The organism is Streptomyces sp. NPDC048606 (assembly GCF_040650855.1).
GTDB lineage: Bacteria > Actinomycetota > Actinomycetes > Streptomycetales > Streptomycetaceae > Streptomyces.
Window position 1 is genome coordinate 1 of sequence record NZ_JBEZIB010000038.1, and the last position, 94,539, is coordinate 94,539.

A 94,539-nucleotide genomic window follows, 5' to 3' on the forward strand; every position below is an offset into this window, starting at 1 on the left:
GGTACTGCAGGGGGGACCCTGTGGGAGAGTAGGACGCCGCCGAACAATCATTGTGGGAAAGCCCCGCACCTTATGGTGCGGGGCTTTTCTGCGTTTACGGCCAGGTAGACCACCGGGCCGGCCGCAGGTTCCACCGTTTACCGGTACGAGCTTGCCGTGAACCTGAGCTGACGACTCGTACGCTGGGCCGATGGGCTATGAGCTGGTCATCTTCGACAACGACGGCGTCCTCGTGGACAGCGAGCCGCTCGCGAACTCCATCCTCGCCACGTACCTGACGGAGCTGGGCTTCCCGACGACGTACGAGGAGTCCCTGCGGGACTACATGGGCGCCGCCGTGCACCGGGTGCACGACCTGGTCTACGAGCGGACCGGGCGGCGGCTGCCCGAGGAGTTCGACCACACCCTCCAGGAGCGGGTGGCGGCGGCGTTCGAGCGGGAGGTGCGGGCCGTCCCCGGCGTGACGGAACTGCTGGGAGAACTCTCCGCGCTGGGGATCCCGTACTGCGTGGCCTCCTCCGGGAGCCACGCGCGGATCCGCGCCGGCCAGAGCGGTGCCGGACTCGGGGAGTGGTTCGAAGAGGAGTGGATCTTCAGCGCCGAGGACGTGGGCAAGGGGAAGCCGGCGCCGGACCTGTTCCTGCACGCCGCGGACATGATGGGCGTCGCCCCCGCGCGGTGCGTGGTCATCGAGGACAGTCCGCTCGGGGTGGAGGCCGCGCGGGCCGCCGGGATGGACGTCTTCGGCTTCACCTCCATGACGCCCGCCGAGGGACTCGCCGGTGCCACCGCCTGCTTCGGGGAGATGAAGGAGCTCTACCCCCTCCTCGGATTGGGCGTGTGATCTCTCTACCCACGGGTAGGGCCGGGCCCTACGCTGTGCCGCCATGACGGTTGAGGCACGTGATGCACGGCTGCGGCGCGGGCGCGGCGCACTGGGGTTCAGCTTCTTCGTGCAGGGCGTCGCCTTCGCGGTGCTCGTGACGCGGATCCCGGCGATCCAGGACCGGTACGGGATATCCGACGGGCTGCTGCCCGCCTTCCTCGCGGCCGTGCCGATCCTCGCCGGGGTCTCCAGCGTCGCCACCGAGCACCTGGTGAAGCGGATCGCGCCCAGTGCCGTGCTGCGGTGGGCGCAGCCGGTGGTGCTGTTGGCGCTGCTGGGCGTGGGGGCCGGCGAGCGGATGTGGCACGTGGTGCTCGCGCTCGGGGTGTTCGGGCTCGCGGTGGGGGCGCTGGACGCTTCGATGAACATGCTGGGCGTGAGCCTCCAGCGGGCGTACGGGCGCAGCATCATGCTGGGTTTCCACGCCTCGTACAGCCTCGGAGGGATCCTGGGGGCGTCCGCGGCGTGGGTCGGGGCGCACTGGCACCTGAGCCTGTTCGCGGGGTACCTGCCGGCGGTGGCGGTGTTGCTGCCGCTCGCGTTCGTGGGGAGCCGGGCCTACGTGGACGCCGTCGACGGGGGATCCCGGGGGGCGGAGCAGGAGAAGGGGCTGGGCGCCGGCAGGGGGAGGCTGCTGCTGCCGCTGTGCCTGGTGATGGCGTGCGCGTACATAGGGGACTCGACGGTCGCGAACTGGAGTGCCAAGTACCTCCAGGACGTGTTGGGGAGCTCGGAGCAGCTGGCGACGGTCCCCTACAACGTGTACATGGTGACGACGCTGATCGGGCGGGCCGTGGGGGACCTCGGGGTGCGTCGGTTCGGGGCGGTGGCCGTGGTGCGGGCGGGGTCGGTGGTGGCGGCCGGTGGTTTCGCGGTGGTGGCGTCCGCGCCGGGGGCGTGGGTGGGGATGCTGGGGTTCACGTTGCTGGGCGTCGGGTTGTGCGTGATCGTGCCGCAGACCTTCGCCGCGGCGGGGCGGCTCTTCCCGGGGGCCTCGGACACGGCGGTGGCCCGGCTGAACATCTTCAACTACGTGGGTTTCCTGATCGGTTCGCCGTTGGTGGGGGCGATCGGGGACGTCTGGAGCTACCGCGCGGCGATGCTGGTGCCGATGGCCCTGGTGCTGGTGACGTTGGTGTCGACCCGCTCGTTCGGCGCGGAGGGCGCCCGATACCGTGTGCGGCATGAGCGGCGAGCCGGTGACCGGGTTGTTGATGTGGGACGAGGCGGTAACGAGGTATGACTTCGGACCGAGCCATCCGATGGACCCGGTGCGTCTGGCCCTGACCATGGGCCTGGTACGGGCCTTCGGGCTGGACCGGGAGATGGAGGTGCGGGCGGCGCCCGCGGCCGGGGACTCCACGCTGAGGTTGGTCCACCGCGAGGACTACGTGGACGCGGTGCGGGAGGTCTCGGCGGATCCCGGTGTGGCGGACGGCTCGTACGGGCTCGGGACCACCGACGATCCGGCGTTCCACGGGATGCACGAGGCCTCGGCGTTGATCGCGGGGCAGTCGGTGGCGGCGGCGGAGGCGCTCTGGCACGGGGAGCCGGGCGGGCACGCGGTGAACTTCGCGGGGGGCCTGCACCACGCGATGCCGGGCGGTGCGGCGGGTTTCTGCGTGTACAACGACGCGGCGCTCGCGATCGCGCGGCTGCTGGAGCTGGGGGCGGAGCGGGTCGCGTACGTGGACGTGGACGTGCACCACGGGGACGGGGTGCAGGCGGCGTTCTGGGACGATCCGAGGGTGCTGACGGTGTCGGTGCACGAGCATCCGCGGACGCTGTTCCCGCAGACGGGTTGGCCCGAGGAGACCGGTGGGGGCGCGGCCGAGGGGAGCGCCGTGAACCTGGCGCTGCCGGCCGGGACGGGTGACGAGGGGTGGCTGCGGGCGTTCCACGCGGTGGTGCCGGAGCTGTTGGAGGACTTCCGGCCCCAGGTGCTGGTGACCCAGCACGGGGCCGACACGCACTTCGAGGATCCGCTCGCGCACCTGGCGGTGTCGCTGGACGCGCAGCGGGAGGTCCAGGAGGCCTGTCACCGGTTGGCGCACGCGTACGCGGACGGGCGGTGGCTGGCGCTCGGCGGCGGGGGCTACGCGGTGGTGGACGTCGTTCCGCGGTCGTGGACGCACCTGGTGGGCATCGCGGCGCACCGGCCCGTGGATCCGGCGGCGGAGGTGCCGCGGGAGTGGCGGGACGAGGTGTACGCGCGGACGCGGCAGCTCGCGCCGGCGCGGATGACGGACGGGCGGACGGTGGAGTGGCGGGACTGGGAGGAGGGTTATGATCCGGCCGATCGGATCGACCAGGCGGTGTTGGCGACGCGGCGGGCGGCGTTCCCGTTGCGGGGGATGCTGACCTGAGGGGTCGTCGGGCGGATCGGTTCGTTACGCCAACTGTGGGGCAGTCGCGTGGAATTGATGAACCGCCAGGTGTCGTGCGGCAGCATCGGAGGGTGTTGAGCACCGGCGCGCTGCGTGCGCATCTGCTGGCCGCCCGTCTGGCCGGGCCCGTCGCGACGACGCGGGAGGAGAGCCTGCGCAGTTACCGTCTGTTCGCCGCGCGGGATCCGCGGGTGCTGCTCGGGCTGGATCCGGTACGGGTCTGGGACGAGGGTGCACTGTTGGGGCTGATGGCGGACAAGTGCGGGGTGTCGGGTGATCCCGCGCACGTCAGCGGGCCGGACGTGATCGATCCGGAGCTGACGGTCGCGGCCCTGGAGGCGTTCGGGGAGCGGTTGGGGGCGGCGGTGCGGGCGCGGTCGCCGGTGTTGTTCGGTACGGGACACCCGCATCGGCTCCTGGGCTTCTACGCCGCCTTGGCCCGTGCGGTGTCGGCGGCGGGATGTGTTGTCCTCACTCCGGCGCGGGGGGTCCATGTCGACATGGCGACCCGGTTCGGCGTACGTACGCACCGCATCGATTACGTACGGGGGGTCGCACTGGTGCGGGAACCCGGCGCGCGTGGGGCCGGGAGTGCCACCGGCGCACACACCCATTCCCCGCTGCCGGTTCGGGTCGCTCTCGGGGCGTCGGTGGATGCCGGCGGGCCGTTGCCGGAGCTGGTGGTGGGGGACCACGGTTGGGTCTGCGGTGCAGGTCAGCTGGGTATCGATGCGATCGGGCTGGCCGATACGGATGATCCCGCGCTGTTCGTGGGGGAGGCCGAGGGGCGGGTGGCGGTGACGGTTCCGCTTGATGACGGGGTGCGCCCGGAGTCGTACCGGCCCCTCACGGGGTATGTCCTTCGACGCGCGAACCTGCCGGGGCGTCAGGAGTGGCCGTAGCTCCTCTTCCCCACTCGTATCACGCGCCCCTACTCTGGGGAGTGAGCGTGCGACGACGAGGAGTAACCGGAGGGGAAGCCGGTGCCCGTCATGCGCGGAAGGTCAAGGTGTGTCATGGCTGCTGGCGAGAGGCCTCTCAGTGAGGTTCAGTTCCTGACCGTGGCGGAGGTCGCCTCGGTGATGCGAGTGTCGAAGATGACCGTGTACCGGCTGGTGCACAACGGTCATCTGCCCGCGATCCGGGTGGGCCGGTCCTTCCGGGTCCCCGAAAACGCGGTCCACGAGTACCTCCGGGAGTCCTTCGTGGGGGTGGAGTCGGCCTGAGAGTGAGGCTCAGGGCAACCTACGGGGGCCCTCGGATTACAAGCTCGGACTTCGGGCGGGTAGGCTAGGCCGACGTAGGTCGTGTGGGCCCAGACGCCCCGCACCGATCCCCGCTGGCGCGGGGATGTTCCGAGAAGTGAGCGAGGGTAGTCGTGGGCTCTGTTATCAAGAAGCGGCGTAAGCGGATGGCCAAGAAGAAGCACCGCAAGCTGCTCAAGCGCACCCGCGTCCAGCGCCGTAACAAGAAGTAAACGGTAGCTGTACGTGTTCTCCGCAGCCCCTCCACCATCCTGGTGGAGGGGCTGCGGTGCAGCCGGGGTACTTCTTCGAGGGAGGCGCTGAGCTCGTGGGGAAGGTCGTGCTCGTCACCGGGGCAGCCAGAGCGCTGGGGGGCCGCTTCGTGCGTCGCGTCCAGCGGGACCCGGACGTGGACAGGGTCATCGCGGTCGACGCGGTGAGCCCGCCGCACCGACTCGGCTCCGCCGAGTTCGTGCGCACGGACATCAGACAGTCGGCGATCGCCCGCGTCCTCGCGGAGCACGCCGTGGACACGGTGGTCCATCTGGCGGTCACCGGAGGCAGCGCGGGGGCTCCCGGTGCGCGCAGCACCGTCAAGGAGACCAACGTCATCGGGACGATGCAGCTCCTCGGGGCCTGCCAGAAGTCCCCGACCGTACGACGGCTCGTCGTGAAGTCCAGCACCAGCGTGTACGGGGGCACGGCGCGGGATCCGGCCGTCTTCACCGAGACCACCCAGCCGAAGTCGCTGCCGTCGGCCGGCTTCGCCAAGGACGCCGCCGAGGTCGAGGGCTACGTACGCGGTTTCGCCCGCAGGCGGCCGGACGTGGCGGTGTGCGTGCTGCGCTTCGCGAACATCCTGGGGCCCTTCGCGGACTCGGCGCTCGCCGACTACTTCTCCATGCCGGTCATGCCGACGGTCCTCGGCTACGACCCGAGGCTCCAGTTCGTGCACGAGGACGACGTGGTGGACGTGCTGCGCCTGGCGGCCGGGGAGCCGCGGCGCGGGACGCTGAACAGCGGCACCTTCAACATCGCGGGCGACGGCGTCCTGCTGCTGTCCCAGTGCTCGCGCCGGCTCGGACGGCCGACGGTGCCGCTGGTGCTGCCCGCGGTGACGTGGGTGGGCCACGCGCTGCGCGCGGTGGGGGCGACGGACTTCTCGCCCGAGCAGATCCGGCTGCTGACGCACGGGCGGGTCGTGGAGACGACGCAGATGCGCGACACACTGGGCTTCGACCCGATGTACACGACCGCCGAGACGTTCACGGACTTCGCGCGCAGCCGGGGGACCGGGCTGCTGCCGCCGGAGCGGGTGGGGCGGGCCGTGGAGCGGGTGGCGGGGATGCTGAAGGTGGACGAGGGAGTGGAGCGATAGTGGCGGACGCCAAGGTCATCCCGTTCGACGAGGACCGGCCGCGCCGCCGGGGCCCCGCACGCGCGGTGCGGGCGGTGCCGCCCCCGGCCCCCGAGAGCGCCCCGCGGGCCTCCGTCGCGCCCGAGGAGCCCGAGGACCGCCAGGGGTCCGTGGAGGCGGCGGGCGGGTCCGCGCGGGGCGGTGGCTGGGACCGGCGGATCGCCGGCGGGCTGTCGTTCCTGCGTCGGCGGATCACCGGCGACTACGAGGTCGACGACTTCGGGTACGACAAGGAGCTGACGGACCAGGTCCTGATGTCCCTGATGCGGCCGCTTTTCGACAAGTACTTCCGGGTCGAGGTCAAGGGCATCGAGAACATCCCGAAGGAGGGCGGCGCGCTGATCGTCGCCAACCATTCGGGGACGCTCCCGTTGGACGGGCTGATGCTCCAGGTCGCCGTGCACGACCACCACCCGGCGGAGCGGCACCTGCGGCTGCTCGCGGCGGACCTGGTGTTCATGCTGCCGGTGGTGAACGAACTCGCGCGCAAGGCCGGTCACACCCTGGCGTGCGCGGAGGACGCGCAGCGGCTGCTGGAGGCCGGGGAGCTGGTCGGGGTGATGCCCGAGGGCTTCAAGGGGATAGGGAAGCCGTTCGGTGAGCGCTACAAGCTCCAGCGCTTCGGGCGGGGCGGGTTCGTCTCGACGGCGCTGCGGGCGGGGACGCCGATCGTGCCCTGCTCGATCGTGGGCGCGGAGGAGATCTATCCGATGATCGGCAACGCGAAGACGGTGGCCCGGCTGTTGGGGGTGCCGTACTTCCCGGTGACGCCGACGTTCCCGTGGCTGGGGCCGCTGGGGGCGGTGCCGCTGCCGACGAAGTGGACGATCCAGTTCGGGGAGCCGATCCCGACGGACGGGTACGCGGCGGAGGCCGCGGAGGACCCGATGCTGATGTTCAACCTGACGGACCAGGTCCGGGAGCAGATCCAGCACACGCTCTACAAGTTGCTGGTGCAGCGGCGGTCGGTGTTCTTCTGAGGAACGTCTCCCGAGGAACGTTCCCCTGAGGGGCGATTTCGCGCACGGGTGAGCGCCGGCGGGGCCTGGGGCCCCGCCGGCGCTTCGTGCACCGCGAGCTACTCCGCGTCCTCCGCCTGGATGCCCAGGCCCGGGAGGAGGCCCGGGAGGAGCGGCGGGAGGGTGATGTCCGGCTTCGGGTGGTCCGGGGTCGCCGAGGTGGGCGGCGCGGACTGGCCGGGGGCCGGGGGGTGCAGGAGGTCGCCCGTACCGCCCAGGAGACCGCCTCCGCCCTGCGCCGGAGGCCGGCTGCCGGTGGAGGGGCTGGGCGCCGCGGGGGTGGCCGGTGCGGCGGGCGCCTCGGCGGCCGGTGGGGACTGCTGTTGCTGTCCCGTCGCGGGCGCGCTGGGTCGGGGCGTCGACGACGAGCCGCGGGACTGCTCCGGGGGCTTGGGCAACAGGCCCTGGAGCGGCGCCACGTCATCGTCTATGGCCTGGAAGACCGAGGACACCTGGTCCCCGACGTCCGTGAGCTGCGGGGGCAGGTTGGACCGCAGTCGGCCCCACGCGTCGCGGTGCGAGCGGGAGAACGAGGACAGGGCCTGGATCGGGCCGAGCGAGCCGTCCCGTTCGTACGCCGCCTGGAGCAGCCGGTGGCCCTCCGTCGCGTCGTGCTTCATGCCCGCCAGCGCACGGCGGATCGCGCCCAGGGACTCGTGGTCCAGGGTGCCCGTGCGCCCGCGCTCCATCAGCCTGCGCGCCTCCGACAGCCGGTTCGAGGCCTGGTCGAGGTAGAGCTCGCCCCGGTCCGAATCCTCGTCGGCCATGCCCAGCTTGAGATCCTCCATGCCCCGTTTGATGGGGTAGAGGGAGTCACCCGGCAGGGCGTCCGTGCTGGCAGCGGCCACTCCGCTGAAGGCCCCTGCGGCCACACCCACGGTGAGGCCTCCCGCTGCGATGCCCTTGGACCAGCGGGAGCGGGGCCGCAATTTCCGGAGCGAGGTCGCCCGGTGGGCGCCGCGGCCGGTCCGCTGCTCGGGCACCAGAGGGTCCTCGGCGGCACCGCCTCCCGCCCTCTGCTCCATCACCATGGCCTCCATGGCGGCGACGAGCTGCGCTCGTTGCACCACTTTGACCTCGGGGTCCAGCACCGGGCGCGGCATTCTTTCGCCGAGTACGTTCGCCAGGGCCAACAACCGGTCGTGGTCGGCAGGTTCGGCAGGTGCCTCGGACTGCTCGGCCGCCGGGTCCGGTGCGGAGGGGTCGGACGGGGTCCGATCCTCCAGGGCCTGGGCGAAGGCGTTCGCCCGCCGGTGCGGAGTCACGTTCGCGATCACTGGCGGCACCTCCTCTCGTCATGACGATCGACTCCCCAAGGTGTCCGGAAGGTTGCCTTCCTTGAGCACATCCACACTTTCGGGTGAGCGGCTTCGGGCAGGGCGTGTCCAAAGGGAGCCTGCATTCCGCACAACGAGCGGCGCGGCACTTGGGTTACGGACGAAGGATGATCGGACCACAGCGTCATCGAAGGGTCACCGTATGTGAGGTTGTTTGTCGTGGTGGCATGGGTGATGGCAGGGGCATGGGTGTGGGTTCGGCTCGGGGTGGTGGACCGGGCCGGCGGGGCCGGGGCCGGTCAGCGGGCGTCGTCCGGCAGCAGGCGGGCCAGGGTGCGCACCGCCCGGTACTGGAGCGTTTTGATGGCGCCCTCGTTCTTCCCCATCACGCGGGCGGTCTCGGCGACCGAGAGGCCCTGGAGGAAGCGCAAGGTGACGCACTCCTGCTGTTGCGGGTTCAGTTTCCGTACGGCTTCGAGCAGTGCCGCGTTGGAGAGGGACTCCAGGACGGAGTCCTCGGGGCTGCGCTCCACCTCGTTGGCGTCGAGCATCTCGCCGGTGGTGACCTCCAGCCGGAAGCGACTGGACTTGAAGTGGTCCGCCACCAGGTTCCGGGCGATCGTCACCAGCCAGGCGCCGAAGTCGCGGCCCTGCCAGGTGAAGGTGGAGATGCGGCGCAGGGCGCGCAGGAAGGTCTCACTGGTGAGGTCCTCCGCGGTCGCCTTGCCCCCGACGCGGTAGTAGATGTAGCGGTACACCGTGTCGCTGTACTGGTCGTAGAGGCGGCCGAAGGCCTCGGCCTCGCCGGCCTGGGCGCGTTCGACCAGGTCCATCATGCGGGCCTGGTCGCTGTCCGCGGTGGGGCGGCGTGCGGTGGGGGCGCTCGTGCCGCCGCCGGCGCTCGCGCCGCCCGTGCGACCGCGTCTGCCCACCGTCGCTCCGCCGTCGGTGAGGGCGTAGCAAGGACCGGCCGGGCCGGGTCCGGCGGGGATCGCGGCGGCGAGGGCGGGGACGGCGTACGCGGTGGGGACGAAGCCACGCAGGTGGTCGAGGACCGTTGCGCGCAGCGTAGCCAGGCCCGAGGCGTCAACCCCGACAGGTGGGTACACGGGACTCCCAGAGGCAGAGCTTCCATCACGTGCAGTGCGGGACCGTTCACCCGTCGTGGCGACAGATGGGCGGTGGCATGCGTTTGAGGAGAATAACGCTTCGTACAGGCAGCGCTACACCCAGTTGCTGAAATCACCGGTTCCGACACTTCTGTTGCGTGTCCAGGGCATATTCAGATCTGGTTGGTGATCGATTCTTGATCACTTGCATGCGCGGAATGGACGCTTCCACGGTGGCTCCCGACCGAGTCGGGCATGCCGGAGTGCCGCGCCCGCGGCGCGGGTAGAGGTGAGCGAATGAACGCCGGGCGGCCCCCCTGTGGGGGCGGTCCCGGCGTCCTCACGTGCGGCGTCGCTACTTGCGGCGGCGGTGCAGGGCGATGGCGGCGGCCGTGCCGCCCGCGATGGCGCCGACGCCGGCGGCGGCCGGGACGCCGACCTTCACGGCCTTGCGGCCGGTCCGGTAGTCGCGCAGTCGCCAGTCGTTGGCGCGGGCATGCTTGCGCAGTTTCGTGTCGGGATTGATCGCGTACGGATGACCGACCAGCGACAACATCGGAATGTCGTTGTGCGAATCGGAGTACGCGGCGCAGCGCGCGAGGTCGAGGTCCTCGGCGGCGGCCAGGGCGCGGACCGCCTCGGCCTTGGCGGGGCCGTGCAGCGGTTCGCCGACCAGCCGACCGGTGTAGACCCCGTCGACGGACTCGGCGACGGTGCCCAGGGCACCGGTGAGGCCGAGGCGGCGGGCGATGATCGTGGCCGTCTCGACGGGGGCGGCCGTGACGAGCCAGACCTTCTGGCCGGCGTCGAGGTGGGCCTGGGCGAGGGCGCGGGTGCCCGGCCAGATCCGCTCGGCCATGTACTCGTCGTAGATCTCCTCGCCGATGGCCATGAGTTCGCTGACCTTGTGGCCCTTGACGATGGACAGGGCGCTGTCGCGGGCGTCCTGCATGTGGTCGGGGTCCTCGACGCCGGCGAGCCGGAACCAGGCCTGCTGCCAGGCGAAGCGGGCCAGTTCGCGGCGGCGGAAGAACTCGCGCTTGTAGAGGCCGCGGCCGAAGTGGAAGATCGCGGCGCCCTGCATGACGGTGTTGTCGAGGTCGAAGAAGGCGGCGGCGAGGTCGTCGCCGGGGACCGGGAACTCCGGTTCGTCGGACTCGGCGGCCTCTTCGGCCAGGCCGTCGAGGACCTCGTCGAGGGCGTCGGCGGTGTCGATGGAGTCGAGGTCGGCGGGGTACGGCGCGGCGTCGGGCAGGGCTTCGGTGCCCGGTGGGGCGGGGTCCGCCGCCGTGAGGGCGGTCTTGCGGGCGGCTTCGGCCGAGGCCTCGCCTGCCAGCACGCTCCGCGCGGTGGCGGAGCGCCTACGGGGGGTGAGCCATCCGGGAGCGGCCATGACGCGAGCATAGCCATTGTGTTCGGGACTTCCCGAACCGCCGGGAAACGGAGCGGTTAACTCTTCGGGGCCCGCCCTGCGGGGCGGGACAATGAGGACATGACTCCGTTGCTGCGCCGTAAGGAAAAGAAGCGTCCCGAGGAGCGGCTGGTGACGCTCATCGGGAAGCCGGGCTGTCACCTCTGCGACGACGCCCAGGAAGTGGTCGAGAAGATCTGCGCCGAGACCGGGGCGCGGTGGGAGAAGAAGGACATCTCGCAGGACGAGGAGCTGTACCGCCGGCACTGGGAGCAGATCCCGGTGGTGTTGGTCGACGGCGAACAACACACCTTCTGGAGGGTGAACCCCGACCGGCTGCGCCGCGCATTGGGAGCCTGACCGTCCCGACCGTTACCATCATGGGCGATTTATGGGGACTCGGGGGCGTATCGATGAGGAGTGTGTGCGGTTTTGCCCCCTTCGGGATTTGAACGGGTTCGGGCCGTTCTCGGTTCCGGGGTTCCGTACCCGGTACGCGTGACCCCGGTCACTTTGCTCGGACAAAGCGGACACAATCTTTGTGCACGCGTTCACAAAGACATAGCCTGCATTCGACGGGGCGGTCCTGGGACAACTGGCCGCCTGCAGCCCCGCTCATCCCGCAGGAGCATCGTGGCAACTGGCCGAACTCACCGACCGGCGACCCGCAGCCGAGGTATTCCCGAGGCCACTGTCGCCCGGCTTCCGCTGTACCTGCGCGCCCTCACGGCGCTGTCCGAGCGATCGGTCCCCACGGTGTCCTCCGAGGAGCTCGCGACCGCCGCCGGCGTGAACTCGGCGAAGCTGCGCAAGGACTTCTCCTACCTCGGGTCCTACGGCACCCGCGGCGTCGGCTACGACGTCGAGTACCTCGTCTACCAGATCTCCCGCGAGCTCGGGCTGACCCAGGACTGGCCGGTCGTCATCGTCGGCATCGGAAACCTGGGCGCCGCCCTGGCCAACTACGGCGGTTTCGCCTCGCGCGGCTTCCGCGTGGCCGCGCTCATCGACGCCGACCCGGCGATGGCGGGCAAGCCGGTCGCCGGCATGCCCGTGCAGCACACCGACGACCTCGAAAAGATCATCGAGGAGAACGGCGTCTCCATCGGCGTCATCGCGACCCCGGCCGGCGCGGCCCAGCAGGTGAGCGAGCGGCTCATCGCCGCCGGCGTGACCTCCATCCTGAACTTCGCGCCCACCGTGCTGTCCGTCCCGGACGGCGTGGACGTGCGCAAGGTCGACCTCTCCATCGAGCTCCAGATCCTGGCCTTCCACGAGCAGCGCAAGGCCGGCGAGGAGGCCGCGGCCGGCGGTGCCCCCGGCGCCGCCGAGGCCGAGCCCGCCCCCGCCGGTACCGGTTCGGGTACGGGCGCCGCCCCCGCGGCCGCCGTCGAGCCCCCGGCCGGACGGGCCGCCGCGGCCGCCCGCAAGGGCGGTCCCGAGGGCGACGTACCGGCGGTGATGCCGGCATGAGTCTGCTCGTAGTGGGCCTGAGCCACCGCAGCGCGCCCGTGAGCGTGCTGGAGCGGGCCTCCCTGTCCGTCGACGCCAAGGTGAAGCTGCTGCACGACACGCTGGCCACCGAGCCGGCGACCGAGGCGGCCGTCCTCGCCACGTGCAACCGCATCGAGCTGTACGCGGACGTCGACAAGTTCCACGCCGGTGTCGCCGAGCTGTCCACGCTGCTCGCGCAGCACAGCGGCGTCGCCCTGGAGGAACTGACCCCCTACCTGTACGTGCACTACGAGGACCGGGCGGTGCACCACCTGTTCTCGGTGGCGTGCGGACTGGACTCGATGGTGGTCGGCGAGGGCCAGATCCTCGGCCAGATCAAGGACGCGCTGGCGCTGGGGCAGGAGCTCCACACGGCGGGCCGGCTGATCAACGACCTCTTCCAGCAGGCCCTGCGGGTCGGCAAGCGGGCGCACTCGGAGACCGGCATCGACCGGGCCGGGCAGTCGCTGGTGACCTTCGGGCTGGAGCAGCTCGCCGCGCACCGTCCGGTGGCCGAGTGGGCCGCGGGCAAGCGGGCGCTGGTGATCGGCGCCGGGTCGATGTCCTCGCTCGCCGCCGCCACGCTGGCGCGGGTGGGCGTCGCCGAGATCGCGGTGGCCAACCGCACCGCCGAGCGGGCGGACCGACTCGTCGAGATTCTGGTTGCCTCAGGCACTGGGGTGTCGGCGCGTTCCGTGCCGATGGCCTCGGTCGCCGACGAGCTGACACGTGTTGACGTGGTGGTGTCCTGTACGGGCGCCACCGGACTGGTCCTGACCGGCGACGACGTCGCGGCCGCGGTGGCCGGCGTCGACGCGGCCGCCTTCGCCCACGAGGCTCCTCCCGCGCCGCGCGCGCCCGAGTCCCCGGCCGCCGGCGGCGCCCTCGTCGACGCCGCCGTCGTGGCCCGGCTCGCCGCCGCCTCCCAGGCCGGGGTGCGCCTGGCCGACGCCGGCGTGGCCCGCACCATCGCACCCGGCGCCGACCGCGACGGATGCCCCGTCGAGGCACCGGCCGGCGACGGCCGGGCCGCGCTGACCGGCGTCGACGCCGGTTCCCTCGAACTCCACGGAGCCTGGGCCGACCAGGGCGAGGCCGCCGCGCAGAGCCGGCCCCGCCGGGCCGTCCGCGCCAGCGTGAACGGCACCGCCGTACGCCTGGCCCTGCTGGACCTGGCCATGCCCCGCGACATCGACGCCGCCGCGCACCGCGTGCCCGGCGTACGGCTCGTCGACATCGAGAGCCTCGCCGAGGCCTCCGCCGACGCGCCGATGGCCGCCGACGTGGACGCCGTGCGCGCCATCGTCGCCCAGGAGGTGGCCGCGTTCGGCGCGGCCCAGCGGGCCGCGCACATCACGCCCACCGTCGTCGCCCTGCGGGCGATGGCCGCCGAGGTCGTCGCCATGGAGGTGGCGCGGCTCGACGGGCGGCTCCCCGACCTCGACGAACGGCAGCGGGCGGAGGTCACCCAGACCGTGCGCCGCGTCGTCGACAAGCTCCTCCACGCGCCGACCGTGCGCGTCAAGCAGCTCGCCAGCGAGCCCGGTGGCGCCGGGTACGCCGAGGCGCTGCGCGAACTCTTCGACCTCGACCCTCAGACGGTGGCATCCGTCAGCCGGGCGGACGCGGCCGATCCGAAGACCGACGACCCAGGACGGGCATCATGAACACACGTCCCGACCAGCCCCTCCGGCTTGGCACGCGACGCAGCAAGCTGGCCATGTCCCAGTCCGGGCACGTCGCCGAGGCGGTCCGGGCGGTCACCGGCCGGCCCGTGGAACTCGTGGAGATCACGACCTACGGTGACGTCTCCCGCGAGCACCTCGCCCAGATCGGCGGCACCGGTGTGTTCGTCACCGCGCTGCGCGACGCGCTCGTGCGCGGCGAGGTCGACTTCGCGGTGCACTCGCTGAAGGACCTCCCGACCACCCAGCCCGACGAGCTGGTCGTCGCGGCCATGCCCAAGCGCGAGGACCCGCGCGACGCGCTCGTCGCCCGCGACGGCCTGACCTTCGAGCAGCTGCCCGACGGCGCCCGCGTCGGCACCGGCTCGCCGCGCCGCACCGCGCAGCTGCACGCCTACGCGCGCAGCCTGGGCAAGTCCATCGAGACCGTCGCCATCCGCGGCAACGTCGACACCCGCATCGGGTTCGTCCGCGCCGGCGAGCTCGACGCGGTCGTGCTGGCCGCCGCCGGCCTCAACCGCATCGGCCGCGGGGACGAGGCGACCGACCTGCTGGCGGTCGACAACGTGCTGCCCGCCCCCGGTCAGGGCGCCCTCGCCGTCGAGTGCCTCGCCTCGGACGCCGAACTGATCGCGGCCCTCGGCCGGCTCGACGACCCGATGACCCGGGCCGCCGTGACCGCCGAGCGCTCCCTGCTCGCGGCCCTGGAGGCCGGTTGCAGCGCACCGGTCGGGGCGCTCGCCGACCTGCTGGCCGACGGCCAGACTGTCAATGAAATGCGCCTGCGCGGCGTCGTCGGAACCCTCGACGGCTCGACGCTGGTGCAGCTGTCCACCACCGGTTCCGTGCCCCAGTCGTACGACGAGGCCATGGCGCTCGGCCGTGAACTCGCGGACGAGATGCTGGCCAAGGGCGCGGCCGGTCTGATGGGGGAGCGATCCCTTTGAAGCCCTCAAGCCCCACCACCTCCGCTTTCCCGGCCGTCGCCGCCCAGGGGCTCGTCACCTTCCTCGGTGCCGGCCCCGGCGATCCGGGGTTGCTGACGCTGCGCGCCGTCGAGGCGCTCACCGCCGCGGACGTACTGATCGCCGAGCCGGACGTGCTCGACGTCGTACGCACCCACGCGCGCGCGGGCGTCGACACGCCGCAGCTGACGGTCGCTGACGAGGTGTCAGCAGCCGCCGGGGTCCCGGTGATCCGCGACGCCGCCAATCTTGTCATGGAGGCCGCGCGCGCCGGCAGGCGGGTCGTCCGTGCCGTCACGGGCGACCCCGGGCTCGACGGGAACGCGGCCGGCGAGATGCTGGCCTGCGCCAACGCGGGCATCCCCTTCGAGGTGGTCCCCGGTGTCGCCACCGCCGTCGGCGTGCCCGCGTACGCGGGTGTGTCGCTGCGCGGCGAGCAGGGCGCGGACGTGCGCTTCGTGGACGCCCGGACGGCTTCGGCCCGCTGCTGGAGCGAGGTGGGCGCCAGCGACGGCAGCCTCGTCGTCTCCGCCACCCTGGAGACGGTCTCGGCCGCGGCCGCCGAGCTGGTGTCGGCCGGCCGCAGCCCCGAGACCCCGCTGACGGTCACCGTGGGCGGCACGACGACCCGCCAGCGCACCTGGTGCGCGACGCTGGGCACGATCGCCCAGGTCTTCAAGCAGGGCAAGGTGCTCCCCTCGCCCGAGGGCTCGCGTCCGGTGATAGCCGTGGTCGGCGAGCAGGGCGCGAGCGCGCGCCGCGAGGAGCTGGCCTGGTTCGAGTCGAAGCCGCTGTTCGGCTGGCGGGTGCTCGTGCCGCGCACCAAGGAGCAGGCCGCTTCGCTCTCCGACCAGCTGCGTTCGTACGGCGCGGTGCCGCACGAGGTGCCGACCATCGCCGTGGAGCCGCCGCGCACCCCGCAGCAGATGGAGCGGGCGGTCAAGGGCCTGGTGACGGGCCGCTACGAGTGGATCGCCTTCACCTCGGTCAACGCCGTCAAGGCGGTCCGGGAGAAGTTCGAGGAGTACGGGCTCGACGCGCGCGCCTTCGCGGGCATCAAGGTCGCCGCAGTGGGCGAGCAGACCGCCGCCTCGCTGATCGAGTTCGGCGTGAAGCCGGACCTGGTGCCGAGCGGCGAGCAGTCGGCCGCCGGGCTGCTGGAGGACTGGCCGCCCTACGACCCGGTCTTCGACCCGATCGACCGCGTCTTCCTGCCGCGCGCCGACATCGCCACCGAGACGCTGGTGGCGGGCCTGATAGAGCTGGGCTGGGAGGTCGACGACGTCACGGCCTACCGGACCGTGCGCGCGTCGCCGCCGCCGGCGGACACCCGCGAGGCGATCAAGGGCGGCGGCTTCGACGCGGTGCTGTTCACCTCGTCGAGCACGGTGCGCAACCTCGTCGGCATCGCCGGCAAGCCGCACAACGTCACCGTCATCGCCTGTATCGGCCCGGCCACGGCCAAGACGGCGGAGGAGCACGGCCTGCGGGTGGACGTGCTGTCGCCGGAGCCGTCGGTCTCGAAGCTGGCGGAGGCGCTGGCCGCGTACGGCGAGGCCCGACGCGAGGCGGCCAAGGAGGCCGGCGAATCGGTGGCCCGCCCCAGCGAGCGCCGTCCCGGCGCCCGTCGCCGCCGTACGACCTGACACCGCCGAAGGCCCCGGACGCACACCGCGCCCGGGGCCTTCCGCGTGCCCGGACCGTCAGAGGCGCACCCATCGGGTGAGGTCGGCCCAGGCGCCGGGCGCGAGGGCGAGGGCGGGGCCGTCGGCGACCTTGGAGTCCCGGACGTGGACGGTGTGGGTTCCGGTGGCGACCTCAAGGCAGGCGTCACCCTGGTCGCTGCTGTAGCTGGACTTGAACCACTTCAGTGGGGTGCTCATGTTTCTCCTAGCAACCGGTCCAACAGGTCCTTCGTCTCTGAGAAGTTGAGGGCCTGTGACCGCAGCATCGCATACTTCTGAGTCAGGATGCTGACCTCGTTCGGGTCGCGCACGAGGAAGCTGCCGCGCTGGGTTTCCGAGTAGGCGAGGTGCTGGAACTCGGGGGTTTCCAGCAGCGTGAAGGGGCCCGCCAGTCCTGCGTGGGCGGTGATGCCGAGGCGTAGAACCTGGAGGGAGAGGGCCTGGCGGTCGGCGCAGGCGCGCAGGTGCCTCAGTTGCTCGTAGTAGACCTCGTCCCCGCCGATCCGGTCGAGGAGCGCCGCCTCCGAGATGATGAAGCTGAGGGTCGGCGGTACCGGGCGGGTCAAGATCTGCTGTCGCTGGATCCGGTGGGCGGTCTGTAGCTCGATCTTCTCCGACCCGATGAAGGGCACGTGGCAGCCGAGAACCGCTCGCGCGTAGTTCTCCGTCTGGAGAAGACCCGGAACGGTGAGCGTGTTGTACCAGGACAGCGCCAAGGCCTCCGCTTCGCGCTCCATGTACTCCTCCGCCCAGGCCGGGACCGTGTCCACCTCCGGAAGGCGGTTTGCCGCGACGGCCAAGAGGCCGGGCAGGCCGAGTACGCGGTCCATCTTCTCGGCGACGTTGGGCATCAGGACCCGTCGTCCCTGTTCGATGGAGGCGACGGTTTCGACATCGATCGGTAGCGCCTGAGCGAAGGCGCGCTGCGTCAGGCCCTTGGCGGTCCGTGCGGCAGCGACCTGGGCGCCGACCATCTTCATCGCGGTTTCGTTGGGCCGGGGCCTCTTGCGTGGTGGCATGCCTGTGAACTCCCCGTGTGGGCGCGAGGGATGCCGGTACCGACCCGTACTCATCAAGGAGTACGGGTTCCCGGCCTCTCTCACGTTAGTCACGCACCGCGACGATCGCCCCGTGAACGTGGAAATCCAACCGGCCCTGCTGCGTGAGCGTTTCTACCCCCGCAGCCGTCAAACCGTGCGCTCCGCAAGGGAGTTCGCCGCCGACACACTGCACGCGTGGGGTGTCACACGCCACCGCGACGCGGTGTTGCTGTGCGTGAGCGAGCTGGCCACCAACGCCCTGCTGCACGGCGTTCCGCCCGGGCGCGGGTACCGGGTGCGGATGCTGCGGTTCGAGGGGGTGGTGCGGGTCGAGGTGCACGACAGCGGGGGCGGGCGGCCCCGGATCGAGGACCGGGATCCGGGGTCCGAGGGCGGGCGGGGGTTGCTGCTGGTGGCGGCCCTCGCGGACCGGTGGGGGGTCGGGACGCGGGTGCCGGGCAAGGTGGTGTGGGCGGAGTTCGGGGACGGGGCGTCCGGTACGGGGCCGACCCCGGGCGGCCTCTAGGCTGGGTGGCGACTGCTGTCGAAGCTCGAAGAGGCGACTGAAGATGAGCGCGTACGGATCCTTCCCCGGCTCCCGGCCCCGCCGGCTGCGCACCACCCCGGCCATGCGGCGGATGGTGGCGGAGTACCGGCTGCACCCCTCGGACCTGATCCTCCCGGCGTTCGTCCGGGAGGGCATCTCCGAGCCGCTGCCGATCTCGGCGATGCCGGGCGTGGTCCAGCACAGCCGGGACACGCTGCGCAAGGCGGCGGTGGAGGCCGTCGAGGCGGGCGTGTCGGGGATCATGCTCTTCGGGGTGCCGGCCGACGAGAACAAGGACGCGCGGGGCACCGCCGGCACCGAGCCGGACGGGATCCTCCAGGTCGCGATCCGCGACGTGAAGGCGGAGGTCGGCGACGACCTCGTCATCATGTCGGACCTGTGCCTGGACGAGTACACCGACCACGGCCACTGCGGGGTCCTCGACGAGCACGGCCGCGTGGACAACGACGCGACGCTGGAGCGGTACGCGGAGATGGCGCAGGTCCAGGCCGACGCGGGCGTCCACGTGGTGGGGCCGAGCGGCATGATGGACGGCCAGGTCGGCGTGGTCCGTGACGCGCTGGACGAGACGGGCCACGAGGACGTGGCGATCCTCGCCTACACCGCCAAGTACTCCTCCGCCTTCTACGGCCCCTTCCGCGAGGCCGTCGCCTCCTCCCTCCAGGGCGACCGCAAGACCTACCAGCAGGACCCGGCGAACGCGCGCGAGTCCCTGCGGGAGCTGGCGCTGGACCTGGAGGAGGGCGCCGACATGGTCATGGTCAAGCCCGCCGGTCCCTACCTGGACATCCTGCACCGGGTCGCGCAGGCCGTGGACGTGCCGGTGTCGGCGTACCAGATCAGCGGCGAGTACGCGATGATCGAGGCCGCCGCCGAGAAGGGCTGGATCGAGCGCGACCGGGCGATCATGGAGACGCTGCTCGGGATCAAGCGGGCGGGCGCGGACACGATCCTCACCTACTGGGCGACCGAGGTCGCCGGTTGGCTGCGCGCCGAGCGCTGAGCGCCGTCCCGCGGTGGGCTCCCGGGGGTGCGTCGGCGTCGGCGCGGGCGCACCCTGGAGGCAGAGGCCCACTGTGGAGGTGATCCGCCATGCCCACTCTCGCAGGCTGGCACGTCGAGATGGAGTTCACCGAGGACGGCCACCGTACGAACGCGGCGGCGATGCTCAGGCTCGCCGACGGCTCCGAGATGCGGGCGAAGGGGTACGCGATGCGCCACCCCTCCGACCCGGAACAGTTGCGGGTCGGTGAGGAGATCGCCGGTTCGCGGGCGCTGATGGACCTGGCGTCGCAGCTGTTGTCGAAGGCGCACGGGGAGATCGACGAGGCAACGGGCAAGCACTCGTACCCGCTGACCCGCTGACCCGCGACCGTCCGACCCGTCGGACACCACGGGCGCTGACGCGCGGCCGGTCCGCGCGTCAGCGTGTGCGGTTCGCGGGCGCGCGTTCAGCGCGTGCGCCGGCGGAAGAGGACGAGGGTCAGGGCCAGGGAGCCGGCCAGGATGCCCGCGCACCAGGTGAGGGCCGTCCACGGGGTGTTGCCGGCGGGCTGGTCGAGCAGGAGCGCGCGCAGGGACTCGATCACCGGGGTCAGGGGCTGGTGGTCGGCGAAGCCGTGGAGCCAGCCCGGCATGGTGTCGATGGGGACGAAGGCGCTGGACGGGTAGGGCAGGAACATCATCAGGAAGGTGAAGCCGCCGGCGGCCTCGGGGGTGCGGGCGAGCAGTCCGAGGGCGGCCGCGAGCCAGGAGATGGCCGTGATGTACGCGACGAGGAGCGCGGCGGCGGCGAGGTAGGTCCCGGCCGAGGCCTGGGGGCGGAAGCCGATGGCGAGGGCGACGGCCAGGACGAGGGTCGTCGAGACGAGGTTGCGCACCACGGAGGCCGTGACGTGGCCGGCCAGGAGGGGTACGCCGCCGACGTCCAGGGAGCGGAAGCGGTCGATGGCGCCGCTGTGCATGTCGTGGGCGACGCTCACGGCGGTGCTCGCGGCGCCGAAGCCCGCGCAGAGCAGCATGGCGCCGGGGACCACGTAGGTGACGTAGGTGGTGCCGGTGTCGATGGCCCCGCCGAAGAAGTAGACGAAGATCAGCATCAGCATGATCGGCAGCATGAGGGCGGCGATGATCGCGTCCGGGCTGCGGCGGCTGACGCGCAGGCTGCGGCCGGCCATGGTGAGGGCGGTGGCGGTCATCGGGCGGCTCCCGTCAGGGCGAGGAAGACGTCGTCGAGGGTGGCGCCGCGCAGGGCGAAGCGGTCGACGGCGGTGCGGTCGGGGTCGAGTTCGTCGAGCAGGGCCCGTACGTGGGCGGCGCTGCCGTCGGTGGGCAGGCCGAGGGTGAGCGCGTCGGGGTCGTGGTGGACGGCGCGGGCGGCGAGGGCCTCGTAGGCGGTCCGGCTGGTCAGGGTGAGGTCGAGGCGGTGGCCGGCGACGCGGGCCTTGAGCTCGGCGGGGGTGCCCTCGGCGGCGACGCGGCCGGAGTCGAGGACGGTGACGCGGTCGGCGAGCCGGTCGGCCTCCTCCAGGTACTGGGTGGTGAGCAGGACGGTGGTGCCGTCGGAGCGCAGTTCCCGTACGACGTCCCAGAGTTCGGCGCGGCTGCGGGGGTCGAGGCCGGTGGTGGGCTCGTCGAGGAAGAGGACCTCGGGGCGGGTGACGAGGCTCGCGGCGAGGTCCAGGCGGCGGCGCATGCCGCCCGAGTAGGTCTTGGCGAGGCGGTCGGCGACCTCCGACAGGCCGAAGCGTTCGGCGAGTTCGGCGGCGCGCGCGGCGGCGTCGCGGGCCGGGAGTCCGGCGAGCCGGCCGACCATGCGCAGGGTCTCGGTGCCGGTCTGGAGGTCGTCCAGGGCGGTGAACTGGCCGGTGAGGGAGATGCGTTCGCGTACCCGGGTGCGGGCGGCCGCGATGTCGTGGCCGGCGACGCGGGCGGTGCCGGAGTCGGGCGCGGTGAGGGTGGCGAGGATGCGGACGGTCGTGGTCTTGCCCGCGCCGTTGGGGCCGAGGAGGGCGAGGACCGAACCGCGGGGGACGGCCAGGTCGAGGCCGTCGAGGACGCGGGTGTCGCCGTAGGACTTGGTCAGGGCGGAGGCGTACAGGGCGTGGTCGTTCGTCGTCACGGGGACTCGAATCCCTTCTGCGTATGGGTTACACGCTTCTGTGTAAGTAATACACAGAACTAGGATGTGGGTCAACGAGACGAGAGGGGAGGGGCGACGTGGAGAAGGACCAACCGGACGAAACCGGGCTCCCGGCGAGCCTGCAAATGGCCTGGGGCCTGCGCGAACGCCCCGGCAAGGGCCCCCGCCCCACCCTCACCCTGCCGAAGATCGTCGACGCGGCCGTGGCCCTGGCCGCCGCCGAGGGCATGGACGCCGTCTCCATGGGCCGCGTGGCCAAGGAACTCGGCGTCTCCACCATGTCGCTCTACCGCTACGTCACGGCGAAGGAGGAGCTGCACATCCTGATGTCGGACGCGGGCGTGGGCGCCCCGCCGCCGCTGCCGCCCGAGGCCGACGACTGGGGCTGGCGGGAACTGCTGACGCGGTGGGCGCATGACCAGCGGGCCGTGCTGATGGCCAACCCCTGGATCCTGCGCATCCCCATCACCGGGGCACCGCTCAGCCCCAACCACCTCGCCTGGATGGAGCGGGGGCTCGCCTCGATGGCCGGCGCCGCCCTGAAGGAGGGCGAGAAGATCTCGACGATCATCCTGATCGGCGGTCTCGTGCGCAACGAGGCCGTCATGGCCGCCGACATGATGGAGGCCATCGTGAAGTCCGGCGTCCGACCGGACCAGGTGCTCGGACAGTACGTCCGCACCCTGCGCCTGCTCACCGGCCCCGAGACCCACCCCGCGGTGACCCGGCTGCTGGAATCCGACGCCTTCACCGGCTCCGACGAGCCCGACTTCCAGTTCCGCTTCGGCCTGGACCGCATCCTCGACGGCCTGGCCGCGCTGATCGACGGGCGGTCGCCCGCGCGCTGAGCGGATCGGCTCGGCGCGCGGGACCGTCCACGGCCCGCGGGGTCCACAGGCTGTGGACGGCGGCGGCGGCCGACGTCAGGCCGGGTCCTCCTGCGTCGACGAGGTGATGATCGAGAACGCCCCGCCCTGCGGGTCGGCCAGGACCGCCATCCGGCCCGCCACCATGTCGAACGCCGGGGCCAGGACGGTGGCGCCGGCGCGGACGGCCGCGGCCTGCACGTCGTCCACGCTGTCCACGTGGAAGTACGGCTGCCAGTGCGGGGGCACCCCCGGCGGCATCTTGGCCATGTCCATCATCCCGCCCACCGCGCGACCGGCGACCTGGAACTCGATGTAGTCCTCGGCGCCCGGCATCTCGGAGCGGTGCGTGGTCACCGGCAGGATCGAGGAGTAGAACGCGGACGCGGCCGGCAGGTCCGGGGTGGTCAGCTCGTTCCAGATCAGCGCGCCGTGCTCGTTGACGATGCCCGCCCCGTCGAAGGTGCCGGCCTCCCACAGGCCGACGACGGCCCCCGTCGGGTCCGCGATCACGGCCATCCGGCCGAGGTCCATGACGTCCATCGGGCCCATCATGACCGTGCCGCCGGCGTCGGTGACGGACTTGGCGGTGGAGTCGATGGAGTCGGTCGCCAGGTACGTCGTCCACACCGTCGGCGGCAGCGGGTCGGGGATCGAACCGTCCGGGTTCATCGCCTTCATGATCCCGGCGACGGGCTTGCCCTTGAGGGTGCAGACCGCGTACCCGCCCTGCTCGGCGGGGCCGACCTCGCCCTGCCAACCGAACAGGTCGCGGTAGAAGTCGAGGGCGGCCTGCTGGTCGGGGACCATCAGGTCGATCCAGCACGGGGTGCCGGGCTTGTAGGGGCCGTTCATGTCGGGCACGGATGCCTCCGGGATGACGCTCGGGGGAAGGACGGGCCGTCCCCTACCCGGACCCCGACGGCGAAATCGAGCCGTACGGGTGAACCGTTCCTCCCGCGCCCCCGGCCCGGGAACGCCGACGGCCCCCGGCGCGGGTGCGCCGGGGGCCGTCGGGCGTGCGTCAGAGCTTCTCGGGGGTGCGGATGCCCAGCAGGGACATGCCCTTCGAGAGGGTGCGGGCCGTCAGGTCGCACAGGAACAGACGGTTCTCACCGACCACGAGCTCCGGCTCCGGCTTGATGACGGGGCACTGGTCGTAGAACGTCGTGAACAGCGAGGACAGCTGGTAGAGGTACGCCGCCACCTTGTGCGGGGCGTACTCCGCCGCGGCCTCCCCGATCAGCGCGCCGAAGCCGTCCAGGTGCAGGCCCAGCGCGCGCTCGGCCGGCGCCAGCTCCAGCTCCGGGTGCGCGGCCGGCCGGCGCTCGCCCGCCTTGCGCAGGATCGAGCGGATACGGGCGTAGGCGTACTGGAGGTAGACGGAGGTGTCGCCGTTCAGCGAGACCATCTGGTCCAGGTCGAACTTGTAGTCACGGGCCGCCGAGGTCGACAGGTCCGCGTACTTCACGGCACCGATGCCCACGTACTGGCCGTTCTCGACGATCTCCGCCTCCGTCAGGCCCACCTTCTCGGCCTTCTCCCGGACGACGGCCGTGGCCCGGTCCACCGCCTCGTCCAGGAGGTCGACCAGGCGGACCGTCTCGCCCTCACGGGTCTTGAACGGCTTGCCGTCCTTGCCGAGGACCGTGCCGAAGGCCAGCTGCACGGCCTTGACGTCCTCGTTCAGCCAACCGGCGCGGCGGGCCGTCTCGAAGACCATCTTGAAGTGCAGCGACTGGCGCGCGTCCACGACGTAGATCAGCGTGTCGGCCTTCAGCGCCCCGACGCGGTCACGGATCGCCGACAGGTCGGTGGCGGCGTAGCCGAAGCCGCCGTCCGACTTCTGCACGATCAGCGGCGTCGGGTTGCCGTCCGGGCCCTTGTACTCGTCGAAGAACACGCACAGCGCGCCGTTGGAACGGACGGCCACGCCCGACTCCTCCAGCAGCTTGCAGGTCTCGACCAGCATGTCGTTGTAGCCGGACTCGCCGACCACGTCCGGGTCCTGGATGTCCATGTCCAGCTTGTTGAAGACCGAGTAGAAGTAGATCTTCGACTCGTCGACGAACCGCTGCCACAGCGCCAGCGTCTCGGGGTCCCCGGCCTGGAGGTCCACCACCCGGGCACGGGCCCGCGTCTTGAACTCCTCGTCCGAGTCGAACAGGGCCCGCGAGGCCTTGTAGAGGCGGTTGAGGTTGGACATGGCCTCCTCGCCGGAGACCTCCTCCTCCGACTCGTGGTCCAGCTCGTGCGGGTGCTCCAGCAGGAACTGGATCAGCATGCCGAACTGGGTGCCCCAGTCGCCGATGTGGTGACGACGCACCACCTTCTCGCCCGTGAACTCCAGGATCTCGACCATGGCCGCGCCGATCACCGCGGAACGCAGGTGACCGACGTGCATCTCCTTGGCCACGTTCGGCTGCGCGTAGTCGATCACCGTGGTGCCGGCCGTCGGCGACAGCGGCACGCCGAGCCGGTCGTCGGCGGCGCGGGCCGCCAGGGTCTCGACGATCGCCCGGTCGGAGACCGTGATGTTCAGGAAGCCGGGCCCGGAGACCTCGATCTCCTTGATCAGGTCGCCGTCACCGGTCGGGATGCCCTCGACCACGGTCGTCGCCAGCTCGCGCGGGTTGGCCTTGGCCTTCTTCGCGAGCGCCAGGATGCCGTTGGCCTGGAAGTCGGCCCGGTCGCTTCGTCGCAGCAGCGGGTCGGCGCCACCGGCCTCCGGCAGGGCGGAGGCGAGGGCGTCCGCGACGCGCTGTTCGACGGAGGAAGCGAGGGAAGGGACCGATGCCATGAGCTGCCGTTCCTGTGAGTCGGTTGGTGAGTGTCGAGTATCCCATGGGGGGCCTGTCCACATTCCGGGATTTACGGCCGCCCGACGGCGGCCGGCACACGGCCGTCCGGTGCGCGCGGGCAACCTCCGAGGGCCCGCTTCCGTCTGGGAGAATGGCGGACAGCCAGCATTTCGAGATAGAAGGACGTGTCGTGGCTCAGAGCAGCACCGAGACCGACTGGGTCTCCCGTTTCGCGGACGAGGTCATCGCTGAGGCGGAGCGCCGAGCACCCGGCAAACCTGTCGTCGTCGCGTCCGGACTCTCGCCCTCCGGCCCCATCCACCTGGGCAACCTCCGCGAGGTCATGACCCCGCACCTGGTCGCGGACGAGATCCGCCGCCGGGGCTTCGAGGTCCGGCACGTGATCTCCTGGGACGACTACGACCGCTACCGCAAGGTGCCCAAGGGCATCCCCGGCGTCAGCGAGGAGTCCCACGCGCAGCACATCGGCCGCCCGCTGACCGCCGTACCCGCCCCCGAGGGCTCCGCGTACCCGAACTGGGCCGAGCACTTCAAGGCCGCCATGGTCGAGGCGCTCGCCGAGCTCGGCGTCGAGTACGACCCGATCAGCCAGACCGAGCAGTACCTGGCCGGCGCCTACCGCGAGCAGATCCTGCACGCGATGAAGCACCGCGGCGACATCGACGCCGTCCTCGCCCAGTACCGCACCAAGCAGAAGCCCGGCAAGAAGCCCCAGCAGAAGCCGGCCGACGAGGCCGAGCTGGAAGCCGCCGAAGGCTCCGGCGCGGCGAGCGAGGACGACGGCAGCGCCGAGGGCGCGGAGTACTTCCCGTACAAGCCGTACTGCGCGGAGTGCAACAAGGACTTCACCAAGGTGACCTCGTACAACGACGAGACCACCGAGCTGACCTACGTCTGCACCGAGGACGAGTACACCGAGACGGTCAAGCTGTCCGAGTTCAACCGCGGCAAGCTCGTCTGGAAGGTCGACTGGCCCATGCGCTGGGCCTACGAGGGCGTGATCTTCGAGCCCTCCGGCGTCGACCACTCCTCCCCGGGCTCGTCCTTCCAGGTCGGCGGCCAGATCGTGCACCTCTTCGGCGCCGAACAGCCCATCGGCCCGATGTACGCCTTCGTCGGCATCAGCGGCATGGCCAAGATGTCCTCCTCCAAGGGCGGCGTGCCGACCCCGGCCGACGCCCTGAAGATCATGGAGCCGCAGCTGCTGCGCTGGCTGTACGCGCGCCGCCGCCCCAACCAGTCGTTCAAGATCGCCTTCGACCAGGAGATCCAGCGGCTCTACGACGAGTGGGACAAGCTGGAGGCCAAGGTCGCCGACGGCTCCGTGCTGCCGGCCGACGCCGCCGCGCACACCCGCGCCGTCCGCGTCGCCTCCCACGAACTGCCCCGCACCCCGCGGCCGATGCCGTACCGCACGCTCGCGTCGGTCGTCGACATCACCGCCGGGCACGACGAGCAGACGCTGCGCATCCTCAGCGACCTGGACCCGCAGAGCCCGCTGACCTCCCTCGACGAGGTCCGCCCGCGCCTGGACCGCGCCGAGAACTGGATCACCAGCCAGGTCCCGGCCGACCAGCGCACCCTCGTCCGCGAGGAGGCCGACACGGAGCTGCTGTCCTCCCTCGACGACAACGGCCGCGAGTCGCTGCGGCTGCTCCTGGAGGGCCTGGACTCCCACTGGTCGCTCGACGGGCTCACCACCCTCGTCTACGGCGTGCCGAAGGTGATGGCGGGCCTGGAGCCCGACGCCAAGCCGACGCCGGAGCTGAAGGTCGCGCAGCGCGAGTTCTTCGCCCTGCTCTACCGCCTCCTGGTGACCCGGGAGACCGGCCCGCGCCTGCCCACGCTGCTGCTGGCCGTCGGCGCGGACCGCGTCCGCAAGCTGCTGGCCGCGTAGCCGCCGGTGACGTGAGGAAGGGCCCGCACCCCTCGGGGGGTGCGGGCCCTTCCGCGCGTGTGGCGCCGGCGGCTAGGCGATGTGCTCGTTCTCCAGGTCGCGCTGGTAGCGCTGCTTCAGGTCCGGCATCAGCCGGGTGATGGTCGAGAAGCTGCGCGGGTGCGCGATGCCGTGACGGTCCGAGAGGTATATGTCGACCTGCTCGGGGCTCGGGACCTTGCCGTTCTCCTCGATGTACGTACGGAACACCTCGTACGCCGCCTCGGTGAACCGGGCGTCGTCGATCGAGTCGACGTCCTCGGCCCCCTGCGGCCGGTCCGCGTCCGGGGTCGGCCGCGGGGCGGGGCCCTCCTCGACCGGCTCCGGGTGGTACCCGCCCTCGTACGCCGCCTTCGGGTCCAGCGGACCCGCGAACCAGGCGCTGTCGTGGGCCGCGGGCATGGCCGTGGGGTCCACGGCGAACGGCGCGGGGGCGTGGACGCCGGGAGCGGGGGCCGGGGCGGGAGCCGGGGCGGGGGCGACCGGAGCGGGGACCTGGGCCGGAGCCTGGGCCTGGGCCTGGGCCGGGATCCGGACCTGGGCCGGCAGGGGCTGCGGCCGTGGGTCGGGGGCCCCGTCGTCGGCCCGCGGCGTGACCGGGGAGACCGGGGCGTCCGCGGCGTGGGCGGCGTCCGTCGTGTCCGGCGCCTCGGCGGCCGGCAGGGCCACGGCCGCCGTCGCGGCGGCCGTCGCGGCGGGAGCCTTGCGCACCGGCGGCAGCAGGACCGGGTCGATGCCCGCCGCCGCCAGCCCCTCGGGAGCCGTCTGCGCGAGCGGCACACCGATCCGGGCCAGCCGCAGCGGCATCAACGCCTCCACCGGCGCCTTGCGCCGCCAGGCCCGCCCGTAGCGGGCCTGGAGCCGCGCCTGGTAGATCAGCCGGTCCTGCTCCATGACGACGGCCTGCTCGTAGGAGCGCAGCTCCCACAGCTTCATCCGCCGCCACAGCTTGAACGTCGGCACGGGGGAGAGGATCCAACGGGTGATCCGCACCCCCTCCATGTGCCGGTCCGCGGTGATGTCCGCGATCCGGCCCACGGCGTGCCGCGCCGCCTCCACCGTGACCACGAACAGGACCGGGATCACGGCGTGCATGCCGACACCGAGCGGATCCGGCCAGGCGGCGGCGCCGTTGAACGCGATCGTCGCCGCCGTCAGCAGCCACGCCGTCTGGCGCAGCAGCGGGAAGGGGATCCGGATCCACGTCAGCAGCAGGTCCAGCGCCAGCAGTACGCAGATGCCCGCGTCGATACCGATCGGGAACACCAGCGAGAAACTGCCGAAGCCTTTCTGCAGGGCCAACGCCCGTACCGCGGCATACGAACCGGCGAAGCCGATGCCCGCGATGACCACGGCACCGGCGACCACGACGCCGATGAGTATCCGGTGCGTACGAGTCAGCTGCATCGCGGCCACCCGCGGTCCCCTCCCCTTGTCGAGCTATGGCAGGCACAGCGTACGGGTGACCGGAAGCCGCTCTTCCCGTAGGCCCCCCAAGGGTGTTACTGCTGCGGCGAGGCGGAGGACGAGGCCGAGGCGGAGCCGGACGGGGCGGCGGAGCCCGAGGGGGCCCCGTCGGGCTGGTCGGCGGCGCTGCCGACGGAGGTCACGGCCTCCTTCGTCGCGGCGATCGCGTCCTGGAGCAGCTTGGCCGCGTCCGGGGCGCCGGCGCCCTCGTAGGCGGCACCGTTGTAGTCCACCGTGATCACGACGTTCTGGGTGCGGGCCACGATCGTGGTGTTGGCGAAGTCCACGTCCTTCTTGACGCCGAAGGTCACCGAGGTGGCCTGGTCGCCTATGCCGCCGGCCTGCTCGGCCTTGACGTTCTGCGCGCCCTCGGCGGTCTTCGCGGTCTCGACCTGCTTGTTGTACTGGTCCTCGGCCCGCTTGTTGCCGCTGCCGAGCGAGGCGTGCGAGTCGTAGCGGACCAGCGAGACGGACAGCCAGCGGTACTGCGAACCCTTCGCACCGTCGGTGTCGAGGCCGTTCCAGGAGCAGCTGGCGCGGTTGGCGAGGTCGTTCGACTTGGCCGCCGTGCCGTTCTTCTCCTTCGCCTCCGGGACGAGCGAGTCGATGGTCTTCGACGCGACCGCCTTGCAGGGGTCGGGCAGCTTCGCGAACGCCACCTTCTCCAGCGCGGCCGAGGGCTTCGAGCTGGGCTGGGAGGAAGAAGAGGAGGACCCGGACTTCTTGGCGGAGTCCGAGCCCGAGCCCTTCCCCGAATCGGACGAGCAGCCGGCGACGGTGAGGATCACCGGGACGGCCGCACAGGCGAGGACGCGGGTGAGGCGCGAGGCAGATCGCTGCATGGTTCCTTCAGACGGTTGGGGTCTTCTTGCGGGGCGCGTTTCGGGCGCGGGACCCGAGCAACGGTAGCCCGATCGGGTGGCGGCCTGCTGTGCGCGCCGTCACGATCGGCCCCCACGGCACCCGCCGGCGGGCCCGCTACTCGTTGAAACGCTCGGCGAGGGCCTCCGCCAACTCCAGTGCCCCGTCCTGCGTTTCCGCGCTCGGCGGGACCGTTCCCGCGGCGGTGGGCTGGACGCTGTACTCGACGGTGACGATGACGTTCGCGGTACGGAACACGATCCGCACCGTGCGCGCCTGCGCGGCGGTGGCGCCCGCCGCGCTCAGCTTGTCGTCGAGGAAGGCCTCGTTCCCGAGCCCCTCCAGGACGCGGGAGCCGAGCTCGGGCGGGGCGGTGGGGGAGGTGGACGGGGAGCCCGACGCGGGGGCGGAGGGCGCGCCCGAGGGGGCTCCGGACGGGGCTCCTGACGGGTCGGCCGGCGGGGGCGACGCGGGGGGCGCGGAGGAGGCGGCCGGGGAGGCCTGCGGTGCGGGTGTGCCGGTGGCGGGCGGGGCGCCCGGGGCCGGCGCGGTGGAGGACGCGGGCGCGCCGGGGCTCGTCGTCGGCCCGGGGGAGGGCAGGTGGGCGGCCGTCAGGCGGCTGACGTAGACCTGGCGGGCCTTGTCGTCGTCGCTCATCGCGGCGCGGTCGTAGGAGACGACCCGCTCGAACTGGACGGACAGCAGCAGGGTGCCCTCGGGGCCCTGCGCGTTCCACCGGCAGCCCACCTTGCGGTCGCCGTCGAAGGAGGCGTCCGCGGTGCCCGCGTAGAGCTTGTCGCGCTCCTCGGTGGTCAGGGAGTCCGCGGCCGGGAGCATGGCGCGCAGCCGCTTGCCGTCGGCGGCCTTGCAGGGCTGCGGCAGGCTGCGGTACTTGCCCGGTTGGGCGGGGGTGGCGGTGCTCGCGCCGCCCTTGGCGTCGCCGGTGCCCCCGATGCCGCCGCCGTCGGTGCACCCGGTGAGGCCGGTCGCTCCGGCCACGAGCGCGGTGAGCATCGCGACGCCGGGCAGCACCCTGTGTCGTACCGCCCTGCGCCGCTCCACGTCCACTGGCACGCCTTGGCTCCCTTGGTTCCCTCGGGAAAATCCGTTGCCGCGACTTGGGCACGGATGGACACAATGTCTATCGCACGCGCTGGTGCCGGCGCCGGTTCCCTGTCTGCTTTGGGGCGATGAGCGAGGCTTTTGCGTAATCAGACTTTTCTTTGGTTTTCGGGGGATTGACTCCTTATGTCGTATGTAGAGGTACCCGGGGCGAAGGTCCCGATCCGGATGTGGACCGATCCCGCGTCGGTCGAGGACAGCGCGATGCGCCAGCTCCAGAACACGGCCGGCCTGCCCTGGATCAAGGGCCTGGCCGTGATGCCGGACGTCCACTACGGCAAGGGCGCCACCGTCGGCTCGGTCATCGCCATGAAGGACGCGGTCTGCCCGGCGGCGGTCGGCGTGGACATCGGCTGCGGCATGTCGGCGGTGAAGACCTCCCTGACGGCCAACGACCTCCCGGGGGACCTGTCGAAGCTGCGCTCGCGGATCGAGCAGGCGATTCCGGTGGGTGCGGGGATGCACCGGGAGCCGCTGGACCCGGCGCGGCTGTACGGGTTTTCGGAGGCGGGGTACGCGGACCTGTGGGGGCGGTTCGACCACCTCGCGGACGCGGTCAAGTTCCGTCACGAACGCGCCATGAAGCAAATCGGAACGCTCGGATCCGGAAATCATTTCGTCGAGTTCTGTCTTGATGAGTCAGGTTCGGTCTGGCTGATGCTGCACTCCGGGTCCCGGGGCATCGGCAACGAGCTGGCCGCGCACCACATCGGCGTGGCACGCGGACTCGCGCACAACCAGAACCTGGTCGACCGCGACCTGGCCGTCTTCCTCGCGGCGACCCCGGAGATGGAGGCGTACCGCAACGACCTCTTCTGGGCCCAGGAGTACGCCAGGTTCAACCGCGCGGCGATGATGGGCCTCTTCAAGGAGGTCGTGCGCAAGGAGTTCCGCAAGGCGAAGGTCTCCTTCGAGCAGGAGATCAGCTGTCACCACAACTACGTGGCGGAAGAGCGCTACGACGGCATGGACCTGCTGGTCACGCGTAAGGGCGCCATCCGCGCGGGCAGCGGCGAGTACGGGATCATCCCCGGCTCGATGGGGACGGGCTCGTACATCGTGAAGGGGCTCGGCAACGAGCGGTCCTTCAACTCCGCTTCGCACGGCGCGGGCCGCAAGATGAGCCGTACGGCGGCGAAGAAGCGGTTCTCGGCGCGCGACCTGGAGGAGCAGACGCGGGGCGTGGAGTGCCGCAAGGACTCGGGAGTCGTGGACGAGATCCCCGGCGCGTACAAGTCGATCGACCAGGTCATCGAGCAGCAGACCGACCTGGTCGAGGTGGTGGCCAAGCTCAAGCAGGTCATCTGCGTCAAGGGCTGACCCGCGCCCTCGGGCGCGGTTGTCGGGGGGATGGAGGAGCCCGGACCGGTACCCGGTCCGGGCTCCTCCGTTTCCCGGGCGTCAGTCGAGCAGTGTGTCCACGGACAGTTCGAGGGACACCCCGAGGTGGTCGGGGAGCGTCAGCGAGGTGCCGCGCTTGAAGGCCCGGCGCTGCCGGTAGCCCGCCGCGCGCGGGTCCGCGTACATCACGACCTCGTCGTGGTGGCGGTCGGCGACGACGTAGACCGGGACGCCGGCCCTGGCATAGCCCTCCACCTTCGGGCCGGTGTCGTCCGCCCAGTTCGAGGAGGTGATCTCCAGGATCATCCGGAAGACGTCCGGTCGGTAGCAGTTCTTCGCGACCCTGTGGTCCAGGAAGTCCGCCTCGACGAGCGAGAAGTCCGGGACGGCGTAGTCGTCGTCGCCGGTCGGGAGCCAGATGCCGATCCCCTGGAGGAACTCCAGTCCCGCCTTCTCGGCGCCGGCCTCGTGGAAGGCGACGGTGAGCCGGGTCAGGGTGCGGGCGTGTCGCCCGTCGGCGGGTGGTGTCACGGTGAGCCTCCCCTGGAGAATCTCCACTCGGTGTCCCGGAAGCTCCCTGGAGAGTCGATCGGCGGCCTCCGCGATCGTGGTCTCGTGTTGCATCGCGGCCATAGCTTCCTCCTCTTCGCGGCTCACGCTTCCGGAGCGTATCCGTGGCCGTCGACAAACCGCGCGGATTCACCCGTACGGGCCCGGGCGGGTGCGGAATGGGCAACTTCCGCTGGTTGGGCGGGGGTTGACGGAGGGGTTGGTCTGGACCAGGGTGTGCGGCATGTGGAGATCTCGCGTGGTCGTCGCCGCGCTCGCGTCGTTGTCGCTCGCCCTCGGGGCCGCCGGGTCCGCGCAGGCGGGGGTGGGGTTGCCCCCCGTCGTGTCGCACGTGCCGACCCAGGAGAAGGTCGTCTTCATCACCATCGACGACGGCTGGAACCACGATCCGGAGGCCGCCCGGATCCTGCGGGAGAAGCGGGTGCCGGCCTCGCTGTTCCTGCTGCCCGGCGCGACCTCGTACGACACCGGCTACTTCACCGACCTCGCCGAGCAGGGCCGCGTCACCTTCGAGAACCACACCGTGAACCACCCCGACCTCACCACCCTCGACGCCGCCGGCAAGGACGCCGAGGTGTGCGGGGCCGGGGAGCGGCTGGCGGAGACCTTCGGGAAGACGCCGAAGCTGCTGAGGCCGCCGTACGGGGCCGTCAACGACGACGTGCGGCTCGCGGCGAAGGCCTGCGGGGTGAAGGCGCTGATCACCTGGACGTACGACTTCACCACCTGGGGGCAGACGCCGCCCACCCCGCAGCTGAAGGCGGGCGACATCGTGCTGCTGCACTTCACGCCGACGCTCGCGGCCGACCTCCAGCGGGCCCTGGACGCGGCGAAGGCCGCAGGGCTGAAGCCGGCGGCGCTGATGCCGCACCTGAAGGCGGCCGGGTACGTCTCCTAGGGCCTGTCGTCAAACTCCCGTCGTCGCCCGTAGGGCAGGCGGGAGTTTGACGACAGGGCCTAGGGCGTCGGGGCACGCCGCACCGGGCGCCGCGCGGCGCGGAGTGCGGCGCTGCGGTGTCGGCGGGCGTGCAGGGCGACGACGAGGGCGCCGGCGGTGGGCAGGGCCGCGAGGGCGGCCCAGGTGGCCGGTCCGGTCCGGGGGGCCGGGGGCGTGGTGCGGGCCTCCAGGACGTCGTCGGGCGTGCGGGCGATGCCGGTGTGGACGAGCTCCAGCGCCGCCGACCGCCCGGCGGCCGGGGCCCGGACCCGACCGACCGCGCCCTCGACCCGGCGGTCGATGCGCACCGTGAGGTAGGCCCGGTCGCCACCGCAGAAGCCGGTGCGGGTCGGGGGTGAGCTCCGGACGCCGCAGTACGTCTCCTCGGAGGGGTGGGAGCCGATCCCGGGCGGCTGGAAGGAGACGCCTTCGGGCAGGTCGACCCGGACGTTCGTCGCGTACGCGAGCGGGATCGTGACGTACTGGCCGACCCGGCCCCGCAGGGTCAGCGGGGTGGCCAGGAAGGCTCCGGTGTCCGGCGAGGCGGCCGGGGCGAAGGGCATGCGGCCGGGTTCGCCGTAGCCGCGGTCGCGGTCGAGGGTGTCGGCGTCGACGGTCCTCAGGCCGAGGGGGGCGCCGGTGCCCCGGGTCCAGCCGGGTTCCGTCCGCGCGTCCGCGTCCGAGGCGGTGTCCGCGGCGGTGTCCAGGGGGGTGACCTCGTACGCGTACGCGCCCCGGGCGGTGTCGCGGGCGCCGGGCGCGGCGCGCAGCGGCGCGTCGGTCTCGTAGGCCCGTCCGGGGATCGGGGGGCCGGGCAGGGTGCAGGCGGCCTCGCGGCGGTCGGGGGAGTAGGCGCAGTTGGTGTGGGTGGTCGCGAGGCGCGGGCCGTCGGCCGGGTCGCCGTCGCCCGACGGGTCGGAGAGGGTCAGGCGCAGCAGCACCGGGCCGGGGGCCGGCGGGCCGCCGGCGACGAACGCCGGGGTGATCGGGGGCGGGGTGGCGGCCTCGGCGGCGGGGAGCCGCGCGGCGCGGTGGATCCGGAGCCGGAACTGCGGGCGGCCGAGGTGCACGCGCGCGGCGTGGGTGACGGGGGCGTACCCGGGGGCGGTGAAGCGGGCGGTGATCGTGCCGGCGTCGCCGACCGCGGGGGTGAGCGGGGTCAGGGCGAAGGGCAGGACGTCGCGGTCGGGGCCGCCGGCCGGCAGGGCGCAGCGCACCCGGCCCGGGGAGGCGGCGCAGCCGGGGGCGAGGTCGTGGACGCGGACCGGGCCGGTGAGGGCGGTGAGCTCGTACGTGGCGACGAGGCCGTGCAGGGCCCGGCGGCGCGGGGCCCGCAGGTGGGTTTCGAAGGGGGTTCCGGCGGTGACGAAGAACGTCGTGCGGGGGTGCCAGAGCCGCAGGGCGGGCGCGTCCGGGTCGCCGTCCGGCCCGTCCGACCCGGAGGGCATGACGGAGGCCGAGGTGAGCGCGCCGAGGCAGGCCGCGGCGGTGAGGAGCGCGGCGAGGAGGGTGTTCCTCGCCGCCGCGCCCCGCCGACGTGTGCGCGGACGTGTGGTTGCGCTTAACCGTGCGTGTGGCATCCGGCCCCCCCCGCTTCGTGTGGTTCAGAGGTCGCGGTGGACCTTGGTGTTCGAGGCCTGGGCGCGGGGGCGGACCACCAGGAGGTCGATGTTGACGTGGCTGGGGCGGGTCACCGCCCAGGTGATGGTGTCGGCCACGTCGTCGGCGGAGAGGGGTTCGGCCACGCCCGCGTAGACCTTGGCGGCCTTCTCGGTGTCGCCGCGGAAGCGGGTGGTGGCGAACTCCTCGGTCTTGACCATGCCGGGGGCGATCTCGATGACGCGGACCGGCTGTCCGACGATCTCCAGGCGGAGGGTTTCGGCGAGGACGCGGGCGCCGTTCTTGGCGGCGACGTAGCCGGCGCCGCCTTCGTAGGTGGAGTGGCCGGCGGTGGAGGAGAGCACGACCACGGTGCCGTCGCCGGAGGCGGTGAGGGCGGGCAGGAGCGCCTGGGTGACGTGGAGGGTGCCGATGACGTTGACCTCGTACATCGTGCGCCAGTCGGCCGGGTCGCCGGTGGCGACGGGCTCGGCGCCGATGGCTCCGCCGGCGTTGTTGACGAGGACGTCGCAGCGGTCGAGGGAGGCGGCGAGGGCGTCGACGGCGGCGCGGTCGGTGACGTCGAGGGCGTGGGCGACGGCCTGGTGTCCGGCGTCCGTCAGCTCGGCGGCGAGGGCCTCGATGCGGTCCTTGCGGCGGGCGGTGAGGACGACGCGGTAGCCGGCGGCGGCGAGCTGCCGGGCGGTGGCCGCGCCGATTCCGCTGCTCGCGCCGGTGACTACGGCGGTTCGGGTGGCCGGGCGCGTGCTCATGGGCGGGGCTCCTCGTGCGGTCGTGTCGCGGTTCGGGCGTACGGGGTGGCGTACGGGTCGCGCCGCGCGGTGGTTCGTTCGTACGGGCGATTCCCGGCCAGCATAGGCGGGGTCAGCGGCGCGGCGCGTACATGATCACGGCCATCCCGGCGAGGCAGACGAGGGCGCCCAGGACGTCCCAGCGGTCGGGGCGGTAGCCGTCGGCGACCGCGCCCCACAGGAGGGAGCCGGCGACGAAGACGCCGCCGTAGGCCGCGAGGACGCGGGCGAAGTCGCCGTCGGGCTGGAGGGTGGCGACGAAGCCGTAGAGGCCGAGGGCGATGACGCCGGCGCCGATCCAGGCCCAGCCCTTGTGTTCGCGAACGCCCTGCCACACGAGCCAGGCGCCGCCGATCTCCAGGAGTGCGGCGAGGGCGAAGAGGGCTGCGGAGCGGGCGATCTGCATGGGGGCAGCGTACGCAGGCGAATGGGGGTGGGCTCGCCCTCGTTCGTGTGATGGTCCGACCGGAGGGAGGGGCGGGTGGCCTAGCGTCCGCGCGAGGACACGAGGACACGAGGGTCACGAGCAGGAGGTGGTGGCGGTGGCGGTGCGCCGTGGCGCCGTACGCGGTGTGGTGGTGGCGGGGTTGCTGGCGCTGGCCTGCGCCGCCCAGGCGGGCCCGGGGGCGTGGGCCCCGGGCGGCGCGTGGGCCGCCGGGTCCGGCCGGGGCGCGGGGCCGGAGGCCGACGTCGCCTACCACGGGCGGGTGACCCTGTCCCAGGGGCGGCTGCGGGTGTGGATGGTCCCGGAGAACGAGGGGCCGGCGGCGTTGGCCAACGCGACCGTGCGGGTGAGGCTGTCCGCCGACCTGGCGGACCGGCAGGAGCTGGCCGACGGGTGCGCGCGGGCGGGGGCGCGGGAGGTGGTGTGCGAGACGGGCCCGCTGCCGCTGCACGGGCGGGGCCGGCACATCGGGTTGGCGCTGGCGCTGGCGGAGCGGCCGGCGGAGGTGCTGGTGCGGATCGACACCTGGTGGAACGGCGGGGCGACCGACCGCGACCTGGCCGACAACGACCACCTGGTGCTGGCGCTGGACACCGGGGACGCGTACGCCTTCTGAGCCGGTCCGCAGGTGCGAGCCGGGCCGGACACGCCGACGGGGCGGCGTCCGCGACGTGGTGTCGGGGGACGCCGCCCCGGGTGGGACGGGGTGCGGGAGCGGCCCGCGGGCGCACGGCGGCTACTTCGGGTCGCGGTTGAACGAGGCCGTCGACCAGCGGTAGCCGAGGGCGGCGAGGACCAGGCACCAGCCGAGGGCGAGCCACCCGTTGTGGCCGATCTCGGTGCCGAGCAGGAGCCCGCGCAGGGTCTCGATGGCGGGGGTGAAGGGCTGGTACTTCGCGAACGGCTGGAACCAGCCCGGCATCGCCGTGATCGGGGTGAAGGCGCTGGAGACCAGCGGCAGCAGGATCAGCGGCATGGCGCTGTTGCTCGCGGCCTCGGCGTTCGGGCTGACCATGCCCATCCCGACCGCGATCCAGGTCAGGGCGAGGGCGAAGAGGACCAGCAGGCCGAACGCGGCGAGCCACTCCAGGGCGGTGGCGTCCGTGGAGCGGAAGCCGATGGCGACGGCGACGGCGCCGACGAGGACCACGCTGGCGACGGACTGCATGACGCTGCCGACGACGTGTCCGATGAGCACGGATCCGCGGTGGATGGCCATGGTGCGGAAGCGGGCGATGATCCCCTCGGACATGTCGGTGGCGACGGACACCGCGGCTCCGATGACGGTGGAGCCGATGGTCATCAGCAGGATGCCGGGGACCACGTAGGCGACGTAGGCGGAGCGGCCGCCGCTGCCGCCGGAGATGCCCGCGCTCATCGTCCCGCCGAAGACGTAGACGAACAGGAGCAGCAGCATGACCGGGGTGAGCAGCAGGTTCAGGGTCAGCGAGGGGTAGCGGCGGGCGTGCAGCAGGTTGCGGCGCAGCATCGTGGACGAGTCGCGGACGGCGAGGGAGAGGGCACTCATCGGACAGCCTCCTTCGGCTGGGCGGTCGGGGTGGTCGCGGGGGAGCCGGTCAGGGCGAAGAACACGTCGTCGAGGTCGGGGGTGTGCACGGTCAGTTCGTCGGCCTCGACGCCGACGGAGTCCAGCCGGTCGAGTACGGAGCGCAGGTGGCGCTGGCTGCCGTCGCTGGGGACCTGGAGCGTCAGCGCCTCGTCGTCGCGGGTGGCCCCGGGCAGGGCGGCGCCGGCGGCGCGGTGGGCGGCGGGGTCGGTGAAGCGCAGTCGTACGTGGCCTCCGGGGACCAGTCGCTTCAGTTCCTCGGCGGTGCCCTCGGCGGCGATGGTGCCGCCGTGGAGCACGGCGATGCGGTCCGCGAGCTGGTCGGCCTCCTCCAGGTACTGGGTGGTGAGGAAGACGGTGACGCCGCCGGAGACGAGCTCGCGGATGATCTGCCACATGTTGTGACGGGAGCGCGGGTCCAGGCCGGTGGTCGGCTCGTCGAGGAAGATGACGCGCGGGTCGCCGACCAGGGTCATGGCGATGTCGAGGCGGCGCCTCATCCCGCCGGAGTAGCCGGCGGCGGGCTTCTTCGCGGCCTCCACCAGGTCGAAGCGTTCCAGGAGTTCGGCGGTGATCCGGCGTCCCTCGCGCCGGGGCAGGTGGTGCAGGTCCGCCATGAGGAGCATGTTCTCCTCGCCGGTGATCAGTCCGTCGACCGCGGAGAACTGGCCGGTCACGCCGATCGCGGCGCGTACGGCGCGGGGGTCCTCGGCGAGGTCGTGGCCGGCGACGCGGACCTCGCCGGCGTCGGGGCGGATCAGGGTGGAGAGGATCTTGACGGCGGTGGTCTTGCCGGCGCCGTTGGGGCCGAGGAGGGCGAAGACGGTGCCGGTCGGCACGCTCAGGTCGACGCCGTCGAGCACGACCTTGTCGCCGTAGGACTTGCGCAGTCCGCGTGCCGCGATGGCGATGGACGGGCTGGTCATGGGAGGTGCTCCTTCTGGAGGCTGCGGGGCGGGGCGGGGCGGGTCCGGGGTCCGGGGTCCGGGGTCCGGGGGCCGGCGGTCAGAGGCTGCGGGCGGTGATGTCGCCGTAGGAGGTGGTCGCGTGGACGTCGAGCTCGGCGGCGCCGTCGTTGCGCAGGTGGTTGGCGACGCGGCCGTAGGCGGTGCCGGCGTCCAGCGAGGCCGAGACCCCGGCGGCGGCGGTGATCGAGATGTCGCCCTGCTGCGTGTTCAGCACGACCGTGCCGCGCCCGGCCTCGGCGACGCGGATGTCGCCCCGGGTGGTGGCGATCCGGGCGGGGCCGGTCAGGCGGCCGACCTCGACGGTGCCGTCGACGGCGGTGAGGTCGACGCTCGCGGCCTCGTCGATCTTGATCTGTCGGTAGGCGCCCTCGAAGGCGATGTCGCCGAGCCGGCCGACGGCCCGGAACTCGGTGCTGGCCGCCTTGCCCTCGACGCGGGAGCCGGCGGGCACTCGGACGGTGACCTCGACGGATCCGGAGGGGCCGAGGTACTGGTTCTTCGCCGGCACCGCGATCCGCAGGACCCCGTCGGCGAACTCGACCGAGGTCTGCTCGGCGGCCTTGACGTCGCGGCCCTTGGAGGGGTTGGTGGGCCGGACCTCGACCGTGGTGTCGGCGCGGTCGGCGGCGATGATCTGGACGCGGCCGGCGGGGATGTCCAGGGCGGTGGTGATCGGGGTGGGGGTGGGGAAGGTCTGCATGGCGCTCTCCTTGCGGCTCGCTGTTTCCGATGAACGAAAAGCTACGTTGCGTTCATGATCTCGGCAACATGCTTGTTGCGCTGAAAAGCAGTAATTGCAGGTGAAGTGCCAATTATCGTTGCGATGGTTCTGCGAGGAACGCAACTCGAAAGTGTCAAATGTTGCAATGGAGTGAGCGTGAACGCTATGCTCGCGGCATCGGACGACATGTGAAGGAGGGCGCGATGCCCGGCGGCAGGCTCACCCAGAAGGACCGTCAGCAGATCGCGCTGGGGCTGGCCGACGACCTGCCCTACGCCGAGATCGCCCGGCGCCTGGAGCGTCCGACCTCTACGATCACGCGCGAGGTGATGCGCAACGGCGGCCCCGCCGGCTACCGCGCGGACCTCGCCCACCGCGCCACCGAGCGGCGCGCCCACCGCCGCAAGCCCGGCACCACCCCCGGGGCGGAGCCGGTCGTGCTGCCGCACGGGCGCGATCCCGAGGCGGTGGCGGAGTACGAGGAGCTCTACACCACCGTCATGATGGGCTCGGGCCTGTCCAAGATGATGTCGCGGGTGATGGTCTGCCTGCTCACCACCGACTCCGGCAGCATGACCGCGTCCGAACTGGTCCGGCGCCTCCAGGTCAGCCCGGCGTCCGTCTCCAAGTCGATCGCGTTCCTGGAGAGCCAGTCCCTCGTGCGCAGGGAGCGCGACGAACGCCGCCGCGAGCGCTACGTCATCGACGAGGACCTCTGGTACCAGTCGATGCTGGCCAGCGCCCGCTCCCTCGTGCAGCAGGTCGAGATCTCACGGCAGGGCGCCCAGGTCCTCGGCGCCGGCACCCCGGCCGCCGTCCGCCTGGAGAACGTCGCCCGCTTCCTCGACTTCGTCGCCGAGAGCATCACCCGCTCCGCGGAACAGGCGCGCGAGATCCTCTACTCGACGTCCGGGACGGTCGCGCCGACGCCGGACGCCGAAGCCGTCCCCGGGGCCCAGGCCTAGGCCGACTCCCGGTCCGACTCGCGCGCCGCCGCGTCGCCGAACTCGGCCACCGCCTCCTCGACGATGCGCTCCAGGCGGGCGTGGTGGGCGCCGCGCCAGTAGACGCGCTCGCAGGCGACGCACTGCGCGAAGACGTCGTACGAGCGCTGCGTGCCATGCTCCAGCCGGTCCCCGACGGAGTCCTTGTCGGCCTCGCGCAGGGCCCCGTTGCAGGCGGTGCAGCGGGTCCAGGGGGCGAGCGCGGGGGCGAAGCGGCCCAGGACGTCGCGCAGTTGCTCGTCGGGGTTGTCGCTGTAGACGTAGGCGCCGGCGAAGATCTCGCGCCGGCGCAGCAGTCCGCGGTCGCGCGAGAGCAGGACGCGGTCCTCGGCGGCGGAGCGGGTGGCGAGGGCGGGGTCGCCCGGGTCCTCGTTGTCGTAGGCGGCGTCGACGCCGAGCAGGCGCAGCCGGCGGGCGAGGGTGCCGAGGTGGACGTCGAGGAGGAAGCGCAGCGGGGCCCCCGGCACGCGCTGGGGGCGGTCCACGCCGAGCACCTCGACGGACTGGCCGGCCAGGGGCACGTAGGAGAACGGCACCTCCCGGCCGTCGACGAGGAGCCGGCCGACCTCGGTCAGCGGGACGCCCGCCGACTCGACGACGTGGCCGAGGCTGGAGGCGCCGTCGGTGGCGGTCGGTACGCGGTCCGCGCGCCGGCTGGGCGGGGCGAAGAGGCGCAGTTCGGGGGCGAGGGTGAGCTGAATGCCGGGACCGTTCACGGGGCCAGCATGCCACCGGATCCCGGGCGGGCGCGGCCGAATTACGACCCCCCGCGATCACGACCCCCGCGATCACGACCCCCGCGGCGGGCCCGCGGACGGCGGCCGGCCGGGACCCCGTCCCGCGGGCCCGGCCGATCCGCCCCGGCGTCGGGGGCGGTCCGTCGGGCGTGGGTCAGGGCCAGACCAGGCAGTAGGGCTGGTGGCCGGCCTCGTGGAGGCGGTGGGAGAAGTCCTGCCACTCGTGCAGGAGCTGGTAGACGTTGAACGCGTCGCGCGGGCCGCCCCGGTCGGGGACCGTCGACCAGATGAAGGCCGCCGCGCCGACGGACTCCTCGCCGACCCCGCGCAGCGGGTCGACGACCGTCATGGGGAGCTTGACCACCGCGTAGTCGGGGTGCAGGACGACGAGCTCCAGCGGGGGCACCTTGTGCAGGGGTATGCCCTCGATGCCGGTCAGGACCATCGCGGCCACCGTCTCCGGCTTGATCTTGGTGAACATGCCGCCCATGCCGAGCTCGTCGCCGCCGAGCTCCTCCGGGCGCATCGTCTGGGGCACGCGCGCGGCCGTCGCCCCGTCCGGGGCGCCGAAGTACTTGTAGGTCACGCCCATGCCGCGACCCCTGGGGAGGTCGTCCTCGGGTGCGTCGGCGGCCTCGCCGCCGTCGGGCCGACCGCTCGACGAGCGCGTGATGTCCGTGATGTCCGGTACGGGGTCCGCGGCCTCGGCGGCTCGCCGCCGGTGCTTGCCGCGACGGCGGGCTTCACGGGCTTCGCGGGCGCGCTGCGGGTCGAGGCCGTCCGTACCCTCGCCCGGTCCACCACCGCGTTGCATATCTCCACCCGACACGTATTGCCTGCCCCGGCCCCGCGGCCCCCGCCACGCAGCCTGATCATCATGGCAGTGACCTCCCCCGCGGCGGCGCGGTGAAACGCCCGCCCGCAAGTCTGTCGCGGCCTCTGAGACCATGGCTGGTGTGAGCTACCCGTACCCGTATGAAGCCCCAGTTTCGCAGACGCTCTTCGAGCGCGCGTCCCTCGTGACCCCCGGCGGCGTGAACTCTCCCGTCCGCGCCTTCCGTGCCGTGGGCGGTACGCCCCGGTTCATGGTGTCCGGCACCGGTCCGTACCTGACCGATGCCGACGGGCGGGAGTACGTCGACCTCGTCTGCTCGTGGGGACCGATGATTCTCGGCCACTCGCACCCCGAGGTGATCGAGGCCGTCCAGGCCGCCGTCGCCCGCGGTACGTCCTTCGGCACGCCCGGTGAGGGCGAGGTCGCGCTGGCCGAGGAGATCGTCGCCCGCATCGAGCCCGTCGAGCAGGTGCGCCTGGTGTCCTCCGGCACCGAGGCGACCATGTCGGCGATCCGGCTGGCGCGCGGATTCACCGGCCGCGCCAAGGTCGTCAAGTTCGCCGGCTGCTACCACGGTCATGTCGACGCGCTGTTGGCCGCCGCCGGTTCCGGTCTGGCGACCTTCGCGCTGCCCGACACCCCCGGGGTGACGGGCGCGCAGGCCGGCGACACGATCGTGCTCCCCTACAACGACCTCGAAGCGGTGCGGGCGGCGTTCGCCGCGCACCCCGGTGAGATCGCCTGCGTCATCACCGAGGCCGCGCCGGGCAACATGGGCGTCGTGACCCCGGGCGAGGGCTTCAACCAGGGTCTGGCCGACCTGTGCCGCGAGAACGGCGCGCTGTACATCTCCGACGAGGTCATGACCGGTTTCCGCACCTCGCGGGCCGGCTGGTACGGCGTCGACGGGGTCAAGCCCGACCTGATGACCTTCGGCAAGGTCATGGGCGGCGGCTTCCCGGCGGCGGCGTTCGGCGGTCGCGCCGACGTCATGGGCCACCTGGCCCCGGCCGGTCCGGTCTACCAGGCGGGCACGCTCTCCGGTAACCCGATCGCCACCGCCGCGGGCCTCGCGCAGCTGCGGCTGCTGGACGCGGCGGCGTACGAGAAGGTCGACGCGGTCTCGAAGGAGATCCAGGGCCTGGTGACGGGGGCGCTGGCCAAGGAGGGCGTGGCCCACCGGCTCCAGACGGCGTCCAACATGTTCTCCGTGTTCTTCACGGCGGACGCGGTCCGCAACTACGACGAGGCGAAGACCCAGGAGGGCTTCCGCTTCAACGCGTTCTTCCACTCGATGCTGGCGCAGGGCGTGTACCTGCCGCCGTCGGCGTTCGAGTCCTGGTTCGTGTCCACGGCCCACGACGAGCGGGCGGTCGAGCGGATCGCGGCGGCGCTGCCGGCCGCCGCCCGCGCCGCGGCGGAGGCGACGGCATGAGCGACATCACCGTCGTCCACCTGATGCGGCACGGAGAGGTGCACAACCCCGACGGCGTGCTCTACGGGCGCCGCGCGGGCTACCACCTCTCGGAGCTGGGCCGGCAGATGGCCGACCGGGTCGCCGAGCACCTCCAGGACCGGGACGTCACGCACGTGGTGGCCTCCCCGCTGGAGCGGGCGCAGGAGACGGCCACGCCGATCGCGAAGGCGCACGGGCTGGACCTGGCGACCGACGGCCGGCTGATCGAGGCGGGCAACGTCTTCGAGGGCAAGACCTTCGGCGTCGGTGACGGGGCGCTGCGCAAGCCGGGCAACTGGAAGCACCTGACGAACCCGTTCAAGCCGTCGTGGGGCGAGCCGTACGTGGAGCAGGTCGTGCGGATGATGAGCGCGATCGAGGCGGCGCGGGACGCGGCGCGCGGGCACGAAGCGGTGGCGGTCAGCCACCAGCTGCCGATCTGGATCGTGCGGAGCTTCGCGGAGAAGCGGCGGCTGTGGCACGACCCGCGGCGCCGGCAGTGCACGTTGGCCTCGCTGACCTCGTTCACGTACCAGGGCGACAAGCTGGTGTCGGTGGGGTACAGCGAGCCGGCGCGGGACCTGGTGCCGGCGCACCTGCTGGCCGGGGCCAAGCCGGTGAAGGGCAAGTCGAAGGCCTTCGGCGCGTAGGTCGTCTCCGGGAGGGACGGCCCGGTCGCGGCGGGGTTTCCGGGGGCGGTGCCCCCGGGCCCCGCGCCGTGCGCGGCCGCTGCGCCGCCGGGTTCCTCTCCGCTCTCTCCGCTCTCGCCGTTCTCGGCGGACTCCCAAATTTCATACAAGTTCTCCGCGATGCCGACGCGGCACCTCGATTTCACTGGAATGTCCGCTTATATGACATTTCATGAGCGAGGGATGCGGGTTCAGTCGTAGGGGAGTCCTCGGTCTCGGAGTCGGGGGCGCCGCCGCCGCGATCGGGGTCGGGGTCGCCGGCTGCACGGTCGGCGCCGGCGGCGGACCGTCCGGAACGGGCCGGCCGGCCGCGCCCGGGGGCGGTGCGCCCGTCAAGGCGATCGGCGACGGATCCACCGCCGACACCGGCCCCCAACCCCACCAGCCCGACCGCCCCGTCCCGCTCCAGCGGGGCGAGACCCCGCCCCAGTTCGTCGTCTTCAGCTGGGACGGCGCGGGCGAGGTCGGCAACGGCCTCTTCCCCCGCTTCCTGAAGCTGGCCAGGGACCACGGCGCGGCCATGACCTTCTTCCTCTCCGGGCTCTACCTCCTGCCCGAGTCGAAGCGGCACCTCTACGCCCCGCCGAACAACCCCGTCGGCGCCTCCGACATCGGCTACCTCAAGGACGGCAACGTCCGCGCCACCCTCACCCACGTCCGCGAGGCCTGGCTCGACGGCCACGAGATCGGCACCCACTTCAACGGGCACTTCTGCGCCGGCTCCGGCTCCGTCGCCCGCTGGTCCCCGCGGGAGTGGCGCAGCGAGATCGACCAGGCCGTGTCGTTCGTCACCAACTGGCGCACCCACACCGGCTTCACCGACCTGCCGCCGCTCCCCTTCGACTACCACCGCGAGCTGATCGGCTCCCGGGCCCCCTGCCTGCTCGGCCAGGAGGCCCTGTTGATCGCCGCCCGCGAGCTGGGCTGGCGCTACGACGCCAGTTCGCCCGGCGGCCTCCAGCGGTGGCCGGTGCGCAAGGAGGGGATCTGGGACCTGCCCCTCCAGTCCCTGCCCTTTCCCGGGCACTCCTTCGAGGTGCTGTCGATGGACTACAACATCCTCGCCAACCAGTCGAGGAGCAGCACGCGGGGCGTCCCCGCCCACTACCCGGCCTGGCGCGCCCAGGCCGTCGCCACCTACCTCGGCGGCTTCCGTCGCGCCTACGAGACCAACCGCGCGCCCCTGTTCATCGGCAACCACTTCGAGGAGTGGAACGGGGGCATCTACATGGACGCGGTCGAGGAGGCCCTCAAGGCCATGTCAGACAAAAGGGATGTAAGGCTCGTATCCTTCCGGCAGTTGGTCGACTGGCTGGACGTCCAGGACCCGAAGGTCCTGGCCCGCCTGTGCGCCCTCGCACCCGGTCAGACGCCCACCGGCGGCTGGGCCGGCTACCTCTTCGCCGCCTGAGCCTTACCTGACCAGCGCCTTAACATCCCGTCGGGGGGTGCGGAAGATCCGCAAATCGCTCATGCGAAACTTTTCACATGAGCCTTAGCCGCGCCCCCCGACGCCGCCGCTCGACCAGCGGCCGCGCCATCCTGCTGACCGCGGTGACCCTCGCGAGCGCCCTGACCCTTACGGCGTGCGGCGATTCGGGCAGCGGCAGCAAACCGTCCGGCTCCGCCGGCGGCAACTACGTGACCGGCCCCAGCGGCATCTCCACCGTCTCCAAGGCCGACCGCGTGGACGCCCCCAAGCTCGACGGCGAGACCGTCGACGGCAAGACGCTCGACACCACCACCCTCAAGGGCAAGGTCGTCGTCCTCAACGTCTGGGGCTCCTGGTGCCCGCCGTGCCGCGCCGAGGCCCCGTACTTCGCGAAGGTCTCCAAGGAGCTGGCCGACGCCGGCAAGGACGTCGCCTTCGTCGGGCTGAACACCCGCGACAACAGCAAGCAGAACGCCGCCTCGTTCGAGCAGAACTTCGGGATCACCTACCCGAGCCTGTACGACCCCGACGGCAAGCTGATGCTGCGCTTCCCCAAGGGCACCCTGAACGCGCAGTCCATCCCCTCCACGATCGTCCTCGACAAGGAGGGCAAGATCGCCGCCCGCACCCTGGTCGCGGTCAACGAGGAGCAGCTGCGCTCGATGATCGACCCGCTCCTCGCGGAGCAGTGACCTCGTGGACCCGCACCCGCACCTCCTGCTCGCCGCCGAGACCGGCGTGAACACGACCGTCCTGAGCGGCGGACTGCTGCTGGCCCTGCCGATCGCGCTGCTCGCGGGCCTGGTCTCCTTCTTCTCCCCCTGCGTGCTCCCCCTGGTCCCCGGCTACCTCTCCTACGTGACCGGCATAGGCGGAGCCGACCTCGCCGAGGCCCGGCGCGGCCGGATGGCGGCCGGCGCGGGCCTGTTCATCCTCGGGTTCACCGCCGTGTTCGTGTCGACCGGCGCGCTCTTCGGCCAGTTCGGCGACGTCTTCCAGGGCGAGAACAAGGACGTCATCACCCGGGTCCTCGGCGGCCTGGTGATCCTCCTCGGCCTGTTCTTCATGGGCGCGATCCCGGGCCTGACGATGCGCGAGTTCCGCTTCCACCGGAAGCCGACGGCGGGCCTGCTCGGCGCGCCCGTGCTCGGCGTGCTCTTCGGCATCGGCTGGACCCCCTGCATGGGGCCCACCCTCGCCGCCGTGAACACGCTCGCCATCTCCCTCGACGACGCCAGCGCCGCGCGCGGCGCGCTGCTCATGGTCGTCTACTGCTTCGGCCTGGGCCTGCCCTTCATCCTCGCCGCGATCGCCTTCCGCAAGGCGCTCGGTGCTTTCGGCTGGGTGAAGAAGCACTATGCGTGGGTGATGAGGATCGGCGGCGGCATGCTGATCGTGACCGGCCTGCTGCTCGTCACAGGAACGTGGGACAGCATCGTGGGCGAGATGCAGGGCTGGACCCAAGGCTTCACGGTGGGGATCTGAGGACTACAGGGACATGAGTACGACCGACAAGGCGTCCCCCGAGGCGCCGCACACGTCCACCGCCGAGGCGGACACCGAGGCCGCGGCCGGGGCACAACTGTCCACCGCCCCCGTCGAGGACGGCCCCGCCGCCCCCGTCGGCATCGGCGTCATCGGCTGGGCCCGCTGGTTCTGGCGCCAGCTGACCTCCATGCGGGTGGCACTGATCCTGCTGTTCCTGCTCTCCCTCGGCTCCATCCCCGGCTCCCTCGTCCCGCAGACCCAGGTCGACGCGATGAAGGTGGCCCAGTGGAAGAAGGACCACTCCTTCTGGGTGCCGGTCGCGGAGAAGCTCCAGCTCTTCGACGTCTACAGCTCGGTGTGGTTCTCCGCGATCTACATCCTGCTGTTCGTGTCGCTGATCGGCTGCATCGTCCCGCGCACCTGGCAGTTCGTCGGCCAGCTCACGGGCCGCCCGCCGGGCGCGCCCCGCCGCCTGGACCGGCTGCCCGCCTACACGAGCTGGCGCACCGACAAGGCCCCCGAGGAGGTCCTCGCCTCGGCGAAGACCGTGCTCGGCGGACGCCGCTTCCGCACGGAGGCGCGCGCCGACGCCGTCGCCGCCGAGAAGGGCTACCTGCGCGAGGCCGGGAACCTGGCCTTCCACATCGCCCTGATCGTGATGCTGGTGGCCTTCGCCTGCGGCCAGCTGTTCAAGTCCGAGGGCGGCAAGCTCGTCCTGCGCGGCAAGGGCTTCGCGAACACGCTCACCCAGTACGACGACTTCAAGTCCGGCAGCCTCTTCTCCGCCGACGACCTGCCGCCGTTCTCCTTCACCCTCGACCGCTTCGACGCGAGCTACGAGAAGACCGGCCCGCAGAAGGGCACCCCGCGCGACTTCAAGGCGTACGTCACCTACAGCGAGGGCGCGCACGGGGAGCCGAGGAAGGCCGAGATCGAGGTCAACAAGCCCCTGGAGATCGACGGCTCCAAGGTCTACCTGCTGGGCCACGGCTACGCGCCGGTCATCTCGGTGACCGACTCCACCGGCAAGGTGATCTACAAGGACGCCGTGCCGATGCTGCCCTTCGACTCCAACCTCAGCTCCTCCGGCGCCGTCAAGGTCACCGACGGCTACCGCAACAAGAACGGCGACAAGGAACAGCTCGGCTTCAACGCCATGTTCGTGCCGACGTTCGCGGGCGCCGGTCAGGGCACCATGCTCTCGCAGTTCCCGGCCCTGGACTTCCCCGTCCTCGCGCTCAGCGCCTACCACGGCAGCCTCGGCGTCGACTCCGGCCTGCCGCAGAACGTGTACCAGCTGAACACCTCCAAGATGCAGGAGTTCAAGGACACCGACGGGCAGCTGTTCAAGAAGCGGATGCTGCCCGGCGAGACCATGGAGCTCCCCGGCGGGGAGGGCGTCGTCAAGTTCGAGGGCATCGAGCGCTGGGCGACCTTCTCCGTCACCCAGCAGCCCGCCAACGGCCTGGCGCTGGGCGGCGCCATCGCCGCCATCGGCGGCCTCGCCGCCTCCCTGTTCATCCAGCGCCGCCGCGTCTGGGTCCGCGCGGTGCGCGGCGAGGACGGTGTGACGGTCGTGGAGATGGCCGGTCTGGGCCGCAGCGAGTCCGCGAAGCTGCCCGAGGAACTCTCGGCGCTGTCCGCCGACCTGTACGAGCGGGCGCCGTCGGCGCCCGACGCGTCCCCGAACCCCGATGAAGAAGTCCCGGCAAACCGAGAAGGAGAGCGCGGATGACGCTGCTCGCGGCCGCGGCCAACGAGAGCTTGGCCGAGCTCAGCAACAAGCTGGTGTACGCGTCGATGGCGGTCTACACGCTCGCCTTCCTCGCGCACATCACCGAGTGGGTCTTCGGCAGCCGCAGCAAGGTGGGCCGTACGGCCGCCGCGCTGACGGCCGACCGGTCCGCCGCCGGCGCCCCCGCCGTGCGGGTGCGGACGAAGGGCGGGGGCACCGCCGTCCTCGACAAGCCGAAGGTCGTCACCCGCTCCGCCGCCGGCACCCGTGACGTGCCCGACGGTCCGGGCGCGGCCGGCGGCACCGAGAAGGGCGACCTGTACGGGCGCATCGCGGTCTCCCTGACCGTCCTCGGCTTCCTCATCGAGGCGGGCGGTGTGGTCACCCGCGCGATGTCCGTCGAGCGGGCCCCCTGGGGCAACATGTACGAGTTCTCGGTGACCTTCTCCACGGTCGCCGTCGGCACCTACCTGCTGCTCCTGGCGCTGGGGAAGAACGTGCGCTGGCTCGGTCTGATCCTGGTCACGACCGTCCTGCTGGACCTCGGCGTCGCCACCACCTGGCTCTACACCGAGAGCGACCAGCTGGTCCCCGCCCTGCACTCGTACTGGCTGTGGATCCACGTCTCGACCGCCATCTTCTGCGGCGCCGTCTTCTACATCGGCGCGGCCGGCGCGGTGCTCTACCTCTTCCGCGACGGCTACGAGAGCACCCTGGAGGCCGGCGGCACGCCGGGACGTTTCCGCACCTCGGTGATGGAGCGGCTGCCCTCCGCCGCCTCGCTCGACAAGTTCTCGTACCGGATCAACGCGGCGGTCTTCCCGCTGTGGACCTTCACCATCGTCGCCGGCGCCATCTGGGCGGGCGACGCCTGGGGCCGCTACTGGGGCTGGGACCCCAAGGAGGTCTGGTCCTTCGTGACCTGGGTGGCCTACGCCTGCTACCTGCACGCGCGCGCCACCGCCGGCTGGAAGGGCCGCAAGGCCGCCTACCTCGCGCTGTTCGCGTTCGCCTGCTGGATCTGGAACTACTACGGCGTGAACATCCTGCTCAGCGGCAAGCACTCCTACGCGGGCGTCTGACCCGCGACGGTGGGACGCTGGTGGTATGTCTCCCGTGAGCCATACCACCAGCACCCCGCACGGCCCGGGCCGCTGGGACGTCCGCTTCGAGGTGCACCTGCCGTTCGCCTACGAGGCCCTGTGGCCCGCCCTGACCACCCCGCAGGGGTTGCGCGGCTGGCTGGCGGAGGCCGAGGTGCCCGAGCACCGGCTCGGCGGGGAGGTCACCCTGCGCCGGTCGGACGGCGCGGAGGCGTCCACCGGGCGGATCACCGCCTGGGACGTCGAGCGCGTCGCCGAATACACCCTCACCGCCCCCGAGAGCGCCGGCCCCGGCGCCCTGCGGGGGCGGATCCGTTTCCACCTGGAGCCCGTGGGCACCGACTCGACGGTGATCCGCTTCCTCGACGAGCGCGGCGGCTCCGACGAGGAACGCTTCGACTGCCTGGCCGACTGGCACGAACGCTTCGAACGGCTGGAGGCCGTACTGACCGGGCAGCCGCCGCCGTCCGGGAGCCGCCGGGAGGAACTGAGGGCCTCCTACGCCGCCTTCTCACGGGCCTGACCACCCGACCGCGCGCGGCGGCTCCGCGGGCCCCCGAAGGCCCCGCGGCTCAGGCGCGGTCGCCCTTGCCCGGGCCCTCGTGGCCCTCGCCGCGCTCGTCGCCCTCGTCCCGCTTGTCCTTCTCGTCCTTCTCCAGCGACTTCAGGAACTCCGGATTGTCGTCCGGCGCCACCCACTGCTGCCGGCGCCCGCGCCCCGCGCGGGACACGCCCCCGCCCCCGCCGACGGCCGCCCGCTTCCTGCCCGCCGACAGCCACACCACCGGACCGACGATCGAGAACACCAGGATGATCAGCACCCAGACGCCCTTGGGGAGGTGCTTCACCTCTTCCTCGGGGGTGTTGAGGCAGTCGATGAACGCGTAGATGGTCAGGGCGAGGAGAAGCAGGAACGGCAGATAGCGCAGCACGGTGTGGGACCGACTCCCCGGCAGTGGCGGCGGCCCCGTACGGGGCCCGGTGACATCCCCAGGGTAGTTGGTGACGGATACTGGGCCCCATGGCTTACGACGATCTCCGCTCGCTGCTCCGGGCTCTGGAGCGGGAGGGCGACCTCAAGCGCATCAAGGCCGAAGTCGACCCGTACCTGGAGGTCGGGGAGATCGTCGACAGAGTGAACAAGGCGGGCGGTCCGGCCCTGCTCTTCGAGAACGTCAAGGGCTCGGCGATGCCGCTGGCCATGAACGTCTTCGGGACCGACCGCCGCCTCCTGAAGGCCCTCGGCCTCAAGTCGTACGGCGAGATCAGCGAGAAGATCGGCGGCCTGCTCAAGCCCGAGCTGCCCCAGGGCTTCATCGGCGTCCGCGAGGCCTTCGGCAAGCTCGGCTCGATGGTCCACGTACCGCCGAAGAAGGTGAAGGGCGAGTCCGCGCCCGTCCAGGAGGTCGTCCTCACCGGCGACGACGTCGACCTGGACCTGCTGCCGGCCCTCTTCACCTGGCCCAAGGACGGCGGCGACTTCTTCAACCTCGGCCTCACCCACACCAAGCACCCCGAGACCGGCGTGCGCAACCTCGGTCTCTACCGCCTCCAGCGCCACGACAAGCGCACCATCGGCATGCACTGGCAGATCCACAAGGACAGCCGCAACCACTACGCCGTCGCCGCCGCGCGCGGCGAGCGGCTGCCCGTCGCGATCGCCTTCGGCTGCCCGCCCGCCGTCACCTACGCCTCCACCGCGCCGCTGCCGGGCGACATCGACGAGTACCTCTTCGCCGGGTTCGTCGCGGGCAAGCGCATCGAGATGGTCGACTGCAAGACGGTCCCCCTCCAGGTCCCGGCCAACGCCGAGGTCGTCATCGAGGGCTGGCTGGAGCCGGGCGAGATGCTCCCCGAGGGCCCCTTCGGCGACCACACCGGCTTCTACACCCCGCAGGAACCCTTCCCCGCGCTGAAGATCGACTGCGTGACGATGCGCAAGCGCCCCCTGATCCAGTCCATCGTCGTCGGCCGGCCGCCGACCGAGGACGGGCCGCTGGGCCGCGCCACGGAACGCTTCTTCCTGCCGCTCCTCAAGATCATCGTCCCGGACATCGTGGACTACCACCTGCCGGAGTCCGGCGGCTTCCACAACTGCGCGATCGTCTCGATCGACAAGAAGTACCCCAAGCACGCGCAGAAGGTCATGCACGCCATCTGGGGCGCCCACATGATGTCGCTGACCAAGCTGATCATCGTGGTGGACAAGGACTGCGACGTCCACGACCTGCACGAGGTGTCCTGGCGGGCCCTGGGCAACACCGACTACTCCCGCGACCTCACCGTCGTCGAGGGACCGGTGGACCATCTGGACCACGCCTCGTACCAGCAGTTCTGGGGCGGCAAGGCGGGCATCGACGCCACGAAGAAACTGCCGGAGGAGGGCTACACGCGCGACGGGGGCTGGCCCGACATGGTGGAGTCCGACCCCGCGACGGCGGCCCTGGTGGACCGCCGCTGGAAGGAGTACGGCCTGTGAGCCCCATCGCCGTGGGCGGACCCGCCCTGTTCATCGGAACCGACACCCCCTGCGTGGCGCTGGTGCGCCCCTCCATCGACCCCGCGCAGCCGGGCGTCCGCGAGGCCGCCAAGCACGCCGGCGTCACGCCGGAGGAGTTCGCCGGCCCCTCCGACCTGTGGCAGCTGATCGCCGACCGCACGGACGGCGAGGGCCGTGAGATCGCCCTCGACGACCTGTCCGACGCCGACGCCGACGCGTTCGCCGACCGGCTGCTGGCCGCGCTCGCCGATCCCGACGCCGAGTCCACCGTGATCCTCACCGTGGCCGCGCACGACGTGCTGCGCCTGACCGCGCGCCCGGCCGGCGAGGGCTTCGCCTTCCTCGCCGCGGTGGTCCCGCCGCCCTCGGAGGGGACGCCCCCGCTGGAGGTGGAGATCGGCTCGGCGTCCGTGACGGACCTGCGGGCCGAGATCGAACAGTTCCGGAGGTCCCTCGGATGACATCGGCCGCCGAGGGAGTCCTCGGGTCCGGACCGGCGCCCGCCCCGCGGGCCGACGGCAAGGTGAAGGCCTTCCTGCGGCTCGTGATGATCGAGCACTCGATCTTCGCGCTGCCCTTCGCCTACATCGCCGCGCTCACCGCCATGTTCACGCTGGACGGGCGCATGCACTGGGGCGAGCTGCTGCTCGTCACCGTCTGCATGGTGGGCCTGCGGACCTTCGCCATGGCCGCGAACCGGATCATCGACCGGGAGATCGACTCCCGCAACCCCCGCACCGCCGGGCGCGAACTGGTCACCGGCGCGGTGTCGGTGCGGTCCGCCTGGACCGGCGCGGGGATCGCGCTGGTGGTCTTCCTCGGCTCGGCCGCGCTGCTCAACCCGCTCTGCCTGATGCTGGCGCCGATCGCCGTCGTGCCGATGGTGGTCTACCCGTACGGCAAGCGGTTCACGGACTTCCCGCACGCCATCCTGGGCCTGGCCCAGGCGATGGGACCGGTCGGGGCCTGGCTGGCCGTCACCGGCACGTGGTCGTGGGACGCGGTCGTCCTCGGCCTCGCGGTCGGCGTGTGGATCGGTGGCTTCGACCTGATCTTCGCCTGCCAGGACGTGGCGGCCGACCGCGCCGAGGGCGTCCGCTCCGTGCCGGCCCGCTTCGGCATCCCGGCGGCGCTGTGGGGCGCCCGGGGGGCGCACGTCGTCACCACCGGCCTGCTGGTCTGGTACGGGGTCGCGACGGGCGCCGGGGCGTTCTTCTGGTTCGGCCTGCTGGTGGTCGTGGGGGCCTTCCTCTATGAGCACACCATCGTCAAGCCGCACGACCTGTCCCGCCTGAACCGCGCCTTCTTCACGGTCAACGGCTTCATCGGGATCGCGCTGTTCGTGTGCGCGCTCGCGGACCTGATCGTGCGGGGCCTGGCCTTCTAGACGGTGACGGGCCCGCGGGCGGGCCGGCGGTCGGGGCGGCGGAACCACAGGGCCGTCGCCACGCCGGCGAGCAGGCCGCACAGGTGGCCCTGCCAGCTGACCATGGTGTTCGTCGGGAGCAGACCGAGCAGGAACGATCCGCCCCAGTAGAAGCCGACGGCCACGCCCACCAGGATGCCGAGCACCCGGCGTTCGACGAACCCGCGCACCACCACGTAGCCGAAGAGGCCGTAGACGACGCCCGAGGCGCCCAGGGTCAGGGTGTCCGACGGGGAGATCAGCCAGGTGCCGATGCCGTCCGCCAGGGTGATCAGGGCGGCCACCGCGAGGAAGCGCCGGATCCCGGACAGGGCCACGATGAAGCCGAGGACCAGCAGCGGGACGCTGTTGGAGGCGACGTGGTCGAAGCCGAGGTGGAGGAAGGCCGCGGTCACGATGCCGCCGAGGCTGTCGGGGTCGCGGGACACGATCCCGTACTGGTCCAGGGCGTGCCCCGTGACGAGGTCGATCCCCTCCAGTGCCCACAGCAGCGCCACCCAGCCGAGCATCAGCATGCCGGCGGCCTTGGCGCGCTCGATCCGGCTCCACTCCGGCACCGCGTCGGTCGTACTCATGTGCTGGTCCCCCCGAGGTGTGTCGTGCGCCCCCCTCCGGGGCCGACGTCCGGGACACCTTAGCGAGTGCCCGCTCGGGGTGGCCGGATAGTCTCGGAGGTATGACTGAGCGCAAGCGCACCCCGTGGGTGGTCGGGGTTTCCGGGGCGTCCGGGACGCCGTACGCGGCGGCGGTGGTCCGGGGACTGCTCGCGGCGGGGGAGAGCGTCGACCTGGTGGTCAGCCGGGCTTCGCGGCTCACCCTGTTGGACGAGACGGGGATCGCGTTCCGCGACGCGCACTGGCGTACGGATCTGGCCGAGTGGCTGGGGCGGGGCGCGGACGGCAAGCCGGGGACCTTCGAGGTGCCCGCACTGGAGGACGTGCGCCACTGGGCGGCCGGTGACCTGGCCGCCGGCCCGAGTTCGGGCTCGTACCCCGTCAAGGGGATGCTGATCGTCCCCGCCTCCACGGCCTGCGTGGCCGGTGTGGCGCTGGGACTGTCGAAGGACCTGCTCCAGCGGGTGGCGAGCGTGACGCTCAAGGAGCGGCGCCGGCTGGTGGTCGCGGTGCGGGAGACCCCGCTGAACGGGCAGACGCTGCGGCATCTGGTGGCGCTGGACGAGGCGGGCGCGGTCGTGCTGCCCGCCTCTCCGGCCTTCTACGCGGGTGCGACGCACATCCAGGATCTGGTGGATTTCGTCGCGGGGCGGGTGCTGGACGCGGCAGGGGTGCCGCACCGGCTGTACCGCCGTTGGGAGGGGGAGCTTGGCAGCGCCCGCCCTCGTGACTAGCGCTTCTTGTGGGTGCGCGGCTTGCGGGTCTTGTCGACGCGGTGCGCGGCGCTGGGCTGGTCGGTGCGGGATCGGTTGGCCAGCTCCTGGAGCTGTCGCATGTGCGCGTAGGCCATCTCGATCGTGTACACGGTGAACCACTCCTGAAGATCGTCATTGATCTGTTGAAAGATTCACAGGGTGTTGACCCTGTGCGCCTTTGATTCTATACCTAAACTTGCAGGAACGCCGAATAATGGAAGGCTCCACGTAATGGACACGGTGGACAGGCAGCTCATCCAGGCACTTCGTGAGAACGGTCGTGCCTCGTACGCGGAGCTGGGCCGTCTCGTGGGCCTCTCCGGCCCCAGCGTCACCGACCGCATCAACCGACTGGAGAGCGCCGGTGTGATCACCGGCTACCGGGCGACCGTGGACTCGGCCTCGCTCGGCATGGGGGTCACCGCGCTGATCGGGATCTCCCTCTCGGACGCGGCCGACCACGAGGACGTGGCCCGTCGGCTGCGCGACCTCGCGGAGATCGAGGACTGCTGGTTCATCGCGGGCGACGACTCGTACATGCTCAAGGTGCGCGCCGGCGACGTCGACGGCCTGGAGAAGATCATCCGCAAGCTGTCCGGGACCAAGGGCGTCTCGCGCACCCGCACGACCATCGTGCTCTCCACGAAGTGGGAGAACCGGGTCGGGGAGCTGCCCGGCGAGGCCTGAGAGTACGGTGGGTGGCGGTTGCACACAGGTCGGGACACAGAGGCGACAGAGGAGACACCGGCATGGACGCTGGGCTCAAGCGTGAGCTGGAGGAGAAGGTCCGCTCCGGCGAGCGGCTGACCCGTGAGGACGGCATCGCCCTCTACGAGTCGGACGACCTGGCGTGGCTGGGAGGTCTGGCCCACGAGGTGCGCACGCGCAAGAACGGCGACGTCGTCCACTTCAACGTCAACCGTCACCTCAACATGACGAACGTGTGCACCGCCTCCTGCGCCTACTGCTCGTTCCAGCGCAAGCCGGGCGAGAAGGACGCGTACACGATGCGCATCGAGGAGGCCGTCCGCCTGGCCAAGGCCATGGAGAACGAGAACCTCACCGAGCTGCACATCGTCAACGGCCTGCACCCCACGCTGCCGTGGCGGTACTACCCGCGCTCCCTGTCGGCCCTGAAGGAGGCGCTGCCGAACGTCTCGCTGAAGGCGTTCACCGCCACCGAGATCCACCACTTCGAGACGATCTCCGGTCTCTCGGCGTCCGAGATCCTGGACGAGCTGATCGAGGCCGGCCTGGAGTCGCTGACCGGCGGCGGCGCGGAGATCTTCGACTGGGAGGTCCGGCAGCACATCGTCGACCACAACACCCACTGGGAAGACTGGTCGCGCATCCACCGCCTCGCGCACGAGAAGGGTCTCAAGACCCCCTCCACGATGCTCTACGGGCACATCGAGGAGCCGCGCCACCGCGTGGACCACGTGCTGCGGCTGCGCGAGCTCCAGGACGAGACCGGCGGCTTCCAGGTCTTCATCCCGCTGCGCTACCAGCACGACTTCGTGGACATGCAGGACGGCAAGGTGCGCAACAAGCTCCAGGCGCGCACCACGATGGCCACGGGCGCGGAGGCCCTGAAGACCTTCGCCGTCTCCCGCCTGCTCTTCGACAACGTGCCGCACGTCAAGGTCTTCTGGGTGATGCACGGCGTGCAGACCGCGCAGCTCGCGCTCCAGCACGGCGCGGACGACATGGACGGCTCGGTCGTCGAGTACAAGATCACGCACGACGCCGACAACTACGGCACCCCGAACAAGCTGGGCCGCGAGGATCTGCTCGACCTGATCCGCGAGGCGGGCTTCCGTCCCGTCGAGCGCAACACGCGCTACGAGGTCATCCGCGAGTACCCCGGCCCGGACGCCTCGCTGCGCGAGACCCCGCAGGCGATGCGCGTCTGACGCCCCGGCGGCGCCCGGCGCCTGGCGGCAGATGGCGCCGCGTGGCGTCGCGTGACGTCGTACGACGAGGAACCCCGGTCCCGAGCGGACCGGGGTTTTTCGTTGCCCCCGGATCCAGTAATGGATACTCTCGGGGAATGACCCTTACCTTCACCTTCGATCCGGTCGTCGACCCCGCCCTGCGCGACGGCATCGCCGAGCTGTGGGTCGACGTCACCAACGCCGGCGGCGCGGTGGGCTTCGTCGGGCCCGTCACCGCCGACGACGTCCGGCCGGAGCTGCTGAAGCACCTCGTCGCGCTGACCGAGGGCCGCCACCGGCTGCTCGTCGGGCGGGACGGCGCGGGCCGGGTCGCCGCCGTCGCCTTCCTCGCGCTCAACACCCACCGCCTGATGACGCACTGGGTCTGGGCCTACACCGTCATGGTCGACCCCGCCCGCCAGGGCCGCGGCGACGGGCGCGCGTTGATGGCGGCCCTCGCCGACGCGGCCCGCTCGCTGGAGGGCGTCGAGGCGATCCGGCTGAGCTGCCGGGGCGGCCTCGGGCTGGAGCACTTCTACGCCGCGTGCGGCTACAAGGAGGTCGGCCGGGTGCCCGACGCCATTCGGGTGGCGCCGGGCGAGGACCGCGACGACATCACGATGCTGCTGCCGCTGCACTGACCCCGGCGGGCCGCGGCGCCGGGCCGGCGTGCTTCACTGGACGGGCACGTGCCCACGTAGACGACGAGAGAGAAGGGGTCACCGTGTCCCTCAAGACGAGCGCGACGATCCGCTACACCGCGATGCGCCTGGGCATCTTCGTCGGATGCCTGGTACTCGTCGCCGTCCTGGTCAACCTGGGCTGGGTGCCCTCCGGCCTGGGCGAGGCCAACCCCGCCTGGGTCGTCCTGCTCGCCCTCGTGCTCTCCGCCCCGCTCTCCTTCGTCCTCCTGCGCAAGCAGCGCGACGAGATGTCCACGCAGATCTCCGGACGCGTCGCGGGTGCGAAGCAGAAGCTCGCCGCGAACCGCAGCCAGGAGGACGCGGCCGACGACGCCGCCCGCGTGAACTGACCGGGAACCGGTTAGCTTCCTCACACACCGAACCGCCCCAGCGACGGGAACACCCCCGTTCCGCTGGGGCTTCGGCGTTTCCGGACCCGGGGCGGGGGCCCCGTACACCCCGTGGCTGAAAGTACTACTTTGAGATTCTCAAAGTAGAAGTGTTAGCGTGTTCAACATGTTGACCTCAGCCGCGCACCCGATGACCGCGAGCGTCCCGCTCGTGGGGCGCCTGCACGTCGACCTCTGCCGCCGCGTGTCCGCGGCCTGTTGCTGTTGCCATTGATTCCGTCCCGTACCGAACCGAATCGACACAGCAGCGGTCCCCGGCCGGCCCGGCCCCTTTCCGGCTGCTGCCGCACCGCACCCCGCAGAACCAGCAGAAACCTTCCGCCGTACTTCTGTGCGTCACCCCCCGGAGAGTGTCCGTGTCCGCGTCCCCCCAGGCCCAGGCCCCCGCCAAGGCCGGCTTCAAGTTCCCCTTCTGGGCCCAGATCGTCACCGGTCTCGTGCTCGGCGTCCTGTTCGGCTGGCTCGCCCGCAGCCAGGACATCAGTTGGCTGAAGACCACGTTGGAGCAGGTCGGCGACATCTTCGTCCAGCTGCTGAAGCTGGCCGTCGCCCCGCTCGTCTTCTTCGCGATCCTGGTGTCCATCACCAACCTGCGGAAGGTGAACAACGCCGCCCGCCTGGCCTCCCGCACGCTCCTCTGGTTCATGATCACCTCGCTGATCGCGGTCGCCATCGGCCTCGCGATCGGCCTGCTGACCAACCCGGGCGCCGGCACCGGCCTCACCCCGGCCGACGGCAAGGAGCCCAAGCGGACCGGCTCCTGGATCGACTTCCTGACCGGCATCGTGCCGAAGGACATCGTCACGCCGTTCACCGAGCTGAACGTCCTCCAGATCGTCTTCCTCGCCGCCGTCGCCGGCATCGCGGCCCTCCAGCTCGGCTCGAAGGCCCAGCCGGTCCTGAACCTCGCCGAATCCGTCCTGGAGCTTCTCCAGAAGGCCCTGTGGTGGGTCATCCGCCTCGCCCCGATCGGCACCGTCGGCCTCATCGGCACGGCCATCGCCTCGTACGGCTGGGACCTCATCGGCAAGTACGCGACCTTCACCGCCGACGTCTACATCGGCTCCGCGCTCGTGATGTTCGGCGTCTACCCGCTGCTGCTGTGGACCGTCGCCAAGGTCAACCCGCTCCAGTTCTACAAGGGCGCCTGGCCCGCGATCCAGCTCGCCTTCGTCTCCCGCTCCTCGGTCGGCACCATGCCGGTCACCCAGAAGGTCACCGAGCGCCTCGGCGTCCCGAAGGAGTACGCCTCCTTCGCCGTCCCGTTCGGCGCCACCACCAAGATGGACGGCTGCGCCGCGATCTACCCGGCGCTCGCCGCCATCTTCATCGCGAACATCTTCGACGTGCAGCTGGGCATCAAGGAGTACCTGCTCATCGCGTTCGTCTCGGTGGTCGGCTCCGCCGCCACGGCCGGTCTGACCGGCGCGACCGTCATGCTCACGCTGACCCTGTCCACGCTGGGCCTGCCGCTGGCCGGCGTCGGCCTGCTGATGGCGATCGACCCGATCCTCGACATGATGCGCACCGCCACCAACGTGGCCGGCCAGGCCGTCGTCCCGGTCATCGTCTCCGCCCGTGAGGGGATCCTCGACAAGGAGGCCTACGCCTCCGCCTCGTCCTCCCCGCTCGACGAGGACGCCCCCGCCGAGCGCACCCCGGTCGCCGTCGCCGCCTGATCCCGGCGCCCACGACCCCGCGGCCCCCGCCCCCGTCCGGGCGGGGGCCGCGGGCGTTTCCGCACCTGGGCCGGGGGCCGGGGCCGCGGCCGGGGCCAGGCCGCGGGCCGGGGCCCTCAGGCCGTCTGGGCCCGCCAGAACGCCACCGACGCCAGCAGGAACGGGAAGGCGTACCACCACCGGCCCAGCGTGCGGTGGAAGACCGGCACGGCGGTGATCAGCAGCCCCAGCAGGCACAGCCCGATCGACATCCCGGCCGTCACCCGGATGTCGTCGCGCGCCCGGTCGTACGGGGACGGCGACCCCGGCGTCATCACCAGGGCGATCCAGCACGCGTAGGCGGCCAGGAGGTAGATCAGCCCGAGCGGCGCCCCGAGGACCCAGCGCAGGCACCCCCGGTCGCCGGGCAGGTCGAGGCTCTCGCGTTCACGTCCCATCAGGCGATCTTCCACAGGCGGATCGTGCCGTCCCCGGAGGCACTGGCGAGGGTCTTGCCGTCGGGGGAGAAGGCCACCGACCACACGGGGGCCGTGTGACCGCGCGCGGGCGCCGGCGTACGGTCCCCGCCCAGGCTCCACAGGCGTACGGAGTTGTCCCAACCGCCCGTGGCCAGGGCCTTGGAACCGGGCCGGAAGGCGATCGACGCGGCGCGGTGGGCCAGCCCGGTGCGGGTGGCGGTGGAGACGTGCGCGTACGCGTCCCAGGCGCGCAGCTCCCCGAGCCCCTCGGCCGTCTCCGTGGCCGTGAGCGGGTTCCCGCCCTGGTCCTGGAGTCCCGCGGTGCCGCCTCCCGCGCCGGCGACGATCGCGCCGTCGGAGCTGAACGCCACCGCGTTCACGTCGGCCGTGGGCCCGGTCAGCGAGTTGATCATCGAGGCGTTGGGCACGTCCCACAGCCGGAGCGTGCGATCGGCGCCGCCACTGGCGAGGACGGCCCCGTCGGGGCGGAACGCCACCGACCAGACCCCGCCGCCGTGCCCGGGGAGGAGCTCCTTGCGCCGCCCCGAGGCCACGTCCCACAGCCGGATCTCGGCGTCGGCGCCCGCGCTGGCCAGCACCCCGCCGTCCGGGGCGAACGCCACCGACCGCACGGAGGCGGTGTGCTCGACGAGCCGCGCGGCCACCGACCCCGACGGCAGGTCCCACAGCACGACGGCCCGGTCCTCACCGCCGCTCGCCAGCCTGCGCCCGTCGGGGGAGTACGCCACCGTCCGCACGGGCGCGGTGTGGCGGAAGGTCGCGCTGAGCGCGCCCGCGCCGACGTTCCACAACCGGACCGTGCCGTCGCGGCCACCGCTGACGAGGGTGCTGCCGTCCGGGCTGAACGCCACCGACTCCACCGACGACCCGTGCCCGCTGAGCACCGCCGCCTGTTGGAGCCGGTGCGACTCCCCGCCGCTGCCGTCGTCCCCGGTGAAGCGCAGCGCGGCCACCGTCCCGCCGGCCGCGACCGTCAGCGCGGCCAGCCCGCCGAGCACCACCGCCCGCCGGCTCGGCCCCCGCCCGCCGGGAGCGTGCGCGGGGGTGGGGTTCGGCGCCGGGGGCACGGCCGTCGTCGGCGCCGCCACGGCCACCGGCGGCGCGAGCGGAGCCGGGACCGGCGGCGCGACCGGCGGCGCGACCGGCGGCGCGAGGTCGACCCGGGTCGCGGACAGCGGCGCGGGCACCGCCACGGGCTCCGCCGCCGGAACCGGGACCGGAACCCGCAGCGCGCGCAGCCGCTCGGCGGTGGCCGAGGCGTCGGGGCGGTCGGCGGGCTCCTTCGCCAGCAGGGCGGAGACCAGCTCCGCGAGGGCCTCGGGCACGTCCGCCCGTACGGAGTCCAGGGCGACGGGCGCGTCCTCCAGGTGGCGGCGCATCAACACCCAGGCCTGCTCGGTGCCCGCGAACGGCGGCGCACCCGTCAGCAGGGCGTGCAGCACGCACCCGAGGGCGTACAGGTCGCAGCGGGCGTCGACGTGCTCGCCCCGCCACTGCTCGGGCGCCATGTAGGACGGCGTCCCGAACACCCGGCCGGTGACGGTCAGCCCGCCCGTCGCGTCGGCGGTGCGGGCGATGCCGAAGTCACAGATCTTCAGCCGGCCGTCGGCGAGGAGGAAGAGGTTCGCGGGCTTCAGGTCACGGTGGACCACCTTGCGCTCGTGCGCGGCCGCCAGGGCCTCCGCCGCCTGGAGGGCGAGCCCGATCGCCTCGTGCAGCGCCAGCCCGCGCCCGGGGGTGCGGGCCAGCAGGTGGGCCAGGTCCTGGCCCTCCAACAGCTCCATGACGATGAACAGCCGGTTCTCGTGCTGCCCGATGTCGTGGACGACGGTGATCCCGGGGTGCTGGAGCCGCGCCCCGATCGCTGCCTCGCGGCGGAACCGGCGCAGCAGTTCGTCGGAGGCGTCGAACTCCAGGAGCACCTTGACGGCCACGGCCCGGCCGAGGTCGACGTCGTAGGCCCGCCAGACCTCCCCGATGCCGCCCTGCCCGAGCCGCACATCCAGCCGATACCGCCCGGCCAGCTGCTCTCCCGCCCGCATGGCACCCCCCGCGCTACGTCAACCCCCGTTGTGGCCAGGGGTCATTGTGTAACACGCGCGGCCGACACGAAGCCGCTCCACGCATCGGGGCCGAAGGTGAGGTGGGGCAGGCCGGTGTCCTTGGAGTCCCGGACGTGGATCAGGGCGGGCGTGTGGGCGACCTCGACGCAGTCGTTGATGTCGCCGCTGTCGCTGTAACTGCTCTTGTGCCAGGTGTGGGCAACCTCGACGCAGGAGTCACCTTCGCTGCCATCGCTGTAGCTGCTCTTGAACCAGTGGAGTTCGGAGGTGTGGATCATGTCTCTCCCAGCAGTTCCTCGATGAAGCCGCGCGACTCCAAGGGTGTGAGCGCCTGGGCTCGGATCATCCCATAGCGCAGTTCGAGGATCCGGAGTCGCTTGGGGTCGGTGACAGGCCGCCCAGCGAAGGCCCCTTCTGAGCGCCCGACCGCTGTGCCGTCCCCGAACTTCAGCACTTCGATCCCGCCGTCCATCCCGGCGTGGACCTCGCAGTCGATCGGCATCACCTGGAGGGCTACATGACGCAACCGGCTCACCTCCAGCAGACGTTCGAGCTGTCCACGCCACACCATTGTGCCCCCGATGCGACGGCGTAGGCCCGCCTCTTCCTGGACGATGCTGAGCGAGGGGGCGGGCTTCCGGTCAAAGATGCGACGCCGGGCCATGCGGGCTGCCACGTACCGTTCCACCTCGTCCTGGGAGTAGGCGGGCTGCCGCATTTCGAACAGAGCCTTGGCGTAGGCCTCCGTCTGTAGAACCCCGTGGATTCCATGGATCCGGTACACCCCGATCTCCACCGCCCTCGCCTCCAGCTTCGCGAGGTCCCGAACCTTCTTCGGGTAGCGGACCTGTTCCAGGTCCACCTTCATCGCCGCGATCCGGCCCCTCGCCGCGAGGACCTCGTCCGCCTTGTCCAGGTACTCCGGGCGCGGGATCCGTTTGCCCGCTTCGATCTTGCGGACCAGGTCCTCGCCGTAGCCCACCGCCGTGCCGAAGTCCGCCGCCCTCAGGCCGGCCTCCTCGCGCCACGCCCTGAGCTGGCGGCCGAGCGCGGCCAGCACCGCCGCGCCCTGCTCGTCCTCGGGGTCGAGCTCCCAGCCCGCGTCTTCCGTACCGTCACTGTCCACGCTCATGCGTGCCCACCTCCGACGCACCGAAAATGACTCGACACCCCCTGCCCGTACGGCCTTCGGGACAGCCCGGACAGCGCCGGACAAGCGGCGGACAAAGCCCGGACACGGGGGCGATCCCGCTTCTCACGCTACGCAGCGCGCTCCACGCTGGGTGACGTGAATAGTCAAATCGGTTACTTCGAGAACCAGTTCGTGGCGGTTTTGCCCGCCACGCCGCGCGCCGCCCGGCAGGCGCGGCGGCTCGCCGTGGAGCAGTGCCTCGCGTGGGGGTTGCCGACCGAGGGGGTCGCCCTGGTGGTCGGGGAGTTGGCCGCCAACGCGGTGACCCACGGCCGGGTGCCGGGTCGGGGTTTCCAGGTGGCGCTGATCCGGGGGGAGAGGGCGCTGCGGGTCGAGGTGACGGACACCCGGCGGGACCGGATCCCGGAACCCCGGGACGCGGATCCGGGCGCGGAGGGCGGGCGGGGGCTGGCGCTGGTGGTGGCGGTGGCCGACCGGTGGGGCGTGGAGGCGGGGCCGCCGCCCCGCAAGGTGGTGTGGGCGGAGTGGGACGTGCCCGGTGAGGGGCTCGCACCGTGACGCGGGGAGCCGGGATCCGGTGATCCGGTACGTCCCCTCCGGGGGTGTACCGGAGGCAAGAACCCACCCCTCCCCACCCCACCGTCCCCGCACTCACTCGCGCGGGTGAATCGGCCCAACTGGGCTGGATTTCGCCAGGGTTGGCGGGCATATGCTCGCCCCGCACGCCATACGAAATGAGGCGGCCCTCGGCGGGACAGTAATCCCGGGCGAGGGCCTCACCAAGCAGGAAGCAGGACCTTCCCCATGGCTCTTACGCAGCCTAGCGCGAGCTGTCGCGCGCCGTCCCCTGATCGGGCCGCAAACACCCCGTCCGGGGTCATGCACGTCAACGTCCGGCACCGCGATCACTACGTGGTGGTCGGCAACCACCTCGCCCGGCACCGGCGGTTGTCGCTGGTGGCCATCGGGCTCGGGGTGCACATCCAGTCGCTGCCGGCCGGCTCCCGGGTCGGGATCAAGGTGCTCGCCGAGCGGTTCCCCGAGGGGGAGGTCCGCATCGCCTCCGCCCTGCGGGAGCTGGAGGCGGCCGGGTACCTGGAGCGCCGTCGCGTACGGACGGCGGACGGCCGTCTGGTGACCCGGACGGTGTCCTACAACCGGCCGGACGGGGCCGCCCCCGAACCGCCCGAACCTCCGGAGCCACCCGGGCCGGAGCGGGTTCCGGAGCCGGCCCCGGAGCCGGACCCCGCGCCGGCCCCCGCGCCCCCGCCGGACCCCGTGCCGCCCGTGGCGCGGGAGGCGGGGCGGGCCGCCGTCGACCTGCTCGTGCGGTTGCGCGGGGACGATCCGCGGCTGCTGCTCGGGGAGCGCGACGTACGCCGGCTCGCGCCCAAGGTGGACGCCTGGCTGGAGCGGGGCGCCGACCCCGAGGCGGTGCGGCGCGTGCTCGTGGCGGACCTGCCGGCGGACCTGCGCAGCGCCGCCGGTCTGCTCGGGCACCGGCTCGGCGCGGGGCTCCCGCCGCCCATGCCGCAGGCCCCGCCCCCGCCGTCCGCACGGCGGCCGGCGGTGGACCCGATGCAGAACTGCGACGGCTGCGACCGGGCCTTCCGGGCCCCCGCGCCCGGCCGCTGCCGGACCTGCCCGCCCGAGGACGACCACCCGGGCGCCCCGGCGGCCGCCTGAGGCCTACTCCGTGGCCGCGCGTTCGGCCGCGCTGCGCTCCACGCAGAACTCGTTGCCCTCCGGGTCGGTCATCGTCACCCAGCCGGTGCCGTCGGGCCTGCGGAAGTCGCCGACCGTCTTCGCGCCCAGGGCGAGGAGGCGTTCCACCTCCTCGTCGCGGCCCCGGTCCTGCGGCTGGAGGTCGAAGTGGACGCGGTTCTTCACGCTCTTGCCCTCGGGGACCCGGATGAACAGCAGGTTGGCGCCCGCCGAGGTCACGGTCACCTCCGGGTCGCCCGGGTGGTCGTCGTCGGCGAGGGTGCCGTCGAGGGCCTCCGCCCAGAACCGGGCGAGGGCGTAGGCGTCGGAACAGTCGACGGTGGTGTGGCGCACGAGAGAGCTCATGGCCCGCACTATCGGAGGCCGGGCGAGGGGCTGTCCATCCGTTTGTCTCGGGTGCGTCAGGTCAGCGGGCGTACGAGCCGAGACCGACGAGGCAGTAGACGTACTGGTTCGTGACGACGCCGCCGCGCGTGTAGCGGGCCGAGAAGGAGTACTCCGTCTTCGAGTTGGACTTGCAGCGGTCCATGTCGTCGGTGCCGGGGAAGGTCTCGATCACCTTGTAGTGGGCGTCGGACGCCGAGCAGGGCACCTCGTCCACGTCGTTGACGCGGGTCGGGGTCGTCGAGTCCGGCAGCGTGCCGTTCAGGCAGGTGCCCCGGTCGTACGGGCTGGGCTCGGCGGGAGAGGGGAAGACGGGGGTGGGGAAGGAGTAGGTGGGGGCGTCGGCGGGCGCCGAGGTCGGCGTGGGGTCGGGGGTGGGGGCGACGGTCACCGTGGGCTGCGGGGCCGTGTCGTAGGGCGGCGAGGAGGACTCGGTGGCCGAGGGCGTGGCGGACGAGGAGGAGCCCGCGTTGTCGGAGGTGTCGTCGTCGCGACCGCCGATCGCGACGGCGGCGATGACCACGACGAGCGCCACCGCCCCGGCCACCAGGCAGCCGATCGCGCGGGTCCTGCCGCCCGGGGCGGGCCCCGCGGGGGGCGGCGCGGCGAAGGTCGCGGTCGCGGCGCTCGCGCCCGCCGCCGCGCCCGCTGCCGTGGCGGCGGTGGCCGAGACCCGGATCCGCAGCAGCACCTCCTCGTCGCCGACGCGGGCCCGGACGAGGTCGCCGTCCCGGGCCGGCGGGATGCGCAGGCGGGTGGAGCCCGTCGGCAGGGGGACCGTGATGGTCACCCCGGTGGCGGCCTCCTGTGGGCTGAGGGTCAGGACGATTTCCTGCGAGGACACCGGCTGCTCCAAAGGGTGGGCTACGGAGGCGAGTTGACGGACCACCGGGGATTCTGCCCGGTGCCCCCGCGTCGACGCAGCCGTTCCGGGGCAGAGGTTTCGGCGAGGGGGGCTCGGGTGCGGGGTGTGCAGGTGCGGAGGAGAACGCGTCCGAGGGGTGTTCGCCGGCGGTTACCCGTGCGTAGATTACCGGCGGTAACTCCCGAGCGGCCGAGGAGAAGACGCCCGTGGACCTGGACACCTTCGAACCGAGACTCGTCGAGCCCGTCAAGACCACCGTCGACGGAGTGGTGCGCGAGGTCTCCGTACCCGCGCTCGTACCCCCGCCGACGAGCGGATCCCTCGGGGACCTCCCCTTCGTCAACGCCCGCGAGGAACCCGGCGCGATCGTCCTGTCCCGCAAGGAACGCGACGGCACCTGGCGGGACGTGAGCGCCGCCGAATTCGCCGCAGAGGTGCTCGCCGTCGCCAAGGGGCTCATCGCCGAGGGCCTCGCCGAAGGCGACCGGCTCGCCATCATGGCCCGCACCACCTACGAGTGGACCCTGCTCGACTTCGCCGGATGGGCCGCCGGGCTGGTCACCGTACCCGTCTACCCCACCTCCTCCGCCCTCCAGGTCCGCTGGATCCTCCACGACTCCGCCGCCGTCGCCTGCGCCGTCGAGGACACCGCCCAGGCCCGCATGATCAGCGCCGAGCGCGCGAACCTGCCCGGCCTCGCCCACCTGTGGGAATTCGACACGGGAGCCGTGGCCCGGCTCGTCAAGGCCGGGGAGCACGTGCCCGACGCGGTCGTGCACGCCCGCAGGGCCGCCCGCACCCCCGAATCCGTCGCCACCCTCGTCTACACCTCCGGCACCACCGGCCGCCCCAAGGGCTGCGTGATCACCCACGCGAACTTCTTCGCCGAGGTCGACAACGCCGTGGCCCTGCTGCACCCCGTCTTCACGTCCGCCAGTAGGGAAGCCGCCTCCACCCTGCTCTTCCTGCCGCTGTCCCACGTCTTCGGCCGGATGGTCGCCGTCGGTTGCCTTCGCGCCCGCGTCCGACTCGGCCACGCCCCCAGCATCCAGACCGAGGAACTCCTCGCCGACCTCGCCGGCTTCCGCCCGACCTTCCTCCTCGCCATCCCCTACGTGATGGAGAAGGTCTACAACACCGCCCGCGCCACCGCCGAGAAGATGGGCCGCGCCTCCTCCTTCGACCGGGCCGCCCGCATCGCCCGACGCTTCGGGGAGACCGTCGAGGGCAAGACCCCCGGCCTCGGCCTGCGCCTCGCCCACGCCCTCTACGACCCCCTCGTCTACCGCCGCATCCGCGCCGCCCTCGGCGGGCACGTCCGCTACGTCCTCAGCGGCGGCTCCCCCCTCGGACGCCGCCTCGCCGCCTTCTACACCGGCGCCGGCATCGAGATCTTCGAGGGCTACGGACTCACCGAGACCACCGCCGCCTCGACGGTCACCCCGCCGCTGCGCCCCCGCCTGGGCACCGTCGGCTGGCCCCTGCCCGGCACGTCGGTGCGCATCGCCGACGACGGGGAGGTGCTGCTGCGCGGCGGACACGTCTTCGCCGGGTACTGGAACGTCGCCGCGCACCCGGGCGGCGGCTGGCTGGCCACCGGGGACATCGGCGAACTCGACGCCGACGGCTACCTCACCATCACCGGCCGCAAGAAGGACCTGATCATCACCTCCGGCGGCAAGAACGTCGCCCCCGCCCCCCTGGAGGACTGGCTGCGCGCCCACCCCCTGGTCGGCCAGTGCATGGTCGTCGGGGACAACCGGCCCTACGTCGCCGCCCTGCTCACCCTGGAACCGGACGGGCTCGCGCACTGGCGCCGGATGCACCGCAAGCAGGAGGTGCCCCTGCGCGAGCTGGTCACCGATCCGGAACTGCTGGCCGAGCTCCAGACGGCGGTGGACGAGGCGAACAAGCTCGTCTCGCGGCCCGAGTCCATCCGCCGCTTCACCGTCCTGACGGCCGACTTCACCGAGGCCCGCGGCCACCTCACCCCCTCCCTCAAACTCCGCCGGGACGCCATCGCCCGCGACTACGAGGAGCGGATCGAGGAGCTGTACCGGCGTTCCTAGCGCTGTGAGGGCCCACGGGGCCGGGTGATCGGGGCCGGCCGGGCGAGAGGGCCGGCGGTCGGGTTGGCCGGGCCGGCGGCCGGGTGGGCGAGTGGGCCGGCCTGCGGGCGGGCCGCCGGGCGGGCAGATGGGCGGGCGGCGGTCGGGGGGCGTCCCGGGCGGGGCCCGCTTATGGTGGAGCGGACCGGTCCGGGGGGCCGCGCGAGGCACGAGGAGGTGCCGTGCACCGTTCCCGCCGCCCCCGCGCCGGCCGGCCCCGTACCGGCCCCGCGGCAGCGGCCTGCGCACTGGCCCTCGCCACCCTCGCCACGGCCCCCGCCGCCGTCCCGTCCCCGGCGCCGAAGGCCACCGGCCCCGCCGACCCCCTCGCCCGCTTCCACGAGCAGCGCCCCCGCTGGGGCCCCTGCCCCGAGCGGCGCGCCTCCGCCGAGATGCGGTGCGCCGCCCTGACCGTGCCCCTCGACCACGCCGACCCCGCCAAGGGCACCACCCGGGTGGTCCTCGCCCGCATACCCGCGACCGGCCCCGCCCACCGCCGCCTGGGCCCGCTCCTGCTGAACTTCGGCGGCCCCGGCGGATCCGGGGTCGCCGCGCTCGCCGCCGGGGCCGCCGACTTCGCGAAGCTCGGCGAACGCTACGACCTCATCGGCTTCGACCCCCGCGGCGTCGGCCACAGCGACGGCATCTCCTGCGGCGACGGCCACGACCCGGCCGACGGAGTCCCGGCCGACGGGGACGCGGCCGAAGGGGCCACGGCCCCGGACGCCGACGCGCAGCTGGCCGCCCTGCGCGCCCACGCCGCCCGCTGCGCGCGCCACTCCGGGCCCGTCCTGCCGTACGTCGGCACCGTCAACGTCGCCCGCGACATGGATGTCGTACGCCGCGTCCTGGGCGGTCGCAAGCTCGCCTACCTCGGCTTCTCCTACGGCACCCGCCTCGGCGCCGTGTACGCCGCGCTGTTCCCCCGCGACACCGGCCGGATGGTCCTCGACGGGGTCGACACCCTCTCCGAGCCGCTCGTCGAGCAGGCCCTCGTCTCGGCGCGCGGCCAGCAACGCGCCCTCGACAACTTCCTCGTCTGGTGCGCGCACCGCCCCGGCTGCGTCTACGGCACCAACACCCGCACCGCCAAGGAGGAGGTCGACGCCCTCGTGGAGCGGCTCGACCGGGCGCCGCTCATCGGACAGGACGGCTCGCACTTCACCGGGGCCGACGCCACCGCCGCCATCGCCGCCGCCCTGTACTCCCGCGCGCGGTGGCCCGCCCTCGCGGACGCCCTCGCCGCGGCCGAACACCGCGGCGACCCCGTCGGCCTCCTCCAACTGGGCGGCCCCGCCGAACCGCCGCCCGAGGACGACGACGGCCCCTCCCCGGTGCCCGCCGACAACGGGGCGGCCGCCCTGACCGCCGTGAACTGCGCCGACGACCCGGACCGGAGCGGCGACAAGGCCACCCCGCAGGCCCTGGAGAAGGAACTCCTCGCCCTGCGCCCCGCCTTCCTGGAGGCGTCGAGGATCTTCGGCCCGTACCAGTTGGGGTCCGTCCTGGCCTGCCACGGCCGCCCCGCCGGAACCGACTTCATCCGCCGGATCGACCACCCGGGCGCCCCGCGCATGCTGCTCGTCGGCACCCGGGGCGACCCGGCGACCCCGTACGAGTGGACGGAGGAGACGGCCCGCCGGCTCGGCTCGGCGGTGATCATCGACAACAAGGGCGAGGGCCACACCGGCTACGGGCAGACCCGCTGCGTCACCGGCTACGTGAACGACTTCCTCCTCGACGGCCGCCTCCCGAGCGGCACCCGCTCCTGCCCGGCGGAGGACTGAGCCGGCCGGGGACCGGGCGCCCCCGCCCGACGGGGCCCGTCAGCAGTCGGGGCGCGAGGGACGGTCCGCGAAGCGGTCCGCCAGCCAGTTCCCGACCGTCAGGGAGTGCGTGATGACCCCGCTGACGTGCTCACCGAGCCAGATCGTGTCGAACCGCACGTCCGCGCCCCGCGCGCACCACTCGGAGCGCAACCGCCGGCCCGTCGCGTACGGGATCAACTCGTCCCCGACCGCGTGGTACTGGAGCACGGGCGCCGCCGGAGCGGTCCGGCCCAGCCGGCTCTGGTTCAGGCGGGCCCGCCAGTCCGGCCGGTCGAGCGGGTTGCTCGTCGTCAGGTCGGAGATCCGCTTGAAGGCCCCGGCGACCGCGTCGACGGCGACGCAGTTCTCCTTCATCCCCGCCACCAGCGCCCGGCCCGCCGGATTCAGGTAGGAGTCGAGCTTCAGCTCGGGGAACGCCGCGTCCTGCCCGGCCGCCGCCATGAAGATCAGCCCCGATCCGAGGGAGCCGTCGTTGAAGTCGGCCACCTCCAGGAGGTCCGCGGGGACCCCGCCCGTCGCCGTGCCCTTCACGTTCAGCTCCGGCGCGTACGAGCCCTGCAACTCGGCGGCCCAGGCGCTCGCCTGGCCGCCCTGGGAGTAGCCCACGATCCCCACGGGAGCGTCGGCGGACAGGCCCGCCTCGGGGAGGCGTACGGCGGCGCGGGCGGCGTCCAGCACCGCGTGACCGGCCGAGGGGCCGACGGTGTAGGTGTGCGTGCCCGGGGTGCCCAGGCCCTCGTAGTCGGTGACCACCACGGCCCAGCCGCGCTGGGTGTACTGCTGGATGAGGTTGGCCTCCATGGAGGTGCCGTGCGGCAGGTTGGCGCTCGGCGCGCAGGAGTCGCCGAGGCCGACGGTGCCGACCGCGTAGGTGATGAGGGGGCGCGGGCCGGTGCGGCCGTCCTGCGGGACGATGACGGTGCCGGAGACCACGTTGGGGGCGCCGTCGGCGGTGGTCGAGCGGTAGTGGACCTTCCAGGCCCTGGTGCCGGTGGGCTGCCCCGGCAGGGGGTGGAAGGCGGACGGGGCGCTGGAGACCAGGTCGCCGGGGGCCTTGCCGGCGGCGGTCGTGCCGGCGGCGGTGGGGTCGGCGTGGGCGCCGGTCGCCGGGATCCAGGCCGTGACGGCCAGGACGACGGCGGTGGCCAGGGTGGTGCCGGTGCTTCGGACGCGCATGGCGGCTCTCCCGGGGGTCCGGTGTGGGGGTGGGTGAGGCGAAGGTAGTGACCGACCAGTCGGAATGTGCCTGACCGGACAGCTCACCTTTCCTGACCCGGACTCCCCACACCGGTCGGCCGCGCCGACGCGGGCGGACCGCTCGCCCGTGAGGACGAGGCCCGGAGCCGTGGAGACGATCTAGAAGTGCGGCAGGACGAAGTCGTAGCCCTGCATCCCGTGCGCGTTGCCCGCCGGGCAGCGGCCGTTGGTCGGGTAGCCGTAGTAGTAGAGGCCGTAGCACTTCGGGCAGAACCGCCAGTTGCGCTGGGTGCCGGCCGTCTGCGGGACGTCGTGCGGCAGCACGAAGTCGTAGCCCTGCATGGCGTGCGCGTTCCCGGCCGGACAGCGGCCGTTGTCCGGGTAGCCGTAGTAGAACATCCCGTAACACTTGGTGCAGAAGCGCCAGTTCCGCTGCGCCGTCGCGGTCTCCGGCACGTTGTACGGGAGGTTGAAGTCGTAGCCCTGCGCGTCGTGGCCCGCGCCCGCCGGACAGGCGCCGTCCGTGGGGTAGCCGCGGAAGAACATGCCGTAGCACTTCGTGCAGAACCGCCAGTTCGACTGGTTCGCACGGACCCCCGCCGCCGCCGGGCCGGCCGCCGCGCCCGTCGCCCGTCAGCCCGGCCGCCGCCACGCCCAGGGCGCGCGTCAGGACCGCCCTGCGGCCCGGCCCCGCGCCGCTCCCACTCCCGCCGTCGCCCGCGCCCGCGTCCTCGCCCCGCGTCAGGAAGCCCATGAGTCCACCTCTCCACCGGTGAAACCGTCTGCGAAGCCCGAGCGGGCGTTCGCCACGCCGAGTATCCGGGCCGTCGCTTTGCGTGGTCAACGGCGATCGGATGCGTGGGGGAGCGAGCCCGTACGCGGCCCCGCGCGCCGCCGGCGCCCAGCCTTCGGCTACGCCCCCGACGCGATCCGGTACGCCCCCGGAGTCGTCCCCGTCCAGCGGCGGAAGGCCCGGTGGAAGGCGGTGTCCTCGGAGAAGCCCAGCCGGGCCGCGAGCTCCGCGATCGGCTCCCGACCCTCGGTCAGGCCCGCGATCGCCGCGTCCCGCCGCACCTGGTCCTTGATCCCCCGGAAGGAGGTGCCCTCCCCCTGGAGGCGGCGCCGCAGCGTCGCCGGGGACACCGCCAGGCGGGCCGCCACCTCGCCCAGTTCCGGCAGCCGCGGCGCCTCGCGCAGCCGGTGCGTCAGGGTCCGGCGTACCTGCTCGGCGACCGTCGTCGCGTACTCGGGACGGGCCAACAGGTCGAACGGGGCCCGGCGCAGCATCGCGTCGAGCTCCGCCTCGTCCCGCACGAGCGGCGCGGTCAGGCAGCGCGCGTCGAAGGTCGCGCCCGTCCGGTCGGCGCCGAAGCCCACCGGGCAGCCGAACAGCGCCGCGCACTCCCGTGCGTGCGGCGGCGCCGGATGGGCGAACGACACCCGCTCCAGGGGGATGCGCCGGCCGATCAGCCAACTGCTCAACCGGTGCCAGATCGCGAGCACGCACTCGCCGACGAACCGCTCCTCGTCCCCGTCGAAGGCGTCGGCGACCGTGAACCGGGCCCGCGCGCCCGCCACTTCGAGCGCGAGCGTCGGCCCGCCGGGGAACAGCCCGTAGAAGACCACCGCCCGCCGCGTCGCCGCCTCCAGGTCGCGACAGCCCAGCGAGGCGTGGCACATCATCGCGAACGTGCCCGGCCGGCTCGGCAGCGGGGCCAGGCCGAGGAACTCGTCGCGCGTCGTGCGGTACAGGGCCCGGAACAGCCGGGCGAACTGCGCCGCCGTGACCCGCGCCCGGTCGTCGCCGAGCAACAGCGGCGCGATCCGCGCCTCCTGGAGCAGCGGTACCGGATCGACGCCCGCCCGCCGCACCCCCGCGAGGACGGCCCGGACGTGGTGGACGGTGACGGTCCGCCGGCCCGTGGCGGCGCCGGCCGGCGTGGCGCTTCCCGCAGCCCTCTCCATGCCCCGACGGTAGCCGCGATGAGCGCCGCGGTCAGCGGTGCCGGCGCCTCCGGTCGCCGCGCCGCGCGGAGATCGCCCGCTGCTACGCCGCCGAAATCGACGCGCTCTGCGGCTGAGGCCCAGGGTTGAATGGCCGCCATGACCGCCACTGACCCCACTGACCCCACGGACCCCATGGACCCCATGGACCCCACGGACCCCGTGAACCCCTGGAAGACCCGCTGGACCTGGGAGCGGGAGATCCCCCTGCGCTTCGTCGTCGTCGAGGAGCGGGAGACCCCCGAGGGGGACCCTGGAGAGCTGCGGGTGCTGGCGAAGTGCACGGCGGTCGAGGGGCTGTTCGCCGAGCCGCCGGTGCCCCCGAGGGAGGAACTCGTCCTCTTCGGGTGCGCCCCCGAGGGAGCGCTGCTCGCCGCGATCGAGGGCGCGAACGGCGGCCGGGCCGGCGACCTGTGCCTGGACGTGAGCCTGGGCGGCGAACGGGTGTGGGGGTGGAGCTACCTGCTGCACGACGTGGTCGTCACCGACTTCCAGCGCGACCCGAAGGACCCCGCCCGCTTCGACGTGGCCGTCGAGGTCGGCGTCGAGGCGCCCGAATGGTCCTTCGGCCGCCCGTCCGCCTCCCGCCAGGAGCAGATGACGTACGTCCTGTACGACGCCTCCGACCGGCGCCAGGAGCCGAACGGCACCTGCGAGGCGGTGCCGGGCCTGTTCGCCGGCGGCCCCGACCGCCGGGGCATCCCCGAGGACTCCCACGTGCTGCGGCTGCTGGGCTGCGAGGTGGACGACCGCGCGCTGTGGGAGTGGTCCGCGCGGGGGCGGGTGGAGATCCTGGCGGTCGACCGGACCGGCCGCGTGCTCACGGGCCGCTACCTGTCCGTGCACGTCATGGAGGAGGAGCCGTGCGACCGGGGCGACGGCCTGCGCGACGTGACGGCGATCGGCCGGATCAAGGAGCGGCCGGTCCCGGAGGTCGAGGCGCTGTGGCGGCTGTGGGAGGAGGGGCGCCCCACCACGCCGGGCCTGTGGCGGGAGTTCCCCGACGCCCTGCACGGCGAGTGGCTCGACCTGGCGGTGCCGGAACCCGACGGGCCCCGGACGGGCGACGCCCGTCACCTCGACGGCGCCGCGGTGACCGGCCACCACGCCCTCTACTGCGCGCTCGGCGAGGCCGTCAACGGCCCCGGCGGCTCCTACGGCCGCTGCTGGAACTCCCTCTTCGACGCCCTGTCCGGCTGCTACGAGGCCTGCCCCACCCCGCCCTTCACCCTCGTCTGGCACGACTTCGAGGCCTCCCGACTGGCCCTCGCCGACGCGGGCAACACCCCGGACGTCTCCTACGCCGAGGAGGTCGTGGGCCGGCTGCGCGACTTCGGCGTGACCGTCGAACTGCGCTGACGGGCCACCGCCCGGGCCCCGCGGCCCGCGCCCCGCGCCCTACCGCAGGGCCCGCCCCAGCCGGAGCAGGCCCTCGGCTATCTCCGCCGGGGTGTGGGTGGTGAAGGACAGTCGCAGCGTGCGCGGATCGGGGGAGCCCGTGAAGAAGGGGGCGCCGGGCACGTACGCCACGTCGTGGGCGACGGCGGACTTCAGCAGCGCCCCCGCGTCGTACCCCTCGGGCAGGCGGGCCCAGACGAACATGCCGCCCTCGGGGCGGTTCCACTCGGAGCCGGCCGGGAGCGCCCCGCCCAGTCCCGCCAGGAGGGCGTCGCGGCGCTCCCGGTAGGCCTCCTTGACCCGGGCGACGTGGGCGTCGAGGTCCCGGGTGGCGAGGTAGTGGGCGGCGGCCAGCTGGTCGACGGTCGAGGTGTGCAGGTCGGCCGCCTGCTTGGCGACCACGGCGGCACGGCGCAGCGCGGCCGGGGCCCGCAGCCAGCCCAGGCGCAGCCCGGGGGCCATCACCTTGGAGAAGCTGCCGAGCAGCGCCGTGCGGTCCTCGGCGCCGGGGTGGGCGGCGATCCACGGCTCGTGGGAGCCCTCGTAGCGCAGGTCCCCGTACGGGTCGTCCTCGATCAGCCACAGTCCGAGGCGGGCCGCGATCCGGGCGACCTCGGCCCGGCGCGCGCCGGGCAGGGTGCGGCCGGTCGGGTTCTGGAAGGTGGGCACGGTGTAGAGCAGCTTGGGCCGCTCCCGGGCGACGGTCTCGGCGAGGGCGTCGGGCAGCAGCCCCTGCCCGTCGCAGGGGACGGCCACGACCCGGGCCCCGGCGAGGGCGAAGCACTGGAGGGCCGCGAGGTAGGTCGGGTTCTCCACGAGGACGGTGTCGCCGGGCTCGATCAGGGTGGCGGCCAGGAGGGTCAGGCCCTGCTGGGAACCGGTGGTGACGAGGAGGTCGTCCGCCGTGCCGGCCAGGCCCCGGGCGCCGACGCGGGCGGCGACGGCCTCGCGCAGGGCGGGGGAGCCCTCGGTGGTGGAGTACTGGAGGGCGCGGGCGGCGTCGGGGCCGTCGAGGACGGCCTCGTAGGAGGCGCGCAGTCCGGCGGTGTCGAAGAGTTCGGGGGCGGGCAGGCCACCGGCGAAGGAGATCACCCCGGGGCGTTCGGTGAGCGCCAGGATCTCGCGTACGGGCGAGCCGCCGGTGGAGCGCGCGCGGGCGGCGAAGGCGGGCAGTGCGGCGGCGGGTGCGAGGGGCATGGGGGCTCCTTCGGGTGGCGGGTGGCGGCAGCCTAACGAGGAAAGGTGCAGAGGGCACCTACCTGTCCACGGAGTGAACGGCGCCCGCCCCCTCCTCATCTGACGCTGCATCAGTTAGACCGGTGGCATGACGACGACAGAGGGACAGGGGCGTCGGGCCGAGGGCCCCGGCGCCGAGGACACCCGCGCCGACGACTACGCGGCGCTGGCGGCGGTCGGCCCGTACGGGGTCCACCCGGGCCACGCGCTGATCACGATGGTGGAGCCGCACCCGGGCCACGAGTACGCCTACAACCGCTGGTACGAGGACGACCACTACTACGCCGGCGCCATGGCCATGCCCTGGATGTACGCCGGCCGCCGCTGGGTCGCCACCCGCGACCTCCAGGAGCTGCGCTACCCGGAGAAGTCGGCCGTCGCCCAGCCGGTCACCGCCGGCTGCTACCTGTCGACGTACTGGGTGACCGAGGGCCGCTACGACGAGCACATGAAGTGGACGGTCGGCATCAACAAGCGGCTGAACCGCGACGGGCGCGTCTACCGGGACCGCACCCACGTCTTCACGGCCTTCCAGGACCACGAGGCGACGGTCTACCGCGACGGCGCCGCCGGCCCCCGCGACTTCCACGCCCTGGACCACCCCTACGCCGGGCTCGTGCTCCAGGTCGTCGACGCCGACGGGCCCGAGGGCCGGGCGGAGCTGCTCGAACGGCTGCGTTCGCGGATCCTGCCCCAGCGGCTGAACGATTCTCCGGCGGCGATGGTGACCGTCTTCCGGCCCACGCCGCTGCCCGGGGACCGGATGACCTACGTCAAGCAGGTCGAGGGGGTCGACACCCGCCTCACCCTGCTGTGGTTCCTCGAAGCCGACCCGCGCACCTGCTGGGACCGCTTCCAGGGCCTCGACGAGGAGATCGCGCGGTCCGGGTCCGGGTCCGGGTCGGGCTCCGGATCGGGCTCGGGGCGGGTGGAACTGGTGGCGCCGTTCGTTCCGACGGTCCCGGGGACGGACCGTTACGTGGACCGCCTGCGCTGAACGCCGGGGCCGGCCCGCCTGGCGGTCGGGCCGGCCTTCACGACGTCGGCGCCGCGGGTGTGGCCGAGCCCCCTCGGCCAGGACGGCGGGCCGGTCGAGAGGGCTTCGAAGGTGGGGATGTGGGGGGAGACGTTCAGACGAGCCGGCCCTCGGTGACGCCGGTGACGAAGGAGGACCAGGACCCCGGCGCGAAGGTCAGCGCCGGACCGTCCTGCACCTTGGAGTCGCGGACCGCGACGGTCTCCATGACGGGGGACTTGACCTCGACGCAGGCTCCGTTTCCGCCGGAGTAGGAGGACTTGGTCCAGTTGTCCGTGGCGCCCTGACGAATAGCCATGATGTTCTCCGGTTCAGCGAGTAGTTCCGGTTGCGCCCGCCGGACCCTTCCCCGGCTGACGTGATCGACGCTACCCGCACCTCTCCACGGGTGACGGAGGCATTCACTCGACCGGGTGGCATATTCCATTCGGGCCTTCTGTGGCCGGGGAGTGACGGTGTACGGTGCCCGCCCCCGCGACCCCACCGGCCACAGGGGCCCCTCCGCTTACGCCTTGGAGGCGTACTGGTCGATGATCTCGGAGATGAACTGCCGGGTCTGATCGACGTTGAGCGCCTGCGCGCGCAGGTGCTCGTACATCACGCTGTACTTCTGGACGTCGTTGGCCTTCTCCAGGTACAGGTCGCTCGTGACGCCCTCGATGTAGACCACCGTCGAGTCCGAGGCGTCCGGGAACTCCAGGATCGCGTACTGGCCGTTGACCCCCGGGTGCGCGCCCATCGAGAACGGCATCACCTGCACGGTGATGTACGGCTGCTCGGACTGCTCTATCAGGAACTCCAGCTGCCGGATCATCAACTGCGGATCGCCCACGTGCCGGCGCAGCGCGGCTTCGTCGATCACCGCCCACAGCCGCAGCGGCCCGACCTCCGGGTTGTTGTTGTCCGTCTCGGACAGCCGCTTCTGGCGGTGCATGCGGACCTGGACGCGCTTGTCCACGTCGGCGGGCGCCGTCTCCGGCAGCGCGCCGCGGATCAGGGCCTGGGCGTAGTCGGGGGTCTGGAGGAGCCCCGGCACCATCTGGGGCTCGTAGGTGCGCAGGCTGGCGGCGTCCGTCTCCAGGCCGATGTAGACGCTGTACGGGATGTCCCCGAAGGCGTGCCACCAGCCCTGCTGGCGGGAGTCCTTGGCCATCTGCATGAGCGAGTCCACGAGACGGGGGTCCTCGACCTCGTACACCTCGCACAGGTCCCGCACGTCGCGCTGGCTGATGGAACGGCGGCCGTTCTCCAACCGGCTGATCTTCGATTGGGAGACGAGGAGGCGCTCGGCGACCTGCTCGGCCGTCATGCCCTTGTCCTCGCGGAGCTTGCGCAACTCCATGCCCAGTCGGCGGCGTCGGACGGTGGGATTGACATTGGACGCCACGGGAACGGCACCTCCGCCTTCTTCTGTCGCTGTCTCGCTGCGTTTCTGATGTTCAGCAGACTGCCACCGAAGGGTGCGATACCGCTGGGGAACGGGAAATCGGGAACCGCGGGCGCACCGGCGCGAACGCGCGGGCGTACGGCGCGTGGACGTACGGCGGGCGTCCGGACGTACGGCGCGTACGGGCGTACGGCGCCGACGCGCGGACGCGCGGGGCGGTGGGACCGGAAGGTCGGCCCCACCACCCCGCGCGGTGGATCGGTGCGTGCTGAACCCGCGTGCGGTGGATCAGTGCGCGGCGACCCGCGCCATCGCGCCCGTACGACGCGGTTGCATCGGTACGCCGGCGCTGCCGGACGCGGCCCGGGCCGGCGGCGGTGCCGCGGCGCGGTCACGACGCGGCTGTGCCGCCACACCGTTCTGGACGTCCATGACGGCGTGCGCCACCAGACCGCCCATCGGGTCGTGCCGGATCAGGTCCCGCAGCCGGGACCTGGACGAACGCCCCTCGTTGCCGGGGTACAGGTGCTTGCCGAGTCCGACCGCGTGGGCCAGCGCGGCGAGCGCCGCGGTCCGCGGGTCCGGCGGTACGCCGGTGCGGATCGCACTGTCCAGCCGGGCACGGATCTCCCGGCTGATCGCCGTATCGGTCGCCTGGTAGCGAGTCGTCGGCAACACCCCGCACATCTGGCCCGCGACGGCATGCACCATGCCGCAGCGCTCCAGGTGCGCGAGGTAGATCTGGCGCAGCCCCAGTCGGGGCCCGCCGATCCAGTGGACCGCCCGTACCGGGCTGCCGCGCCTGCGCAGCAGTTCCAGTGCGGAGTCCAAAGTCGGATCTCCTGTCGGCCGTGGCATCACCACGGCGATACGATCCCCGTCAGGGGCTATCCGTCCTGCCAGAGCCAGCTCCACTAGCTGTGCCCCGGCCAGGCCGAGGTCGAGCGACTGCGGCTGCGCCGTGGTACCCGTGGCCGGGTCCAAGGCGAGCAGCAGAAGCTCCTCCGGAATTGTTCTGCGGCTCCTGCCCATCCATGCCTCCCCGCGTGGATGAGTGACAGGGTGACGCCTCTCACATTCATCTGTCGAGAGTGCCTGGTCGCTTTGTAGGGGAACCAGCATCTATGTCGTTCTCGTCTAGCACGTGGGCGATGCCCCCGAGACGGGACACTGTTAGACGGTTCGGACAGCGGCCGGACGGCGATCGAGGAGGAACGGTGGCGGGCGAGTCCCCCGACAAGTCGGTAGATGAGGGAGCGCCGGGGGCGGCGGAGTCCTCCGCGGAACAGGACCCGAGGTTCTCGGTCTTCCAGCCGCTGAAACGTCGTGACCCGCTGAAGGAGGCGGTGGCCGCCTGGGTGGCGACCGCCGAGCCGTCGCGGGCGCCGGCCGAGGACGCCGAGGGCGACTCCGAGGCCGGGTCGGGCGCGCGCACCGGGTCCACCGACGCCGCGGGCTCCGGGGCGAAGCCCGAGGTGAAGTCCGGGGTGAAGTCCGGGGCGAAGCCCGACGCGAAGTCCGATGCGGAGCCCGAGGCGAAGCAGGCCGGGGGTGCGGGTTCCGACGCGTCCTCCTCCCGGGCGGACGCCGCCCCCGCTTCCGCTCCGGCCCCCGCCGTGGTCCGCCAGTCCCCGGGCCCGGACCCGCGTACGGAAGGTTCCGCTTCCGCCGGATCCGGTGCGGCCGCCGCCTCCGGGTCGCGCGCGCCGAAGCCGGAGGCAGAGGATTCCGCTTCCGCCCCCGCGAAGGCGCCCGACACCGAGCGCACGGCCGTGTTCCGCGCCGTGCGCCCGACCCCCTCCACCCCCGCGCCCGAGGCCGACGACGACGCCACCGAGGCCGCCGACTCCGCTGACGAGCCGGCTCCGGCCGCCTCGCCCCAGGCCGGGAAGAAGCCCGTCGCGGACGAGCGCACGGCGGTGTTCCGTACGGTCAGGCCGGGCTCGCCCGCACCGACCGCCGACCGGCCGGAGGGCGACGCGCAGGACGCGGGGAAGACCGACGCGCGCACCGCCGTCTTCCGCGCAGTGAAGCCGGGCTCGCCCGCGCCCTCTGCGTCCTCCGCTTCTGACGAGGCCGCCCCCGAGGCGAGGAAGAAGCCGGTCGACGGCGAGCGCACGGCGGTGTTCCGTACGGTCAAGCCGGGTGCGCCCGCGCCGGCCGCCGACCGGTCCGACAAGCCTGAGGTGGCCGACAAGCCCGAGGTGGCCGACAAGCCCGAGGTGGCCGCGAAGCCCGAGGTGGCCGAGAAGGCGGAGAAGGCCGAGAAGTCGGGCGCCGCCGACAGCGAGCGGACCGCCGTCTTCCGTACGGTGAAGCCCGGTCAGGCCGCGCCCACCGCCGAGAAGGGCCAGAAGGCCGAGAAGGCCGACACGACCGAGGGGCCCGACAAGGCCGAGAAGGCCGAGAAGGGCGAGGAGTCGGGGGCCGCCGACAGCGAGCGGACCGCCGTCTTCCGTGCCGTGAAGCCCGGTTCGGCGCCCGACCCGAGGGCCGCCGGCGGTCCGGCGGAGGGTCCGAAGAAGCCCGCCGCGGGCGGCGACGACCGCACCACCGCCTTCCGCGCCGTCAAGGCCGACTCCGATTCCGCTTCCGATTCCGCTTCCGCCGAGACGAAGCCCCCGTTCCCCGGCAGGCCGGCGGCGAAGGCCGCCTCCGGTTCGGCCCCCGCGGAGTCCGACGGCGAGCGCACCGCCGTGTTCCGCGCCGTCAAGCCGGGCGCGCCCGCGCCGACGGACGCGGACAAGGACCGGGGCAAGGACGGCAAGGACGGCAAGGGCGGGGACGGCCGCGCCCCCAGCACCTTCGTACCGCTGCGCGGCGACGGCGAGAAGCCGGCCGCGCCGAAGCCCGCGCCCGCCCCCAAGGCCGCCGCAGGACCCGTGCCCACCCCCGCGGCCGCGCCCCCGGCGCCGCCCCGGATCGACCCCAGTGAGCGCACCACCCAGCAGCCGCTGCCGCCCAGGCCGCCGCTCGACATGCTGGCTGACCTCACCAACAACCCGCCCCCGCCGCCGTCCCCGATGCGGACCGCGCTGCGGCGGGTCAAGATCTACGCCCCGATCGTGGTGCTCCTGGCGATCGTGCTGGCCGTCGTGCAGTTGGTGCGCCCGCTGCCCGCGCCGAAGCTCGTGCTGACCGCGGAGTCCACGTACACCTTCCCCGGCGGCAAGCCGGAGCTGCCCTGGCCCACCGAGGGACAGGCCTCCATGGCCGCCGCCGGCCTCGGCACGATCGGCAGCTCCGGCGAGCAGAAGCCGGTGCCGATCGCGAGCGTCACGAAGTCGATGACTGCGTACATCATCCTGCGCGACCACCCCTTCAAGAAGGGGGAGAAGGGCGCGATGATCGACGTCGACAAGACGGCGGAGATCGAGGGGCAGAAGGACAAGTCCGACAACGAGTCGACCCTCAACACCGTTCAGGAGGGCGACAAGATCTCGGAGTACGACGCGATCGCCGCCCTGATGATCCCGTCGGCCAACAACATCGCGCGGCTGCTCGCGCGGTGGGACTCCGGTTCCCAGGAGGCGTTCGTCAAGAAGATGAACGAGACCGCCAAGGAACTCGGCATGACCAACACCACCTACACCGACCCCTCCGGCCTGGACGCGACCACGGTCAGCACCGCCGAGGACCAGGTGAAGCTCGGCCTGAAGATCGTCGAGATGGACGCGCTGGTGGACATCACCCGCAAGCCGAGCTGGGTCGACCCGAAGGGCAAGACCTGGCCGAACTGGAACCGTCTGGTCCCGTTCAACGACTCGCTCGGCATCAAGACCGGTACGACGACCAAGGCGGGCGGAAACCTCCTCTTCGCCGCGCAGAAGAAGGTCGGCGACACCAACCAGCTGATCGTCGGCGCGGTCCTCGCCCAGCACAAGCCCCCGATCATCGACAGCGTCATCAACGCGAGCCGCACCCTCCTGGTCGCCACGCAGAAGGAGATCCAGGGCGCGCCGGTGGTCAAGAAGGGCGCGGTCGTCGGCTACGTCGACGACGGCCTCGGCGGCCACACCCCGGTCGTCGCCACCGCCGACGTGCAGGCGGTCGGGTGGCCGTCCCTGAAGGTCGAGCTCAAGCTGGGTGACGGCGGGACCCCGATCCCGGAGTCGGCCAAGGCCGGCACCCCGGTGGGCGTGCTGACCGTCGGCGAGGGCGCCAGTCAGGTGAAGGTGCCCGTGGCCCTCAAGAGCGAGCTGTCCTCGCCGGGCGTCGGCAGCAAGCTGACCCGGATCGGATGACGAGACGGGCACGGCCGCGGCGCCCCGGGCAACCCCGGGGCGCCGCGGCACGTCCGATGAGTCGGGATCCGCGACCGGGTCCCGCGTCCGTGGTCCGTACGTCGGGGAGGGAGTGCCGGTCGTGAGCACAGTCGAGCGCCCGGACCACCGGGCCGGCGACGACCGGCCGTCCGGGCCGTCCGGGGCGTCCGGGGCGTCCCCCGCCGGACCCGAGGACGGCATGGACGCCTCCGGGCAGCCCTCCGGGAGCCTCTCCCGGCTCTCCGGGGCGCTCGTGGTGGCCCACCGGCACCCGGTGGCCGTGGCGACGGTCCTGGCCGCCGTCCTGCACGTCGTCTGGTTCTTCTGCTTCGCCAACAGCGGCGGGGACCTGGCGGCGCAGGACGCGTGGGCGGAGTTCGTGGGCCGGCACCCCGACACCGCGTACAACCTGGCCTGGTACGGGGGCATGCACCCCGTCTCGTACAGCGTGATCTCCCCGTACCTCATGCACGTGCTGGGCGTACGGACCACGATGATGATCGCCGGGACCGCCTCCGCCGCCCTCCTCGCGCTGATCCTCACCCGCTGCCGAGGCGCGGTCCGCCGCCCCCTGTGGCCGGCCCTCGCCGGGGTCTACGGGCTGTTCTGCAACGCCCTGTCGGGCCGGGTGACCTTCGGCCTCGGCGTGCTGTTCGCGCTCGGCGCCGTCACCGCCGTGTTCTGCCTGCCGCGCCGGTGGGCCGGGCGCCGCTGGGCCAAGGGGGCCGTCGCGGCGCCGCTCGCCGCCCTGGCCACCGCCGCGAGCCCCGTCGCCGGACTGTTCCTCGGGGTGGTCGCGGCCGCGCTGTTCCTGACCCGGCGGCGGCCGGCGGCGTACGTCCTCGGGCTGCCGCCGGTGGCCGTGGTGGGCCTGTCGGCCTGGCTGTTCCCGTTCTCGGGGACCCAGCCCATGAAGCTGGGCTCGGCCTGGCTGCCGTTCCTCTTCGGGCTGGCCGTCGCCCTGCTCGTACCGAAGGCGTGGCGCACGGTGCGGGTCGCGGCCGGTGTGTACGCCCTCGGCGTGTTCCTGACCTGGGCGATCGACTCCCAGGTCGGTTCGAACGTCACCCGCCTCGTGATGCTCTTCGGCGGCGCCGCGCTGCTCGCGGCCCTCCCGTACACGGCCGCGCGCTCGTGGCGGCGACGGGCCGTCGTGCTCGCCGTCGTCGGGCTGAGCGCCTGGATCACCACCAACAGCGTCACCGACATCGTGCGGACCACCCCGGTGGCCGCCTGGAACCGGGAGCTGGCCCCGCTGGTCGACCAGCTGAGGAAGGCGGGCGCCGACCGGGGCCGCGTCGAGGTGGTCCCCGCCAGCAGCCACCGGGAGTCCTCGGCCTTCCCCGCGTACGTCAACCTCGCGCGCGGCTGGAACCGCCAGGCCGACCTGGAACGCAACCCGATCTTCTACGAGGCCACCCTCAGCGCGGACGCCTACCGGGCCTGGCTGGAGCGCTGGGCCGTGCACTACGTGGTCCTGCCTGCGGACAAACCCGACTCGGGGGGCGTGACGGAGGCGAAGCTCGTGCGCGGGGGGCTCCCGTACCTCCGGGAGGTGTGGGGCGACGAGAACTGGCGCCTGTTCGCGGTGGAGGACCCGACGGAGCTGGTGTCCGGGCCCGCGAGCGTGGTGCGGGCCGGCGCCGACCGGCTCGTGATCGACGTACGGGCGCCGGGGCGGGTGCTGGTGCGGATCCCGCACTCGCCGTGGCTGGGGCTGGTGGACGCCGCGGGGAAGGCCGTACCGCCCCCGCAGGAGACGTTCGCGTCGAGGGCGCGCGGCCCGGCCGCGGTGCCGAAGGACTACGCGAACACGTCCGGCTGCCTCTTCAAGGCGGCCCCCGACGCGTTCGGCGACGTGTGGACGGAGCTGCTGGCCCCGGCCCCCGGCGAGTACCGGGTGGCCGCGAAGTACCAGCTCCCGCGGGGTACGCCGTGCCCCGACGAGCTGGTCAACCACACCCTGGGCACCCCGGAGCGGCCGACGCCGCCACGCCCTTGATCGGCATTCTTTGCACACCGCCCGGGTGCGATGGGCGGGATGTCTGCATACGATCCCAGTAGTCCGATTGGGTGCTTCCCGAGGGAGTTGACGACGGGATGAGCAAAGAGCAGAAGCGGGACGTCCGCGAGGTCATCGCGAAGGCGGCGGAGCAGCTCCAGGTGCCGCGCGCGCAGGGCCACGGCTTCGAAGGGCCGGTCAGGAGCAAGGTCAAGGGCGGTGCCCACACGAAGGCGGCCCTGAAGCGGGCCGGCACCCCCCAGGGCGACCGGATCGGCGAACGCAGCAGGGGCCTGAGCTGACGCGACCGCGTGACGATCGGTCTCCGCCCTCCCGGCCCGCCGGGAGGGCTTTCGGCGCCCCGAGACCCTTCCGTCGCCCAATATCGGGACAACGGTTACATCCCCGACTGATCCCCTCAACGCGCCCCTCGTAACGTCGTGCACGCCCCCGCACCCCCCGCACGACCCGAGGGACGGACGACCCACCCATGCGCGCCACTCTCCGCACCACCGCACTCCTCGCGGTCCTCGCGACCGGAGCCCTCACGGCCTGCGGGACGACCGCCGCGGCCGCGAAGCTCCCCCCGCAGCCCCGGATCTCCAGCACGGCCACCACCCCGGCCGCCCCCACCGCCGGGGCCCTGGACCGCTCGAAGCCCACCGGCCTGCGGATCGAGGCGGCGGGCGTGGACGCGCGGCGGATGGTCGACCTCTCCGTCGACCCGACCACCGGCGAACTCGGCGTCCCCGACGCCGACACCCAGGCCGACGACCCCGGCTGGTGGACCGGCGGCGTCACCCCCGGCGAGAAGGGCGTCTCCGTCCTGGTCGCGCACTTCGACACGAAGCACGGCCCGGCCCTGATGCGGAACGTCGAGAAGATCCGCCTCGGGGACCTGATCGAGGTCCCGCGCGAGGACGGCCGGACGGCCCGCTTCAAGATCCGCGAGATCGAGGACGTGAACAAGGCCGACTTCCCCACGGCGAAGGTCTACACCCCCACCGACCGCCCGGAACTCCGCCTCCTGACCTGCGGCGGCCCCCTCCACGACGGCCACCGCACGAACAACGTCATCCTCTACGCCGACCTCCTCCCCCCGGCCTGACGGCTGCCGTGAACGCCGAAGGGCACCTACTGAATTCAGTAGGTGCCCTTGGCCCATGTGCCCCCGGCAGGATTCGAACCTGCGACACCCGCTTTAGGAGTTCATCCCTGCTCTGAGCTGGGATGTCTGGGGGTGGGTGGCGTCTGCACTCAGAGGGCTCGGAGGGTGGTTGTCGTCCGTGGACGTTGCCGTCAGGCAATGCCGTCAGAGGGGCTGCATCCTGCGGGCCCAGGTGAAGGAGCAGAAGGCGACGGCCGGGTCGCTGGCCCGGTGCCGGGGCAGCGATGACGCGGCCGTCGCCATGATGATCGGCGCTGGCGTCCGAGAGCGTTTCTTCGACTGTGTTGCAGATTGATCCCCTATGGGGCTTTCGTTTGATTCGATGAAGTTGGGCTAGGAAGCCGAGCCGCCCGGATAGAGTGCCAGGTCAGAAAGTCTGCTCCCCGCACCCGCGGGGATGGCCCCGCGGCCCTGACCAGCCCTTCCGCCGGCATGGTCTGCTCCCCGCACCCGCGGGGATGGCCCCGCGTACGAGTGGGACGCGCACTGCCTCGGGCACTGCTCCCCGCACCCGCGGGGATGGCCCCTGGGCCTGGTGGCCGGGAACGCGGAGGACGCTCTGCTCCCCGCACCCGCGGGGATGGCCCCGCCTGCTCCGCCGCGTGGCTACCAGGCTGTCGCTGCTCCCCGCACCCGCGGGGATGGCCCCACCCGCATCAAGTTCGCCGAGCTCCGCAACGGCTGCTCCCCGCAATCGCGGGGATGGCCCCTCGACCCGGAGGCGGTAGTTGTCGGCGGAGGCCTGCTCCCCGCGCCCGCGGGGATGGCCCCTCTTGCCGCGGCATGAACGGGTTCGGCTTATTCTGCTCCCCGCGCCCGCGGGGATGGCCCCGGCCGTCAGAACGTCCGGATCGACACGGCTTCCTGCTCCCCGCACCCGCGGGGATGACCCCCGGTGCGTGGCCGGTACGGCCGGCTGGCTCGACTGCTCCCCGCACCCGCGGGGATGACCCCGGGGTCGTCGACGACTGCGCGATCGTGCACCCCTGCTCCCCGCACCCGCGGGGGATGACCCCCGGTAGCCCTTCGCGAAGTCGGAGACGGTCAGCTGCTCCCCGCACCCGCGAGGATGGTCCCGGGAACGGGTACCGCGGCTGCGGCTCACGGTCCTGCTCCCCGCATCCGCGGGGATGACCCTAGGAACGGTTTTCAAGACCGAGAAGCCGCCAGCACCTGTCTGCCCCCTGACCTGCGCGCATGTGCCTCAACCAGTCGCGGCCAGGGGTAGCCTGGCCGCAGGCTGGCCGCGAGCCTTGATCATCCGAAGAAATCGCGTTGGCAGAAGGCCAGGGCTGCGTCGTCGCCTGCCTTGTACCGCGGCCACCGCCGACCGTGCGGATCGGTCGCTTCGACTGCTCGCACCGACCCGATCACCGCGGCTGGACCTTCTCCGTAAAGCTGGGCGAACACGTCCCCCCATGAAGCTGTTTGGTACTCCGTCACAAGGCGCGATACCCCATCAGACATCACGGCCGCAGACCTCACCTCGCCCCGCTGCACACTCCCGGTGAGCGCGTGGGCGGCGGCGTCCGGGGCCGCTGCCGCCACCCAGTAGCCCGCCGGTGTGTTCCTGATCTCTCGCTGTGCAGCCACGAGCCTCGCCACGGCCGCGCGGTGCTCGGTACTCCCCGTCGCGTACCGTTCCGTCTCGCTCCGGAGGTCTTGGCATACCTCATCCACCCGGAGATCCGTCAGCGTCACAAAGCCGTCGGCCCGCTCGATCACGATGGGCGAATCGGCCAGCACGAGGTGATCGAAGCGTTCTGGCCCTTCCCTCAGGACCGCGACGGTCGCGGACGGCGTTCCGGGGTTCTTCAGGTCACAAGTCGGGTGGAGGCCCGCGACCCGTTCCAGAGCTATGGCGAGTACCTCGGTCAGCGGCCGGTCCGATTCGCCAAGGGCGGCCATCAACTGTCCGCCCAAATTTGCGACGTACCACGGCACGCCGTGCACGCAACCCGTGTCCAGGCCCGCAGTACTTAGGCCATCCAGGACCACGGCCGCCGTGGGCGATCCGGCCACCCAGTCCTCATTGGGGGCCTGGCCCCCGGGCTGTGTCGCAACGCTGACGTGCATGTCATCCCTCGTGTCGGTAGAGCGGGGTGACCCTCTTGCTTTCCAGGACCTCCAGGGTCTTGGGGTCGTAGCGGCAAGAGATCAAGGTGGAGAAGCGGCGGGTGCGGACCTCCTTGTACAGCTCGGGGAGGTTGTTCTCCAGGAAGTGCACGACGCCGTTGGCGCCGATCGCGTGGATGCCGGCCGCATAGAGGAAGGTGCCGCGACCGTCGAGCCGGGGCAGGCGGGCCAGGTACCCGAAGTCGCCAGCGGTGCCGTCCTCATCCAGTGGAGACCTGAACCGCTGCTCGGTCTTCAGGTCCACGAGGTGCCATGCCCGGTCCTTCTCGAACCTCAGGTAGTCATCCCCTTCGAGGACCTGGGCGATGATCGGGGAGAGCCGCGGGCCACACACCACCACGTGGTTGTCGCGGTTCAGATTGACCATGCCGCTCGGCGGAATGACCTCGTAGTTCGCGTCGAGCTTGAGCGTCGCCAGGAGCTTCCGCAGACGGTCGAAGTTCTGAAGGTCCTCCCGAACGACGACCTCGCTCCGGTTCTCGTCCTCCGCCTTCCCAGCCTCGTACTTGCCTCCAAGCGAGATGGTCATGAGGTCGGTGCCGAAGAACGCCCGCTCCGGCGGCGGGCCCTGCGCGGCCAGCTGCCCGATGCGGCCACGGCTGACGCCTAGACGCGTGGCAATCTCCGACTGAGTCATGCCGGATGCGGCTGCTTCCTCGATCGCCTCACGGCGGACACGCGAGAGCTCGATCAGGCGTCCTTGATAGTCGCCGATCAGGGTGCTCGCAGCCTTCGCGCGCTCCACAGGCTCCCTGACCTGCGCAACCCGCTGCATCTCCTCGTGCATTCCATCCTCCGCGCCTAGGGGGTCTAGCAATCATATCGCGAGGGGGGCTTGACGGCCACGGCGGGACTCCCTAACTTGTTCCACAGGGCGAGCGCTAGTCACCCTAAGCAGCCAAAAGCGTGGGTGGGTAGCAGTGCTCTGAGCTGGATTTATGGCCTTCGGCTGCCCCGCTCTCGAAAGCGGGAGGTCCGACCTTCCATGCACGTCGGAGAGCCGCTGCTCATTGAGAACTGAACAGAGTGCTTGATTTGGCGGGGTGTGAGTCCCCGTTCCTGCGGCGGCCGGGTAAGTGCCGTCCGGCGGCACCTTGCTCGTGTGCAGCTCTGGAGAACATCCGCGTGGATCATGCCTTCCTTTCGGGAGGTCAGCCGCTCGGGTGCCACCTGATCGCGGCCGCCCTGCTGGCGTCAGAGCAGTGATGATGACGCGCCGATTCTCAGGCTCGGGACCGGACCGCCGTGGCAACGGCGACCGGCGAAGCCTCGCCCCTCCCCACGTGGAGGTCTCCCGTGTTCCACCTACATCTGCGGGCGCCGACCGTACTGGACCGGTACGACCGGCCGCGCCCCTCGCGTCAAACGGCGCCATCAATCCTGCCGGGATTCCCGGTCGGCGCTTCCTCTGCAGCCCACTCCAGGCTGCGGCCGGCTGCCTCCTCCGCCCGTCCGGCGCCTTTGGCGTCGTACGGGCGGGGTGGCGGGGAGCCGGATGGTCCGGCCCCGGAAGGGGATCGAGATGGACAAGCAGCTCGCCGCCGCGATCGAGCGCGACAACGCGCTGGAGGACGCCGGCATGCACGGCGACGACCGGCAGACCTGCTGGAGCCACCAGAGCTGGGCCGCGGACTGCGCGGACCAGCCGTTCCACACCAACCCGAGCGTGCACCACTACCCGCGCCCGGCCTGACCTTCAACCAAAACGACGTGCAGCCCCGGGTGGCTAGACCCGGGGCCGCTGAGTCCCGTTCCTCTCTCGAAGGAGCAAGACCCATGAAGTCCATCGCTGCACTTCAGGACGTTGTTACGCCGTGGGCCGACGGCTTGGAGCCGTCGGACGCGGAGCTGTACGCGATCGAGGCCGAGATGCCGCTGGTGCTGGCCGAGGTCGAGTTGCTGGACGCGCTGATCGCTCAGCTCGACCGGACGCCGTCGCAGTTCGACGCCCGCCGGATCCGTCGGGCCCGCAACCGGGTCCTGGACGCCCGCCGGGACGCGGCCAACCGCGTCGGCCTGACGGTTGCGGGGGATGCGGCATGACGCACTCCGCCCGCCTGACCAACGCCGTCTTCGGCGAGTGGGAGCTTTACATCGCCGTCGACGGCCCCGTGCAGAGCTGGCCGACGTACGAGTTCTCCCGTATCCAGCCGCCCCCGACCGTGGCCGAGCGAATGGCCGCTCTGTCCGCCCTCGGCTACGAGCCCACCGACGAGGCCGCCTGGGAGTGGGGGGAGATGGACAACGGCGACGAGGGAGACGTCACCCTCGTCGCCTTCTTCGACGTCCGCCTGATCGGGGGCGCATCGTGAACCACGGACCCGAGACAGCGTTCACCCAGGCCCGCGCGCACCTGGTGAACCGCAACGGCGGCTGGCATCTGTTCGTGGCGCTGTCCGTCGAGAAGCACTGGCCGACCCACTACTTCACCAGCCCCCTCGCCCCGACCGTTCAGGAGCGCTCACAGGCGCTCACCGAACTCAACTTCGCGCTCACCGACGGGGCCGAGTGGCTGTGGACCGAGGACAGCGAGCAGATCGACGAACCGTCCTCGCCGGTCATTCTGATCGCCGCCGCCCCCGTCGTCTCGATCCTGGGGGGTACGGCGTGAAGGCGATCACCAGCCGCGCTCAAGTCAACGCCGCGGAACGCGCGCTGAGCGTGGGCATGTGGGCGATCGTCAGTGGGGCGATGCTGTTCTCCGTTCTGACGGTCACCCCGCTCATGACCGCTCACACCCACGAGGACTGGCGGTGGACGGCGCCGATCCTTCCGATCGTGGTGGACTCCGCCGTGGTGATCGTGGTCCGACTCGACTCCGTCCTCGCCCGTCTCGGTGGCCGGGGCGGGCCGTGGCCGGTGGCGCTGCGGTGGATGACCGGCGCCATGACCCTCCTCCTCAACATTGGGGCATCCGCGCTGGTGGGGGACCTGGTCGGCGTTGCCGTTCACTCCGTGGCGCCGCTCCTGCTGATCGTGACGGCCGAGGCGGGTCTCGCCTACCGGCGGGCCCTGGCCGCCGCCGTCAAGGGGCTGGAGGAGCGGGAGGAAGAGACGCGGCAGGCTCGCGAGACGGCCGCGGAGAAGCGGGAGGAAGCCCGCCAGCAGCGGGTGCGTGAACGCCGCGACCACGAGGCGGCTGAGGCTCGTGAACGGCGTGAACACGAGGCCCGCCTGATCCGCGACGAGGCCGAACGGCAGGAGCGGGTCCGGCGTGAGGAGCGCGAGGACCGGGAGCGTCACGAGCGGGAGGAACGCGAGGATCGTGAACGCCGTGAACGCGAGCGTGAACAGCAACGGCTGGAGCGTGAACGCCGTGAACGCGAGGCCCAGCAGCAGAAGGAGCTGGAGGCCCGCCAGAAGGAGGAGCGGGAGCGTCAGGCCCGTGTCGACGAGGCCGAGCGTGAACGCCGTGAACGGTCCCGTGAACAGGAACGGCTGGAGCGTGAACGCGCTGAACTCCTGACGCTCGGACCGGCCGCGGAGAAGCTCCCCGAAGCCGAGGCCCGCGCGCTCGTCAAGCGCCTGCACGCCGCCGGCCTCGGGATCCGGGTGGCCGCCGAGACCACCGGCTGGTCCGTCGGCTGGGTCTCCGCCCGCTACCAGGAACTGCGCACCCCGCCCGCCGGCCTCGAAGGAGCCGCCTCGTGAAGCTCTCCCCGAACACCACCCCCGCCGAGCCGGACAACCTCCTGATCCGGTTCCACAACCAGACGGGTGCGGCTGTCCACGTGATCGGCACCGTGGCCCGCCACGGTTCGGCCTGGCACTGCCACGGCTGCGGCGACCGCGCCGACAAGCTCGACAGCCTGATCTTCACCCGCCGCGAGGCCAATGCCCACGCCGCCGAGTGCCGGGCCGCCTACCACCGGCTCGACCGGTGAGCGGTCTGCCCGTCTTCCGGTGGCGCCTGGCTCCCGACGGCCTGGCCACCCGCCGGCAGCTCCGCGCCGCTGGCCTCCGCCCGGGCGGCCAGGGCGTCGTCGCCCAGCTCGAACGCCCGCGCCGTCGACGCGGCCCGCTGATCGCCTACCTGTACCGGGTCGACCGGGCCCGCCCGGTCCGGCCGATGACCCCGGCCCGCTGGGCCGCTTTGGAGCGGGCGAACACGGCCCGCCGTACCTGACCCGCCTGCGAGCGCGACGCCGGCTACGTGATCCCGACCTCCCTCGGCATGTGCGTCCCCTGCGCCGACAGCCCGGCACTCGCCGCCTGAACACCCGTTTTCAAGGAGTTCCAGTGACCCAGACCTCCTCGTCCTCCACCCCGGCCAACCCGGCCGCCGCTCAGGGATCCCACATGTGGGTGCTGACCCTGGACCTGCCCGGCCGGACGATGACCACGCAGTACGGGACGTGGACCCCGCCCGCCGGCACCACCCGCTACGACGCCTTCCTCGCCATCCGGGGCGACCTCGTCGCCCGGCACCCGGAGATGGCCAACGCGAACACCATCTTCTTCAGCCTGGAGCCCAACCGGCTCTGACCTGCACCAACGATCCCTGGAAAGGAGGAGTCGTCATGCCCGGCATCGACTGGGATGGGGAGTTCTCTCGCATGAACGCCACGGCCCCGGCCCCGGCACCGCCCGCGGCCTCGGAGAAGACCGGCACGTCGTCCAAGGTCGCCGCCACGATCGGCAAGATCGGGGCGGGCCGCCACAACAGGGCCGCGCTCGCGGTGTGCGGCACGATCGCCGTCCTCGCGGTATGCGGAACGGTCGTGACCGTCACCGACATGCAGGGCAAGCAGGCCGCCCAGGACCGGGTCCGAGCCCAGGACCAGGCCGCGACCGCCCTGGTTCAGGCCGAGGTCGACAAGCAGCGGGCCCAGAGCCAGGAAGCCGCGGCCAAGACGCTCTACGAGCGGGAGATGGCCGTCTACCTGGAGTGCAACAAGCTCCGGGCCGCCGCTGTCGCGAAGGCCGCCTCGTACGACGTCGCCCGGATCCCCGCCTGCGAAGCCCCCGTCCTCGGCGCCACCACCCCCAAGGCCGCTCCGGCCGGCGGCGCGCCCGCCGACGGGATCACCTCAAGCCCGTGGCTGTGGGTGGCGCTCGTCGGCGGCGCCGGCCTCATCGCCTACAAGAAGCTGTCCGCCCCCTCCGGTTCGAGTGCGACCGTCCCCGCGAACAACAAGGGATTCACCTTCGAGAAGGGCGCGTAATGACGCTCCAGTTCTTCGCTCTGGTCCTGTTCTGCTGGGCCATGTACTTCACCTTCAAGAAGACCAAGGGAAAGCAGATGGTGATCAGTCTGGCGCTGATCGCGTCCGGTGTCCTGCTGCCCTACACGCCGGTCAGTGAACAGATTCGAGGCGGCCTCGAATCCGTCTTCAACACGGCGAACGACACGGTCGCCGACCTCGGCTTCTCGTCACGCTGAGCGATCAATCTCCGGTTACAGGTTACCGGTTACAGCCCTGGACGCCCCCCGAACCGCCCCCGTGCGGCCCGAACCGGCGCCCGCGGGGCCTGTAACCGGTAACCGGTAACCCCACCGCGACCACGAAGCGTCACCGGAAGGGGGCTCGTGGAACTCCTCGTTCTCCTCGCCATCACCTACCTCGTCGGCGTCGACAACACGCACGGCAAATACGAGAAGGCAGGCATCAAAAAGCCCGCCCCGAAAACGAAGAACAAGTGGGAGCCGAAGAAAGCGCCGGACACGTTCCGGAAGGGCTCCTACAACCTGGCGGCGAAAACCCATTACGGGCTTCTCGCCGGCGCCCACTGGGCCGGTGGACTGCGCGACGGATGGTGCTCCGCCTACCTGAAGAAGCCCGGCGTCAAGCCCTCCACTTCCTCATCCGGCACCACGGCTTCGGGGCCGTCCGCGCCCACCACGGGCGCCGGAACACCCCCGAAGCCCACCACCCCACCGAAGCCGACCACCCCGCCGACCACCCCGCCCCCGGCGGGCCCCGCGCCGGAGCCGACCGAGGCCCCGACGACGTCGTCGGCTCCGGCCGACGGCGCGCCGCCGGCCGCGGAACCGGTACCGGGGCCGACCATCCCGCCGCCCGGCATCGTCCCGCCGCCGGCGGCCGTCACGCTCCCCGATCACATCAAGGAGGACCCTGCGATGCAGCCCACCCCGCCCACCCCGCATGCCGCGACCGTGGACGCCAAGGGCGTCCACGTCACCACCGCCGCCGGGAAGGCCCGCACCTACAGCGGTGGCGAGGTCATGACCCTGACCCAGGTCATCGACCTGGCCGAGGGCTCCGCCACCGTCTGCCAGTCCAGCACGGACACCTGCCT

97 protein-coding genes, 3 pseudogenes and 1 CRISPR repeat array are annotated in these 94,539 nt (G+C 72.3%); of the genes and pseudogenes, 61 read left to right on the forward strand and 39 right to left on the reverse strand.

The window, feature by feature from the left end; translation table 11 throughout:
• Positions 1–190 precede the first annotated feature (190 nt).
• The 8 genes from AB0D01_RS32025 to AB0D01_RS32060 all read left to right on the forward strand — a co-directional run bounded on the left by AB0D01_RS32025 (position 191) and on the right by AB0D01_RS32060 (position 6,914).
• Complete coding sequence (locus tag AB0D01_RS32025; RefSeq protein ID WP_363061426.1) at positions 191–844, forward strand: HAD family hydrolase; 654 nt, start codon at positions 191–193, stop codon at positions 842–844.
• 43 nt (positions 845–887) lie between these two features.
• On the forward strand, positions 888–2,129 hold the full coding sequence (locus AB0D01_RS32030; protein ID WP_363061428.1) for an MFS transporter: 1,242 nt from the start codon (positions 888–890) through the stop codon (positions 2,127–2,129).
• Positions 2,101–3,252 (forward strand): acetoin utilization protein AcuC, encoded by a 1,152-nt coding sequence (locus AB0D01_RS32035; protein ID WP_363061600.1) that lies wholly within the window; start codon positions 2,101–2,103, stop codon positions 3,250–3,252. The genes AB0D01_RS32030 and AB0D01_RS32035 overlap by 29 nt, the downstream gene beginning before the upstream one ends.
• 92 nt (positions 3,253–3,344) lie before the next feature.
• Entirely contained in the window at positions 3,345–4,175 is an 831-nt protein-coding gene (locus AB0D01_RS32040) for a phosphatase (protein WP_363061430.1), read from the forward strand.
• A gap of 114 nt (positions 4,176–4,289) precedes the next feature.
• Positions 4,290–4,499 carry a helix-turn-helix domain-containing protein gene (locus AB0D01_RS32045; protein ID WP_162688852.1) on the forward strand — a complete coding sequence of 70 codons (210 nt, stop codon included), beginning with the start codon at positions 4,290–4,292 and terminating at the stop codon, positions 4,497–4,499.
• A 152-nt stretch (positions 4,500–4,651) separates the two neighbouring features.
• Positions 4,652–4,750: an AURKAIP1/COX24 domain-containing protein gene (locus AB0D01_RS32050; protein WP_003948845.1), complete on the forward strand. Its 99-nt coding sequence runs from the start codon at positions 4,652–4,654 to the stop codon at positions 4,748–4,750.
• Positions 4,751–4,845: 95 nt separating this feature from the next.
• Positions 4,846–5,895, forward strand: a complete 1,050-nt coding sequence (locus AB0D01_RS32055; RefSeq protein WP_363061432.1) for an NAD-dependent epimerase/dehydratase family protein — start codon at positions 4,846–4,848, stop codon at positions 5,893–5,895.
• Positions 5,895–6,914: a lysophospholipid acyltransferase family protein gene (locus AB0D01_RS32060; RefSeq protein ID WP_363061433.1), complete on the forward strand. Its 1,020-nt coding sequence runs from the start codon at positions 5,895–5,897 to the stop codon at positions 6,912–6,914. Before AB0D01_RS32055 ends, AB0D01_RS32060 begins: the two co-directional genes overlap by 1 nt.
• Positions 6,915–7,012: 98 nt before the next feature.
• On the opposite strand, the gene AB0D01_RS32065 is transcribed toward AB0D01_RS32060, so the two are convergent.
• The 3 genes from AB0D01_RS32065 to AB0D01_RS32075 form a co-directional block, all read right to left on the reverse strand.
• Complete coding sequence (locus AB0D01_RS32065; RefSeq protein WP_363061435.1) at positions 7,013–8,230, reverse strand: DUF5667 domain-containing protein; 1,218 nt, start codon at positions 8,228–8,230, stop codon at positions 7,013–7,015.
• Between the two features lie 299 nt (positions 8,231–8,529).
• A complete protein-coding gene (locus tag AB0D01_RS32070; protein ID WP_363061437.1) occupies positions 8,530–9,339 on the reverse strand; it encodes an ECF subfamily RNA polymerase sigma factor, BldN family in 810 nt (269 codons plus the stop codon).
• A gap of 355 nt (positions 9,340–9,694) precedes the next feature.
• A complete protein-coding gene (locus AB0D01_RS32075) occupies positions 9,695–10,732 on the reverse strand; it encodes an HAD-IB family hydrolase (RefSeq protein ID WP_363061439.1) in 1,038 nt (345 codons plus the stop codon).
• Between the two features lie 99 nt (positions 10,733–10,831).
• On the opposite strand from AB0D01_RS32075, the gene AB0D01_RS32080 reads away from it, so the two are divergent.
• The 5 genes from AB0D01_RS32080 to AB0D01_RS32100 all read left to right on the forward strand — a co-directional run bounded on the left by AB0D01_RS32080 (position 10,832) and on the right by AB0D01_RS32100 (position 16,540).
• Positions 10,832–11,110: a glutaredoxin family protein gene (locus AB0D01_RS32080; protein WP_363061441.1), complete on the forward strand. Its 279-nt coding sequence runs from the start codon at positions 10,832–10,834 to the stop codon at positions 11,108–11,110.
• A 273-nt stretch (positions 11,111–11,383) separates the two neighbouring features.
• Positions 11,384–12,223 (forward strand): redox-sensing transcriptional repressor Rex, encoded by an 840-nt coding sequence (locus tag AB0D01_RS32085; RefSeq protein ID WP_363061443.1) that lies wholly within the window; start codon positions 11,384–11,386, stop codon positions 12,221–12,223.
• Complete coding sequence (locus AB0D01_RS32090) at positions 12,220–13,911, forward strand: glutamyl-tRNA reductase (protein WP_363061445.1); 1,692 nt, start codon at positions 12,220–12,222, stop codon at positions 13,909–13,911. Before AB0D01_RS32085 ends, AB0D01_RS32090 begins: the two co-directional genes overlap by 4 nt.
• The gene (gene hemC / locus AB0D01_RS32095) at positions 13,908–14,876 is read left to right on the forward strand and encodes a hydroxymethylbilane synthase (protein ID WP_363061446.1); all 969 of its coding nucleotides are present in this window, start codon (positions 13,908–13,910) and stop codon (positions 14,874–14,876) included. The genes AB0D01_RS32090 and hemC overlap by 4 nt, the downstream gene beginning before the upstream one ends.
• Positions 14,873–16,540, forward strand: a complete 1,668-nt coding sequence (locus AB0D01_RS32100; protein ID WP_363061448.1) for a uroporphyrinogen-III synthase — start codon at positions 14,873–14,875, stop codon at positions 16,538–16,540. Before hemC ends, AB0D01_RS32100 begins: the two co-directional genes overlap by 4 nt.
• Positions 16,541–16,597: 57 nt before the next feature.
• Here the strand turns inward: AB0D01_RS32100 and AB0D01_RS32105 are convergent, their stop codons facing one another.
• Positions 16,598–16,777, reverse strand: a complete 180-nt coding sequence (locus AB0D01_RS32105; RefSeq protein WP_363061450.1) for a DUF397 domain-containing protein — start codon at positions 16,775–16,777, stop codon at positions 16,598–16,600.
• Positions 16,774–17,598 (reverse strand): Scr1 family TA system antitoxin-like transcriptional regulator, encoded by an 825-nt coding sequence (locus tag AB0D01_RS32110; protein WP_363061452.1) that lies wholly within the window; start codon positions 17,596–17,598, stop codon positions 16,774–16,776. Before AB0D01_RS32110 ends, AB0D01_RS32105 begins: the two co-directional genes overlap by 4 nt.
• 112 nt (positions 17,599–17,710) lie before the next feature.
• Here AB0D01_RS32110 and AB0D01_RS32115 point away from each other — a divergent pair, with 112 nt between their 5' ends.
• The 3 genes from AB0D01_RS32115 (at position 17,711) to AB0D01_RS32125 (ending at position 19,552) form a co-directional block, all read left to right on the forward strand.
• A complete protein-coding gene (locus tag AB0D01_RS32115) occupies positions 17,711–18,145 on the forward strand; it encodes an ATP-binding protein (protein WP_363061454.1) in 435 nt (144 codons plus the stop codon).
• Positions 18,146–18,188: 43 nt separating this feature from the next.
• On the forward strand, positions 18,189–19,190 hold the full coding sequence (gene hemB / locus AB0D01_RS32120; protein WP_363061456.1) for a porphobilinogen synthase: 1,002 nt from the start codon (positions 18,189–18,191) through the stop codon (positions 19,188–19,190).
• A gap of 89 nt (positions 19,191–19,279) precedes the next feature.
• Positions 19,280–19,552 (forward strand): DUF1876 domain-containing protein, encoded by a 273-nt coding sequence (locus AB0D01_RS32125; RefSeq protein WP_363061457.1) that lies wholly within the window; start codon positions 19,280–19,282, stop codon positions 19,550–19,552.
• An 86-nt stretch (positions 19,553–19,638) separates the two neighbouring features.
• Here the strand turns inward: AB0D01_RS32125 and AB0D01_RS32130 are convergent, their stop codons facing one another.
• Positions 19,639–20,385 (reverse strand): ABC transporter permease, encoded by a 747-nt coding sequence (locus AB0D01_RS32130; RefSeq protein ID WP_363061459.1) that lies wholly within the window; start codon positions 20,383–20,385, stop codon positions 19,639–19,641.
• Complete coding sequence (locus AB0D01_RS32135) at positions 20,382–21,308, reverse strand: ATP-binding cassette domain-containing protein (RefSeq protein ID WP_363061461.1); 927 nt, start codon at positions 21,306–21,308, stop codon at positions 20,382–20,384. Before AB0D01_RS32135 ends, AB0D01_RS32130 begins: the two co-directional genes overlap by 4 nt.
• 98 nt (positions 21,309–21,406) lie before the next feature.
• On the opposite strand from AB0D01_RS32135, the gene AB0D01_RS32140 reads away from it, so the two are divergent.
• Positions 21,407–22,177, forward strand: coding sequence for a TetR/AcrR family transcriptional regulator (locus AB0D01_RS32140; RefSeq protein WP_363061463.1), 771 nt, complete (start codon positions 21,407–21,409; stop codon positions 22,175–22,177).
• Between the two features lie 75 nt (positions 22,178–22,252).
• Here the strand turns inward: AB0D01_RS32140 and AB0D01_RS32145 are convergent, their stop codons facing one another.
• Positions 22,253–23,050 (reverse strand): VOC family protein, encoded by a 798-nt coding sequence (locus tag AB0D01_RS32145; protein WP_363061602.1) that lies wholly within the window; start codon positions 23,048–23,050, stop codon positions 22,253–22,255.
• A 169-nt stretch (positions 23,051–23,219) separates the two neighbouring features.
• Positions 23,220–24,995 carry an arginine--tRNA ligase gene (argS, locus tag AB0D01_RS32150; RefSeq protein ID WP_363061465.1) on the reverse strand — a complete coding sequence of 592 codons (1,776 nt, stop codon included), beginning with the start codon at positions 24,993–24,995 and terminating at the stop codon, positions 23,220–23,222.
• A gap of 152 nt (positions 24,996–25,147) precedes the next feature.
• On the opposite strand from argS, the gene lysS reads away from it, so the two are divergent.
• The gene (gene lysS, locus AB0D01_RS32155; RefSeq protein ID WP_363061467.1) at positions 25,148–26,914 is read left to right on the forward strand and encodes a lysine--tRNA ligase; all 1,767 of its coding nucleotides are present in this window, start codon (positions 25,148–25,150) and stop codon (positions 26,912–26,914) included.
• A 72-nt stretch (positions 26,915–26,986) separates the two neighbouring features.
• Here lysS and AB0D01_RS32160 read toward each other — a convergent pair whose 3' ends face one another.
• The 3 genes from AB0D01_RS32160 to AB0D01_RS32170 all read right to left on the reverse strand — a co-directional run bounded on the left by AB0D01_RS32160 (position 26,987) and on the right by AB0D01_RS32170 (position 30,355).
• On the reverse strand, positions 26,987–28,360 hold the full coding sequence (locus AB0D01_RS32160) for a DUF2637 domain-containing protein (protein WP_363061469.1): 1,374 nt from the start codon (positions 28,358–28,360) through the stop codon (positions 26,987–26,989).
• Positions 28,361–28,455: 95 nt separating this feature from the next.
• Positions 28,456–29,262, reverse strand: a complete 807-nt coding sequence (locus tag AB0D01_RS32165) for a DUF3558 family protein (protein WP_363061471.1) — start codon at positions 29,260–29,262, stop codon at positions 28,456–28,458.
• A gap of 136 nt (positions 29,263–29,398) precedes the next feature.
• Positions 29,399–30,355: a DUF3558 domain-containing protein gene (locus AB0D01_RS32170; protein ID WP_363061473.1), complete on the reverse strand. Its 957-nt coding sequence runs from the start codon at positions 30,353–30,355 to the stop codon at positions 29,399–29,401.
• Between the two features lie 174 nt (positions 30,356–30,529).
• Between AB0D01_RS32170 and AB0D01_RS32175 the strand changes: the two genes are divergently transcribed.
• The gene (locus AB0D01_RS32175) at positions 30,530–31,723 is read left to right on the forward strand and encodes an RtcB family protein (protein WP_363061475.1); all 1,194 of its coding nucleotides are present in this window, start codon (positions 30,530–30,532) and stop codon (positions 31,721–31,723) included.
• Positions 31,724–31,804: 81 nt separating this feature from the next.
• Here the strand turns inward: AB0D01_RS32175 and AB0D01_RS32180 are convergent, their stop codons facing one another.
• Positions 31,805–32,377 (reverse strand): Uma2 family endonuclease, encoded by a 573-nt coding sequence (locus AB0D01_RS32180; RefSeq protein ID WP_363061477.1) that lies wholly within the window; start codon positions 32,375–32,377, stop codon positions 31,805–31,807.
• A gap of 160 nt (positions 32,378–32,537) precedes the next feature.
• Between AB0D01_RS32180 and AB0D01_RS32185 the strand changes: the two genes are divergently transcribed.
• Positions 32,538–33,212 (forward strand): polysaccharide deacetylase family protein, encoded by a 675-nt coding sequence (locus tag AB0D01_RS32185; protein WP_363061479.1) that lies wholly within the window; start codon positions 32,538–32,540, stop codon positions 33,210–33,212.
• A gap of 59 nt (positions 33,213–33,271) precedes the next feature.
• Here the strand turns inward: AB0D01_RS32185 and AB0D01_RS32190 are convergent, their stop codons facing one another.
• The 3 genes from AB0D01_RS32190 to AB0D01_RS32200 form a co-directional block, all read right to left on the reverse strand.
• Positions 33,272–34,699 carry a hypothetical protein gene (locus tag AB0D01_RS32190; RefSeq protein ID WP_363061481.1) on the reverse strand — a complete coding sequence of 476 codons (1,428 nt, stop codon included), beginning with the start codon at positions 34,697–34,699 and terminating at the stop codon, positions 33,272–33,274.
• Between the two features lie 156 nt (positions 34,700–34,855).
• On the reverse strand, positions 34,856–35,623 hold the full coding sequence (locus AB0D01_RS32195; protein ID WP_363061483.1) for an SDR family oxidoreductase: 768 nt from the start codon (positions 35,621–35,623) through the stop codon (positions 34,856–34,858).
• Between the two features lie 112 nt (positions 35,624–35,735).
• Positions 35,736–36,068 carry a YnfA family protein gene (locus AB0D01_RS32200; RefSeq protein WP_363061485.1) on the reverse strand — a complete coding sequence of 111 codons (333 nt, stop codon included), beginning with the start codon at positions 36,066–36,068 and terminating at the stop codon, positions 35,736–35,738.
• 136 nt (positions 36,069–36,204) lie between these two features.
• Between AB0D01_RS32200 and AB0D01_RS32205 the strand changes: the two genes are divergently transcribed.
• Positions 36,205–36,723, forward strand: a complete 519-nt coding sequence (locus tag AB0D01_RS32205) for a hypothetical protein (protein ID WP_363061487.1) — start codon at positions 36,205–36,207, stop codon at positions 36,721–36,723.
• A gap of 120 nt (positions 36,724–36,843) precedes the next feature.
• Here the strand turns inward: AB0D01_RS32205 and AB0D01_RS32210 are convergent, their stop codons facing one another.
• The 3 genes from AB0D01_RS32210 to AB0D01_RS32220 form a co-directional block, all read right to left on the reverse strand.
• On the reverse strand, positions 36,844–37,635 hold the full coding sequence (locus tag AB0D01_RS32210; RefSeq protein WP_363061489.1) for an ABC transporter permease: 792 nt from the start codon (positions 37,633–37,635) through the stop codon (positions 36,844–36,846).
• On the reverse strand, positions 37,632–38,600 hold the full coding sequence (locus AB0D01_RS32215) for an ATP-binding cassette domain-containing protein (RefSeq protein WP_363061491.1): 969 nt from the start codon (positions 38,598–38,600) through the stop codon (positions 37,632–37,634). Before AB0D01_RS32215 ends, AB0D01_RS32210 begins: the two co-directional genes overlap by 4 nt.
• 79 nt (positions 38,601–38,679) lie before the next feature.
• Positions 38,680–39,342 (reverse strand): DUF4097 family beta strand repeat-containing protein, encoded by a 663-nt coding sequence (locus AB0D01_RS32220; RefSeq protein ID WP_363061492.1) that lies wholly within the window; start codon positions 39,340–39,342, stop codon positions 38,680–38,682.
• Between the two features lie 224 nt (positions 39,343–39,566).
• On the opposite strand from AB0D01_RS32220, the pseudogene AB0D01_RS32225 reads away from it, so the two are divergent.
• Positions 39,567–39,773: pseudogene (locus tag AB0D01_RS32225) on the forward strand (helix-turn-helix domain-containing protein); the annotation flags it as partial.
• A 162-nt stretch (positions 39,774–39,935) separates the two neighbouring features.
• Positions 39,936–40,328, forward strand: a complete 393-nt coding sequence (locus AB0D01_RS32230; RefSeq protein WP_363061604.1) for a MarR family transcriptional regulator — start codon at positions 39,936–39,938, stop codon at positions 40,326–40,328.
• On the opposite strand, the gene AB0D01_RS32235 is transcribed toward AB0D01_RS32230, so the two are convergent.
• Both AB0D01_RS32235 and AB0D01_RS32240 read right to left on the reverse strand, forming a co-directional pair.
• On the reverse strand, positions 40,325–41,083 hold the full coding sequence (locus AB0D01_RS32235) for a Mut7-C RNAse domain-containing protein (RefSeq protein WP_363061494.1): 759 nt from the start codon (positions 41,081–41,083) through the stop codon (positions 40,325–40,327). The genes AB0D01_RS32230 and AB0D01_RS32235 overlap by 4 nt on opposite strands.
• A gap of 175 nt (positions 41,084–41,258) precedes the next feature.
• Complete coding sequence (locus AB0D01_RS32240) at positions 41,259–41,918, reverse strand: hypothetical protein (RefSeq protein WP_363061496.1); 660 nt, start codon at positions 41,916–41,918, stop codon at positions 41,259–41,261.
• 133 nt (positions 41,919–42,051) lie between these two features.
• Here AB0D01_RS32240 and hemL point away from each other — a divergent pair, with 133 nt between their 5' ends.
• From hemL to AB0D01_RS32280, 8 genes are all read left to right on the forward strand, one after another.
• Complete coding sequence (gene hemL / locus AB0D01_RS32245; protein WP_363061498.1) at positions 42,052–43,374, forward strand: glutamate-1-semialdehyde 2,1-aminomutase; 1,323 nt, start codon at positions 42,052–42,054, stop codon at positions 43,372–43,374.
• Positions 43,371–44,045 (forward strand): histidine phosphatase family protein, encoded by a 675-nt coding sequence (locus tag AB0D01_RS32250; protein WP_363061499.1) that lies wholly within the window; start codon positions 43,371–43,373, stop codon positions 44,043–44,045. The genes hemL and AB0D01_RS32250 overlap by 4 nt, the downstream gene beginning before the upstream one ends.
• Positions 44,046–44,256: 211 nt before the next feature.
• Positions 44,257–45,495, forward strand: coding sequence for a hypothetical protein (locus tag AB0D01_RS32255; RefSeq protein WP_363061501.1), 1,239 nt, complete (start codon positions 44,257–44,259; stop codon positions 45,493–45,495).
• 77 nt (positions 45,496–45,572) lie between these two features.
• On the forward strand, positions 45,573–46,208 hold the full coding sequence (locus AB0D01_RS32260) for a TlpA disulfide reductase family protein (RefSeq protein ID WP_363061503.1): 636 nt from the start codon (positions 45,573–45,575) through the stop codon (positions 46,206–46,208).
• Between the two features lie 25 nt (positions 46,209–46,233).
• On the forward strand, positions 46,234–47,001 hold the full coding sequence (locus AB0D01_RS32265; protein ID WP_363061606.1) for a cytochrome c biogenesis protein CcdA: 768 nt from the start codon (positions 46,234–46,236) through the stop codon (positions 46,999–47,001).
• 13 nt (positions 47,002–47,014) lie between these two features.
• Positions 47,015–48,739: a cytochrome c biogenesis protein ResB gene (locus AB0D01_RS32270; protein ID WP_363061505.1), complete on the forward strand. Its 1,725-nt coding sequence runs from the start codon at positions 47,015–47,017 to the stop codon at positions 48,737–48,739.
• Complete coding sequence (gene ccsB, locus AB0D01_RS32275; RefSeq protein ID WP_363061507.1) at positions 48,736–49,821, forward strand: c-type cytochrome biogenesis protein CcsB; 1,086 nt, start codon at positions 48,736–48,738, stop codon at positions 49,819–49,821. The genes AB0D01_RS32270 and ccsB overlap by 4 nt, the downstream gene beginning before the upstream one ends.
• Before the next feature lie 25 nt (positions 49,822–49,846).
• On the forward strand, positions 49,847–50,365 hold the full coding sequence (locus tag AB0D01_RS32280; protein ID WP_363061509.1) for an SRPBCC domain-containing protein: 519 nt from the start codon (positions 49,847–49,849) through the stop codon (positions 50,363–50,365).
• 49 nt (positions 50,366–50,414) lie between these two features.
• On the opposite strand, the gene AB0D01_RS32285 is transcribed toward AB0D01_RS32280, so the two are convergent.
• Positions 50,415–50,774, reverse strand: a complete 360-nt coding sequence (locus tag AB0D01_RS32285) for a PLD nuclease N-terminal domain-containing protein (RefSeq protein ID WP_363061510.1) — start codon at positions 50,772–50,774, stop codon at positions 50,415–50,417.
• Between the two features lie 89 nt (positions 50,775–50,863).
• On the opposite strand from AB0D01_RS32285, the gene AB0D01_RS32290 reads away from it, so the two are divergent.
• Genes AB0D01_RS32290 through mqnP form a run of 3 tightly spaced genes read left to right on the forward strand, consistent with a single transcriptional unit; the run spans position 50,864 to position 53,729 of the window.
• On the forward strand, positions 50,864–52,321 hold the full coding sequence (locus AB0D01_RS32290) for a menaquinone biosynthesis decarboxylase (RefSeq protein ID WP_363061512.1): 1,458 nt from the start codon (positions 50,864–50,866) through the stop codon (positions 52,319–52,321).
• Positions 52,318–52,803 (forward strand): hypothetical protein, encoded by a 486-nt coding sequence (locus AB0D01_RS32295; RefSeq protein WP_363061514.1) that lies wholly within the window; start codon positions 52,318–52,320, stop codon positions 52,801–52,803. The genes AB0D01_RS32290 and AB0D01_RS32295 overlap by 4 nt, the downstream gene beginning before the upstream one ends.
• The gene (gene mqnP / locus AB0D01_RS32300) at positions 52,800–53,729 is read left to right on the forward strand and encodes a menaquinone biosynthesis prenyltransferase MqnP (RefSeq protein ID WP_363061518.1); all 930 of its coding nucleotides are present in this window, start codon (positions 52,800–52,802) and stop codon (positions 53,727–53,729) included. Before AB0D01_RS32295 ends, mqnP begins: the two co-directional genes overlap by 4 nt.
• Here mqnP and AB0D01_RS32305 read toward each other — a convergent pair.
• A complete protein-coding gene (locus AB0D01_RS32305; protein WP_363061519.1) occupies positions 53,726–54,343 on the reverse strand; it encodes a rhomboid family intramembrane serine protease in 618 nt (205 codons plus the stop codon). The genes mqnP and AB0D01_RS32305 overlap by 4 nt on opposite strands.
• A gap of 101 nt (positions 54,344–54,444) precedes the next feature.
• Here AB0D01_RS32305 and AB0D01_RS32310 point away from each other — a divergent pair, with 101 nt between their 5' ends.
• Positions 54,445–55,116 carry a UbiX family flavin prenyltransferase gene (locus tag AB0D01_RS32310; RefSeq protein WP_363061522.1) on the forward strand — a complete coding sequence of 224 codons (672 nt, stop codon included), beginning with the start codon at positions 54,445–54,447 and terminating at the stop codon, positions 55,114–55,116.
• Here AB0D01_RS32310 and AB0D01_RS32315 read toward each other — a convergent pair.
• The gene (locus tag AB0D01_RS32315; protein WP_363061524.1) at positions 55,113–55,247 is read right to left on the reverse strand and encodes a hypothetical protein; all 135 of its coding nucleotides are present in this window, start codon (positions 55,245–55,247) and stop codon (positions 55,113–55,115) included. The genes AB0D01_RS32310 and AB0D01_RS32315 overlap by 4 nt on opposite strands.
• Positions 55,248–55,368: 121 nt before the next feature.
• On the opposite strand from AB0D01_RS32315, the gene AB0D01_RS32320 reads away from it, so the two are divergent.
• The 5 genes from AB0D01_RS32320 to AB0D01_RS32340 all read left to right on the forward strand — a co-directional run bounded on the left by AB0D01_RS32320 (position 55,369) and on the right by AB0D01_RS32340 (position 59,843).
• Positions 55,369–55,824, forward strand: coding sequence for an Lrp/AsnC family transcriptional regulator (locus AB0D01_RS32320; protein ID WP_363061526.1), 456 nt, complete (start codon positions 55,369–55,371; stop codon positions 55,822–55,824).
• 62 nt (positions 55,825–55,886) lie between these two features.
• Positions 55,887–57,050 (forward strand): aminofutalosine synthase MqnE, encoded by a 1,164-nt coding sequence (mqnE, locus tag AB0D01_RS32325; RefSeq protein WP_363061528.1) that lies wholly within the window; start codon positions 55,887–55,889, stop codon positions 57,048–57,050.
• A gap of 137 nt (positions 57,051–57,187) precedes the next feature.
• Positions 57,188–57,712, forward strand: a complete 525-nt coding sequence (locus AB0D01_RS32330; RefSeq protein WP_363061530.1) for a GNAT family N-acetyltransferase — start codon at positions 57,188–57,190, stop codon at positions 57,710–57,712.
• 83 nt (positions 57,713–57,795) lie between these two features.
• Positions 57,796–58,104, forward strand: coding sequence for a DUF4229 domain-containing protein (locus AB0D01_RS32335; RefSeq protein WP_363061532.1), 309 nt, complete (start codon positions 57,796–57,798; stop codon positions 58,102–58,104).
• 416 nt (positions 58,105–58,520) lie between these two features.
• Positions 58,521–59,843, forward strand: a complete 1,323-nt coding sequence (locus tag AB0D01_RS32340; protein WP_363061534.1) for a dicarboxylate/amino acid:cation symporter — start codon at positions 58,521–58,523, stop codon at positions 59,841–59,843.
• A 116-nt stretch (positions 59,844–59,959) separates the two neighbouring features.
• On the opposite strand, the gene AB0D01_RS32345 is transcribed toward AB0D01_RS32340, so the two are convergent.
• The 4 genes from AB0D01_RS32345 to AB0D01_RS32360 are packed head-to-tail and all read right to left on the reverse strand — an operon-like array spanning position 59,960 to position 63,517.
• Positions 59,960–60,280, reverse strand: coding sequence for a hypothetical protein (locus tag AB0D01_RS32345; protein ID WP_363061536.1), 321 nt, complete (start codon positions 60,278–60,280; stop codon positions 59,960–59,962).
• Positions 60,280–62,364, reverse strand: coding sequence for a serine/threonine-protein kinase (locus AB0D01_RS32350; protein ID WP_363061538.1), 2,085 nt, complete (start codon positions 62,362–62,364; stop codon positions 60,280–60,282). The genes AB0D01_RS32345 and AB0D01_RS32350 overlap by 1 nt, the downstream gene beginning before the upstream one ends.
• Positions 62,365–62,405: 41 nt before the next feature.
• Positions 62,406–62,663: a DUF397 domain-containing protein gene (locus AB0D01_RS32355; RefSeq protein WP_363061540.1), complete on the reverse strand. Its 258-nt coding sequence runs from the start codon at positions 62,661–62,663 to the stop codon at positions 62,406–62,408.
• Positions 62,660–63,517 carry a helix-turn-helix transcriptional regulator gene (locus AB0D01_RS32360; protein WP_363061542.1) on the reverse strand — a complete coding sequence of 286 codons (858 nt, stop codon included), beginning with the start codon at positions 63,515–63,517 and terminating at the stop codon, positions 62,660–62,662. The genes AB0D01_RS32355 and AB0D01_RS32360 overlap by 4 nt, the downstream gene beginning before the upstream one ends.
• Before the next feature lie 156 nt (positions 63,518–63,673).
• On the opposite strand from AB0D01_RS32360, the gene AB0D01_RS32365 reads away from it, so the two are divergent.
• On the forward strand, positions 63,674–64,096 hold the full coding sequence (locus tag AB0D01_RS32365) for an ATP-binding protein (RefSeq protein ID WP_363061544.1): 423 nt from the start codon (positions 63,674–63,676) through the stop codon (positions 64,094–64,096).
• Positions 64,097–64,417: 321 nt separating this feature from the next.
• Positions 64,418–65,224, forward strand: coding sequence for a helix-turn-helix domain-containing protein (locus tag AB0D01_RS32370; protein ID WP_363061546.1), 807 nt, complete (start codon positions 64,418–64,420; stop codon positions 65,222–65,224).
• A gap of 3 nt (positions 65,225–65,227) precedes the next feature.
• On the opposite strand, the gene AB0D01_RS32375 is transcribed toward AB0D01_RS32370, so the two are convergent.
• Both AB0D01_RS32375 and AB0D01_RS32380 read right to left on the reverse strand, forming a co-directional pair.
• Positions 65,228–65,608, reverse strand: a complete 381-nt coding sequence (locus AB0D01_RS32375; RefSeq protein WP_363061548.1) for a VOC family protein — start codon at positions 65,606–65,608, stop codon at positions 65,228–65,230.
• Between the two features lie 61 nt (positions 65,609–65,669).
• Positions 65,670–66,491, reverse strand: coding sequence for a hypothetical protein (locus tag AB0D01_RS32380; protein ID WP_363061550.1), 822 nt, complete (start codon positions 66,489–66,491; stop codon positions 65,670–65,672).
• Between the two features lie 227 nt (positions 66,492–66,718).
• Between AB0D01_RS32380 and AB0D01_RS32385 the strand changes: the two genes are divergently transcribed.
• The gene (locus tag AB0D01_RS32385) at positions 66,719–68,581 is read left to right on the forward strand and encodes an AMP-dependent synthetase/ligase (protein WP_363061552.1); all 1,863 of its coding nucleotides are present in this window, start codon (positions 66,719–66,721) and stop codon (positions 68,579–68,581) included.
• Positions 68,582–68,802: 221 nt separating this feature from the next.
• Entirely contained in the window at positions 68,803–70,407 is a 1,605-nt protein-coding gene (locus AB0D01_RS32390) for an alpha/beta hydrolase (RefSeq protein WP_363061554.1), read from the forward strand.
• 39 nt (positions 70,408–70,446) lie between these two features.
• On the opposite strand, the gene AB0D01_RS32395 is transcribed toward AB0D01_RS32390, so the two are convergent.
• From AB0D01_RS32395 to AB0D01_RS32405, 3 genes are all read right to left on the reverse strand, one after another.
• Positions 70,447–71,625: a lipase family protein gene (locus tag AB0D01_RS32395; RefSeq protein WP_363061556.1), complete on the reverse strand. Its 1,179-nt coding sequence runs from the start codon at positions 71,623–71,625 to the stop codon at positions 70,447–70,449.
• Between the two features lie 180 nt (positions 71,626–71,805).
• Positions 71,806–72,192, reverse strand: coding sequence for a hypothetical protein (locus tag AB0D01_RS32400; protein ID WP_363061558.1), 387 nt, complete (start codon positions 72,190–72,192; stop codon positions 71,806–71,808).
• Positions 72,193–72,558: 366 nt separating this feature from the next.
• Complete coding sequence (locus AB0D01_RS32405) at positions 72,559–73,611, reverse strand: AraC family transcriptional regulator (RefSeq protein ID WP_363061560.1); 1,053 nt, start codon at positions 73,609–73,611, stop codon at positions 72,559–72,561.
• Between the two features lie 138 nt (positions 73,612–73,749).
• Between AB0D01_RS32405 and AB0D01_RS32410 the strand changes: the two genes are divergently transcribed.
• Entirely contained in the window at positions 73,750–75,009 is a 1,260-nt protein-coding gene (locus tag AB0D01_RS32410) for a hypothetical protein (protein ID WP_363061562.1), read from the forward strand.
• A 39-nt stretch (positions 75,010–75,048) separates the two neighbouring features.
• On the opposite strand, the gene AB0D01_RS32415 is transcribed toward AB0D01_RS32410, so the two are convergent.
• A complete protein-coding gene (locus AB0D01_RS32415) occupies positions 75,049–76,245 on the reverse strand; it encodes a PLP-dependent aminotransferase family protein (RefSeq protein WP_363061564.1) in 1,197 nt (398 codons plus the stop codon).
• A gap of 127 nt (positions 76,246–76,372) precedes the next feature.
• Here AB0D01_RS32415 and AB0D01_RS32420 point away from each other — a divergent pair, with 127 nt between their 5' ends.
• Entirely contained in the window at positions 76,373–77,281 is a 909-nt protein-coding gene (locus AB0D01_RS32420) for a hypothetical protein (RefSeq protein ID WP_363061566.1), read from the forward strand.
• A 133-nt stretch (positions 77,282–77,414) separates the two neighbouring features.
• On the opposite strand, the gene AB0D01_RS32425 is transcribed toward AB0D01_RS32420, so the two are convergent.
• The 3 genes from AB0D01_RS32425 to AB0D01_RS32435 form a co-directional block, all read right to left on the reverse strand.
• Positions 77,415–77,618 carry a DUF397 domain-containing protein gene (locus AB0D01_RS32425; protein ID WP_363061568.1) on the reverse strand — a complete coding sequence of 68 codons (204 nt, stop codon included), beginning with the start codon at positions 77,616–77,618 and terminating at the stop codon, positions 77,415–77,417.
• Between the two features lie 207 nt (positions 77,619–77,825).
• Positions 77,826–78,707 carry a helix-turn-helix transcriptional regulator gene (locus tag AB0D01_RS32430; RefSeq protein WP_363061570.1) on the reverse strand — a complete coding sequence of 294 codons (882 nt, stop codon included), beginning with the start codon at positions 78,705–78,707 and terminating at the stop codon, positions 77,826–77,828.
• A 288-nt stretch (positions 78,708–78,995) separates the two neighbouring features.
• Positions 78,996–79,739, reverse strand: coding sequence for a GPP34 family phosphoprotein (locus AB0D01_RS32435; protein ID WP_363061572.1), 744 nt, complete (start codon positions 79,737–79,739; stop codon positions 78,996–78,998).
• 185 nt (positions 79,740–79,924) lie between these two features.
• Between AB0D01_RS32435 and AB0D01_RS32440 the strand changes: the two genes are divergently transcribed.
• From AB0D01_RS32440 to AB0D01_RS32455, 4 genes are all read left to right on the forward strand, one after another.
• Entirely contained in the window at positions 79,925–82,951 is a 3,027-nt protein-coding gene (locus tag AB0D01_RS32440; protein WP_363061574.1) for a hypothetical protein, read from the forward strand.
• Positions 82,952–83,171: 220 nt separating this feature from the next.
• Positions 83,172–84,974: an MFS transporter gene (locus tag AB0D01_RS32445; RefSeq protein ID WP_363061607.1), complete on the forward strand. Its 1,803-nt coding sequence runs from the start codon at positions 83,172–83,174 to the stop codon at positions 84,972–84,974.
• 98 nt (positions 84,975–85,072) lie between these two features.
• Positions 85,073–85,276: a hypothetical protein gene (locus AB0D01_RS32450; RefSeq protein ID WP_363061576.1), complete on the forward strand. Its 204-nt coding sequence runs from the start codon at positions 85,073–85,075 to the stop codon at positions 85,274–85,276.
• A 188-nt stretch (positions 85,277–85,464) separates the two neighbouring features.
• Positions 85,465–86,082: a sortase gene (locus tag AB0D01_RS32455; RefSeq protein WP_363061578.1), complete on the forward strand. Its 618-nt coding sequence runs from the start codon at positions 85,465–85,467 to the stop codon at positions 86,080–86,082.
• 435 nt (positions 86,083–86,517) lie between these two features.
• Positions 86,518–87,280: a CRISPR direct-repeat array (repeat unit 32 nt; unit sequence TCTGCTCCCCGCACCCGCGGGGATGGCCCCGC).
• Positions 87,281–87,399: 119 nt separating this feature from the next.
• On the opposite strand, the gene AB0D01_RS32460 is transcribed toward AB0D01_RS32455, so the two are convergent.
• Positions 87,400–88,050, reverse strand: coding sequence for a hypothetical protein (locus tag AB0D01_RS32460; protein WP_363061580.1), 651 nt, complete (start codon positions 88,048–88,050; stop codon positions 87,400–87,402).
• Positions 88,051–88,219: 169 nt separating this feature from the next.
• The gene (locus AB0D01_RS32465) at positions 88,220–89,065 is read right to left on the reverse strand and encodes a sigma factor-like helix-turn-helix DNA-binding protein (protein ID WP_363061582.1); all 846 of its coding nucleotides are present in this window, start codon (positions 89,063–89,065) and stop codon (positions 88,220–88,222) included.
• A gap of 735 nt (positions 89,066–89,800) precedes the next feature.
• Between AB0D01_RS32465 and AB0D01_RS32470 the strand changes: the two genes are divergently transcribed.
• The 11 genes and pseudogenes from AB0D01_RS32470 to AB0D01_RS32520 form a co-directional block, all read left to right on the forward strand.
• A complete protein-coding gene (locus tag AB0D01_RS32470) occupies positions 89,801–89,971 on the forward strand; it encodes a hypothetical protein (RefSeq protein ID WP_363061584.1) in 171 nt (56 codons plus the stop codon).
• Between the two features lie 83 nt (positions 89,972–90,054).
• On the forward strand, positions 90,055–90,321 hold the full coding sequence (locus tag AB0D01_RS32475; RefSeq protein ID WP_363061586.1) for a DUF6284 family protein: 267 nt from the start codon (positions 90,055–90,057) through the stop codon (positions 90,319–90,321).
• Positions 90,318–90,590: a DUF6303 family protein gene (locus tag AB0D01_RS32480; RefSeq protein WP_363061588.1), complete on the forward strand. Its 273-nt coding sequence runs from the start codon at positions 90,318–90,320 to the stop codon at positions 90,588–90,590. Before AB0D01_RS32475 ends, AB0D01_RS32480 begins: the two co-directional genes overlap by 4 nt.
• Positions 90,587–90,889 (forward strand): DUF6303 family protein, encoded by a 303-nt coding sequence (locus AB0D01_RS32485; RefSeq protein WP_363061590.1) that lies wholly within the window; start codon positions 90,587–90,589, stop codon positions 90,887–90,889. The genes AB0D01_RS32480 and AB0D01_RS32485 overlap by 4 nt, the downstream gene beginning before the upstream one ends.
• A gap of 56 nt (positions 90,890–90,945) precedes the next feature.
• The gene (locus tag AB0D01_RS32490) at positions 90,946–91,929 is read left to right on the forward strand and encodes a DUF2637 domain-containing protein (protein WP_363061609.1); all 984 of its coding nucleotides are present in this window, start codon (positions 90,946–90,948) and stop codon (positions 91,927–91,929) included.
• Complete coding sequence (locus AB0D01_RS32495) at positions 91,926–92,162, forward strand: hypothetical protein (protein WP_363061592.1); 237 nt, start codon at positions 91,926–91,928, stop codon at positions 92,160–92,162. The genes AB0D01_RS32490 and AB0D01_RS32495 overlap by 4 nt, the downstream gene beginning before the upstream one ends.
• Positions 92,159–92,494, forward strand: a pseudogene (locus AB0D01_RS32500) (RRQRL motif-containing zinc-binding protein). Before AB0D01_RS32495 ends, AB0D01_RS32500 begins: the two are co-directional and overlap by 4 nt.
• 23 nt (positions 92,495–92,517) lie before the next feature.
• Positions 92,518–92,763, forward strand: coding sequence for a hypothetical protein (locus AB0D01_RS32505; RefSeq protein WP_363061594.1), 246 nt, complete (start codon positions 92,518–92,520; stop codon positions 92,761–92,763).
• Positions 92,764–92,798: 35 nt separating this feature from the next.
• On the forward strand, positions 92,799–93,443 hold the full coding sequence (locus AB0D01_RS32510; protein ID WP_363061596.1) for a hypothetical protein: 645 nt from the start codon (positions 92,799–92,801) through the stop codon (positions 93,441–93,443).
• Positions 93,443–93,661, forward strand: coding sequence for a hypothetical protein (locus AB0D01_RS32515; protein WP_363061598.1), 219 nt, complete (start codon positions 93,443–93,445; stop codon positions 93,659–93,661). Before AB0D01_RS32510 ends, AB0D01_RS32515 begins: the two co-directional genes overlap by 1 nt.
• Before the next feature lie 147 nt (positions 93,662–93,808).
• Positions 93,809–94,539, forward strand: a pseudogene (locus tag AB0D01_RS32520) (hypothetical protein); the annotation flags it as partial.

What these genes read in the sequence shown, in the direction of transcription:
- AB0D01_RS32025 (WP_363061426.1), top strand. Translation starts at nt 191, where the DNA reads ATGGGCTATGAGCTGGTCATCTTCGACAACGACGGCGTCCTCGTGGAC.
- AB0D01_RS32030 (WP_363061428.1), top strand. Translation starts at nt 888, where the DNA reads ATGACGGTTGAGGCACGTGATGCACGGCTGCGGCGCGGGCGCGGCGCA.
- AB0D01_RS32035 (WP_363061600.1), top strand. Translation starts at nt 2,101, where the DNA reads ATGTGGGACGAGGCGGTAACGAGGTATGACTTCGGACCGAGCCATCCG.
- AB0D01_RS32045 (WP_162688852.1), top strand. Translation starts at nt 4,290, where the DNA reads ATGGCTGCTGGCGAGAGGCCTCTCAGTGAGGTTCAGTTCCTGACCGTG.
- AB0D01_RS32075 (WP_363061439.1), bottom strand. Translation starts at nt 10,732, where the DNA reads ATGGCCGCTCCCGGATGGCTCACCCCCCGTAGGCGCTCCGCCACCGCG.
- AB0D01_RS32080 (WP_363061441.1), top strand. Translation starts at nt 10,832, where the DNA reads ATGACTCCGTTGCTGCGCCGTAAGGAAAAGAAGCGTCCCGAGGAGCGG.
- AB0D01_RS32090 (WP_363061445.1), top strand. Translation starts at nt 12,220, where the DNA reads ATGAGTCTGCTCGTAGTGGGCCTGAGCCACCGCAGCGCGCCCGTGAGC.
- hemC (WP_363061446.1), top strand. Translation starts at nt 13,908, where the DNA reads ATGAACACACGTCCCGACCAGCCCCTCCGGCTTGGCACGCGACGCAGC.
- AB0D01_RS32105 (WP_363061450.1), bottom strand. Translation starts at nt 16,777, where the DNA reads ATGAGCACCCCACTGAAGTGGTTCAAGTCCAGCTACAGCAGCGACCAG.
- AB0D01_RS32110 (WP_363061452.1), bottom strand. Translation starts at nt 17,598, where the DNA reads ATGCCACCACGCAAGAGGCCCCGGCCCAACGAAACCGCGATGAAGATG.
- hemB (WP_363061456.1), top strand. Translation starts at nt 18,189, where the DNA reads ATGAGCGCGTACGGATCCTTCCCCGGCTCCCGGCCCCGCCGGCTGCGC.
- AB0D01_RS32125 (WP_363061457.1), top strand. Translation starts at nt 19,280, where the DNA reads ATGCCCACTCTCGCAGGCTGGCACGTCGAGATGGAGTTCACCGAGGAC.
- AB0D01_RS32130 (WP_363061459.1), bottom strand. Translation starts at nt 20,385, where the DNA reads ATGACCGCCACCGCCCTCACCATGGCCGGCCGCAGCCTGCGCGTCAGC.
- AB0D01_RS32145 (WP_363061602.1), bottom strand. Translation starts at nt 23,050, where the DNA reads ATGAACGGCCCCTACAAGCCCGGCACCCCGTGCTGGATCGACCTGATG.
- argS (WP_363061465.1), bottom strand. Translation starts at nt 24,995, where the DNA reads ATGGCATCGGTCCCTTCCCTCGCTTCCTCCGTCGAACAGCGCGTCGCG.
- lysS (WP_363061467.1), top strand. Translation starts at nt 25,148, where the DNA reads ATGGCGGACAGCCAGCATTTCGAGATAGAAGGACGTGTCGTGGCTCAG.
- AB0D01_RS32160 (WP_363061469.1), bottom strand. Translation starts at nt 28,360, where the DNA reads ATGCAGCTGACTCGTACGCACCGGATACTCATCGGCGTCGTGGTCGCC.
- AB0D01_RS32165 (WP_363061471.1), bottom strand. Translation starts at nt 29,262, where the DNA reads ATGCAGCGATCTGCCTCGCGCCTCACCCGCGTCCTCGCCTGTGCGGCC.
- AB0D01_RS32175 (WP_363061475.1), top strand. Translation starts at nt 30,530, where the DNA reads ATGTCGTATGTAGAGGTACCCGGGGCGAAGGTCCCGATCCGGATGTGG.
- AB0D01_RS32180 (WP_363061477.1), bottom strand. Translation starts at nt 32,377, where the DNA reads ATGGCCGCGATGCAACACGAGACCACGATCGCGGAGGCCGCCGATCGA.
- AB0D01_RS32185 (WP_363061479.1), top strand. Translation starts at nt 32,538, where the DNA reads ATGTGGAGATCTCGCGTGGTCGTCGCCGCGCTCGCGTCGTTGTCGCTC.
- AB0D01_RS32190 (WP_363061481.1), bottom strand. Translation starts at nt 34,699, where the DNA reads ATGCCCTCCGGGTCGGACGGGCCGGACGGCGACCCGGACGCGCCCGCC.
- AB0D01_RS32195 (WP_363061483.1), bottom strand. Translation starts at nt 35,623, where the DNA reads ATGAGCACGCGCCCGGCCACCCGAACCGCCGTAGTCACCGGCGCGAGC.
- AB0D01_RS32200 (WP_363061485.1), bottom strand. Translation starts at nt 36,068, where the DNA reads ATGCAGATCGCCCGCTCCGCAGCCCTCTTCGCCCTCGCCGCACTCCTG.
- AB0D01_RS32210 (WP_363061489.1), bottom strand. Translation starts at nt 37,635, where the DNA reads ATGAGTGCCCTCTCCCTCGCCGTCCGCGACTCGTCCACGATGCTGCGC.
- AB0D01_RS32215 (WP_363061491.1), bottom strand. Translation starts at nt 38,600, where the DNA reads ATGACCAGCCCGTCCATCGCCATCGCGGCACGCGGACTGCGCAAGTCC.
- AB0D01_RS32220 (WP_363061492.1), bottom strand. Translation starts at nt 39,342, where the DNA reads ATGCAGACCTTCCCCACCCCCACCCCGATCACCACCGCCCTGGACATC.
- AB0D01_RS32230 (WP_363061604.1), top strand. Translation starts at nt 39,936, where the DNA reads ATGACCGCGTCCGAACTGGTCCGGCGCCTCCAGGTCAGCCCGGCGTCC.
- AB0D01_RS32240 (WP_363061496.1), bottom strand. Translation starts at nt 41,918, where the DNA reads ATGCAACGCGGTGGTGGACCGGGCGAGGGTACGGACGGCCTCGACCCG.
- hemL (WP_363061498.1), top strand. Translation starts at nt 42,052, where the DNA reads ATGGCTGGTGTGAGCTACCCGTACCCGTATGAAGCCCCAGTTTCGCAG.
- AB0D01_RS32250 (WP_363061499.1), top strand. Translation starts at nt 43,371, where the DNA reads ATGAGCGACATCACCGTCGTCCACCTGATGCGGCACGGAGAGGTGCAC.
- AB0D01_RS32255 (WP_363061501.1), top strand. Translation starts at nt 44,257, where the DNA reads ATGAGCGAGGGATGCGGGTTCAGTCGTAGGGGAGTCCTCGGTCTCGGA.
- AB0D01_RS32260 (WP_363061503.1), top strand. Translation starts at nt 45,573, where the DNA reads ATGAGCCTTAGCCGCGCCCCCCGACGCCGCCGCTCGACCAGCGGCCGC.
- AB0D01_RS32270 (WP_363061505.1), top strand. Translation starts at nt 47,015, where the DNA reads ATGAGTACGACCGACAAGGCGTCCCCCGAGGCGCCGCACACGTCCACC.
- ccsB (WP_363061507.1), top strand. Translation starts at nt 48,736, where the DNA reads ATGACGCTGCTCGCGGCCGCGGCCAACGAGAGCTTGGCCGAGCTCAGC.
- AB0D01_RS32280 (WP_363061509.1), top strand. Translation starts at nt 49,847, where the DNA reads ATGTCTCCCGTGAGCCATACCACCAGCACCCCGCACGGCCCGGGCCGC.
- AB0D01_RS32290 (WP_363061512.1), top strand. Translation starts at nt 50,864, where the DNA reads ATGGCTTACGACGATCTCCGCTCGCTGCTCCGGGCTCTGGAGCGGGAG.
- mqnP (WP_363061518.1), top strand. Translation starts at nt 52,800, where the DNA reads ATGACATCGGCCGCCGAGGGAGTCCTCGGGTCCGGACCGGCGCCCGCC.
- AB0D01_RS32305 (WP_363061519.1), bottom strand. Translation starts at nt 54,343, where the DNA reads ATGAGTACGACCGACGCGGTGCCGGAGTGGAGCCGGATCGAGCGCGCC.
- AB0D01_RS32310 (WP_363061522.1), top strand. Translation starts at nt 54,445, where the DNA reads ATGACTGAGCGCAAGCGCACCCCGTGGGTGGTCGGGGTTTCCGGGGCG.
- AB0D01_RS32320 (WP_363061526.1), top strand. Translation starts at nt 55,369, where the DNA reads ATGGACACGGTGGACAGGCAGCTCATCCAGGCACTTCGTGAGAACGGT.
- mqnE (WP_363061528.1), top strand. Translation starts at nt 55,887, where the DNA reads ATGGACGCTGGGCTCAAGCGTGAGCTGGAGGAGAAGGTCCGCTCCGGC.
- AB0D01_RS32330 (WP_363061530.1), top strand. Translation starts at nt 57,188, where the DNA reads ATGACCCTTACCTTCACCTTCGATCCGGTCGTCGACCCCGCCCTGCGC.
- AB0D01_RS32345 (WP_363061536.1), bottom strand. Translation starts at nt 60,280, where the DNA reads ATGGGACGTGAACGCGAGAGCCTCGACCTGCCCGGCGACCGGGGGTGC.
- AB0D01_RS32350 (WP_363061538.1), bottom strand. Translation starts at nt 62,364, where the DNA reads ATGCGGGCGGGAGAGCAGCTGGCCGGGCGGTATCGGCTGGATGTGCGG.
- AB0D01_RS32355 (WP_363061540.1), bottom strand. Translation starts at nt 62,663, where the DNA reads ATGATCCACACCTCCGAACTCCACTGGTTCAAGAGCAGCTACAGCGAT.
- AB0D01_RS32360 (WP_363061542.1), bottom strand. Translation starts at nt 63,517, where the DNA reads ATGAGCGTGGACAGTGACGGTACGGAAGACGCGGGCTGGGAGCTCGAC.
- AB0D01_RS32370 (WP_363061546.1), top strand. Translation starts at nt 64,418, where the DNA reads ATGCACGTCAACGTCCGGCACCGCGATCACTACGTGGTGGTCGGCAAC.
- AB0D01_RS32375 (WP_363061548.1), bottom strand. Translation starts at nt 65,608, where the DNA reads ATGAGCTCTCTCGTGCGCCACACCACCGTCGACTGTTCCGACGCCTAC.
- AB0D01_RS32395 (WP_363061556.1), bottom strand. Translation starts at nt 71,625, where the DNA reads ATGCGCGTCCGAAGCACCGGCACCACCCTGGCCACCGCCGTCGTCCTG.
- AB0D01_RS32400 (WP_363061558.1), bottom strand. Translation starts at nt 72,192, where the DNA reads ATGTTCTTCCGCGGCTACCCCACGGACGGCGCCTGTCCGGCGGGCGCG.
- AB0D01_RS32405 (WP_363061560.1), bottom strand. Translation starts at nt 73,611, where the DNA reads ATGGAGAGGGCTGCGGGAAGCGCCACGCCGGCCGGCGCCGCCACGGGC.
- AB0D01_RS32410 (WP_363061562.1), top strand. Translation starts at nt 73,750, where the DNA reads ATGACCGCCACTGACCCCACTGACCCCACGGACCCCATGGACCCCATG.
- AB0D01_RS32415 (WP_363061564.1), bottom strand. Translation starts at nt 76,245, where the DNA reads ATGCCCCTCGCACCCGCCGCCGCACTGCCCGCCTTCGCCGCCCGCGCG.
- AB0D01_RS32420 (WP_363061566.1), top strand. Translation starts at nt 76,373, where the DNA reads ATGACGACGACAGAGGGACAGGGGCGTCGGGCCGAGGGCCCCGGCGCC.
- AB0D01_RS32425 (WP_363061568.1), bottom strand. Translation starts at nt 77,618, where the DNA reads ATGGCTATTCGTCAGGGCGCCACGGACAACTGGACCAAGTCCTCCTAC.
- AB0D01_RS32435 (WP_363061572.1), bottom strand. Translation starts at nt 79,739, where the DNA reads ATGGGCAGGAGCCGCAGAACAATTCCGGAGGAGCTTCTGCTGCTCGCC.
- AB0D01_RS32445 (WP_363061607.1), top strand. Translation starts at nt 83,172, where the DNA reads ATGGACGCCTCCGGGCAGCCCTCCGGGAGCCTCTCCCGGCTCTCCGGG.
- AB0D01_RS32450 (WP_363061576.1), top strand. Translation starts at nt 85,073, where the DNA reads ATGAGCAAAGAGCAGAAGCGGGACGTCCGCGAGGTCATCGCGAAGGCG.
- AB0D01_RS32455 (WP_363061578.1), top strand. Translation starts at nt 85,465, where the DNA reads ATGCGCGCCACTCTCCGCACCACCGCACTCCTCGCGGTCCTCGCGACC.
- AB0D01_RS32460 (WP_363061580.1), bottom strand. Translation starts at nt 88,050, where the DNA reads ATGGCCGCCCTTGGCGAATCGGACCGGCCGCTGACCGAGGTACTCGCC.
- AB0D01_RS32465 (WP_363061582.1), bottom strand. Translation starts at nt 89,065, where the DNA reads ATGCACGAGGAGATGCAGCGGGTTGCGCAGGTCAGGGAGCCTGTGGAG.
- AB0D01_RS32470 (WP_363061584.1), top strand. Translation starts at nt 89,801, where the DNA reads ATGGACAAGCAGCTCGCCGCCGCGATCGAGCGCGACAACGCGCTGGAG.
- AB0D01_RS32475 (WP_363061586.1), top strand. Translation starts at nt 90,055, where the DNA reads ATGAAGTCCATCGCTGCACTTCAGGACGTTGTTACGCCGTGGGCCGAC.
- AB0D01_RS32480 (WP_363061588.1), top strand. Translation starts at nt 90,318, where the DNA reads ATGACGCACTCCGCCCGCCTGACCAACGCCGTCTTCGGCGAGTGGGAG.
- AB0D01_RS32490 (WP_363061609.1), top strand. Translation starts at nt 90,946, where the DNA reads ATGTGGGCGATCGTCAGTGGGGCGATGCTGTTCTCCGTTCTGACGGTC.
- AB0D01_RS32510 (WP_363061596.1), top strand. Translation starts at nt 92,799, where the DNA reads ATGCCCGGCATCGACTGGGATGGGGAGTTCTCTCGCATGAACGCCACG.
- AB0D01_RS32515 (WP_363061598.1), top strand. Translation starts at nt 93,443, where the DNA reads ATGACGCTCCAGTTCTTCGCTCTGGTCCTGTTCTGCTGGGCCATGTAC.